This is a genomic window from Leucobacter weissii, assembly GCF_017565745.1.
GTDB classification, from domain to species: Bacteria; Actinomycetota; Actinomycetes; order Actinomycetales; family Microbacteriaceae; genus Leucobacter; species Leucobacter weissii.
On sequence record NZ_JAGDYM010000013.1, the window covers coordinates 1 to 114,855 of the forward strand.

The window sequence follows — 114,855 nt, forward strand, 5'->3', positions numbered from 1 at the left end:
TCACCGGCAAGGACGCTCAGCACGATCCTTGTCTTCTTCTCCACCGGAATCTGGGGTGGTCTTCCCATGTCGGACTCTCCGTTCAGGACTCAACTAACAGCCCTGCCACATAGTCTGACGCGCGACAGCCAGGGCGACGCGCCACCGCGACGAACAACTGATGCTGGGTTGTGTGATGGGGGCGCCCCCTCACGCCAGACCGCACCCCCACATATCTGGGGACGGTTCGACACCTGAGAAAGGCACGATGATGAGTTCCACGAACACCCCGCAACAGCCCGCCACGTGGTGGCAACGGGTCACCGCCGCCGTCCGTTCGTTCTTCCAGCGGCTCACCTCGGGCGGGTCTGATCGGGCATGACCGGAGCTGGTGACGGGTCGTTGCTGTCGACGATCGCAGACTGGGCGGTCTCGCTCATGGAGTCCATCGGCGCCCCCGGCGCGGGGATCGCGATCGCGTTGGAGAACCTATTCCCCCCGATCCCCAGCGAGGTCCTGCTGCCGATGGCGGGACTTGCCGCCAGCCGCGGCTCGTTCACCCTCGTCGAAGCCATCGCCTGGACCACCGCCGGGTCGGTGGTCGGCGCGTTCCTGCTGTACGGGCTGGGCGCGTGGTTGGGAGCGGACCGGTTGCGGCGCACCGCCGACCGGCTGCCCCTGGTGCGCGGCAGCGACGTCGACCGGTCCATCGCCTGGTTCGACCGGTACGGTCCGCTCGCGGTGTTCCTGGGCCGCATGCTGCCCATCTTCCGCAGCTTGATCTCCATCCCCGCCGGTGTCGCCCGCATGCCGCTGTGGCGTTTCGGACTGCTCACCACCGCCGGCAGCCTGATCTGGAACACCGTGTTCGTCCTGGCCGGCTACCTGCTGGGTGAGTCGTGGCCGGTCGTGGAGCAGTACGCCGGCCCCCTGCAGTTCATCGTGCTCACCGGCATCGGCCTCGCCGCGGCCTGGTTCATCACCGTCCGCGTCCGCCAACGCATCCTCGCCCGCCCCCGCACCTGACCAGGACCCCTCATGCTCAACGACTTCCTCCTATGGTTGCTGGACACCATCCAGGCCCTCGACCCCGTTCTGCGCACCACGATCGCCGGCGTCGCGATGATGCTGGAAACCAGCGCCCTGGTCGGGCTCGTCGTCCCCGGCGACGCCGTGGTGTTGCTCGCCGCGACCGGCGTGACCACCTTCTGGGGCGGGGTCGTCCTCTTCGTCGTCGTCGTCGTCGGCGCGCTCATCGGCGAGAGCATCGGATACGCCCTCGGACGCTGGTTCGGCCCCGCCCTGCAGCGCAGCCGCGTCGGCCAACTCCTCGGCGACCAGCAGTGGGAGCGGGCGCAACGCTACATCCAGCGCCGCGGAGGCCTCGCGATCTTCCTCTCCCGGTTCGTCCCCGTGCTGCACTCCACCGTCCCCATGGTCGCCGGGATGACCCGGTTCCGGTACCGCACCTTCCTAGCATGGACCATCCCCGCCTGTGTGATCTGGGCAGCCGCCTACGTCACCGTCGGGTCCCTCGCCGCGAACGCAATGCGCGAGTACGCCGGCAGCCTTCACATTGCCGGGTACATCTTCGTCGCCGTCATTCTCCTGTTCGTCTGCGGCGTGTGGGCCGTCAAACGGTTCATCCTCCGCTCCGAGAAACGCCACCTCGAGCCCCCGGCGACCGCCACCCCCACTCCGACGCAGGGCGCGGACGACTCCTCACCACACGCGGCCTCGATCGATCGCGCCTGAACCCGCGACAGTGACTGAGCCCATCGACGGCCCCACCCGCACAGGTCAAGCCCTCGCCCCGGCGTCAAGACACTCACTTCCCTCCACAGGAAAGAAGGACCGATGCCCTACCAGGTTCCCAGTCGATTCAACAGAATCGCGATCGTCACCGGGGCCGACACCGAGCCGGGTCGCGCGGTCGCTCGCGCGCTGGCCGCCGCCGGGGCAACGGTCACGCTGGCAGTTCCCGATCCCGCCCGCGGAGATCAGATCCGCCGCCAGATCATGGCCGCACACCCCGGCGCGGAGTTGTGCGTGCGGCGCCTGGACATGTCCGACCTGTCCAGCGTCCGCGGGTTCGCCGCCGCTCACATCGCGGACGGGCTCCCCGTCCACATGCTGATCAACCTCGCCGAGGCCCCCTGCCCTCTCACTCGCGTCGAGACCGCGGATGGCTTCGAGCTGCAGATGGCTACCAACTTCCTGTCCGCGCACGCACTGATCGCGAGCCTGCTGCCCGCGCTGTTGTCAGCGCCCTCGTCCCGCATCGTGACGGGAGCAAGCCGGGCAGCCCGACGCGGAAGAATCGTTCTCGATGATGTGAACTCCGAACGCTCGTACCACGCCGCCGACGCCTATGCGGCGTCCAAGCTTGCGGGGCTGCTGCTCACTCAACGGCTCGCGCGAATATCAACAACGTACGGTTGGCCTCTGCTCGCAACGAGCGCGCGCCCCGGCAGCGACCACGCGCACTCCCGCCCGGCCACGTGGGACCGCCCGGCTGGTAGCTGGCTCACCTCGGTTCGCGCGAACCTCCTACCAGAGGGGCAGCTGGTCGGCGACGTGGACCCTGTGCTGCACGCCGCCGCCGCACCCGACGTCACACAAGGGGGCCACTACGGAACGACCTGGCCGCTCCCCGGCCCGCCCCGCCCCGAACCACTACCCGACCAGGCGCGGGACGAAGAGCTGGCCGAGCAGCTCTGCGCGCAGGCCGAGCAACTCACCGGGGTATCCCTGACGCCCTTGACATGACCGGGCCTGGTGGCGCGACGCAGCCGGTCTGACAAGCTCGGGCCGCGCCTGGTGGTCGTCCACCGCCAGCTGCGCTCACCCCTAGACCTTCAACTGGACTTGAACGTTTAGGCTGACAGTGTGCGCATATCTGAGGTCGCGGCACGGTCAGGTGTTCCCGCGACCACGCTGCGCTACTACGACTCCATCGGGCTCATCGATGCCCGCCGTGAACCCAATGGGTATCGCGCCTACGACGACGGCGTGCTGGAGCGGCTTACGTTCATCGAGGCGGCAAAGAAACTGGAGCTGTCCCTGCCCGAGATCGCCGAGCTGCTGGTCGTGGTCGACGGTGATAGCTGCACGCAGGTTCGTGACGCGCTGCACCCGAAGCTGACCGACCGGCTGCGTGAGGTCGATGCGCATCTGGCTGCGCTGCGCCTGCTGCGAGAGCGTCTGGTGGTCGCCAGCGAGAGGGTCGCCGCGTGCCCGGACAGTGGTGAGTCCTGCCGCAGCGAGTGCATGCTGCTGGGCGCAATCCGCCGTGCCTGCCAGTCTGATCAGGAACCCGCTGAGGGGTCGCAGTGGAGCTGATCCGGCGCATCGTTCAGGGGTGGGACGCTCACCAGATCCCGTTTTATCTGGTCGCGATCGCTGCCGGCGCTGGGGTGGGCTTGGCGTTCCCGGGCGTCGCTCCGGTGCTGGAGCATTCCATCGAGCCGGTGCTGATGCTGCTGCTGTTCGCGACCTTCCTGGGTGTGCCATTGACCGAGGTCGGACGAGCGTTCCGCGACATCCGCTTTCTCGGCACGGTCCTGGTGGCCAACTTCGTCCTCGTGCCCCTGGCTGCGTGGGGGCTGTCCCGGTTCGTGGCCGACGACCAGGGGCTGCTGCTGGGTGTGCTGCTGGTGCTCCTGACCCCGTGTATCGACTACGTGATCGTGTTCACGGGCCTCGCCGGCGGAGCCCGCGCCAGCCTCCTCGCGGCCGCCCCGCTGCTGATGCTCGCGCAGATCCTGCTGCTCCCGGCGTACCTGTTCTTGTTCGCCGGCCCGGACGTGCTCGCCGTGATCGACATCGCCCCGTTCGCGGAGGCGTTCCTGCTGCTGATCGTCATCCCCCTCGCCACGGCCGCGCTCGTGCAGATCCTCGCCCGCCGACACCGCACCGGACGCGTCATCGAGACCGTCATGGCCGGCGTCATGGTGCCGCTGATGATGGCGACCCTGGCCGTGGTCATCGGCTCCCAGATCGCCGCGGTCGGCTCCCAGATCACCGCGCTTCTGCGGGTGCTGCCGCTCTACGCCGTCTTCGTCATGATCGCCGTCACCATCGGCAAGCTCGCGGGGAGAGTGGCGCGGCTGGACGTCCGGTCGACGCGGGCCGTGATGTTCTCCGCCGCCACCCGCAACTCCCTCGTCGTCCTCCCACTCGCCCTGGCCCTCCCGCCCTCGCTGGCGATCGCACCGCTGGCTGTTGTTACCCAGACCCTCGTCGAACTGGTCGCGATGGTCATCCTTGTCCGCGCAGTCCCGGCCATCAGCCCGACCACCTGAGACGCGTCTGCCCCGCCGCGCGCGGGTGCGCCCGTGGTGGAAGGCGGCACTCACCGGGGTAGCGCGGAGCGTTGATCGCACGAGCGGCGATCACATTCTCGCGCTCGGCCACGCCGCCGTGAGCCGTCCTATCGAGGTGCTGGGGCGTCGTGTCGGGCGAGGAGCCCGGCCAGGGTGACGGTGAGGGAGCTGCCGACGATGTCGGTGAATCCCATGTGCAGCGCGGCGATGGCGGGGTCGGCGTCGTACGCGGCCTGCAGTGCGGGCGTGGGCGTGGAGTGCGGCCACGCGGCACTGGTGATCAGAATCGTGGTCACAGCGACGTGCAGCGCATCGGCGCCGTCGAGCTCGGGCAGCACCCGGAGCACGATCCCGGTGAGGTCCTCGGCCATGCCATGGGTGGCGTGCTTGTGGCGCAGGATCACCTCGGTCGACACGTTCCGCTCGAGCACCGCCGCCTGCGCGGCGATGAGGTCGCACAGCACCGGTCGGCCCTGCAGCGTGGAGGCGATCGCAGAGGCGAGTTGTTCGGACCGCTCTGTCGCTGATCCTTCTGTGGTGTGCAGGGTGCTGTCCAGTTCCGCGACCCAGGCGCGGGTCTCGGTGTCCAGCAGCTCCAGCAGGATCGCTTCGCGGGACTCGAAGTAGCGCAGCACGTTGGACTTCGCCAATCCGACGCGGCGGCTGATCTCGTTCAGGCTCACCGCCGACACCGGCATCTCAGCCAGCATGTCCGCGGTGATCTCCAGGATGCGCTGGCGACGGTGCTCGCGCTGCTCCTCGCTACGTGCTCTCTGAAAATCCATACCCCCACTCTACAGACCGGCAGGCTCTTGTGTACAGACCGATGGTGTGTTAGCGTCGAGATCACGAACAGACCAGCAGTCTTTTGAGGAGTGGATCATGACCTACGAGGTTCCCAACCAGAGCGGCAAGCTCGCCGTCGTCACCGGAGCGAACAGCGGTACGGGCAAGGAGGCCGCCCGCGGGCTGGCCGGCGCCGGTGCCCGCGTGATCATGGCGGTGCGCACGCTCGCCAAGGGGGAGGAAGCCAAGCGCGACATCCTCGCCACCCACCCGGACGCGAAGGTGGAGGTGCGCCGGCTGGATCTGGCTGACCTGTCCAGCGTGCAGGAGTTCGCTGACCAGTTGATCGCGGAGGGGACGCCGGTGGATCTGCTGCTGAACAACGCGGGGGTGATGATGCTCCCCAAGCGGTACGAGACCAAGGACGGTCTGGAGATGCAGCTGGGGACGAACTTCTTCGGCCACTTCGCGCTCACCGTGCGGCTGCTGCCGCTGCTGCTGAAGGCTGCCGCCCCGCGGGTGGTGACGATGTCCAGCAGCAATCAGGCCCCGATCGACTTCGAAGACCTGAACTGGGAGAAGTCCTACGACGCGAACGGCGCGTACGGCCGCTCGAAGCTCGCGGACATGCTCCTGAGCCAGCAGCTGGCCCGGATCGCGAAGGACAAGGGCTGGAACCTGCTGTCGGTGGGTGCACACCCGGGGAACTCCTCCACCAACATCTTCGACAACGGCGCCCAGTACGGTGACCGCCCGATCCTCGCGATCCGCATCGCCTGGCGGATCACGCCCAGTCACTCGCCCGCCGCCGGAGCCGCACCGATGCTGTACGCGGCGACCCGGTCGGACGTGACCCAGGGCGGCTACTACGGACCCCGGTTCGGTCTGATCGGAAGCCCCGCCCCGGCCCGGATCTCCAAGCGTGGGCAGGACACGCAGACCGCCGCCCGGCTGTGGGCCGAGGCGGAGCGGCTGACGGGTGTGACCCTGACCTCCGTCGGCCTCTGACACCCACCCCGCTTCCGCTTTCCCCTTCCCTTCTTCCCGTACTTCTTCGTCGCCGCCGCCTGGTGGTGACTGTCCCCGCGCTCGTCGACACCCACCGCCCGCGCAACTCTCATGAAAGGCAGTAACCGAACTATGTCAACTCTCACCGGCAAGGTCGCCATCATCACCGGCGGCAGCAAGGGCACCGGCCTGGGCATCGCCAAGGCCTACGTCAAGGAAGGCATCGCCGTCGTCCTCACCGGCCGCAACGCCGATTCCCTCGCTACGGCGAAGGCGGAGCTGGAGCAGCTCGTGCCCGACGCGCAGGTCCTCGCCCTCGCGGCCGACAACAAGGACCCGCAGGTGGCGGAGAACGTCGTCGCGCAGACCATCGAGCGGTTCGGGCGCCTGGACGTGCTGATCAACAACGCGCAGGAGTTCCGCACCGGTAAAACGGTCGAGGACACCACCTGGGATGACATGCAGGCCACCTTCGAGTCCGGATTCTTCGCGACCTGGCGGTACATGGTCGCAGCCCTCCCGCACCTCAAGGCCACCCAGGGCACCGTGATCAACATGGGCTCCGGCGCCGGCGTGCAGTCCGTTCCCCGCCACGCCGCGTACGGGCCGAACAAGGAAGCCATCCGCGGACTGTCGCGGATCGCGGCGAAAGAGTGGGGCGCCGACGGGGTCACCGTCAACGTCATCAACCCCTACGTCGCCTCGGCCGAGTCCGAGCGGTACGAGAAGGCGCACCCGGAGATCATCGCCGAGATCATGAAGACCATCGCGCTGGGCCGCATCGGCGACGCCGAACTCAACGTCGGCAGCCTCGCCGTCTACCTCATCAGCGAAGGCGGCAAGTACATGACCGGCGCGTCCTTCGACGTCGACGGCGGCGCCTTCATCCGCCCCTGACACGTTTACCACGTTCAGGAAGACAGGACCATGTCTATTCGCACCGCTCCCGCCACGCTGACGGGAACCCCCCACGCGCTGCGGCGCTGGCGTATCGGCGGAACCATCCTCATCATCGGGCCGCTGCTGTATTGGGTCATTGAAGCCATCGGAGCAATGGCTTGGGACAACCCGCGCTACAGCTATGTTTTCAACTACATCAGCGACCTCGGCGTCCCCAATCCCGGCACTTTCGAAGGCCGGCCGCTGGACTCAGAACTGCACCTGCTGGTCAACATCGCCGGATTCGCCCTGCAAGGGGTGCTGCTTCTCGCCGCCACGATCATGCTGTGGCGAACGGTGTCTGCTCCAGTGATGCGTTGGTTCTACCTCATCATCTCCGCCTTCTACGCGGCGGGTCTGATTCTGGTGGCTAGCTTCCACGGCTCAGACGCGGCAGTCGCCGACGGCACGGCCGTGTGGCACGGCGTGGGGGCACTTCCCACGTTTGTCGGTGCGAACATCATCCTGATACTCATCGGAATCCACCTGTTCCGCCGCCGCCAGCAGGGTTTCACTAGCGTCGGCAGCCGAGTGGTGGGAGCTCTCTTCGCCACACTCGGAGTCGTCGGTATCTCCGCGCTGATCACTCTGCTGAGCATCTCTGGAAGTTCCGTCGACGGGCTCGTTGAGCGCATCGTGATCTATCCGTTCCTCGCCGCGCAGGTCATCGCCGGCGTCGGACTGTTGCGCGCCACCCGTCACACCTCCAATAGCGGGGTTTGAACGGCACTATCGCCGAATTGGGTGCTTCACCGCACGCACAGAGTGTCGGGCACCCGGAGCAGGTCCTACTTCAAGACGAAAAGGGAAACATCATGGAACAGCGAACTCTCGGCGGTACCGGCATCAAGGTCAGCGTCCTCGGTTTCGGGGCGATGAACCTCGGCGCGTGGGGCAACGTCGACCAGAATGGCGCGAACCGCCTCGTCGGCGATGCCCTCGAGGCCGGTATCACTCTCTTCGACACAGCGGACATCTACAGCTTCGGTGAGTCCGAGACCCTGCTCGGAAAGGCTCTTGGCGACCGCCGCGACGACATCGTGCTGGCCACGAAGTTCCGAAACGGTGCCCCCGACCAGCCCCTCGCAGGTGGCGCGTCGCGCCGCTACATCCGCACCGCCGTCGAGGCAAGCCTACGCCGCCTCGGCACTGACCGCATCGACCTCTATCAAGTGCACCGCCCCGACTGGGACACCGACCTAGACGAGACCCTCTCCGCCCTCACGGACCTGCAGCGGGAGGGAAAGATCGTCAACTTCGGTTCCTCCACCTTCCCCGCGCACACCATTGTGGATGCCCAGTGGATCGCTAAGGAACGTGGCCTGTCGAGGTTCACTACCGAGCAAGTGTCGTACTCGATCTTCCAGCGGGCAATCGAGGCCGACGTGCTTCCGCTCGCGCAGAAGCACAACCTCGGCATCCTCATCTGGTCGCCACTGGCGAACGGGTGGCTGGCAGGCAAGATCAAGCGCGACCAGCCGGTCAACACCCAGCGCGCCAACCTCGCCGGAGGAGAATTCGACCTGTCCACCCCCGAGGCCCAGCGCAAGCTCGACATCGTCGACGGTCTGCAGGAGATCGCCCGTGACCTGGATCTCACCCTCCCAGAGCTCGCGCTGGCGTTCGTGAAATCGCATCCGGCCGTCAGCACCGTCCTCATCGGCCCTCGCACCCCGGAGCACCTGGCCCAGAACGTCAAGGCCGCCGACATCACCCTCGATGCCGCGATCCTGGACCGCATCGACGCTCTCACCACTCCCGGCGCCGACGTAGCCTCCCAGGACCGGTACGAGATGCCCGTCCCCGCAATCGCCGACGCAACCCTGCGTAGACGCTGACACTCTCGTTCCCCAACTCGTGCGCGTGCGCAACGTCAAGACGCAAACACTCTGTGCGGCGTTCGACGCCGCACAGAGTGAGACCCCCGCCCGGGGCGCCGCGACCAGCGTGCTCCGGGCCGCCTCCCTGGTCATCGCCGACACCACCCGCCGCTGACCCCCTGGGGGGGGGTCCGCATTATCCGCCGTGCCAGCCCCTCCCGGAACCCAGAACTCGCGCGCGCGAGTTCGTTCACCACTCTCGACACGAAGGACACCCCCTGATGGACAAGAAGATCATCCTCGTCACCGGCGCCACCAGCGGCCTAGGACGCGAAGAAGCCAAGGCGTTCCTCACGCAAGGCCACACCGTCATCCTCCACGGCCGCAACCGCGACAAGGCCCTCACGGTGCAGAAGGAGCTGATCGCCGAGACCGGCAACCCGGACGTGGACGTCATGATCGCCGACCTGGAGTCCCTCGCGTCGGTGAAGGCCCTCGCCGAGCAGGTCGCGGGCAAGTACGACCGGCTGGACGTGCTGGTCAACAACGCCGGCAACCAGTACGGCGGCACCTGGCAGCCCACCGCAGAAGGCCACGAGAAGACCATGACGGTGAACCTGTTCGCCCCGGTCCTGCTGTCTCTGCTGCTCGTCGACAGTCTCGCCAGGAGCCCGCACGGACGCATCGTCACCGTCTCCTCCGCCTCCCACGCCCAGGGCGGACGCCCCTACCTGGACGACATCGAACTGAAGGACCACTACTCCTACACCCGCGCGTACGGGCTGTCGAAGCTGTACGTCATCTGGGCCATGCGCGCCCTCCGCAAAGACCTCCTCGCCCGCGGCATCATCACCATCGACGTGAACACCACCCACCCCGGCACCGCGAAGACCAGCCTCGGCGAAGCGGACCAGCGTCCGTTCCTGATGAAGGTCCTGTTCGCCGTGTTCGTGCCGCTGTTCGGCACCACCGCGGAGAAGGGCGCCCAGCCCACCATCTACGCCGCGACCTCACCCGAAGCCGAGGGGCTCTCGGACCGCTACTACGGCCCGAAGGGGCAAGAGAAGGTCAGCGAACGACACCACACCCCAGCGAGCGAGAAGGCTGTCTGGGACTACTGCCTGACAGTGCTCACCCCCTACCTGCCCTGACCGCCCGGTTGAGCGACCGTTCCCCTCACGAATTACGCCCTCATGAACTCCACCACAACGCCCCACGCCACACGAAGCACCCGACTGACCGTCGGCGCGATCCTTCTGTTTCTGAACGGGCTGACCTACGTCATCCTCGAGGCCATCACCGCGTCCGCCTGGCGTGACCCGGATTACAGTTACAGCTACAACTACATCAGCGACCTTGGCGTCCCCGATGTCGCCGAGTTCCAAGGCCGGATGATCGACTCGCCTCTTCACCTGGTGATGAACACCGCGTTCGTTCTTCACGGTGTGGTGTTCATCGTCGCAGCGGCGCTGATCTGGCGGGCAATCTCCCGGCCCGGGCTGCGGTGGGCCTTCCTTGTCCTCGCCGTCGTCCACGGCGCCGGAATCAGCCTCGTCGGGCTGTTCCACGGTTCGCAGGCCGCCGTGGAGGACGGCACCGCGGTCCTGCATGGGCTGGGAGCGCTGCTCGCCATCGTCGGAGGCAACGCTGCAGCCATCATCGCGGGTATCGACCTGCTGCGGCAGCGAGTCAGGCCGCTGGGCGGCGCCTTCCTCGCGTTGGGCGCCATCGGCATCGGAGCGTTCGCCTACCTCCTGTCCACCAGCGGTACCCCCGTCGACGGAATTCCGGAACGAATCGCGGTATACACCGTCATGGCCGCGGAGATCATCGCTGGAACAGCCCTCGTCGTGCGCGGCCGACGCTCGCACCGCGCAACAACCACGACCGCGCTTCCGGCAGGTGACCGCGGATGAACTCGCCCGTGGGAACGGCCATCCGCTTCCGTAACGTCCATACGTTCATCGACGTCACCATCGACGAAGACAACCCCACGGTGCGGTCCCTGATCGACCAACTACCGCTGACCAACCTGAACTTCGCCGACAACGCAGGACTGGAAAAGCTCGTTCGGCTTCCACACAAGCTCACCATCGCAGGCTCACCGGCCTCCGGGATTCACCCGGGAGACCTCATCTGTTTCACCCCGTGGAACAGCATCGCATTCTGGTACGACCCCGCCGGCTACAAACCGAACAAGAAACTCGTCCACCTCGGCCGATATCGGGCCACGATGACGCAACTAGAACAGATCACCGCCGCCCCCGTCACCGCCGAAGTCCTCACCGCCTGACCATCCTCAGCGTCCCCCGACCCGACTCGCCGCGACGATCACTCGGGACCACACCGACAGCACGCACCGTGATCTGGCCAGAAACTCCCGATCTGCGCACATCGAGCACCCATGCCGGCCCAACGTAACGCCCCGGCCACCCCACGGCTGCCGCCGGACGAGCACGCTGAACCCGCGGGCGCGGCGGTTCGGTCAACCCGGCACAGCATCACCGTCGCTGACTACCCTGGGAGCGGAGGTGGAGTGCCGAATGAATCAACACGTCGAGGCCCACACGACAGGCGCACACCGCGTCGGGCGTGACGCGGACCGAACCCGTGCGGCTCTGATCGCCGCGGCATCCGAACGATTCGCGCGAGTCGGTTACGCGGCCACGACGGTGCGGGAGATTTGCGCGGACGCCGGGGCGAACGTGTCGCTGATCAATCGGTACTTCGGTTCGAAAGCCGGCCTGTTCGAACGGTGTCTGACCGACGCGATCGACCAGCTCACCGACAACGACGACGCGCCCCTGGTCCTGCACGAGCTGCCTGCCGCCCTCACCCGCCAGATCACCGCCACCACACCGCCCGGGGCCACCGCGCAGGTGCTGCTGTTGCTGCTGCGCTCCAGCGACAACGTCCAGGCCGAACGCGCCCGCACCCGGGCCCTGCACACGATCGGCGACCGGCTCGCCGGTGCTTCGACCGCACCCGACGCCCGCCTGCGCGGACAGCTACTACTGGCCGCGACCATCGGCATCACCGCGCTGCGCACCACAGACCTCCGCCCCCTCGCCGACGCCACACCCGACGCTCTCGCCGCCCCCATGCGCGACCTCATCACCGCACTCCTTGGCCCCGCCAAGAACAACCGTTGAGACCCCACACAGGTCAGGTCTATCCTCTGATGTAAACAATCGTTTACAGGGAGGGTTCTCATGAGCGCTTCAGCATCTCCGGCGCACCAGCCGGCCGGCCTCGCCTCGGCGGGCACCGGGAGGGGGCGGGCGTGGCCGATCGTGGCGTGCTTGTCGTTGGGGGGTCTGGCGTTCTCGCTGCTGCAGTCGATGGTCGCCCCGGCGCTTCCGGGGATTGCGTCGGATCTGGGCACCGACACCGCTTCGGTGAGCTGGGTGCTCACCGGGTATCTGTTGTCGGCGTCGGTGTGTACCCCGATCCTGGGCCGGCTCGGGGACATGGTTGGAAAGCGCAGGGTGCTGTTGGGGTCGCTGATCCTTCTTGCCGTGGGATGCGTGGCCGCCGCGCTGGCACCGAACCTGACTGTCCTGATCGCCGCCCGCGTGTTGCAGGGTGCGGCCGGGGCGATCATGCCGTTGTCGATCGGGATGGTCCGTGACCTGCTCCCGGCCCGGCAAGTGCCCGTGACGGTCGGGTTGCTGTCGGCGCTGCTGGGCATCGGGGGTGGGTTCGGGATCGTGCTCGCCGGCCCGATCGTGACCGCCTTGTCCTGGCACTGGCTGTTCTGGCTGCCGCTGGTAGCGATCGCGGTCGCAATCGCCGGTGTGGTGTGGTTCGTCCCCGAAAGCCCGGTCCGCAGCCCTGGCCGCCTGGACTGGAAGGGCGCGCTGATCCTGTCCGCCGCGCTGGTCGCGGTGCTGCTCGCGGTCAGCAAGGGTTCGGAGTGGGGGTGGACGAGCCCGGCGACCATCGCCCTGACCGTCGCCGGGCTGGGCGGGCTCGTGGTGTTCGTGCTCACCGAGACCCGCACCAGGGAACCGCTTGTCGACATGTCTCTGCTGCGTCGCCGTGGTGTGTGGGTGACCGACCTGGTCGGGCTGTTGTACGGGTTCCTCATGTACAGCACGTTCCTGCTCATCCCGCTGCTGGTGCAACTTCCCGCCGCCACCGGGTACGGGTTCGGGCTCACCGTCACCCAAGCCGGGCTGGTGTTCGTGCCCACCACACTGATGATGCTGATCTTCGGGCCGCTGTCCGGTCTCATCGGACGACGCACCAGCACCCGCACCCCGCTGATCCTCGGTGCGATCGCCGTCACCGCCGGCTACCTCGTCCCGGCTCTCGGCCACGACCAGCTCTGGCAGATCCTCACCGCCTGCGTCCTCACCGGTGCCGGGGTGGGGCTGGCGTTCGCGGGCATGTCCAACGTGATCATCGCCCACGTGCCACCCACCGCCACCGGGCAGGCCACCAGCGTCAACACGATCGTGCGCACCATCGGCGGCAGCATCGGTACCGCCACCGTCGCCGCCATCCTCGCCACCCACACCACCGGCGCCATCCCCGCCGCCGCCGGGTTCACCATCGTCTTCTGGACCGGCACCCTCGTCGGCATCCTCGCGATCGTGCTGAGCCTGTTCATCCCGAAACCCCGCCACGATGACCACGACGGCGACCGGTAACCCCGCGCACCGTCGCCGGGGCGTTCGGCGCCGGTTGGCGCCCGCAGGAGGTACGCGGGACCGTACGCCGGTACCCCGCAGGTGGGTACAGCGGGGGGATGCCCCGCCCGCGGGTCGATTCCTACCCTGGAAGCATCCGTAGGAAAGGACCCGTCATGCTCACCAGCATCACCGCCGACACCCCTCGACATACCGGTCCGCGAACCCCCGTGCCGTCGCGGGGGGACCGGGCGCCGACGGTGTCGATCATCATCCCCGCCCACAACGAGGAAGACACCATCGGCAGGTGCATCGAGGCCGCGCTGGCTCAGACCCTGCCGGCGTGGGAGATCATCGTCGTCGACAACTGCTCCACCGACGGCACCGCCAGCATCGTCACCCAGCTCGCCCGGCAGCATCCCGACGCCGGCATCCGGCTGCTGACACAGTCCGACGAACTCGGCCTGGTCCCCACCCGCAACCTCGGGTTCGCCCACGCGACCGGGGAGGTACTCGGACGCATCGACGCCGACTCCCTCCTCGAACCGGACTGGGTGGCGCACGTCGCGCACACCATGACCGATCCCAGGATCGCGGCCGTCACGGGACCGGTGACCTACTACGACCTGGCCCTGCGGGGCCTTGACCGCACCTCCGACGACCTCATCCGCCGGACGCTGCGACGACTGGGCAAGAGCTACCCGTTCCTGTACGGCAGCAACATGGCCATCCGCGCCCGGGCCTGGCACCGGATCGAACCGGACGCCTGCCGCGACCTGCAGGACCTGTACCACGAAGACATCGACCTGGCCGTCCACCTGTATGAGGCAGGGCTTGCGGCGACCTACCTCAGCGGCATGCGCGCCTCGGTCTCCGCACGGAGGCTGTCGTCCTCGCCCGGGTCGTTCCGCGACTACACCAGACGCTTCGAACGCACCTACACCAGCCACGGCATCGACGACTGGCACCTGCGGGTCCCGCAGGTCCTCCTGCAGCACGCGTACTGGTGGGCGCGGGTCCTGCACGCCGCCACCCCGACCCCACGACAGGTGGCCTCATGACCACCGTGACGGTCGTGATCCCGGTCCTCAACGACGCCCGCATGCTCGAACGCTGCCTGGAATCCCTCGCCCACCAGACCCGCCGACCCGACGAGGTGATCATCGTCGACAACGGCTCCACCGACGACAGCGCCCTCGTCGCGCACCGATACGCCGCGACCCTCATCGACGAACCTCGCCCAGGCATCACTGCCGCCGCTGCCCGCGGCTTCGACACCGCCACCGGGGAGATCATCGCCCGGTGCGACGCCGACTCGATCCTCCCGCCCACCTGGATCGAACGCATCGAACGCACCCTCGATGAGAACCCCGAGGCGGTCGCCGTCACCGGCCCAGGCACCTTCTACAACATGAACCGCACCATCGAGCTCCTCGCCCGCGGCTTCTACATCTACGGATACTTCCTCTCGATGCGCCTCCTGCTCGGACATCACGTTCTCTACGGGTCCAACTGTGCCGTCCGATCCGAGGCGTGGCGGGCCGTCAGCGCGTCGGTGCCGCGCGATGACAGCGAGATCCACGACGACATGGATCTGAGCTACCGGCTGCCCGCCCACTCCCGGGTCAGGCTCGACAACGCACTCGTCGTCGGGATCTCTGCCCGCCCGTTCGACAGCATCAGCGTGTACGTCCGCCGGTTGCGGCGTGCCGTGCACACCTTCTCGCTGCACCTGCCCGACCAGCTCCCGCACCGGCGCTACGCCGCCCGCCGCCGCACCATGGCCGCGATGCCGCAGCCGCGACAGGACGCGCGGGCCGCGCAGTCATGACGAGAGCACCCGGCGTGAGCAGGACCCTTTCGGCACTGCTGTTCCTCGTGCTGAGCATCGCCCTGCTACCGCTCGCAGTGGTCTACATCGCGGCCGTGACCGTCCTCGAGCTCGCCCACCGCGTCAGGATCCGGCACCGCACACCCCGAGGACACACCGCATGACCCGCACCCACACCCCCCACCTCCACCACCCGCCGGCACACCGCCCCGCCGCCCACGATGATCGGCATGTCAGCGAACCGGGACGCCGCCCGCCCATCCAAGCCTGGGCTCGATGATGATGCTCTCGCTCGCCTCCGGCCCCTGGAACCGTCTGAGACGGGTGACGCGGCGGCCCACCCCTGCGCGTGCGATGCCGACGCTGGGGTGGATCGCGATCGTGGTGACCACGATCGGGTTGTTCAGCTTCTCCGTCCCGGCCCTGGTCGGGTTCTACGACATGCCGCTGGTGATCGCGTTCGCCCTGGTGAGCGTGCAGTGCATGACGTTGCCGATGGCCGTGCGCTACCCGCGTGCCGCGATCGCCGTGCACATGGTCAGCGTGGTGTTGATCGGCGAAGCGGCCCGCGTGGGGCTGGAGGACTTCTGGCCGGTACCGGTGCCCACACTGGCCTCACTCATGGCACTGCTGGTCATCCTCGGTCTGCGCGAGAGCTGGCTGATCTCCGTATCCGCGTGGTGGCTGAACCTGCTCGGCATGATGGTCGTAGTCGCCTTGAACACCAACGAGCTGATGTCCCGACCCGACTGGGGCATGGACGTGCTGATCAGCATGGCAGTCACCCTCACCCCGCTGGCGGTCTCCATCGCGATCGGGCAACGGGAGAACGTCCGTGAGATCGCCGCGACCGCGAAGCGGGACGTTCAACTCGAACAGGCGCGGCGTGCCACCGTCGAGGAACGCGCGCGGATCGCACGCGAACTGCACGACGTCGTCGCCCACAGCATGTCCATCGTGCACATCCAAGCCGAATCCGCCCGCTACAGGGTCGACGACCTCGACGGTGCACGCACCGAGTTCGACGACATCGCCCGCTCCGCCCGCGCCGCCCTCGGCGAGATGCGGCAGCTCCTTGACGCACTGCACCCCGACGAGGACGAGACCTACTACGCACCGCAACCCACGATCGCGGAGATCCCCGCGCTGATCCGCAGCACCGAGAAGGTCGGCGTGCACGTCGACTTCGCCAGCAACCTCACCCCCGGCAGTCTCAGCCCCGTCGTGGAGCTCACCGTCTACCGCATCGTGCAAGAAGCCCTCAGCAACGTGATGCGGCACGCCCCGGGCGCCGCCGTCCGGGTCACTCTGCGTCACCGACGCGAGTCCCTCGACGTCCGGGTGAGCAACGGCCCACCGCCACATCCGGCCCCCGCCGCCCGGGACGAGGCGGGCGGGAACGGGCTGCGAGGTATGCGGGAACGCGTCGCCCTGCTGCACGGCACCATCGACCACGCCCCCTCACCCGACGGAGGCTTCGTCGTCGCCGCCACCCTCCCCACCACCCTCCGGAAGGACACACCATGAGCATCGACATCCTCGTCGTCGACGACCAGCCGATGTACCGGGTCGGTGTCTCCGCCATCGTCAACGCCCACCCCGGGATGAGCGTGATCGGTGAGGCCAGCAACGGCCGCGAAGCGATCGAACAAGCCCGCACCCTGTGGCCCGACGTGATCCTGATGGACATCCGCATGCCCGAGATGAACGGCATCGACGCCACCCGCGCCATCACCACCGCCCCCTTCGCCCACGAACCCCCGCCTGCGGTGATCATGCTGACCACCTTCGACCTCGACGACTACGTCTACGAGGCCCTCCGCGCCGGGGCCAGCGGGTTCCTCCTCAAAGACTCCGGTGGAGAGAACCTGATCTCCGCGATCCACACCGTCCACGACGGCGACGCACTCCTCGCGCCCCGCATTACCCGACGCCTCATCGAACACTTCGTCGAGAGCTCGCCCGGACCGTTGCAGCCACAGACCGTGTTCGACGATCTCACCGACCGTGAACGCGAGGTCTTCGAACAGATGGCCCGCGGCCGTTCCAACCTCGAAATCAGCCGGGCCCTCCACGTCGCCGAGCAGACCGCCAAGACCCACGTCAGCCGCGTCATGACCAAACTCGGACTCCGAGACCGCGTCCACGCCGTCGTCCTGGCCTACGAAACCGGCCTCGTGCGCGCCGGAGACCTCCACGCCACCGAGCAGTCCGCCACCTCCCGCCACCTGCGACATCCCGGTGGCCAGCGATGACCCCACTCACCACACCCGACACCGAACCCCTGTCTGACACCACCCCCCGCCGCCGCTCGGTGAGCCTGCGACGCCCCTTTGCCACCGGGCTGCTGCTCGCCGGTGGGGCGCTGGCAGCGTTCACCGCGTGGTCCTCCATCCCGCTGCTTCTGCCACTACTAGCATCGATCGCGTTGGCCGCGATCTTCGCCATCGGACTCGCCCCCGCAGTCCGCGCCCTGCAACGCCGCCGCGTCCCTCGCGGTCTCGCCATCGGGGCCGTCACGGGCAGCACCCTCCTCGTCATCGTTGGCAGCGTGCTGCTGCTGGTCCCGACCCTGACCCAACAGGCGACCCAGCTGCTCGCTCGCACCGACGAGTTCCTGACTTCAGGCTCGCTGGACTCCCTTGCTGTCGGGCTCCAGCGCTTCGTCCCCGACACCGTGCTCGACGTCAACGTCATGCTCGACGAGGCCGTCCACGCACTATTGGAGACCGTCACGGCCGCCACCGTCTACAGCGACGCGCTCAGCCTCGTCACCTCACTCGGCACTGGCCTGCTCATGACGGCGCTCGTCATCATCCTCACCGTCTACTTCCTCGCATCCGGGACCTGGTTCCGGCGGCAGTTCCTCGCGCTACTGCCCGCCGCCCACCGTCGCGCCGGCATCCGCGTGACCGACCGCATCACCCGCTCCGTCGGACAGTACCTGCGCGCACTGATCCTCTTGGCACTCCTCAACGGTGCCCTGACCCTCATCATCCTGCTCATCACCGGCGCGACACTGCCCGTACTCCTGGCCGCTGTCGCACTCGTGTGCACCCTCATCCCACTGATCGGCATCCAACTCGGCGCCGTCATCGTCGTCGCCGTCCAAGCACTCACCGCCCCCACCGACACCACCACCTGGGTCACCCTGACCGTGTGGTACTTCATCTACGCACTCGTCGAGGCCTACGTCATCGCCCCCCGAGTCATCGGGCACCGCGTCAACATGCCTCAGATCGTCGTACTACTTCTCACGCTCATCGGCGGGGCGCTCTACGGAATCCTCGGCGCACTGCTCTCTATTCCCATCGCCATAGCCATTGCCGCAAGTGCGCAAGAACTAGCGAAGACGCGTCGTCAGTCCGCTGCACGAGCGTAAACGCTGCGTCGGCGCTCCGTTGGCGCCCCTGAATCAGCGCGGCGGTCGGCCGCGGATGTGAGCTCGACGCAACGCATCGAGCGCATGAATAGCCTGGGCTGGTACGACACCGTTGCCGAGGGCAGCTGTTCGGGCAACGTGAGCCCGAGGTCGGAATCGGTGACCCAGCCTTCGGGTAGGCCCATGAGCCATTCCACGAAACGAGGCGCGGGGCGATACTGGCCGTCGTCGCTGATGAGGGTCGGTGAGGGGGCTACTCGTCCGGTGAGGTGTTCCCATCGTCGGATTGCCAGAGCGTAGCGTCCCCAGCGTCGAAGAGCTGTCCGATGAGCGGCCACAGCAACTCCGGATCTTGAGTTTGCCGGGAGCCGGCCGGCCCGTTGAGAGCCAGGTCGATGACCTGATGCGACAGGGCGATCGTCCCACGCCGGGCCTTGACGCGATCCAGGCTCTCCCCGCCGCGGGCGGCATCCGAGGCCAGTGGCGTCCGGAACAGTGCGACGGGCGAGGATGAAGATGCGAAAGCGGGTGTGGGGCGCTCCGATGTCGGAAGCGGGTAGGCCGAGCCAGCGCGTATCATACCTGAGGTCGGCCAGATCGCCGAGTACGGCGCCAAGAGCCCGTAGAGGTCGAGTTGACTGGTCTCCCAGATGCCACGGGTCGGATTCCACACCGCGAACGGCAGCATCCTCGGTTGCGGGTTCGGGGGTTGCGGTGGAGGGGTTGCGTCCATCGGGGTTGTCTCCTTCCGGGTTGGGGCGGGTCGCTGTAGCGGAGAGCAGGCCGCGTACGTTCTCGGCGACGACCCACTCGGGTTGCAACACGGCGATCGCCTCGGCCGTGCGCGCCCACAGGCCCGAGCGGGTGCCGGGATGCAGGCCGGCCATGCGCCCGACCGTGGACACGTCCTGGCAGGGGAATCCGCCGCAGAGCACATCGACGGGCTCGACCTGGCTCCAGTCGATCGTGGTGATGTCACCCAGGTTCGGTACACCCGGCCAGTGGTGCGAGAACACGCGCGCCACCGCTGGGCTGAACTCGGAGAACCACGCGGTCTCCCCGTCGAAGACCTCCTCGACGGCGAGGTCGAGCCCGCCGTAGCCGGAGAACAGCGACCCGATCCGTAGACGATGAGCTTGGGTCTCGTGGTTCGATGGGCGCATGAGGACTCTGGCAGATCGGTGATCCCCGGCCGTCGTTCACTCGTGAGCTCCTGACCGGGCTGGTCACCTGCCAGGTGCTCGCACAGCGTCCCGCACCCTGCCGATCACGGCTCACCCCCGGCACCCGCCCGAGCTGTCGTCTCCGGCCACTCTCAGAGCTACCACGCCTCTTGCAGATCGAGGTTGAGCCCGCCTTCGGCGGGCTTTCGCCCACCTCGTGAGCGAGCGGAGGGAGACGGCGCGATGACGGTCTCGATGCGCGTGATGAGCGCGGGCGACGGTTACAAGTACCTGCTGCGTACGGTCGTCGCCGGGGACGGCGACAGGTCGCTCTCGACCCCGCTGACCCGCTACTACTCGGAGGCGGGCACGCCGCCGGGCCAGTGGCTCGGCGCTGGCATCGCGGCGCTCGGCGGGATGATCGCGGAGGGCGATCAGGTCACCGAAGCACAGCTCGAACTCCTCCTCGGCCTCGGCAGGCACCCCGTCACGGGCGCACCGCTCGGGAAGGCGTATCCGGCTTACAAGACCGTCGCCGAACGGATCGCGGAGCGCGTGGCCGCCCTCGATCCCGAGCTCGGGCCGGCCAGCCGTGCGGAGGCGACCGCCGCAATCAAGGCCGAGGAGACTGCGCGCGGGGTGCGCCGGGCGGTTGCGGGCTACGACTTCACCTTCTCCATCCCGAAGTCCGCCTCGGTGCTCTGGGCGGTTGCGGACGCGGGGACGCAGGCGCTTATCGCGGACGCGCATCATGCGGCGGTTGCGGAGGTGGTTGCGTTCATGGAACGGGAGGTTGCAGCGACCCGCACCGGCGCAACCGGGCGCGACGGGGCGGTTGCACAAGTCGATGTTCGCGGCCTGGTCGCCACCGCGTTCGATCACTACGACAGCCGGGCGGGCGACCCGCACCTGCATACCCATGTCGTCATCTCCAACAAGGTGCAGACCGTCCTCGACGGCAAGTGGCGCTCCCTCGACGGCCGACCCATGCACGCCGCGACGGTCGCGCTCTCGGAACTGCACGAGGCCGTCTTCGCAGACCACCTGACCCGGATGCTCGGAGTCGAGTGGGAGGCCCGGGAGCAGGGGCGGGACCGGAACCCGGCGTGGGCGGTCGCGTCGGTGCCGGAGGAGCTGGTCAAGGAGTTCTCCACCCGTGCCCGGCACATCGACGCCGAGACGGATCGCCTCATCGACCGCTACGTCTCCGAACACGGCAGGCGCCCGTCGCCAGCGACGATCATGAAGCTCCGCGCCCAGGCCACTCTCTCCACCCGCCCGGAGAAGGAAGTCCATTCGCTCGCGGACCTCACCGCATCCTGGCGGCAAAGGGCCGGCCAGATCCTCGGCTCAGACCCGACCTCGTGGGCGCGGGCCGTGACGGTGAACGAGGCACCTCTGCTGCTGCGCGCCGACGACATCCCGCTGGATGTGATCACCAACTTGGGCGGGAGGGTTGTCGAGGCGGTCGGCGAGAAGCGCTCCACCTGGCGGCGGTGGAACCTGATGGCCGAGGCCGCGAGGCAGACCACCGGCTACAGGTTCTCCTCCACGGAAGATCGGGAGGCCGTCGTCGGCCTCGTGGTCGACGCCGCCGAGGCCGCCTCGCTGCGACTGACGCCGCCCGAGCTCGCATCGAGCCCGGCGGCGTTCCAGCGGCCGGACGGCACCTCGGTGTTCCGGCCGAAGCACTCGGCGGTGTTCTCCTCGGAGATGCTGCTGGCGGCCGAAGACCGCCTCCTCGACCGCGCCCGCACCACGACCGGGCCGACCGTGCCCCTGGTCACCGTGGAGCGGATCGCCCGCCGACCCGACCGGCACGGCCGCAACCTCGGCCCAGACCAAGCGGACGCGCTGGCGAAGATCGCCCTCTCCGGCCGACTCATCGACGTCCTCGTGGGTCCCGCCGGGGCCGGGAAGACGACCGCGATGAACGCCCTACGGCGGGCATGGGAGCACGAGCACGGACACGGCAGCGTGGTCGGACTCGCGCCGTCCGCGGTCGCCGCGCAGGTCCTTGCCGATGACCTCGGGATCGCCACGGAGAACACGGCGAAGTGGTGGCAGAACCACATCATGTACGGCAAGACATTCCGCAAGGGCCAGCTCGTCATCATCGACGAGGCATCCCTGGCCGGCACCGTCTCCCTCGACCGCATCACCGCCCTCGCCGTCGAAGCCGGGGCGAAGACGCTGCTCGTCGGGGACTACGCCCAGCTCCAGTCGCCGACCGCCTCCGGCGCCTACGCGATGCTCGTCCACGACCGCGACGACGCCCCCGAGCTGGTCGACATCCACCGATTCAGAAGCCCGTGGGAGAAGACCGCCTCCCTCGGCCTGCGACACGGGGACACGACGGTCATCGACGCCTACGCGACGCACGAGCGCATCACCGAGGGCGACACGGAGGCGATGATCGAGGCCGCCTACGCCGCCTGGCGCACCGACATGCTCGGCGGGAAGTCGAGCGTTCTGGTCGCGGACTCGAATGAGTCCGTGCTGGCGCTGAACGAGCGTGCCCGTGCCGAGTTGATCCTGGACGGCACCGTGAATGCCCGCCGCGAGGTCGAGCTGCACAACGGCCAGCGCGCCGCGGCCGGCGATACCGTCATCACCCGCCACAACGACCGCCGCCTCCGAGCCGGCCGCGGCTGGGTCCGCAACGGCAACAGGTGGACGGTCACCGAGGTCCGCGACGACGGCTCCCTCACCCTCCGCGGAGTCGGCCAGCGATGGGGCGGCTCGGTCGTGATCCCCGCCGACTACGCGGCAGAGCATGTCGAGCTCGGCTACGCGATCACCTCCTACCGGACACAGGGCGTCACGGTCGACACCGCCCACGTCCTCGCTGACGCGACGACCACCAGGGAGAACTTCTACGTCGCCATGACCCGCGGCGCCGAGAGCAACCGCGCCTATCTCGCCGTCGACCGGCCCGACGCCGCGCACAACGGCCCCCGGAGCCAGGCGACCGGCCGCAGCGTCATGGCCGCGATCCTCCAGCACGCCGGCGCCGAGCTCTCCGCCCACGAGACCATCACGGCAGAGCAAGACGCCTGGGGCTCGATCGCCCAGCTCGCGGCCGAGTACGAGACCCTGGCCGCCGCCGCACAACACGACCGTTGGACCGCACTCATCCGCTCCTCCGGGCTCAGCGAAGACGACGCAGACGACGCGATCGCCTCGCCCGCATTCGGAGCGTTGACCGCCGAGCTGCGGCGGGCCGAGGCGAACCAGCACGACGTCGAGACCCTGCTACCGCGCCTCGTGCGAGCACGCGGGTTCGGGGACGCCGACGACATCGCCGCGGTCCTGCATTACCGCGTCGCTAAGGCGACGACGCGGCCATCAGGGTCTGGTCGCACGCGGAAGGCGCCACGCTTGATCGCCGGCCTCATCCCCGAAGCCACTGGCACCGTGCCGTCCGAGATGCGGCAGGCGCTGACCGAGCGACGCGACCTCATCGAGGCCCGCGCCAATGCTCTCCTCGACACCGCGCTCACCGAGAAGCACGAGTGGATCATGAAGCTCGGCGTCCAGCCGAAGCAGGCACGAGCGGCCCAGGCATGGCGGAACGCCGCTCGCACCGTCGCTGCCTACCGCGACCGCTACGGCGTCACCGGGCCTGCACCCCTCGGAGCACCCGCCGAGGCCGAGACGCAGAAGCTCGACGTCGCCCGCGCCGGTGCTGCGCTCGACCGGGCGCAGAACCTCGCCCGGGGCGAACAGCCGGAACACGAGCGCCCCCGCAAGGCACGGGCGCAGTGGGTCGGGCCGTCACGATGAGCCAGGATGACGTCCCGGCTTTGGACGCCGTGTCGTCGTCGCTCCGGTCCCAGAGGTCGGGCATCATGGGTATCACCATGACTGTTCGAGTTGAATCGGCGACACGTATCTCCTGACACCGTTCGCCAGGACGGAGGTAGATGTGGCCGCTGATGAGGTCTCAGTCAACTTGGGTGATGCAACGCCTCGGCGATTGCTGGTGGATTGGGCGAACGGGCAGGACGCGTGGGTGCGTCAACTCACCGCCGAAACGATCCTCTCCCGGCAAGCCCCGAGTGACGCCCTGTTGGACGCTGCGTACGCCACCTTCCTCGCCGAGAAGGGCCTCGGTGACGGTGACGCCCCCGATATCCCAAAGCTCGAGCTGTCGGCAGCAGATGCAGCGGAAGAGGACACACTCGAACTGGTCAGTCTTGCGAACATCGAGGGTGTCAACGCACTCGCCGCGGACCAGGAACTCGGCTTCGATTCGGAGCTGACGGTTCTGTTCGGACAGAACGGATCGGGAAAGACCGGGTATGCGCGAATCCTGAAGCGGATATCAGCAGTGCGTACGGCCGAAGACATCCTGCCGAACGCGCACGCGGTGCACCTCGACACCCCACCCTCGCCGGCCGCAGACATCACCTATCGCCTGTCAGGAGCCGAGTCGTCGGTACGGTGGAGCGACGAAGCCGGCTTGGCGCCGTTCACTCGGATCAGTGTCTTCGACGCCAGTGCGGTGTCCTTGCACGTCGACAGCGACCTGGGCTATGTCTACACGCCCGCCGAACTCGCGTTGTTTGCTCACGTCGCGACTGGGATGCAAGGTGTCCAGCAGCGTATTGCAGCAGAAGTGAGCGCCTTGGCGCCAGGAAGCAACCCGTTGCTCGCACGGTTCACACGCGGCACGAAGGTGTACCCAGTGATCGAGACTCTCGGCGCCACCACCGACCTCGCGGAACTCGACGCTCTCGCAACGCTACCCGAAGGCGCGGAGACCGATCGCGAGCGGCTGGAAGGCGAAGTCGCTGCACTACGTTCCAACTCTATCGACGCGATCCTCTCTAGTTCACAGGACACGGAACGGCAACTCACGCGTCTACGCAGCATCCTTACCTCCGCGCAGAACTTCGACGCGGCCGCTTACGAGACCGCACGATCCAAACTCGACCAGGCCGAGCAGCGACGAGCGGAAGCGCGCGAGCAACTCTTCAGCCAGGATGAACTACCCGGCCCGGCAGATGAAGCCTGGCAAGAGTTCGTGGTCGCCGGTGACTCGTATCGACAGCACCTTGGCCGCGAGCACTACCCGACGAACGGGGACTCCTGCTTGTACTGCATGCAGGAACTCAGCCCGACAGCTCTGAACCTGCTCACTCGCTACCGCACGTTCCTTGACGAGACACTTATCCGCCAGGTAACGGACGCGAAAGCGGGTCTGGCGAGCGCGAAGTTCAGTATGAACGAAGCAGAGCTGGCTCGTGCGATCGAGTTCGCCTCGGAACAGCAGGATCGCGAGAGCCCTCCTGCATGGGCCAGCCAAGCGTGTGACGTGCTCGCCACGACACGGGTCATTGCGCAGGACACGGCGGATGGGAAGCCCGCCGCACAGAACACCCTCCGCGAGGACGCACGAGCCGTTGCTTCTGCCGTGTCAGTAGAGCTGGAAAGCGTGAGCGCTGCCGTGCGGCAGATGGCAGACGATAAGGCCAATGCTGCTACCGCGCTCGCCGAGAAGCAGAAAGCGGTCTCGGAGCTGGTCGCGCGCATCGAGCTGAACCGAAACCTCGCCGCGGCCCGCGAGTATGTACGACGCGCGCGACGAGCTCAGCAACTCGAGAAGCTCTCTCGTGTCATATCGAACGGCGCATCGAAGCAACTCACGGTGCAGTCGAAACTCGCGAGCGAGGATCTCGTGAATAAGAACTTCGAGACCCTCTTCGCCGAAGAGTGCGCCCGCTTGCGCGCGCCACAGGTTGCGCTCCGGTTCCAAGGCCGGAGCGGACAAGCTCAACGCAAGAAGGCAGTCGCGTCTTACAAGCCGTCCGCTGTGCTCTCCGAAGGCGAGCAGAAGGTCTTGGCGCTGGCGGACTTCCTCGCCGAGAGTCGAATGCGCGGAACGAAAGCGCCGCTGATCTTCGACGACCCGGTGACGAGCCTTGACTACCGTCGGCTCGACGAGGTCGCGGCTCGTATCCAGAACCTTGCCGAGACACACCAAGTCGTTGTCTTGACTCACAACATCATGTTCGCGTCCGCGCTCATTGCCACGAGACAGAACAAGAAGCTGCGAACACGCATCTACGAGGTCCGGGATGGTGGAGAAACTAAGGGAATCCTCGCGCCAGATGTCGAGCCGAGGTTGGACACGCCCGCTGACCTCGCGAAACGAATCAACGCGAAACTTCAGGAGATGCCCGGTGCCGAACCCGTGGTTCAGGACGCGCTCATCAAGGAGACGTATGACCTGATCCGAGCCTGGTGTGAAGCGTTCGTAGAGCAGGAGCTGCTGCAGAACGTCACCCAGCGCTATCGCAAGAACATCATGATGACGCGCCTGTCCAAGATCGACAGTTCCCGGCTCGATGATGCCATCGCAGTCATCGAGCCTCTCTTCGACCGTGCTTGCGAGCGGATGACCGGGCACTCTCACGCGGCCGAGTACATGAGCACCAAACCGACCGTCGGAGATGTCCAGGAAGACTGGGAGAAGGCCAAGGCAGCGCGGGCCGCCTACATCGCAGCCTGAACGATGAGGGCATCCCCACGGACGAACGTCGGCCGAGCGCGGAATCCCTCACGACTTCTCGTGAATGGAAGGTCGGCCAAAGCCCGCAACGGCGGGGTCATAGGCTGCGGGACGGTCTCCGCATCGGATGGCTGACGCCAGGTTCGCGTGAGAACGCGTGCGAGCCTTCATCCGCGGAATGGCGGAGTGCCGTGACATCTGCAGCGCCGGTGACTAGGGCGGCGATTCCCTCGTGCAGGAGCCGGTGCGTGCCAGCACTGGCCGCGCTAGTCACGGGGCCGGGCACCGCCCCGACTGGCCGACCGAGTTCAGTGGCACGGGCGGCGACGTTGAGAGAGCCGGAGCGGTAGCCGGCCTCCACGATGACGGTCGCGCCGGAGAGGGCACCGAGGATGCGATTGCGGGCGAGGAACCGCCACTTGGTCGGCGCGGAACCGGGCGCCATCTCGCTGGCCAGCAATCCAACGTCTCCGACTCGTTCCAGCAGCTCGCGGTTCCCGGACGGGTAGAGGCGATCCAGACCGCCCACCATCACGGCGAGGGTCTGCCCACCAGCGGCGAGCGCGGCTCGGTGCGCGGCGGCGTCGATGCCGTAGGAACCGCCGGCCACGATGATCCGCTCCGCGTCAGCTAGACCGGAGGTCAACTCCGTCGTGACGTACTCGCCATAGCTGGTTGCGGCGCGTGCCCCGGTGATCGTCACGCGATCGCCCACCGGCGCGGTGAGAAACGAGGCGGCACCGCGCACCCACAGCGCAGTCGGGGCACGCTCGCCCAGATCGTTCAGGGCGGTCGGCCAGTCACTGTCGCCGGGGATGACGACGCGCAGTCCGAGCCGGTCGGTGTCCACGAGTGCCTGCTTGACCATGCGGGCGTCCAGGCGTGGGGCGACCTTATTGCGCCACAGCCCGGCTTCGACCGCATCGACCTTCTTCGGGAACGCGCCAGTACCGGCCGCCAGCCGCACAGTCTCGACGGCACCGACGGCGGCGATGAGTCGGCCGGTCGCCGCGTCGTCGGGCTCCAAAGTCGCAGCCAGGGCGACTCGTGCAGAGTGTTCGTCCGTGGCGAGAGAAGTGATCGTAACCATGCCCAGCTCCCATCCATGTGTGCCAGACAGGTGCACGAGCACCCTCCCGAACGAGCGGGCGCACCTCTTACGAACGTCGGCCGGGAGTCGTACTCTGGAAGGGAGGCAGATTCCTCCTTGATATGGCGTCCCTCGCGGACAGGTCCTCGGACCACTCTCTACGCACTGTCTCGTCACCTGACCGTGCCACGAGAGGAAACGCCATGATCCGGCTGCTCTGGGCGCTCAGCGCCCACACCCGCTACTACCTGCGGCGCTACATGCCCACCAACATCGCGCTCGACGCGATCCGCACCCGCCGCGGCCTGAAATGGGGAATCCCCGCGATGCTCCTCGCCGTCCCGTACTTCCTCGCAGCGAACTACTGCATCACGCTGATCGAAGACGGCGGCCCCGGCTGGCTGAACCTCCTCGTCCTCCTGTTCTGCTGGAACGCGCTCAAGTTCCTCATCATGGGCCCGGTCAGCGTCGTCCTTCTCATCCGCGCCCGCGTTCAGGAGGCCGTCGAGCGTCGCCGCACCCGCCGCATGAACGAGGCTCAGTCCGTCGAGTACCCGATGGCGAGCGTGGCCTGATGGGCGCCTTGATCTACACCCGCAGCGCCCGACCGAACAGGGCAACCCACGCTCACCAGCGGGCCGCCTGCCAACGCTTGGCCGCCGAGCTCGGCTACGAGGTCAGCGGAGAGTTCCACGACAACGGCCAGACACGACCCGCACTCGACCAGGCACTCGCCACCATCCGCGACAGGCAGGCAGCGGCACTCGTCGTCAATGACCTCTACCGACTCAGCCGATTGTCCACCGAGTTCGCCCGCATCATCGAGGCGCTGGACGAGGCCGGCGTGCCCCTCTACGTCGTCGGGCAGGGCCGCGTGAGCCTTCCCGCGACTCCCGAGCTCGGCATCATGCTGGCGATCGCCGAGTACGAGGCCGAGCACTCCGAGGAGGACTTCACGTTGTAAACGACACCCGGCGTCCCCGAGGGCGGATGGTCGCACCTGTGGCGGCCACCGCCCTCTTTGCTGCCCTCGGACACGTGAGCCCGCCTGATCCCGTGATCCTCACGAGCCAACTTGCTCCGGTTACGGATGGCGAGGCATGCGGCCTCGCGGGCGAATGTGACCGCCTTCGGCCAGCACCGCGGCACGCACGGCGTCGATCCCGGCACCGATCTGCTCCGCGACCTGAGCCAGCGTCAAGCCATTGGCGTAGAGCGACGCCGCGCGGCCCCGAGTCTCGGCAGACAGACCCGGATCACGCCCAGGCAGACCGGCACGCCGAACGACCTCGAAGACGGTCGCGCGGTGCACGCGGAACTTCGCCGCGATCGCCTGAACCGGCGCACCTGCTTCGTAGTCAGCCAGCAGCTCGGCGCGCCGCACCGGGCTCAGCCGTGTTTGAGACTGAACCCGATTTTTCGCCACCGGCCCTCGCGTATCGTGTCTCTCGGACGTCCGCACATGCGGGCGACGCCCCTCAGACCCCCTGAAAACACGGCGAATCAGTGTTTTCAGCGACGGGCGGATGTTTGAGAACCGTCCGGGAAGGCCCACTCGCTACCCGCGGCCTCGCCCCCTCCACATCTCCGCGGGTCCCTGCCGTGCTCGCCGTCCGCTGGGGTGATCGGATGACGGACAGCACTCTCCGCGACGAGAATGGCGCCCCGTCCCCCTCTCAGAGGGTGCCTCTCGTGCCGGAAGGGGATTCTCGCGGTGGGGCGGCGCGCCCGGTGAGCGCCGCCGGTCATTCGGGCCCGAGTCTGGACGCGAGGAGGCGGCGCTCGGCCTCGTTGTCGGCGAGCTCCCGCGCGCTCCGGACTGCGGTTCGCGCCTCGGCGGACCGCCCGGCTCTTCGGAGCAGCTCGGCGCGGACCGCGTGCCAGAGCCGATAGCCGTCGAGTCGCGGCGCCAGCGCCTCGACCTCGGTCAGCGCCGCTCCGACCCCGCCCGTCTCGGCGACGGCGACGGCTCGATTGAGGCGGACGATCGGCGAGGAGTCGACCGCGAGCAGCAGGTCGTAGAGCACGACGATCTGCGCCCAGTCGGTGTCGTCCTGACGCGCCGCGTCGGCATGACAGGCCGCGATGGCCGCGTGCAGCTGCCACCTCCCCGGGCGGCGGACCTCCGCCGCCCGCTCCAGGGCTTCGCGACCGGCGCGGACGAGCGCATCGTCCCAGCGCGCCCGGTCCTGCAGCGGCAGCGGCACCAGCTCTCCGGCCACCGACCGCGCCGGCTCCCGGGCGCGGTGGAGGAGCAGCAGCGCCCGCAACCCGTGCACCTCGGGCTCGTCGGGAAGGGAGACGGAGAGGGCGCGCGCGAGCCAGAGCGCGTCATCGGCGAGATCCCTGTGCGCTTCCGCAGACGATTCGGCACGCAGATGCGCCGAGTCGTACATCACCGCGATCGTGGCGAGCACCGGATCGAGTCGGGCCGTGCGCGCCGGTCCCGCGGGGATCCGTATGGGCACGCCGGCGGCGCCGATCTTGCGCTTCGCCCGGGAGATGCGCTGCCCGACCGTCGCGCTCGGCTCGAGGGTCGCTCGCGCGATCTGCGCCGTGGAGACGCCGAGCACGGCCCGGAGGGTGAGGGCGAGCTGAGCCTCCGGAGAGAGGCTGGGATGGCAGCAGCCGAAGAGGAGCGGGATGCGCTCATCCGGCTCCGCGGAGCGGGGGAGCGTCGGTACCGCCGGCGCCGCGCGCCTCAGCACCTCGCGGTAGCGGCGGGAGCGCCGAACCAGGTCCAGCGCGTTTCGCCGTGCCGCGGTCATGAGCCAGGCGCCGGGCCGGGGAGGGACGCCCCGGCGACGCCACTCCACCAACGCCTCCTCGACGGCGCCGGCGGTCGCCTCCTCCGCCACGTCGAGGCTGCCGAAGGAGCGGTTCAGGGCCGCGACGATCCGCGCGGTCTCCTCGCGGACGGCAGCGGCGAGGGCGGCGTCCGACGCCGGCGCATGCGGCGCCGCCCTCCACGCGGTCATTGCGCGAACAGCTCCTCGTCGTCGAACATGGGCCTGATCTCGACCGAATTGCCGGGAAGATCCAGCAGGGGCCAGCTCCTGGCCAGGGCGATGGCCGCGTCCAGGTCGGGAACGTCGATGAGCGTGAACCCGCCGATCACCTCCTTGGCCTCGGTGAACGGCCCGTCGACGACGACCGGGCCCGGGTCGTCCGCCCGCACCGTGGTCGCGGTCTCGACCGGGTGGAGGGCCGCGCCGCCCTCGAGGACGGCGGCTGCGTTGGCCTCGTGCCATTCCAGGATGCGCTGCAGATCGGCCTGCGCCCGGGTCTCGGGCACGGCGGAGTCGAGCTCCGGGTCGGACGCGAACATCAGGACGTACTTCATGGGCGTTCCCTTTCTCTCGTGAATCGGCGAACGGCATTCTCACCGTCGCACGCACACAGCGAACGGGCAAGCCGCTTTTCGACATCGCCGCGCCGATTCCGTCCGTGCGGCGGTGGGCGCGGCGCTCAGCCCGGCCGGTCGAGATCCCAGGATTCGAGTCGCCGCAGCAGGCTGGTCTTCTTCTCCGCGTGGGCCTGCATGCGTCCCAGGACATCGTCGAGGGCGCGCACCGCGGTCACGATGAAGGGCCCCTTGTTGAGCATGACCGCCTCGGCTCGCTGCGATTCGGCCGCATCGGTGATCTCGGCGCGCGTCGGCAGCCCGGTCTTCGCCAGTTGCTCGAGCACCTGCGTCGCCCAGATGACCGGCACGCCGGCCGCCTCGCACAGCCACAGGATCTCCTGCTGCACCTCGGCCATCCGCTCGAATCCGATCTCGACCGCCAGATCCCCGCGCGCGATCATCACGCCGATCCTGGGCCAGCTCATCGCCGCCAGCAGGATCTGCGGCAGATTGCGGAACCCGCGCACCGTCTCGATCTTGAGCACCAGCCCGAAGTCGCGGTCCGCTGCGGGCGAAGCGCCCAGCAGCTCGATGATCTCCTCGACGTCCGAGGCCGAGTTGACGAACGAGACGTTCACCAGGTCGGCGTGCTCGGCGACGAATGCGAGGTCGGCGCGGTCCTGGGCGGTGAGCGCGGAGATCGGGAGCACGGTATCGGGCAGGTTGATGCCCTTCTCCGCGCGCAGCTTGCTGCCGCCCGGAGCCGTCCGCTCGATCCGCACCTCGATGCGTTCCGGGTCCGCGCCTGCGACCCTTCCCTCGATCGCGCCGTCGTCGAGCAGCACGCGCTGACCCGGCAGGACCGCGTCGAAGACCTCGGGCAGCGTGCAGCCGATCCTGGCCGGGCCATCCGGATCGACCGAGAGGGCCTCCGCGGTTCGGAGCAGCTCCAGCGTGTCGCCCCGGTGCAGCCGCAGTGCGCGTTCGAGCGGCGGGAGGACGCCGATCCGTAGGAGCGGTTCCCCCTCCCCGGCGGCGCGGAGCTCGGTCCCCGCGACCAGGTAGGTGGTCTTCACCGAGCTCACCAGCAGGCCGTTCGGACCGCGATACAGGATGCGCAGGCGCCGCCGCGACCCGCGAGCATCCGTGAGGCGCAGCGAATCGACCCCGTCGCCGGGCAGTCTCTCGCCCGGATCGACCGGTAAGACGGTCGCGGCCGCGGCCTGAGCCGAGAGACCGAGCTCGCGCAGCGCCGAGAGATCCGCCTCGTCCGGGCCCCGCGGCGTCACCTCGGCCTCTGCCGCCTCCGAGCCGGATGGGCTCAGCCAGGCGACGGCCGCGGCGACCACCCGCCCGTACTCGTCTCGTCGAGGCTTGAGGCGCAGGACGCCGGGCGCACTCGCGAGCGGGCCGGTGCGCAGCTTCGGTCCGCCCAGGTCCATGCTCACCCTGAGCGGACGGCCCGCCCGCCCGGCCTCGGCGCGGGCGCGATCGATGATCGCCTGCCAGGTCTCGGGAGCGTCGTGCGCGCAGTTCACCCGGATGAGATCCATGCCCGCCCCGACGAGATCCGGCAGGAGAGCGGGATCATCGGCCGCGTGCGACGGCATCGTCACCATGATGCGGGTGTATCGCGCGTCGCGACGGGCGCCGAGGCATCGATCCGCGGCCTCGGCGAGTCTCGCCGCGCCGTCCGGTACGCCGTCGGCGTCGCGATCCAGGGGAGAGCCGTGAGCCGGTTCGTCGCGGGGCCTCCCCGTCAGTGCGCGTGCGGCGGTCCGGGCGGCGCTGACGCTGGCAAGCACGTGGGCCTCGCTGCGTCCGAGGCTCGAGAGGCCGTAGAGCGAGAGCGCCGACTGGACGGGGCGGAGATCGCGGGCACGCAGCGTCACGTAGTGCACCAGGTTGCGCGCGTTCTCCGTCCAGACGGAGTCGACCGAGCCGATCGCGTCGGCGTGGCGGAGCTCCGCCTCGTGCAGCGCCGCGTGCAGCGCGTCGAGGTGCCGCTGCAGCCAGGGCAGCCGATCGCCGGGGTTCGCGGGCAACGTTGCGGGGGCACTGGGTTCGCTCATCGCTGACTCCCGAGTCGTCGAGCGCCTACTCGTCAGTGCACACCCGTCAGGGCATGCGCGTCAAGCCTAGCGCCTCGGTTCCGTCTCCGACCAGCTTCGCGGCGGATCAGAACCAGACGAGGTACTCGAGGATCACCGGGTCCGATGCATCCCCGTCCGCGGAGCCGATGCCGATGCGCTCGGAGGCGATCAGCCCCATCTCCGCCGAGAGCACGAGCACCTCGCGGATCCCCGACTCGCGGGAGTCGGCGCTGAAGCTCACTCCGTCTCTGCCGAGCCGGTCTGCGACGCTCCCGTCGACGCGTATCCCGGGCAGCGTTGCGAGGAATTCGATGAGTCCGGCCTGCGCCGCCCGGTCGAGATCGTGCTCGCTGCGAAGCCTGGTCGTGGCCTGGAAGTAGTCGGCGGCGCTCGGACTCGAGGCGAGGTCACCCTCCTCCCGGAGAAGGGCGCCCCAGTCCTCGACGGACTCGGGCACCGAGAAACCGCTCTGCGACTGATCCGATGTGGGCTCCGCACGACCGATCGGAGTCTCGCCCGCGGCGGACATCAGGTCCCACAGATCCTCGCCCGCAGCGTCGGTCTCGAGAACGCGTCGTTCGACGGTGACGGATCCGTCGGGCTGGATCAGGCGTTCCACGAGCACGGGCGGCGTCAGGGCGGCCGTCTCATCGTCCGCGGCCGACAGCTCCGAGGCGGTCGACGTTTCCGGGGTCGTCGACCACCTGAGGAGACGCACGGTCGCCTCCCCCCGGTCCAGGGAGTAGGAGGAGTCCGTCCTCCCGATCTGCTCCCGGACGTCGTCCGAACCGCGCTGCGATCCGCTCTCGAGGGACTGGCTCAACGACATCAGCAACTTCTCCGGTTCCTCATCGACGGATTGGGCGGCATCCCGATCGGCGCCCGCGGAGTGGAGTTCCCCGGACGTCGCGCCGCCGATCAGCGGGGAGACGGCGAGCACCGCCACCAGAAGGGACGCCGCGAGCGCCAGCAGGACCGGTGCCCGGCGCCGCAGGAATCCGAATCCGAGGCCCGCTCTCGTCGGCGTGCGGAGACGTGGATCCGAGGGCTCGGCATCCTCCGGGGTTCGCAGGGCGGCCATGCGCGCACGCGCCTCGGCGCCGGGGGGTGCGTCGAGCGGCGTGAGGGCCGGATCGAGCTGTGCCATGATCTCCGCGAGGGAGTCCTGCCTGCGGGTCATACGCGCGCCCCTCGAGCCTCGGTGCTCGGCGTCGCGTCGTCGAGGAGGCTCCGCAGTCGACGGCGTGCGCGGCTGAGGATCGCCCAGGCCGCCGCGACGGTGCAGGAGAGCGTTGCCGCGATCTCCGCGGCGCTGAGTCCTTCCCAGTAGCTCAGCATGATCACCTTCCGTTCTCGTTCCGATAGCTTCAGCAGCGCTTCGTGGAGCGCGAGGCGTTCCAGATGCCCGGGGTCGTCGGCTCGGTCTTCGAGTCGCCGCTCCAACGCGACGCGGACCGCGGTTCGCCGCTCCTCGCTGCGGTAGCGGTCCGCGATCTTGTTGGCGGCGATCCGATACAGCAGCGGAAGCTCGACGGGTTTCCGTCGCCGGTACAGGTCCCACGCCGCCGTGAAGGTCTCGGCCGCGATGTCCTCGGCGATCACCGCCGAGGGCACGCGCCGCTCGGCGTACCGCCGCACCAGCGAGTAGTACGCCTCGAACAGGTGCTCGAAGGTGTCGAGCCCGGACTCGCTCATAGCCTCAGTCTGCCAAACCGGATCGCCGTCCCCCTCGCTCCCGCTGCCGGTGCGCGCCGATGAAGTCGCTTCACCCTGTCTATCGCCCGGGCATCGGGATCCTGACAGAGAGTTTTCCGTGGCCCCGGCGCGGGCGACCTCGTCGAGTCCGTCCGCGAGCGGATCGTCGTGCATGCCCCGGCCGAGCAGCCCGGGCGGAGCCGCCTCGCCTAGGATGGTCGCATGGCGACGGTCGTGTGGTTCAGGGACGACCTGCGGATCTCGGATCACCCGGCGCTGCTCGAAGCGTCGCTGGATCCGGACGGCCTCGTCTGCGTCTACATCCTCGACGAGGAGTCTCCGGGCATTCGTCCGCTCGGCGGCGCGGCGAAGTGGTGGCTGCACCATTCGTTGTCGGCGCTGGATGAGGACCTGCGCGGACTCGGGGCGCCCCTGGTGCTCCGACGCGGCCCGGCGGAGGAGGTCCTGCCCGAGCTGGTCGCGGAGGCGAGCGCCGATCGCGTGCTCTGGAATCGGCGATACGGCGCGGCCGAGCGCGCCCTCGACACGCGCCTCAAGAGTGCGCTGCGCGAGCGCGGCGTCGCCGCGCACTCCTTCGCGGCGAGCCTGCTGCACGAGCCCTGGACGGTGCAGACCGGCGCCGGCGAGCACTTCAAGGTGTACTCTCCGTTCTGGCGGGCCTGCCTGGCCGGACCGCCGCCCCGCGCTCCGCTCGCCGCGCCCGGCGCGCTGCGGTCCTCCGGTTCGCTCGGCGGAGCGGAACTCGCGGAGTGGGGCCTGACACCGGAGGCGCACGACTGGGCGACCGGCCTGGCGGAGCGCTGGAGGCCGGGGGAGAGCTCCGCCGAGCGCGCGCTCGAGCGCTTCTTGACCGGTTCTGCCGATCGCTATGCTGCGGAGCGCGACCTGCCGGGATCCGACGCCGTCTCGGGGCTCTCCCCGCACCTGCGCTGGGGCGAGATCAGCCCGCACACGGTCTGGCATCGCGCGATCGCGAGCGGGCGGGACGTGGGGATGTTCCTCTCGGAGCTGGGCTGGCGGGAGTTCGCCTGGCACACGCTCTTCCATCGTCCGGAGCTCGCGGATCGCAACCTCGACGCCCGCTTCGACGCGTTCCCCTGGCGGAGTCTCGATGCGGAGGAGTGGACGGCGTGGCGCTTCGGGCGGACCGGCATCCCGCTGGTCGACGCCGGTATGCGAGAGCTCTGGCGGACCGGCACGATGCACAACCGCGTGCGGATGGTGGTCGCCTCCTTCCTCACCAAGAACCTCCTCGCGGACTGGCGCGCCGGGGAGCGCTGGTTCTGGGACACGCTGGTCGACGCCGACGCGGCGAGCAATCCGTTCAACTGGCAGTGGGTCGCCGGCTGCGGCGCCGACGCGGCGCCCTACTTCCGGATCTTCAATCCGCTCACCCAGCAGCAGAAGTTCGACGCGGACGGCGCGTACGTGGATCTCTGGGCGCCGGACAGCCTCGCGCTGGCGCCGCTCGTGGATCTGAAGGAGAGTCGGCGCCGGGCGCTCGACGCCTTCGACGAGATGAAACGGTCGGGCTGAGCGCGGCGGACAGAGATGTCGCACGAACGGCTGCGACGCGCGGCCCGGCACGACCATTCGGGCGGCATGATCGCGGGGGAGCGCGCCCAGAGTCCGCTCGACCGAGGGCGGTATCTTTGAGACGAGGAACGGAGGCGCCATGAGCCGCCACATCGTCATCGCCGGCTCGTCCGGTCTGATCGGAGGCGCGGTCGTCGCTGCCCTCCGCGAGGCGGGCGACCGCGTCACCCGCCTGGTCCGCCGGAGCCCGAGCGGCGTCGACGAGGCGCAGTGGAGTCCTGCGGATGGGCGGCTCGATCCCGCACTGCTCGACGGCGCGGACGCGGTGATCTCGCTGGGCGGCGCCAGCGTGGGGCGACTGCCCTGGACGTCGCGCTACCGCGATGAGATCCTGCGCTCCCGACTCGACGCTACCCGCACCATCGTCCGAGCGTTGGACGCGCTCGGCGGCGATCCGCCGCCCCTCCTGTCGGCCTCGGGCGCCGGCTTCTACGGCTCGGCGCCCGGCGCGGTGCTCACCGAGCGCTCTCCCGCGGGCACGACCTTCCTCGCCCGCGTGTGCGTGCAGTGGGAGCACGAGGCCCGCAAGATCGAGCATCGCACCCGGGTCGCGCTGCTGCGCACCGCGCCGGTGATCCACCGCGACGGCGTGCTGAAGCCGATGATCACCCTGACGAGATCCGGGCTGGGCGGACCGCTCGGCGGCGGACGCCAGATCTGGCCCTGGATCTCGCTCGAGGACGAGGTGCGGGGGATCCTCCACGTGCTGGAACGGGGTCTCGCCGGACCGATCAACTTCACCGGCCCGGAGCCGGCCTCCCAGAACCGGATCGGCCGGGCGCTCGCCGAGGAGCTGCACCGGCCCTACTGGCTTCCGGCTCCCGCCTGGGGGCTGCGGCTCGTGCTGAGCCCCGCGGCGACCGAATCGCTGCTGACCTCGGACGCCGATGTGCGGCCGGACGCGCTCACCGGTTCCGGGTTCGTCTTCTCCCACCCGACGCCGGAGCGGGCGATCGCCGCGGCACTGGGCTGAGCCGGGGCTCCGCTCGGAGCGCCGTTATCGCGCGACGGCCGCAGAGGCCGCTCCTCGGCGGGCCTTCGCGCGACACGTCTTCAACGGGCGTCGGGACCCGCGAGGCGGGACGGCCACCAGATCCGCCGGCCGATATCGGTGCCGAGCGCGGGCACCAGCAGGGCGCGCACCAGGAAGGTGTCGAGCAGCACCCCGAACGCGACGATGAAGGCGATCTGCACGAGGAACAGGATCGGGATCACCGCGAGCGCGGCGAAGGTCGCGGCGAGCACGAGCCCCGCCGAGGTGATCACCCCGCCCGTGACGGCGAGGCCGCGGAGGATCCCGGGGCGAGTGCCGTGATCGAGCGACTCCTCCCTCACGCGCGTCATGAGGAAGATGTTGTAGTCGATGCCGAGCGCGACCAGGAACACGAAGCTGTAGAGCGGTACCGCCGGGTCGGCTCCGGGGAAGCGGAAGACCTCGTTGAAGACGAGCGCGGCGACCCCGAGCGCGGTGCCGAAGGAGAGCACGGTCGTCGCCACCAGCAGCACCGGTGCGAGGATCGACCGCAGCAGCAGCATCAGGATCAGCAGGATCACGACGAGGACGAGCGGGATGATCAGGGCGCGGTCGTGGATCGACGCGTCGTTCGTGTCGATCGCGGTCGCCGTGACCCCGCCCACGAGCGCGTCCGGCGCCGATGCCGCGAGATCGGCTCGCAGCTCTCGGACGGTCCCGGTCGCCTCGGGGGAGTCCGCCGCGGCGGAGAGGGTGGCCTGCAGCAGCACGACGCCGTCGACGACGGTGGGCTCCGGAACCGGCGTGCCCGGAGGTCCGAGCGGGATCACTCCTTCCGCGGTGACCGAGGCCGTTCCCGCCGGGGTGTCGTCGGTGCTCACGCTCACGCCGTCGATGCCGTCGAGGCCGAGCATCGCGTCGGCGACGGTCTGCAGACCCTCTTCGGGCGCTGCGACGTAGACGGGGCTCCCGGATCCGCCGGGGAAGTGCTCGCCGAGCGCCACCTGGCCGTCCCGGGCCTGCGACTCGCCGAGCACGAGCTCCGACTGCGCCACACCGTCGGCGTTCAGCTGGGTCACCCCGAAGGCGCCGATCAGCAGGACGATCGATGTGGTCAGCCACACGGCGCGCGGACGGCGGGCGATCAGGCGCCCGGCCCGTACCCACAGCCCCCGGCTCGGTACCCCGCCCTCCGCCGCGACGACCTCCGGCTCGAAGCGGGGCCGTCGCGGCCAGTAGGCCGTTCGGCCGAACGCGAGCAGGATCGCGGGCAGGAGGGTGAGCGCGGCCAGCATGGCGAACACGATGCCGATCGCGGCGACCGGACCGAGGGTGCTGTTCGACTTCAGATCGCTCAGCAGCAGGCAGAGCAGCCCCGCGATCACGGTTCCGCCGGAGGCGAGGATGGGCTCGAACGAGCCGCGCACCGCACCGATCACGGCGTCCCAGCGACGCTCGCTGATGCGCAGCTGCTCTCGGTAGCGGGCGACGACGAGCAGCGAGTAGTCGGTGGCCGCACCGATCACCAGGATGAAGAGGATGCCCTGGGTCTGACCGCTGAGCAGCAGCACGCCCGCCTTCGCGAGCCACCACACCGCGAGCAGCGCGACGGTCAGTGCGAAGAGGCTCGTCGACAGGACCGCGACGGGCAGCAGCAGCGAGCGGTAGACGACGATGAGGATGATGAACACGGCGGCGAGGGCGACGGCGAGCAGCAGCCCGTCGATCCCCGAGAACGCTTCGACCAGGTCGGCGGTGAATCCCGCCGGGCCCGTGACGAAGACCGCGATGTTCTCGGGCACTGCGGAGCGCAGCGCTTCGTGCACCGCAGCGACGAGCTCGCCCACCTCGCCGTCCGCGTCGATCGGCACGAATGCCTGCGCGGCGAGTCCGTCATCCGAGGGGATCAGCGGCGAGAGGTCCGAGCCGACGCCGTCGAGGTCCGAGAGCGCCGCCACAGCGGTCTGAGACGCATCGAGTTCCGCATCGGTGAGGGGAGTCGAGGCGGTGAGCACCACGACCGCCGGGATGGCGTCGGAGTCGGAGAACTCCGGGAGCAGTTGCTGCACCTGCGTGGCGTCGGCCGATTCGGGCAGGTAGCTGGTCTGGTCGTTCGAGGAGACCTCGCCGACCTTTCCGAAGTAGGGCCCGCCGATCGCCGCGCCCGTGAACCAGAGCAGGATGACGATGGCCGGGAGCAGGACGCGCAGCGGGCGCGCGGCGGTGCGGTGCGGTGCGTTCATGACGTGAGCCTCCAGACGAGGATGAGGATCAGGGTGACCAGGAAGCCCGAGACGTAGTTCAGGAGCATGAACCGGCGCCAGGCCCTATTGCTCCGCGCTGAGCCGTCGTCGTCGATCCGCCACCACGGTGCCGCGTTGAGCAGGTAGGGCACGGCGACGAGGGCGGCGAGCGGCCCGGGCCACGGCGTCGCGAGCATGACGGCTCCCGACGCCAGCCACAGCGCGAGCGAGAGGCGCACCGTCCGCCGGGCCCCCAGCGCCGTCGCCACCGAGGAGATGCCCGCCGCCCGGTCGGGACCGATGTCCTGCACCGCGCCGAAGGCATGCGCCGCTGCGCCCCAGAGGAGGAACGCGAGCAGGCTGAGAACGAGGGCGGGGGACGCTTCGGCGCCCGCGAGCGCGAGGCCGACGACGGCCGGGCTGACGAAATGAACGCTGGAGGTGAGGGAATCGAGGACCGGGATCTCCTTGAACCTCAGAGGCTGAGCCGAGTAGGCGATCACGGCGAAGGTGCTGACCGCGATCGCCGCCCAGGCCGCGGGCCCTCCCGCCGCGCAGAGCACGAGGAGGACGGGCAGATTGCCCGCCGCGATCAGGAGGAGGAGCGGGCGGTGGAGGCGGGGCTCGAGCAGCGCGCCCTCGACCCCGCCCTTGCGGGGATTGTTCCGGTCGGATTCGTAGTCGTACACGTCGTTGATCCCGTACATGGCGAGATTGTAGGGAATCAGATAGTAGAGCACGCCGACGCACCACAGCCAGTCGATCTCGCGCGTCGTCAGCAGCATGGCGGCGCCGAACGGGAAGGCGGTGTTCACCCAGCTCACCGGCCGGGACACGACCAGGGCGCGCCGGAGCAGAGCGCGGAGGACCGTGCTGCGATCCCCCTCCCGCAACCAGGACCACAGCGCGGGCAGAGCGATGATCGCGGCGAGCGGGTAGGCGAAGTCCTCGACCGGTGCGAGACCCACCCGCGCGCCCAGGATGCGATCCGGGGCGTAGTGGAACAGCCCGGCGCCGATCATCAGGCTGTCGAACACCGCGGTGAGGACGAGCAGCGCGGCCGCTGCGAGGGCGGCCGCGCGCCAGTGGAGCAGCCGATCCGCGCGCCGATGACTCCGCCCCGCCGAGCCGCGCCGGCGGGTGAACCCGATCCCCGCCGCGACCGCGACGCCGAGGAAGGGAAGGCCGAGCAGCAGATAGCTCATGCCTCCTCCCGCCGCTTCCTCGCGCGCAGCACGCGCTCGGCGCCGGTGAAGAGCACCATCGTGCAGATCACCAGGAAGACCAGGAAGACCGGCTCCTCGAGCGGGAGCTCGGGAGCGATCATGATGCCGGTCATGATCGAGCCGTCGCCGACGAGGAACACCCCGAGGGCGATACCGGCGGCGTCCCAGAGCAGGAAGAACACCGTGCCGGCGAGCGTCACGGCCGCGGCCGCGATGGGATCCCGCCAGAAGAACAGGCGGAAGCGCGCGTCGAGCAGCAGCATGCAGGCGATGCCCAAGAGCAGGCAGAGCAGATAGACGAGAGGCATCTCAGAGCTTCCCGGCTCGAAGCGGCGTCGGCAGGGGGCCGGCACTGCGGTCGCCTCGGACGCGCTTGAGCACCAGCTCGGCGCTGATGAGGCACATCGGCACCCCGACGCCCGGCGCGGTGGTTCCGCCCGCGTAGAAGAGCCCGGAGACCCGCTTCGATTCGTTCTGCGCCCGGAAGAGCGCGCTCTGGCTCAGGACGTGGGCCGGGCCGAGCATGCCGCCGCTCCACGCGCGGTAGTCCTCGGCGAAGTCCCGCGGCCCGATCGTGCGCCTGAACACGATGCGCTCCCTCAGATCCGGGATTCCGGCCCACTCGGCGATCCGATCGATCGCGGCGTCGGCGGCCGCTTCGACGGCGGGGTCTCCGCCGCCGCCGAGATCCGGGTCGGCGGGCACCGGGACGAGTACGAAGAGGTTCTCGTGATCCGGCGGCGCGACCCCCGGCTCGGTGGCGCTGGGCCGGCACATGTAGAGGGAGGCGGGATCCGGAACTCGCGGCCGCGCTCCGAAGATGGCGTCGAAGTTCTGCTTCCAATCGGCGGCGAACAGCAACGAGTGGTGGGGCAGGCTCGGAAGCGAGCCGGAGACCCCGAGGAGCAGGAGCACGCCGCCCGGTCCGCTCACCCGCCTGCTCCACCAGCGCTCGGGATAGCTCTGATCGGCCTCGGAGAGCAGCGCCGTCTCCGTGTGGTGGAGATCTGCTGCCGAGACGACGATATCCGCCGACTCGGATCGTTCCGCGCCGTCGCGGCCGCGCCAGATCGCACCGGTGGCACGTGATCGCCGGCGTCCGGAGCCTCCCGGAGCCGTGCTGATCCGAACGGCCTCGGCCTCGGTGATGATCTCCGCGCCGGCCTCGCGCGCGAGCGCCTCCAGCCGTTCGACCAGGGCCCAGAATCCGCCCATCGGGTACTGCACCCCTTCATCCAGATCGAGTGCGCTCATCAGATGGTACATCGCCGGGGCGTCGGACGGGCGGGTTCCGAGGAACACCGCCGGGTATCCCAGTATCTGGCGGAGCACGGGATCTCGGAAGCGACGGGCGACGAAGCGCTCGAGCGACGTGCCGAGCAGGGTCAGCAGCCGGGGCGTCGCACGCAGCACCTCCCGGTCGAGCAGCGAGGACGGTCGCGTGAACGGGTTGTAGAGGAAGAAGCGCTCGGCCAGCGCCGCCGCCTCGCCGGCCGAATCGAGGTACGAGCCGAGCCGGGATCCCGCGCCGGGTTCGCGCGACTCGAAGACCTCCCGCACGCTCGCGGAACCGTGCGGGATGTCGAGGGGAGGCCGTGGCGCCTCGCCGGCAGCGGGCTCGGCGAACACCCGATAGCCGGGATCCAGGACGGTCAGATCGAGTTGTTCCGCGGTGCTCGTTCCGAGTAGCTCGAAGAAGTGGTCGAAGACCCGGGGCATGAGGTACCAGGACGGTCCGGTGTCGAAACGGAATCCCTGTTCCTCCAGAACGCCGGCCCGGCCGCCGAGCCGCGCATTGCGCTCGAGGACCCGCACGGAGTGGCCGTCCGCGGCGAGGAGGGCGGCCGATGCGAGCCCGGCGATGCCGCCTCCGATCACGATCGCGTCGCTCATCGGCCCGACCCCCTCAGGGACGCCAGGACGGATCGCGCGACGATGAGGGACTTGGTCGAATCGGGCACCCGTATCCGTTCCCGGTAGAGCCGGGTCGCGGGGGTCGCCGAGATGCGATCCGCGAGCGCGGTGAAGAGGTCGAGCGCCGCTCGCACGGCGACGCGGGCGTCGGCCGGCAGCAGCGGGATGCTCGCCGCCGCGTCGGCGAGCTGCGCGCGCACCGTGGCTATCCACCGGTCCCGGTCCTCGTCGCTCAGTTGCCCGCCCGCGCTGAGGTAGCTCCTCCCCAGGCGTGTCGTGTCGTCGGCAAGATCTCTCAGGAAGTTGACGTTCTGGAACGCGGCGCCCAGCTGTCGCGCGCCGTGCTCGAGCCGCTCGCGCCGTTCCGGCAGCAGCGCCTCCTCCCTGGTGAACACGCGCAGGCACATGAGTCCGACCACCTCGGCGGAGCCGTGCACGTAATCCCGATGCGCGGCGGCGTCGAACGCCGTCGGCCCCGCGGTGCCGACGGAGCCGTCGCCTTGGGGGAGGTCGGCGCGCATGGAGGCGAAGAAGGGGTCGATCAGAGCGTGCTCGATGCCCGAGACGCGCGCGGTTCTCGCGAAGGCGTGCACGATCAGATCGCTGCTGTAGCCGCAGGCGACGGCGTGCGCGGTCTCTTCGGCGAGCCGATCCAGCGCGCGGGACTGCTGCTCACGGGTCAGTCCCGCCTGCGCGGCCACCCCGTCCACGAGCTCATCGGCCACTCGGACGAGTGCGTAGATGTTCCGCACGTGCGAGCGGTGCCGGCGCCCGAGAAGCCTCGTCGCAGAGGCGAACGAGGTCGAGTACGCCCCGATCACCCGGGTGGCGGCGCGCTCGGCCGCCGCCGTGTAGCCTCCCAGCGGATCCCGTGATGCATCGCGTCCGGTCATGCGCGGCGATGCTCCAGGCTCGACACCAGACTGCGGAGCACGTCGCCCACGCGCTCCGGGAGCGCGGATTCCGGGCGGGAGATCAGTTGGAGGCAGGCGTCGATCTCATCCGCGATGAGGAAGCGCACGAAGCGCTCCGCGCCGCACTCGGAGAGCGCGGCGCGGGCCGTGAGTCCGTCTCCCTCGCTGAGGTCGCTCGCTCCGAACACGGGCTCGATGCGCGCCCATGAGCTCGTCATCCGGGCGTAGGCGATGATCGCGGTCTCCTTCCCCTCCCTGAGGTCTGAGAACGGATCCTTGCCGTGATCCTCATGCTGCCCGAACACCGAGAGCAGATCGTCCTGCAGCTGGAAGGCCAGCCCCAGGTGGCGTCCGGCCTCCGCGAGCTGTTCCTGCGCCTCCCGGCTCTGACCGGAGAGGAGCGCTGCCGCTCTGAGCGGCAGCTCGAAGGAGTAGGTGGCGGTCTTCAGCTGCGACATGGTGAGGATCCTCCGCAGATCGATCCGGATCGCTCCGTCGCTCATGCCGACGTCGAGGTGCTCGCCCGCGACGGAGTCCACGATGCTGTGGTCGAGCAGGTCGAGGAGGCTCAACCTCGCGTCATGGCTCAGACGCTCCCTCGCGATCGTCTGGTGGACGGCCGAGAGGACCAGATCCCCCATGAGGAGCCCCCCGGTCCGCGCCCAGTGCAGCCGGACGTCCTGCTCCGCCTCCACCGAGGTGCGCCTGGAGCGGGGCGAGGCGGCGGACTCCTCGAGGATCGAACCGATGAGATTCGGCCGATGCCGCCGCATCAGATCGCCGTCGATGACGTCGTCGTGGAGCAGGAAGGCGAAGTGGAGCAGTTCGATCGCGGACGCGAGGCGAACGAGGCCCTCGCGGTCGCATTCGGGCGACGACGATGCGCGGTCCTCGAGGAACGCCTCGAACACGGTCACGAGCAGGCACGGACGGAGCATCTTGCCCCCGAGCACGGATTCCGCCGCCAGCTCCCAGAGCCTCGCGAACTCGGGACCGTAGACCTGAGCCGCGGAGGTGCGGGCCGCGAAGAAGGACGACAGCTCGTCCTCGATTTCCCGGCGCAGCGCCGCCGTGCCGTCGCGGAGCACCGTGTGGCCGGTCACGCCGCGTCCTCGAGAGCGAAGGCGTCGCGTTCCAGCAAGCGGGGGAGCTGCAGGACCAGCCAGGGGCTGAAGGCGAACGGGGTCCGTCGCACCGCCGCAGCGAGATCCTCGGGAGCGACCCAGTTCCACTCCGCGACCTCCGCCGCGGACGGGGCGAGATCTCCGGAGAGATCGGCGACGAAGACGGGGCAGATCTCGTTCTCGACGATACCGCTCGCATCGAGCGCGCGATAGCTGAAGTCGGGCAGAACGGGACGGATGCGGACGAGTTCGGCGCCGAGCTCCTGCTCCCCGCGGCGGACGACCGCGTTCTCGAGGGGCTCGCCGGGGGCCGGGTGGCCGCAGAGACTGTTCGTCCATACTCCGGGCCAGCTCTGCTTGGTGAGCGAGCGTCGCGTGACGAGCAGCTCGCCACGACGATTCAGGACGTGGCAGGAGAACGCGAGGTGCAGCGGCGTGCTGCTCGTGTGGACGGTGGCCTTGTCCGCGCTGCCTATGGGCGATCCGGTCTCGTCCAGGAGGACGACGAGTTCAGCGGTTGACAACTTCTGCTCCTCGCAATCGGGACTGTGGGTGCGCGTATCCGCGTCGACTACAGAAGAACCGTAATAGTAACCTTCGGGATAAATAAAACTTTATCATAATTATCCCAAGTGTTACTATCTCCTCATGCAAGAAGCAAAATCCGGAGACGTGAGTGATCCGGTGTCCGAGAGTCTCTACGATGTCGACTCGAGCGATCCCAGAGGCGAACTCGTCGATCGGTCGGGGATGGATCCCGAAGACGTGGCGCAGATCGCCCGTCTCATGAAGGCGCACGTCGAGCTGAGGGACGCCGAGCGGAGAATGTCGGACTCCGCCCAGAAGTACATGAGCCTCGGCAAGCAGGAGATGCGCGCCCTGCACTACCTCATCGTCGCGGGGAACAGGGACGCGATAGCGACCCCGGGTTCTCTCGCAGCGCATCTCGGCATCTCATCGGCGTCGACCACGAAACTGCTCAACCGCCTCGAGCGCGGGAGGCACATCGCGCGGCAGGTGCATCCGACCGATCGCCGGGCCTTCGCCATCACCATCACGCCCGATACGAAACGGGCGGCCGTGGAGACGGTCGGTCGGCATCAGTCGAAGCGGTTCGCGGCTGCGGCGCGACTGAGCCGCGAGGAGCGGGAGATCGTGATCCGCTACCTCACGGACATGGCTCGGGAACTCTCCCTCGACGGCGACATCGGGGACGACCGCAGCGACGGCGGGGCGCCGTAGGCGCACCGTCGCCGCGCAGCGACGTGATCCGAGCGTCTCGCCTCGGGGCTCCCGTCAGCGGATGCGTCGACTGGCGAAAGATCGCTGCGGGGCGACGTAGGCCTCCTGCGACTCGATCAGGCGGAGCTCGCGGCTGCCGGAGTCGAGGGTGTTCTGCAGCAGCTCGAACACGCTGGCCGCGGTTCTCTCCAGGGCATCGGCCGGATCGCCCGATCCTCTGAAGTGCGAGGAGAAGAGCGCGGCGGTCACATCGCCCGAGCCGTTCGCCTTGAAGGGGAGATGGGGGGTCTGCACGATCCAGGCGCCGTCTCCGTGCACCACCAGCATCTCGATCGTGTCCTCGGGACGGTCCGGTCGGAGGACGCTGGTGACGAGCACCGTCGACGGGCCTGAGTCGCGCACGAGATCCACGGAGGCGAGGGTGTCGTCGATCGAGAGCGGATCGGTGCCCGTGATGAAACCGAGTTCGAACTGATTCGGCGTGATCAGATCGGCGGCGGGCACCACGCGATCCCGGATGAGCTGCTGCACCTCGGGGGCGACGAAGCAACCGGAGGCCGCGCTGCCGAGCACCGGATCGCAGGCGTAGAGCGCGCCCGGGTTGCGCTGCTTGACGAGGGCGACCGAATCGAGGATCGCGTCCCCGATGTCGTCTCCGCCCTGGTAGCCGGAGAGCACCAGGTCGACATCGTCGAGCCCCCCGCGGTCATCGATGCCCTGCACGATGCCGCGCACGTCGTCACCGCTGAGGAGCGGACCGCGCCATGAGCCGTACCCCGTGTGATTCGAGAACACGACCGTGTAGACGGGCATGACCTCGTGACCGATCCGCTGCAGGGGGAACACCGCCGCGGAGTTGCCGACGTGGCCGTAGGAGACCGAGGACTGGATGGACAGGATACGCATATCTCGATCATGCCACCTGCCTGTGGAGATGGACCAAATCTCGGAGGCGCAGAGGGATTTTCGGTCTACCCTTGGCCGCATGAACGCACAGGAACGCAGAGAACCCGACCCGGCGGCCCCGCGGAAGCGGACGCTGCGGAACGCCACGCTCCTGATCTCCGGCGGCAGCCGGGGGATCGGGCTCGCCATCGCCCTCCGCGCCGCCGCGGACGGCGCCGACATCGTGCTGCTCGCGAAGACCGATGCGCCGCACCCGAGGCTCGAGGGAACGGTCCACACCGCCGCCGAGCAGATCCGCGACGCGGGAGGCCGGGCGCTTCCCGTGGTCGGCGACGTCCGCGACGATGCGGACATCGCCCGGGCCGTGCATCTCGCCGTTCGCGAGTTCGGCGGCATCGACGCGGTCGTCAACAACGCCAGTGCGATCGACCTCTCGACCACCAGGGAGCTCTCGGAGAAGAAGTACGACCTCATGCAGGACGTGAACGTCCGCGGCACCTTCATGCTCGCGCGCGCCGCGCTCCCGGCGCTGCTCGAGGCCGAGAACCCTCACGTGCTCTCGCTGTCGCCGCCGCTCAACCTGAGCCCCAAGTGGCTGGGGGCGCACACCGGCTATACCCTGGCGAAGTACGGGATGACGCTGGCCACCCTCGGGATCGCCGCAGAGTTCGCCCCGCAGGGCGTGGCCGCGAACACGCTGTGGCCGCGGACCACGATCGCCACAGCGGCCGTGAAGAATCTGCTCGGCGGGGAGCGGGTGATGGCGGCATCCCGGACACCGGAGATCTACGCCGACGCCGCCTACGAGGTGCTGACCGCTCCGGCGCGCGAACTCACGGGGCGCACGCTCATCGTCGAGGAGGTGCTGGCGGAGGCGGGGATCACCGATCTCGCGGGATACGCCGCGATCCCCGGCACCCCAGACGAATCGCTCTTCCCCGACATCTTCCTCGATTGAGCCCGTCCGGCGCGCCGGACCGCAGCCGGAGTGGGAGAATCATGGGATGACCTCCGAGGGATCCGCAGGAGCAGGTCGCTACGCCCCCAGCCCGTCCGGCGAGCTGCACCTGGGCAATCTGCGGACGGCGATGCTCGCCTGGCTCTTCGCGAGGAGCACCGGTCGGGCCTTTCTCATGCGGGTGGAGGATCTCGATCGGGCGCGAGACGCCGGAGCCGCCGAGGCGCAGCTCGCGGAGCTGCGCGCTCTCGGTCTCGAGTGGGATGGGCGGGCCGTCAGGCAGAGCGAACGGATCGAGCTGTACCGATCCGCCCTCGCGCGGCTCGACGCCGCAGGTCTCGTCTACGAGTGCACCTGCGCGCGGCGCGAGATCCTCGATGCCGTGCGCGCACCGCACGCTCCTCCAGGATCGTACCCCGGGACCTGTCGCGATCGCACCCCGCGGGAGCGGGCTGCGGCGCGCGATGCGATCAGCCCCCGGCTTCCCGCGCTTCGCCTGCGAACCCCGAGCGGTGCGGAGGAGCTCGGGTTCGAGGACCTCCTGATGGGGCGGGTGAGCGGCTGGGCCGACGATCTGGTGCTCCGCCGCGGAGACGGCGTGTTCGCCTACAACCTCGCGGTCGTGGTCGACGATGCGGAGATGGGCGTCGATCAGATCGTGCGGGGCGATGATCTGGCGCCGTCCACCGCCAGACAGATCGTGCTGCAGCGCCTGCTGGGGCTGCCGAGCCCGCCCCGAGTCTCCTATGCGCACGTCCCGCTCGTGCTCGGACCGAACGGCGCGAGGCTGGCGAAGCGCGACGGCGCGGTGACGCTGTCCGACCTCGCCGAGCGCGGTGTCGCGCCGGATGAGGTGCGCTCCCGACTCGCCGTCTCGCTCGGGATGGCGGAGCCGGGCGAGACGATCACGATGCCGCAGCTGCTCGGACGCTTCGATCCGGCTCGCATCCCGCTCGAACCGTGGACCTGGTGCGATGCGCCGGACGACGGGTCAGCGCTTCAGCGCCCGGACCACCCGTGAGATCGCTCGTCCGGCGACCCAGACGAACGGGATGCCGACGGCCAGGAGCGCGATGGTGTTCGGCTCGAAGCGCGTGGTTCCGTTGCGGGTGACATAGGCGCCGATCGGCGTGGCGAAACCGCCGCCGCCGCCGCCGGACCCCTCGCCGGTGCTCTCGGTGCCCCCCTCGCCCGCGCCGAACCCGTAGGAGGCGCAGGCCACGGGGATGATGGTGGTTCCGTCGAGCTCGACGGGGGCACCGTACGCGGCGTTGACCCCCACGGAGGTGACGGTGTCTGCGAGCTGTTTCGTGATCGTGGCCATGCGATCAGCCTACGCTGCCGGGCGCTTCCGCGCGAGGGTCCGCGGCGTCGTTCGCCGCCGGAGGGCGGACGAGCTCCGGCTCCGGGCGTCTCGCCGCGACCCGGTCGCCGGACGAGACGTGCCTGATGCGGCGGATCACCCACGGGACCAGGTGATCCTTGGCCCAGACCACGTCCTCCTGGCGCGCTCGGCGCCAGTTCCGTGCGGGGAGCGGCGGCGGGTCGAGCGGTGCGAGATCGTGCGGGACGTTCAGCGCGTCGAGCGCCGCGCGTGCGATGGTGTGATGGCCGAGCGAATTCAGGTGCAGGCGATCCTCGGCCCAGTAGCGGGGATCCTGCAGCTCTTCGAGCGCCCACTGATCCACGACCACGCAGTCGTGGCGCTGCGCGATCTTGCGGAGGTTCTCGTTGTAGATCGCGACCTTGCCCCGGATGCTCCGGAAGACGGGCTGGAACGCCACGTCGACCCCCGTGAAGACGAGCACCGTCGCACCCGTCGCCCGGAACTGGCGGAGCACGTACTCGAGCTGCACGGCGATATCGTCGGGGTCGCCGCCCGGCCGGATCACGTCGTTGCCGCCGGCACAGACGCTCACGAGATCCGGGCGCAGGTCGAGCGCGGGGGTCAGCTGCTCCTCCGTGATCTGGCGGAGCAGTTTTCCCCGCACGGCGAGATTCGCATAGGCGAGGTCGTCGCCGTGGTGCGCCAGCACCTCGGCGAAGCGGTCCGCCCACCCGCGCAGGCCGCCCGGGCTGTCCGGCTCCGGATCGCCGACCCCCTCGGTGAAGGAGTCGCCGATCGCCACGAACCGGGACCACGGCAATTCGAGCGTCGAGGTGACCGTCGTCTGCGCCTCACTCACTGGTCTAGCCTCCCGAAATCTCCACCGGCTGCGGCCTCGCGCACTGTCGCCCACTATTCTAGGACGTCGTGACCGATCCGCACCCGAGCCTGCATCTGCCGGGCACGAGCGCGGCCGAGCATCTGCCCCCGGCCTACCCGGATCGGGCCGCCCGCGGCACCGCCGGCACGCTGCGCGCCTGGCAGGAGGAGGCGATCGCGCGTTATCTCGCGGATCAGCCGAGGGACTTCCTCGCCTCTGCCACGCCCGGCGCGGGCAAGACGACCTTCGCACTGCGGCTCGCGGCCATCCTGCGGGCCAATCGGACGGTCGAGCAGATCGTCGTGGTGGCGCCGACCGAGCATCTGAAGACCCAGTGGGCCGACGCGGCCGCACGTGCAGGTATCCGGCTCAACCCGCGCTACTCGAACAGCGATCGGCTCGCCTACGGCAGCCACTTCCACGGCGTCGTGGTGACCTACGCCCAGGTCGCGATGAAACCCGTCCAGCACCGCCTCCTGGCCGAGTTCGCCAACACCCTCGTGATCCTCGACGAGGTGCATCACGGAGGCGATGCGCTCAGCTGGGGCGACGCCATCCGGGAGGCCTACGGCACCGCGACGCGCCGGCTGGCGCTCACCGGGACGCCGTTCCGCTCGGACGATGCGGAGATCCCGTTCGTGCAGTACGCACCCCAACCCGACGGTTCGCGGGTCTCGCTCACCGACTACGACTACGGCTACGGCCGCGCGCTCACCGACGGCGTGGTGCGTCCGGTCGTCTTCATGGTCTACGCGGGGGAGACGCAGTGGCAGACCTCCGCGGGAGAGGTGATGCAGGCCCGTCTCGGCGAGGGGAACACGAAGGACATCACCGCGCAGGCCTGGCGCACCGCGCTCGATCCGGCGGGGCAGTGGATCGCTCAGGTGCTGCGCGCGGCGGATCGGCGGCTCTCGGAGGTGCGACACCACATCCCCGACGCGGGCGGCCTGGTGATCGCTACCGACCACGATGCTGCCCGTGCATATGCGAAACTGCTGCGGGAGATCACGGGGGAGCAGGTCGCGCTGATCCTCTCCGACGACGCCGGGGCGAGCGCGCGGATCGAGCAGTTCGCGGGCGACGAGAGCAGATGGATGGTCGCCGTGCGCATGGTGTCGGAGGGGGTCGACGTGCCCCGGCTCGCCGTGGGCGTCTACGCCACGAGCTCGTCGACGCCGCTGTTCTTCGCCCAGGCGATCGGCCGCTTCGTGCGCTCGCGGCGGCGCGGAGAGGTCGCCTCGGTGTTCCTGCCGAACGTGCCCAACCTCATGCAGCTCGCCGCCGAGCTCGAGAAGGAGCGCGGCCACGTGATCGACGCCCCGGGTGGGGCGGAGACGTGGGACGCCGAGGCGGCGGAGCTCGCCGCGGCGGAGCGCGAGGACCGTGCCTCCGAAGAGCTCACGAAGGAGTTCGCCTACCAGGCGATCTCATCGGATGCGCATTTCGACCGCGCGGTGTTCGACGGTGCCGAGTTCGGCGGCTACGCCGAGGTCGAGAGCGAGGAGGAGCTCGAGTTCCTCGGTCTGCCCGGAGTGCTCGAGCCGCACGAGGTGCGACGGGTGCTGCTGCAGCGCCAGGCGCGGCAGGCGAAGCGCAGCGCGGTGAAGCAGGGGATCGCGGAGCACCCGCCGGAGCGCTCGGAGCCGCCCGAGGCGCTGCATCGCACCCTGGGGGAGCAGCGACGCCTGCTGAACAGCCTCGTCGGCATGTACGCGCGGGTCTCGGGAGAGCCGCACAGCGCGATCCACACCGAGCTCCGACGCGTGTGCGGGGGCCCCGCGGTGGCTCAGGCGAGCGTCACGCAGCTGCAGCATCGGATCGATCTGCTCCGGCGCAGGCTGAGCGCCTGAAGGCCGTGCCGTTCCGCGCCGGACGGATTCGTCTGCGCCGGTGATCCGTGCTAAGTTATTTCTGTTCACCGGAACGTGCCGGTGATTCGTTCGCGCGGGTGGCGGAATTGGCAGACGCGCTAGCTTGAGGTGCTAGTGCCCGTATTAGGGCGTGGGGGTTCAAGTCCCCCCTCGCGCACGAATGGAAAATGGCCTCTGACCTGGGGTTTAGATCACCAGGTTGGGGGTCATTTTCGTGCCATGTGCTGAGATATGTGCTAAGCGTTCCCGAGATGGGCCGCGAAGCGGTCTGCTGCGGCTTTCTGCATCGTCGGGGTGACATGGCTGTAGATGTTCATCGTGGTGGTGATGGTGGAGTGCCCGAGGCGCTCTTGCACCACCTTGGGATGCTCGCCCAACTCCAACAGGAGTGTGGCGTGCGTGTGGCGCAGCCCCTTGATCGTGACCCTGGGGAGCGTCTTGTGTACCGTGGCGGTCCACTTCATGCGGCGATCCCACCGGCTCGTCATGGCGTCGGGCGAGCGGAGCTTGCCCTCGTCGTCACCGAAGACGTAGGCGTCGGCTTTGGCGAGGTCGAACGACACTTCGGCACGTGCGACCTTGTAGGAGGCGAGCACTTTGAGGGTCGCGGCGTCCACGTCGATCACGCGGGCGTTGCCCGTCTTCGTGGTCTTGGTGGTCGTCCAGTCCTCCGTGTTCACCGCCCGCCGGATGCTCACCCGCCCGGTTCTGGCGTTCACGTCGTTCCACTTCAACGCCAGCGCCTCGCTGCGCCGCATCCCCGTGTAGGCGATGAGTCGCCACAGCGGGAACAGCTCGTCTTTCAACTCGTCACGGTTCCAAGCGAGGAACGTGGCGAGCTGGTCGCCCGTCCACGTCACGATTTCCGGTTTCTGTGCGCGTACCTGCGAGGACTTGGGCGCGTTCACCGTGCGCTTCTTCTTCGCCGGGTTCACACTCAGCAGTCCGTCGTCTATCGCTGCGTCGAGCATCGCTCCGAGGACAACATGCACCTTGTGGATGCTGTTGGCCGACAACGGTTGCCCCTTGCCGTATTCGTCCTTGCGACCTGATTGTTCCAACTGGCGGTAGTGCGCGCCGATGCGGGTGGCGGTGAGCTTGTCGATCCTGATCTTCCCGAGGTCGGGCGTGATGTGGTTGCGGATGATCTTCCGGTACCCCTTGATCGTGGAATCAGCCAACCGCAGCGACGACGCCCAATCCTCGGCATACACCGCGATGGTCGGGGTTTTGCCTTGGAACTTCTCGTTCCGTGCCCGCTTCTTGAGCGCTTCGGTGAGCGCGGCCTGTGCTTCTTCGAGGTCGGTGAACCCGCCACGGGTCAACCGCTTCTCGCCCAGCTCGGGCTTCTCGGGGTCGATGAGCACATAGATCTGGAACTTCCACCGCTTCCCCTTACGGGTCTGATAGTCGCCCAGCGAACCCGCGTGCCGCGACCTCGAACGCCGCTGCTGTCTCTGTGTCACCCCCTCAGCGGGGTCTGCCACCACACTCGGCGGCGGGTCGTTGACTTGTGCCATAGCCCGGCTCCTTTTTCTCCTTGGGTTCACCCGCACCCCTGCGACACGGGTAGCTCTGCGACCCGGCTTACTCGAATGTGAGGGAAGCGTTCGGGTCGATCTGCAACAGCCTGCCGGTGGCCTCGGCTTCGCGTGCGGTCTGCCGGTCGTAGCGCTGCTGGTACACCTCGCGCGGGGTGACACCAACCTGGCCACGGTCGTACTTGGCGAGCATTTCCTCAGCCCAGTGCCCGGAACTGATCGCCAGGAACCGCTGCTCTTTCCAGTAGCGCACGAGGTCGTCGGTGGTGAGCTTCACGCTGCCTGCGACCCAGGCCTGTATCTCTTCGGGAATGAACAACTCCGGCACCCCCGTGAGCGTCACGGCCTCTGCGGGCGGGGTGAGCAACGCGGCGGGGGTGGTGCGGAAGATATAGGCGAGGGCGGTGAGGTCATCCACGTCCACGCGCCGGTCGCCGTTCTCGATCTTGCTGATCCCCGACGGGGCGAGCTTCCGGCCCGCCTCGGTCATGAGGCGGGCGGCGGTGCGCACGTCCATGCCGATGGCCTGGCGCGCGGTGCGGATGTTCTGGGCGACGTGCTCGTGGGTGATGCCAGCGGGATTCCCCCGCACTCTCTCTGTTTCCATACTAGGAACGTATATGCCGACTCTTGACTCGTCAAGTTCCATGATGTACTTTATTGGGATCATATGAATCTTGTTTAGGAACGGCTGGTGTGTGATGAGATCGGTGACGGTGACCCTGGATGATCTGCGGGCCTCGCGCAGCGCGGTCGTAACACGCGCGGAGGCAGCAGCGGCACTCGGCGTTGATCCGCGCACGATCACCGCGAGCATCGAGAACGGGGCTATCCCCTCCGTGAGACTCGGCCGTCGGGTCGTGATCCCGCGCGAGAAGTTCCTGCGCCTCTTCGACGCCGACGACACCCCCACGACGTAAAACTCTGCGGCGGTGCCGAATCGGCACACCCGCGCTATCTGAGTATTCACCCCGCCCACTCGACAAGGTAACTTGCGGCAAGTAAACTTGTGACATGGAATCAGACCCGCTCATCCTTGACAGTGCCCACCGGCACGGCGTCACGGATGCGGCGATGCTCCATGCGCTCCGTTACCCAGTCCGGCACTTCGTGCAAGACGACGCGATGACCATGTTCATCGGCCCCGACGAGACCGGAACCCTGGTCGAAGTCGGAGTCATCGAATGGCACGGCATCATCGCTATCGCTCACGCGATGCGTCCGGCCCGATCCAAGTATTTGAGGTGAACATCATGGCTCCACGCTCTATCGAAGACATCAAGGCACGCGCCGACGAGTTCGCGGACGCGTTCGAGAACTACGACCCCAAGCCCGGCGACGCCGACGCTCCGCTGCCCCCAGTCATGGCGGTCAAGCTCGCCGCCTGGCGGCGCGACTCCGCAGAACGAGAACTCGCCGAAGCGGTACGCACCGCACGCGAACAGCGGCTCTCCTGGCGCGAGGTCGGTGAAGCGATCGGCACCAGCGGCGAAGCCGCCCGCCAACGCTACGCCAGCGCCTAAGCTCTGCTCGTGGGGCGATGGGAGCCGGGTGGCGGCATTGTCGAGTTACCCGATGGTCGCCGCGTTCGAGGTCGCGGGCTTCGCGCGGCGCGCCATGACACCCTCGATCCTGAGTTCGGGGTCTATCTGACGGGTCGCGCTCCCCGTGTCGGAGATTGGCCGCACCAATGGGTGCGATGGCGTGACTTCCGACGACCGGACGGGACCCCGGAGACAGTCGCGGCGCTTCGTGAAGCGTATGAGCGAGCCGCCACGGAGCGAGTCGAGATTGCCTGCGGTGGGGGTATCGGGCGCACGGGAACCGCATTAGCCGTGCTTGCGGTGATGAGCGGTGTTCCCGCGAGCGATGCCGTTGCCTGGGTGCGAGCGCACTACCACCCGCACGCGGTAGAGACTCGCGGGCAACGACGCTGGGTGAGCGAAGTCGCAGCCGCCCTCATCGACTGACGCGAACGGCGTCGGCTCACAGGCCGCGCGCCGGGCCGCTCTGCGGGGGCGTGTGGCGGTACCCGTAGTCGTAGCGGCTGGCGCGCTCCTGCGCCGCCCGTCGGGCTTCTTCGCGGGCGGCTTCGGCGGCTCGGGTCTGCCCGATCCGCGCGACCGCCTCGGCGGGCGTGAGCGAGCGCAGTAGCTCGGCCTCTGCGCGTGCGTACTTCGCCGTCTGAGCGGCGCTGGTGGCGCGCTGTGCGGGGTTGGTGCTCAGGTAGGCGTCGCGGTTGCGGAGGACGCGCTCTGCGCCGAAGACGCGACCGAACGCCGCCAAGCGTGCGGTCTGTGCCCGCTCGGGCCTGCTCAGGACTTCATCACGCGCCGCCCCGTGTGCTTGCTCTGCTTGGATCAGGCGCGGGTCGGTGTTGATCTTCGGGCGGGTGACTCGCTCTACCCAGGCATCGGGGCGTTCGTTCCACCTCGGCGGCTCGCCCCACTCGTTCGCCAACTGCTGGCGCACGTCATAGGTTCGCGCCTTGGCGCTATCCTGCTCGTCGCGGGCGCGCCGCCTACCGAACCACGACGCGGCCCGCATTTGCTCGCCTGCCATCTGCTCGGCGGCTTCGGCCTGCTGCCATTCGGCAAGTGCCGTCCTCGCCGCCGAGACGATGGGCGCAGTGACCTCGACGCGCACCTGCTCGGCGCGCGACCTCGCCTGCCGCTCAGTCTTGCTTGCCGCTTCGCGTATCGCTGTCTCGCGCTGGTTCAGGTCAGCAAGAGCAGCGCCGATCTGCTGCCAGCGTTCGGCCTGCGCCTCAGCAGTCACCGCCCGTTGCATGAGCGCGGCTATCTCGTCGCTCACGAACTGCGCCGGGCCGTGCTCGATGAGCCCGGCGACTTCCTCGGCCGCGCGACGGGTCGCGTCGGCAAGGCCACGGTCGGCCCGGTCGCGTTCCATCGCCGCCACGAACTGCACTCGCGCTTGATCCAAGTCCTCGGCCACGACATGCAACAGATTCGACTCGCGGCCTCTCGTCATGCCGACATAGACGCTCGCGGCGCTGGTCGAGCCCGTGAGGATCGTGTGCGAGGCGGGCACGGTCGCGCCCTGCACCCCGTAAGAAGTCGCCGCGTACGACAGATGGGCGTGCTCGGCCACATACTCGGCAGGCAGGCGCACGGTGCGCGGTCGCTTCCGCCCGCTCCCTGCTTCCCTTGCGGTGACGGTGCCGTCGTCTGCGACATGCTGCACGATCCACTGCTGCCGGTTCGCCACCCCCAAGCGGGTGTTGTTCTTGCGGGTTTGGATCAGGTCGCCCGCGCCGATGGGGAGGCCATCGTTCCCGTAAGCAGTGCTGCGGTCGTCGACCTCGCCGCGTGCCACGCGCTTGTCGCGAATACTCGAGTTCACGGCGCGCGCCTCGTCGTTCGAGGTCCCCGTCACAGCTTCGTCGTTCTGCCGCTCCTGGGCGATGTGCTCTCTCAACTCATCGCCGCCCGTATGGAGGCGCACAAGCCCAAGTTCTGCGAGCTGGTCGAAGACCGCGCCGGGATTCCTGCCGTCGCGCATCTGCAACGTGACCTCGGCATAGGCGGGATCGGCGAAACGGTGAACTTCGGCCATGTCGAACGTGCGCCCTCTGAGCTGCGCGGCCATGTCGAGCACCCCGCCGCGCCCGACGGCTGCGAGCTGCGCACGATCCCCAACCAGCGCGACCGTCGCACCTGCCTCGGCGCAGACGGTCAGCAGGGCGATTGCGGTGTCTTGGTCGAGCATCCCCGCCTCGTCAACGATGACCCGCTCGCCGTGTGCGAGCCGCGCGCTTTCGGATGGGCCGCGATAGGCGTTGCCGGTCTCGGGGTCAGTGTCGCCCGGCGCGAGGCGCGACCATACGCCGTCACGATTCCACCGCCACCCGTGCGCATGCACGAGCGCCGCAACGCTCGCAGTCGGCACCCCGAGTTCGTCGCGCGCCACCAGTGCGGCACGCTTCGTCGGCGCAACCACCCGCGACGGCCTACCCTGCTCGGCCGCGACTTCGATTACAACGCCGAGCATCGTTGTCTTCCCTGCGCCCGCTGCTCCCTCAACGATCACCAACGGGTCGGCGGATGCGACGGCAGCGGCGGCGCGCTCCTGCCCCGCATCAAGACCCCGCGCCTCGGCCGCTGCGCGCACGTCAGCGGGTTTCGGCTCGCGGTCTGGCACTCGTGCGGCGATCAGGTCGCGCAGTTCCGTCTCGGCCTGCACCACGCGCAGGCTCGTGAGGTGCGCCACATGCTCCGGCGTCGGCGCACCTGGCGCGAGTACCGAGAAGCAGTCTTCGAGCGCGAGGCGTGTTGCAGCGGTGATGAGGTCGCGCAACTCTTGGCTGGTTGCGCGCACCCCGGCCTCGGTGATGATCTGGGTTGCATGCTCCTGCACCGTATGGCGATTCCACGCCGATGCGCCAGCCGCGCAACGATCCAAGGCGCGCGAGGCGATCCGCTGCACCGATAGCTCGTCCGGCGACGCCGGCACAGGGCGTGCAGGCCGGCGCAGCGTTGCGGGGTCGTAGCCGGCTTCTCGGAGTTCGGTCAGCCAGGCTTCCTCTTCCCTGAGCGTGGTCGGCTTCTTCGCGGGCCGTTCGTGCGCCCATGCCTGCGCCGTGAGCCGCGAGAATACGACCGGCCCCATCGTCTCACCAGGGTGCGCCGCGTTCCATTCGGCTTCGAGCCGGTTCAGGTTCCGATGCACCTGCTCACCCCGCTTGCTCATCAAGGCGTTGAACGGCTCCAACTCGACTACCTCGCCGGTAACGGGGTCGAGCGTGAGGCCGTGACGATCCAGCACCTCAGCAAGCTCCGGGTGCGCGGCGATGACCGCCGTGCCGAGAGCACGGATCGCGCCTTGCTGCTTGATGAGCGCCCCGGTATCGAGTGCGCGCCACTTCCCGACAGCCCACACCCTGGTGCCGATCTGCATGTGAATGTGCCGGTGCGGGTCACCAGCGCGCGACGTGCGGTGCGTAATCCCGACGACCTGCATGTACTCGACCGGCACGACCTCTTGCTTGCCGCGCCCGCCGACGCGAGTCACGGAGTGCTGGCCGAGCCACCGCTGAATCTCCGCCAGCGCGTCCTGCTGCGCACGATCCAACGCCTCAGACACGTCAGGGTGGAGGGCTGCTGCGATAGAGAGTGACTTCGGGCCGTTGATCGTCATTTCACCAAACCGCGCCGAACCCTGACGATCAGGGCCAGCCGCGCGGGGTCGCCCCATCCGCTCGCCCGTGTCGGGGTTGATCCAATCCACCCACCCGTTGTACTCCTCGCTACTCAGGTCACGGGCACTGACCGTCTCGCCTGTGGCGTCGAGCACCGCGTACTGGATGCCGCTGGTGCCGTCGCTGCGGTAGTAGTCGTCAGCACGCAGGCGGTCGGCCTCGACATAGCGCAGCGCATCAGCCCCGGTTCCCCGGAAGAAGACCACACCGCCATGCATCGCGCTCACCCTCCTTATGTTCCTAAACTAGCAACATATGTATCTACTACGGTAGTGTACGTTCATTCAGAAGTCAGCAGAGCGATCTTAGAATCGCACTGTGCGACACGGAAGGTTCGCGTAAGTCGGTGACGGCTTCTGAGCCGCGAGTGAACACTGCGTGAATGCAGCGCGGCGAGTAGCGCCAGTCCCGGATGGTGCCCCATTCTGAGTAAGAAATGTTATCCGCAGAAGGTGGCCGTCGAACCGACTTTGGCGCGCCATTGCTGGTCCTTCTGGTGTTCTTGAGGTTAGGGTGCACGTCGTTCGGTGGCCCGGTCGCTCATCTTGGATATTTTCGAGCAGAGTTCGTCGAGCGACGCAGATGGCTGGGTGATCGCGCGTATGCGGATCTTGTCGCATTGTGCCAGTTTCTTCCCGGCCCGGCATCAAGCCAGGTCGGCATGGCGATCGGTTTGCAGAGAGCTGGAATACTCGGTCTTGTCGCGGCATGGCTCGGGTTCACACTGCCATCTGCGGTATTGCTGTTCGGGTTCGCGCTCGGCGTATCGACCCTTGGCGACGTATCGCAGGCTGGATGGGTGCTGGGCCTGAAGGCTGCGGCGGTCGCGGTCGTGGGTCATGCTGTGCTCGGGATGGCAAAGTCACTCACGCCTGATGCGCGACGAGCGACGATTGCTGTCGGGGTGCTCACTGTCGTGCTGCTCGTACCCGGCCCGCTGACGATGTTCGGCGCGATGGCCTTGGCCGGGATCGCGGGGTTCTTCGTCTGTCGATCCCCGAGCACGACCGAGAACGATGAACCGCGTTTCCGGGTGCGCCTGCGGCCCGCAGTCGGATGGTTGAGCCTGGCTGTGTTCGTCATGCTGCTCGCAGGGTTGCCGATTTTTGCTGTGTTCACCGGCAACGCCACGGTAGGCCTGATTGACACCTTCTATCGTGCGGGGTCGTTCGTGTTCGGCGGCGGGCATGTCGTGCTCCCGCTTTTGCAGGCTGAGACAGTGCAGACTGGACTGGTGGAGCCGGGTGCGTTCCTCGCGGGGTATGGTGCCGCGCAGGCGGTGCCAGGGCCGCTGTTCACCTTCGCCGCGTTTCTCGGAGCGGTCACCACGGGCGGCCCGAGTGGGCTGCTCGGCGCATCCATTGCGCTGCTCGCGATCTTTCTGCCGTCTGCGCTGCTCGTGATGGGGGTGCTGCCCTTCTGGGAGCGGTTGCGTCGTGCGCCGAGAGTGCAGCGTGTGCTGACGGGCGTGAACTCCGGAGTCGTCGGGCTGCTCGCCGCCGCGCTGTACGACCCCGTATTCACCGCGGGTGTCACGAACGCCGCATCACTCGTCGTCGCGGCACTCGCGTTTGTCGCACTCACGTCCTGGAAAACACCGGCATGGGCGGTAGTGCTCGGGGCCGCAGGAGCCGGGGCATTGCTGCTCTGAACGCGCTACGCGGATACTCAGGCGAGGCTGGCCTGCAATGCGAGAAGCGTGCCTGCCTGGGAGGATTGAAGCATGAGCCGTTTTTCATCTCTGGTCAGGGCATATCCACTCGTGATCGCAACACTGTTGGTGGCTATGATCGGGTTGGTTCTTTTAGCGACTCCGGCCATTGAGTCGGCCAGCTGGATTGTGGGTGCGTATGCGCTCGTGATTGCCGGGTGGGAGGCGGTCGGGATGATCCGGCAGCTCATCCGAGGGCACGCCGGGCTCGACATTCTTGCGGTGACGGCAATCACCGCTGCAGTGCTCGTTGGGGAGCCGTGGGCGGCGCTCGTGGTGGTGCTGATGCTCACCGGCGGGGCGGCCCTCGAAGATTACGCTGAGAACCGTTCGAAGCGGGAACTGACCGCGCTGCTGCGTAAGGCACCCCAGCAGGCCACGCGAATCCTCGCCCCAAGCGCACCCGGCGCGGACATGCACGGGCATACTGCCGAGGTCACGACCGAGGACATACCGGTCGAAGAAGTCGAGGTGGGTGATCTGTTGTTGGTGCGGCCGGGTGCACTCGTGCCTGTGGACTCGATCCTCGTCTCCGAGCACGCCGTGTTCGATGAGTCGTCATTGACCGGTGAAAGTCTGCCCGTTGAGCGTGACGCGGGAGAGAAAGTGTCGAGCGGTGCGGTGAATGGACAAGCCGCAGTCACCATGCGGGCTGCGGCTCCGGCCGCCGAGAGCGAGTATCAGCAGATTGTTCGGCTCGTCGAACAAGCCGCGGGGAGCAAAGCCAAAGTCGTGCGGCTCGCAGATCGGTACGCGGTGCCGTTCACAGTGCTCGCGCTCGTGATCGCCGGGATCGCGTGGGCGGTCAGTGGAGAGGCTGTCCGGTTTGCCGAGGTGCTGGTGGTGGCGACCCCATGCCCGCTGCTGATCGCCGCGCCGGTCGCGTTTCTCGGTGGCATGAGCCGTGCCGCGAGGTTCGGGCTGATCGTCAAGGGCGGCGGCACCCTCGAACAGCTTTCACGAGCCCGCTCGGCGGCATTCGATAAGACCGGCACCATCACTACCGGCAAGCCAGTGCTCGAACGCCTTCTGCCCGCCGACCGCGCCAGCGAAGACGAGCTGCTGCGTTTCGCAGCCTCAGCGGAGGTGTACTCCTCTCACGTGCTTGCGGACTCCGTCGTGCAGGCCGCGAAACAGCACGGCTTGTCGCTCGTCGAAGCCGAACATGCCGAGGAGATCGCGACAAACGGAGTCGCGGCTGTGTTCCGCACTCCTGACGCACCTGAGGCAGTGACGGTTCGTGTCGGCAAGCCCTCCTGGGTGCGCCACTCCGCGCCGGACCTCGTGCTGGCAGACCTTGCTCCAGGGGAACTCGCAATCTACGTCTCAGTCGATGGCCGTTTCGCCGGAGCCATCGTCATGCGCGACCAAGTGCGCGAAGAAGCAGCCCAGGCTCTCCGTCAGCTGAGCGCACTCGGTATCGAGCGTACGCTCATGGTCACCGGAGACGTTGCAGCCACCGCCGAACCCATCGCGCGGCGCCTTGGAATCAGCGAGGTGCACGCGGAGTGCCGCCCCGGCGACAAAGTTCGCATTGTCAGTAGCGTGCAGCCCCGCCCGCTCATCATGGTCGGTGACGGCCTCAACGATGCCCCGGTGCTCGCTGCTGCGGATATTGGCTTCGCAATGGGGGCGCGCGGTGCAACCGCAGCATCGGAGTCTGCGGACATCGTGAACCGCTACGACACGCTCTCGGCCCTGCCGCGCGCGGTGAGCATCGGCAAGGACACCGTGCGGATCGCACTGCAAAGCATCTGGCTCGGCATCATCATCAGCGTCGGCCTCATGCTCATCGCCGCCTTCGGGTTCCTCCCAGCACTCCTCGGCGCGTGGCTGCAAGAAGTCGTTGACCTGGTGGCCATCCTCGGCGCACTCCGTGCAGTCGGCCCACGATCTGAGCGAATCACACGATCATCACCAGTCGCATCGACGGAACAACTTCACTTCAGCACGACCCAAGACAGGAAATGAACAATATGGCATCCGACTCAAGCACCACGCCGCATCCCGGCGAAGCCCACCTGCAGAACGTGGGCCAACGTTTGAACTGGCTACGTGCAGGGGTGCTCGGCGCAAACGACGGCATCGTCTCTACCGCGGGTGTCGTCGTCGGTGTCGCTGCCGCTACACCAAACAACGTACTGGCAATCGCGACGGCCGGTATCGCCGCCGTAGTTGCCGGGGCGTTCTCAATGGCTGGCGGAGAGTATGTTTCGGTGAGCACCCAACGCGACACAGAGAAAGCGCTCATCGCAAAAGAACGGTGGGAGCTCGAAACCATGCCCGAGGAGGAGCTTGAAGAACTCACCGAGCTCTATCGACAGCGGGGCCTCTCAGATGACCTCGCACATCAGGTCGCGGTGCAGCTTACCGAGACGGACGCTCTCGCCGCTCACGCAGAGGTCGAACTCGGAATCGACCATGAAGAGTTCACAAGCCCGTGGGCAGCCGCCGTGTCATCGTTCATTGCGTTCGCCGTTGGAGCGCTGATCCCACTCATCATGATCTTGCTCCCCGTCGGCGGACACCGAGTTTGGATCGCAGCCATCGCAGTTGTGATCGGCCTCTTCCTCACCGGTTGGATCAGCGCTGCGCTCGGTGGCGCGCCGCGCGGTCGCGCAATTCTCCGGAACGTGGTCATGGGCTCAGCGACCATGATCGCCACATACGCCATTGGGGCACTCTTTGGCGTGGCCATCGGATAGGCCGCTTCTCGTGATCCGGCCCGCTTTCATGTGCTAACTCATGTGCTACCGACGCTGCTAGGTTGTGAATCGCGGTGCAGTTATCCACAGGTGGGCCTCGCAGAAACCGCGGAATCATGCGGCAGAACGCCGATTCACGATTTCGTGTGCGAGGGGGAACGGATCAGTTCAAGTCCCCCCTCGCGCACGCGAATGAAATGGCCCCTGACCTGGGATTTTATATCTCAGGTCAGGGGCCGTTCCGCGTTGGAGCCTGAAGAAGCGGCGACCGACTCCTACGCCGTGCTGTATCTCGGAGCCGATGACGATCTGGGGCAAGCGGGCGCGGACGACGAATACCGGATGACCGCCGACACCGATGCGAGGGCCCGTGCGATTCATGAGGGCGACCTCGCCTGCTTCGATGACGGGGCGCCCTCCCCTGCGGAGTAGCGCCCGGCCGCCCCGGGAGCGGCCGGGTTGTCGAATCGCGCACGGATCCGGTAACACTCGGTAGCGGACTGTACGGGGTGGCGGCTTCAGCGTAGCGTGAAGGTGCGGCCGCCGACCGGCTTGCCGCAACGATCGCGCCACGGCGCGGGAGGGAACGTCATGGCGCACGTGTATCTGGGCAACAGCGGACTCAAGGTCTCCGAGATCATCCTGGGCAATTGGCTCACGCACGGATCCTCCGTCGACGACGACACCGCCCATGCGACGGTCCGCGCTGCGCTCGACGTCGGCATCAGCACCTTCGACACCGCCGATGTCTACGCCAACACGCGTGCGGAATCCGTGCTGGGCGAGGCGCTGCGCGGGCAACGACGCGAATCGCTCGAGATCTTCAGCAAGGTCTACTGGCCGACCGGCCCGAAGGGGCCGAACGACGAGGGGCTCTCCAGGAAGCACATCCTCGAGTCGATCGACGGGACGCTGAGCCGGCTCGGCACCGATTACGTGGACCTCTACCAGGCGCATCGCTTCGACACCGAGACGCCGCTCGAGGAGACGATCACCGCGTTCGCGGACGTGGTGCGCTCGGGAAAGGCCCTCTACATCGGGGTCTCGGAGTGGAATGCGGACCAGATCCGCAGGGGAGTGGAACTCGCCCGCGAGGCGAAGATCCAGCTCATCTCGAATCAGCCCCAGTACTCCCTGCTGTGGCGTGTCATCGAGGGCGAGGTGATCCCCGCGTCCGAAGAGCTGGGGCTCTCGCAGATCGTGTGGTCGCCCCTGGCCCAGGGGGTGCTCACCGGCAAGTACCGTCCCGGCGAGCCGCTGCCCGAAGGCTCTCGAGCGGCGCTCGCTGAGCAGAGCGGGGAGCAGCGGAGCCGATTCCTCGAGACGGACGTTCTCGAAGCGGTCGCACGGGTGCTCCCGCTCGCGCAGGAGGCCGGGGTCACGCCGGCCCAGCTCGCGCTCGCCTGGGTGCTGCGCCATCCGAATGTCGCGTCGGCGATCATCGGGGCGTCGCGCCCCGAGCAGGTCGCGAGCAACACGGCCGTGCTTGAGCAGCGGATCGACGACGCGTTGCTGGATCGTGCCGAGGAGATCCTCGCCCCGGTCGCGGTGACGGACCCGGCGGAGACGGTGCGGAACGCGCCGCAGCAGCGCCCCGCGAACCCCTGAACCCTGGGGCGACCCGCATCGCCGGGGATCGCCCGCGCAGGATGAGAAGAGACCTCTGCCACGGCTCGCACTGGGATGCTTGCCGGGTCCGATGCTCTTCGAGAGAGGTAACGCGCAATGTCATTCTGGGAATCGTTCTGGGCCGTCATCGGCTGGTTCTTCTGGGCCACCATCTTCATCGCCTACCTGATGGCGCTCTTCACGGTGCTCGCCGACATCGTGCGCGACGAGAAGCTGAAAGGCTGGGCGAAGGCGATCTGGATCGTCTTCCTGATCTTCGTGCCCTTCCTGACCGCGCTCGTCTACCTCGTCGCTCGGGGCGACGGCATGAGCGAGCGGAACTCGCAGGCCGTCAGAGAGGGCAAGCGCGAGGCCGAGGACTACATCCGCTCGGTCGCGCAGACCGATCCCGCGACGCAGATCGAGAAGGCGGCCCGGCTGCTCGAGAGCGGTGCGATCTCTCAGACCGAGTACGACCAGCTCAAGTCCCGCGCTCTGGCCGTCTGAGACGCGAAGAAGACGGAAGAAGCGGAAATGAGCACCGAAATCCCTGAGCCGAGCGAGGTCTCGTTCGGGCCCGTCGAGTTGAACGTGATCCTGTTCGAGGGCAGCGGCCCCTCGCCGGCGGTGCTGCACGCCCTCGCCGCGCAGATCCGGGGCGGCACGGTCCGGCTGCTCGACTTCGTGGTCGTGGTGAAGTCGGCGAGCGGTGCGATAGAGATCCGCGAGATCGATCCGGTCGAGTTCGGCCTCGCCGAGCTCCACCTCCATGCGCCGGGATTGTCCGCCGAGGAGGACATCGAGGCCCTCGCCGAGCGGGTGCCGAGCGGCGGCGCAGCGGCGATCGTCGCCTTCGAGCTCGTGTGGGCCAGAGAGCTTGCGGAGCGACTCGCCGCTGACGGCAGCGTAGTGGTCGCCACCGAGCGCATCCCGGCGCCCGCGGTCAATGCCGCGGTCGAGCTGGCGTTGGAGAGCTGAGCAGATCGCTCGCCCGAGAGGAGTAGGGAACATGCGAAGAGTTGGACGGCCCGGACTGATCGGTCTCGCGGCTCGCACCGCGGTGGTGACGGGCACGGCGAACGCCATGCAGAATCGCGCGCTGCGCAGGCGACAGGACGCCCAGGCGCAGATGGCGCCGGAGGCCCCGTCGCCCCAGCCGGCGCCGGCGCCTCAGCCGAGCGGGAGCGCGCCGGATCTGACCGCGGAGCTCTCGAAGCTCGCGGAACTCCATTCGTCCGGTCTGCTGACGGCCGAGGAGTTCGCCGCGGCGAAGGCGCGCCTGCTGGGCTGAGCGGCGGGCGGTCCGGGAGCGCCCGGCTCAGGCGAACAGCCGAACCGCGTCCCGTCGGGTGGCGACGCCGAGCTTGCGGTAGATCGCGCGCTGGTGGGTCTTCACGGTGTTGATGGACACCCCGAGCGCCTCCGCGATCTCCTGCGTGGTCTTCGTGGTGCGCAGTTGGGCGAAGACCGTGCGCTCCCGCTCCGAGAGCGCGTCGAGAGGGCCCGAGGCGTGTCGCGGTGAGAGGCAGAGCGTGATGAACTCCTCGTACCGAGTGCCCCAGGCCAGGTGCTCGGTCAGGAGCTTCCGCATCTCGAGCCCGCCGCCGGAGAAGGGGCGCCTCAGGTCTTCGTCGGTCGCGAGTTCGACGGCCTGCTCGGCGAGGTCGTGAGCGCGCTGCTGCTGACCGTCCTGCGCGTGCGCCAGCGCCTCGGTGGCGAGCGAGGAGACCTGCACGTAGGAGATCGCGCGGTACCGTTCCAGCCTGCTCAGCAGTCTCGCGGCGAGGCGCGTCCTCCCGGCCCGCGTCGCGATGCCCGCCAGGATGACCGACACGAGCGGGAGGTCGTCCGCATCCTGATAGTGCGCGACGATCTTGAGTGCGCGATCGCGATGTCCGGCGGCTTCGTGCAGCGACGCGAGCGAGGCGTGTCGGAACGCGGGCCAGGAGACGCCCTGGCGCTCCTCGCGGGGCATCGCCTGCAGTTCCCTCGCTGCGCGGTGGCACGTCTGCGCATCGCGTGAGGCTCCCGCGGTGAACGCGAGCATCATCCGGGCGATGCCCGCGAAAGAGGCGTCGGAACTCCCTCCTCGGATCGCCCGGGTCAGTTCTGCTGCGGCCAGCTCCAGATCGTCGCGCCAGTAGGCGATGAAGCCGGCCGCCGTCGCTGCGGCGCCTCCCGCATAGGCGACCCAGGCCTCGTCGTCGGAGGCCTCCGAGCGGCGGTCCAGCACGTCGCGCGAGCGTCGCAGCTGCCCCGACCAGGCGAGGGCGAACGACAGATTGCTCTGCGCGCGTCCCGCGAGGATGACATCGCCGCCGGCCTCGGCCTCGACGGCGGCCGACGAGAGGAGCTGCACCGCGAGCCTGGGGGAGCGGCGATGCCGCAACTCGGCGAACCCGAGGAGGTAGAGGATCGCGGCGCGAGTGTGCTGCGACATCTCGTCGCCGGATTCGAGCCGGGCCCTCAGCCGCGCCGTGGCGGCCGTCAGTTCGGCGCGATCGTCCAGCAGGAAGAGCGCGGCCTGCGCCCGAACCTCCTCGTAGGCCTCGTCGCGTCCCAGCGCTTCTGCCCGCGCCTCGGCCCGCCCCAGCAGCATGAGCGCGAGTTCCCGTGCGCCGACCACATCGTGGGCGCACGCGCGCACGAGCAGGATGCGCGGGTCGTCGTCGTGAGGCGCGGGGAGTTCCGCGCACCAGCGGTCCAGCGCTGCGGAGTCCGGCCCGACCACCATGCCGACCCAGCGCGAGAGCACCGTGCGCATGGCGGCCTCCAACTCGCCGGCTCTGAGCCAGTAGCTCGCGGCGGAGAGCGGGAGGCCATCCGCTTCCGCGAACGCGGCGGCGGCGGCGAAGGCCCGTTCTCGGCGGCCCGGATCGGTCAGATCGAGAATGCTCCGGCAGTGCCGCGCGAACACCCCGTGCCAGCGGTACACCGCGCCCTTCGGCGAGTCGTAGCGGTCGATGAAGAGTCCGAGGCGCACGCAGCGCTCGAGCAGCTCCGCGGCGTCGTCCCGGCCGGAGACGGCCGCGGCCATCCCGACCGTCATCTCCTCGCAGACGGAGGTCAGCAGCGCGACGTCGGCCAGTTCCCTCGGCACCGCCGAGAGCAGATAGTCGCGAACGTAATCCCGCATCAGCATCTCGTCGGGACTGCGCTTGGCGTCCGGGCTGATGCCCGCCAGCTGCATGAAGCGGATCGCGATCGGCCAGCCCTTCGTCTCGGCGAGGATGGCCTCCGGCGCCGGTCGGGGCGAGGCGCCGGCCGTAAGCCGCGCGATCTCCTCGAGGTCGAAGGCGAGGTCGTTCGCCCGGATCACCTGGTGCGGGCGCGAGAGAATCAGCCGGCTCAGGGAGATCTCGACGTAATTGGTGCCGACGAGGATCAGCCTCAGAGGATCGCAGCCGACGTCGATCAGCGCGCCGAGCAGCCCCTCGTTCAATCGGTCCTGGGCGCGGTGCGCATCGTCGACCACGAGATGCACCGGAGACTCCGCTTCGAGCAGGGCCTCGGCGACGAGGTCGAAGGCGGTCTCGGGCTCGAGCTCGCCCGGTTCGAGCTCGAGCAGGCCCCGGAGATCCTCCCCGCCATCCGAGCGGGCGAGCTCCTGCAAGGCTTGGAGCACCCCGATCCCGATCCTGGCGGGATCCGTGTCGAAAGGACCCAGGGTCAGCCAGGCCGCTCTGCCGAGGCGCTCGCCCGCCCACTCCGCGACGGCCGAGGTCTTCCCGTAGCCGCTCGGCGCGGCGACGAGCAGCACCGGATCGGCGGAGAGCCGTTCGTCGATCAGCTCGAGCAGCCGAGGGCGTTCCAGGTGAGCCTGCTGGCGCCTCGGAGGACGGAATCTGCTCGGTCCGTCTGACGCGCGCTCGACGGTTCGGACGGCCATACCAGTAATCTAGGGTGCTCGACCGGTCTCTGGGAACCCCATCACCCGCGGAGTGTGACTCCTCGTGACGGGAGCGGGGGGCCGTGGCGGATACTGGTCGTACGGCCGTGTCACGGCCGCAGACCTAGGAGGGTAGGGATCATGCCACAGACCGAGCCGAGCGATTTCGTACGCGCAGCGCACGAGGAGGCCTATGCCGGGCTTCCGTTCGAGGACACTCGCGATTTCGACGATGCCGCGCGCGGACTGATCGCCCGCCTCGAACCGGGAGTCGTGCTGAACGACGCCGGAGCGGTGGTGTGGGACAACGACTCCTACGACTTCCTCGCGCAGCAGGAGCAGGCGCCCGCCACGGTGCACCCGAGTCTCTGGCGGCAGTCGCGGCTGAACGCCATCCAGGGCCTGTTCGAGGTGGTGCCGGGCATCTATCAGGTGCGCGGCCTCGATCTCTCGAACCTCACCATCGTCGAGGGCGACACCGGCGTGATCATCGTCGATGCGCTCACCTCCCGCGAGCCGGCCGCGGCGGCGCTGCGGCTGTATCGAGAGCACCGCGGCGACCGGCCGGTGAAGGCCGTCGTCTACACCCACTGCCACGTCGACCACTTCGGCGGGGTGCTCGGGGTGATCGACCAGGAGAGCGTCGACCGCGGGGAGGTGCGCGTGATCGCCCCCGAGGGCTTCACCGAGCACGCGATCGCGGAGAACGTCTACGCCGGGGCGGCGATGGCGCGGCGGGCCGGATACATGTACGGGGCGGCGCTGGACCGCGGCCCTGCGGGGCAGGTCGGCGCCGGTCTCGGCCAGGCGCCCTCGACCGGCACGGTCGGGCTCGTCGTGCCGACCGATTTCATCACCGCGACCGGTCAGACGATCACGGTCGACGGCGTCGAGATCGAGTTCCAACTGGCCCCAGGCACGGAGGCCCCGGCGGAGATGCACCTCTACTTCCCGCGCTATCGCGCCTTCTGCATCGCCGAGAACGCGACCCACACCCTGCACAACCTGCTCACCCTCCGCGGCGCGGTCGTGCGGGATCCGCACGGCTGGGCGGGCTACCTCACCGAGGCGGTCGACCTCTTCGCGGAGCGCAGCGACGTGATCTTCTCGCCGCACCACTGGCCCACGTGGGGGAGCGACCGGATCCGCGAGTTCCTCTCCCTCCAGCGGGATCTGTACGCCTACCTCCACGACCAGGCGCTGCGTCTCATCAACCGGGGCTTCCAGGGAGCCGAGATCGCCGAGAGCCTCGAACTGCCGCCGGCGCTCGAGCGGGCCTGGCACGCCCGCGGCTACTACGGCTCGGTGAGTCACAATCTCAAAGCCATCTACCAGCGCTACATGGGCTGGTTCGACGGCAATCCGGCGCGACTGTGGCCGCACGAGCCCGGCGCTCAGGCACGGCGCTACGTCGAGGCCATCGGAGGGCTGGATCGGGTGCTCCAGATCGCGCGCGACGCCTACGACGCGGGCGACTACCGCTGGGCCGCCACCCTGCTCGATCACGCGGTGTTCACCGATGCCGACCATGCCGGAGTCCGCGAGCTCTACGCCGCCACGCTGGATCAGCTCGCCTACACGGTGGAGAACGCCACCTGGCGCAACTTCTTCCTCTCCGGCGCGACCGAACTGCGGGGTCGGAACTTCGGCACTCCGACCGAGACCACGCCGGTCGAGGTGCTCCGACAGCTCTCCCCGTCGCAGGTGTTCGACTCGATCGCGATCCGGGTCGACGGGCCGCGCGCGTGGGACGAGTCGCTGTCGCTCGACATCGTGTTCTCCGACCTCGACGAGACCTATCGACTGGTCCTCCGCAACGGGGTGCTGATCCACCGGCTCAGGATCGACGGAGACGGAGGCGCCGACGCCACCGTCACCGCGGCGACCAAACTGCGGCTGCTCGCGCTGCTCGCAGGGGACGAGACCTCGGACGGCATCGAGATCGCTGGAGATGCCGGGGTGCTCGGCAGGCTCACGGCCGTGCTGGATGCGCCGGATCCCTCCTTCAACATCGTCCTGCCGTGAGCTGAGAACGGCGGACGTGCCGGTCAGCGCAGCTCGATCGGCACGTCCGCTCCACCCTCCTCGGTCAATCGCGACCCCATCCGCACCAGTTGCGGCTCGCGCGCGAAGCCACCGGCGAACAGGGCCTGGCCCTGGGAGAAACCCGGAGAACGCCGGATGAGCTCGCCGGGGGCGTAGCCGAAGATCTGCGAGAGCTCCTCGAGGTCGCGGGGCGAGCTCATCTTCATGAGCGCGAGGTTGTCGCACTGCGAGATCGCGTTGGGGTGCAGCTTCGAGGGGCGCTGCGTCGAGAGCAGCAACCAGATGCCGTACTTGCGGCCCTCCGCGGCGATCTGCACGATCCGGTCGGTCAGCAGCCGGGCCAGTGGAGTCGTGGCCTCGGGGGAGCAGAGATTGTGGGCCTCGTCGATCACCACGAGCCGACCGATCCGCTCGTGCCGCCCGGCCCAGAGGCGATCGAGCACCGCGAGCGCCGCGGCCTGCATCTGGGCGGTCGAGTCGAAGCCGCCGATGTCGACGACGGTCGCGTCCGCCCGTTCGCTCAGCACGTCGGTCACGTCCGGTCCGCCCCAGGCCCAGAGGTCCCACTCGGCGACGCCGAGATTCTCGATGCGGGTGGCGACCCGCTGGAACGCGGGTTCGGGGCGCTCGCGCAGCCAGGCGACGAGCGGCTGGTCGAGACCGGCGAGCAGGTCGGCCTCGACGCGCAGAACCGCGTTGAAGTCCTCCGCGTCGAGCACCGGATCCATCTGCAGGATCGCGGCCCGGGAACGCACGTCGAGGTCGACGAAGCGCACCCGCAGCGGATCGCCGTGGCCGGAGCCGGAGCGCAGCACCCGCACATCGCGCTCCGCGAGGCGCGCAGCCGATTCGGGCGCCGCGTCCTCCCGCACCCCTCCGAGATGGACGAAATCGGAGTTCGGGTCGAGGATCACGAGCGGCAACCGCGTGTGCAGGAGCACCTGCTCGAGCAGCACGCCGAGCGCGTAGGTCTTCCCCGAACCGCTCTGCCCGCACCAGAAGGTGTGACGGTTGAGGCGACTGGCCTGCAGCACGGCGGGCGCATCCGAGTCGAGGAGGGTTCCGATGGGCAGCTGTTCCGACATGCAGACCAAGCTATCCGATCGCCCGAGGGGGCGGTGGGGACCGCTCGCCCCCTCGGGGTGAGCGGTCGTCGACTCGGCGGCGATCCGGGCCTAGGGTGGCCTCAGATCGGATCCGAACCGTGTCCGAGAGGAGGGCGCCGATGACCGGGGTACTGGCTGGTTTCGAGCTCCGGAACCTGGGGAGCGAGCTGCTCGCGGGCATCACGCTCGTGACGATCGCTATCCCGCTGAACATCGGCTACGCCCAGATCGCCGGACTGCCGCCCACGGCCGGGCTGTACGCGCTCATCGTGCCCACCGTCGTCTACGCGCTGACGGTGTCGTCCCGTCAGGTCGTCGTGTCTCCGGATGCGGCTGCCGCGGCCCTCGTCGCCTCCTCGCTCGGCGGGCTGGCCGCAGCCGGCTCCGATGCGTACCTCACGATGGCGCTCGCGCAGGCGATCATCTGCGGTGCGGTCCTTCTGCTCATGGCGGTGTGCAGACTCGGCTTCCTCGCGAATTTCCTCTCCGAACCGATCCTGGTCGGCTTCGTCGGCGGACTCGCGCTCGACATCCTCGTCTCTCAGGCCGCGAAGATGCTCGGCATCCATCTGGAATCCGGTGAGGAGTTCGTCGGCAAGCTCATCGGACTGATCGGCGGGCTCGTCGAGGCGAACCCCTGGTCCGCCCTGATCTCCGCGCTGTCGCTCGGCGTCATCGTCCTCGGGCGGCGTCTCTCCCCGCTCGTGCCCTGGGCCCTGATCGTGCTGGTCGGCGCCACCGCCGCGGTCGCGGTCGCCGGTGCTGAGGAGGCCGGCGTCGCCGTGCTGGGGGAGGTGCCCGCCGGCCTGCCCGTGCTCACCCTGCCGACGCTCGGTCTGCACGAGTGGCTGCTACTGATCCCCTCCGCACTCGCGCTGACCGCGGTGATCTCGGTCGAGGGGCTGCTCGTATCCCGGTCCTACGCCGAGAGACGCGGCTATCCGGTGGACGCCGACCGGGATCTCGCCGCCTACGGTCTCGCGAACGTCGCCGCGGGTCTGAGCGGAAGCTTCTCCGTCGGCTCCTCGACCTCGCGCACGGCGGCGATGGACCAGGCCGGATCCCGCACGCAGCTGCCCTCGCTGCTGCTCGCCGCGGTCACCCTGATCCTGCTCCTCTTCGGCACCGGACTTCTGGAGAGCATTCCCTCGCCCGCCATCGGCGCGATCGTCGCGGTGGCCGTCGCGCCGCTCCTGGGGCTGCGCAAGCTCCGTCGGCTGTGGCGGCTCGACCGCTTCGAGTTCGCGGTGGCCGCCGTCTGCTTCCTCGTCACCGTGCTCGTGGGGTCGATTCCGGGGATCATCGTGGCCTTCGTGCTCGCACTGATCAACCTCGCGCGTCGCGCTGCCCACCCCGCGATCGACGTGCTCGCCGTGCCCGGGGAGGCCGGAGCCGCCCCGGTCTCCCCGGATGCGGACTCGGAGCGGCTGATCGCCGGCTCGGGCACGGTCTCCGCGCCCGGTGTGCTGGTGATCCGACTGGCGGCGCCGCTCTTCTTCGCCAATGCGGAGGAGTTCATGCGGACGATCCGCCGCTCCGTCGACGCCGCAGCGGAGTCCGGGGAGCCCGTGCGCCATCTGGTGCTCGACCTCGAGGCGGTGACCGATGTCGACGTCACCGCCGCCGACGGATTCGCGCGGCTGCGGGAATGGCTCGACGCACGCCAGATCGAGATCGGTTTCAGCCGGGTCAGAACCGGTGCGCTTCCTCGCCTCCGGCGGTTCGGCGTGATCGCCGAACCGGATCGGGTCTACGCGAGCAACAGGGAGGCGCTGCGCCATACGCGCGAGCGCTGACGGGGGTCCTGGGCATCATGTCCCGCCCGCGCCCTCCGGCGGCGAGTGGCCCTGAGCATCCGAGGAGGCCGCTCACCGCTCCCGCGACGGCCGACGCAGCAGCTCGACCGCGAGCAGCACGAGCAGGACGACGAGCAGCGTGGTCACGACGCCGGCCGCCGTGGGCGGGCGGTTCAGGAAGAGGACGACCACCCCGACCCCGATCGTCGCGAGCACGATCGCGGACCGCCAGCGCTCGACCGCGCGTCCGAAGGAGTCCGTGCTCAGACCGCGTCGATCCGCCGCCCCGCGCGCCGCGGAGAAACCGGTCTCCGCCGCGCCGCGGATCGCCCGCGCCGGGCGGGATCCGCCGGCCATCCAGCCGCCGAGGGCGAGGAAGATGCTGAGCACGACCATCGCCAGGATCGTCGACGACATGAGGAGCGTGAGCTGGTCGAAGACGAGATGCGCCGTCGCCGCGGGCATGATCGAGGGGCTGACCGCCCCCGCGAAGAACTGCTTGCCGATGCCCAGGCCGGCCGCGAGCAGCAGGAACGAGACGGTGAGGCCGGCTCCCGCCCAGGCGAGCGCGCGCGGACGATCCCGCGCGAGGGCGACTCCCACGCCGAGCAGCGCGAGGACGATCCAGGGCAGCCAGTAGCCCGCCGCGACCGCGATCTGGTAGACCGTGCGCACGAGCACGAGCGAGTCCGCGGTGAGAATCGGGATCGCGCGATCGATCTCGGGGATGCTCTCGGCGAAGCCGAGGCCGCGCCCGGCGAGTACGTCCTTCACCTCGCGGATGACGCTGCTGAGCTGGAGCGAGAGCGTGCCGTCCTCCGAGAGCTGCAGCGCCGCGTTCGGATCCCCCTGGATCACGGCGACCGCACGCCCGTGGGTCTCGCGCAGAGCGCCCTCCCAGAGCTGCGCGAACTGCGGCGACGAGACGAGTTGCTCGACACCCGTCCTGATGAGCGATCGCATGCCCTCGGCCGCGGGGCCCTGCAGCAGCGGGACCGCGGCCTTCGCTCGCGGCGGGAGGTCGAGCTCCTCGATGCCGGCGAAGAGATCGGACACGAGGCCGTCGACGTCGACGTTCTCCTCGATGCCCTGCACCACCTGATCGGTCACGAGCGACTGGACGGCGGGCTGCTCGGCGAGCGGCGCGAAGGTCTGCACGAAGCGGTCCGTGTCGACGAGTTGCAGCCGCGCCCAGGTGCCGAGCGCGGCCACCGGGGCGAGCAGCACGCTCACGACCACGAGGACGACGGCGACCGCGGTGCGCGCCCGGCCGCCTGCCGGTGCGCGCCCGGTCTCCGGCCGCCGGGCCGCGGCCGCGAGTTCCCGGTTCCTGTCCTCGAGCTCGCGGCTCCGCTGCTCGAGTTCGAGGATGCGAGCTCGAAGCGCATGGACGTCGTCCGATGCCCCCATGATTCCTCCGTCCCCGGGCGGCCCCTCCGTCCCGGGGCCGCGTCACCGGCCACTTCAGCCTATCCGCGCACCTCGCGGGGCTGCTCTCACCCGTTGCGGGTGGTGCGCCGAGAGGATCCGACGCGCGGAGAGCTCCGGGAGCGCAGAAGCTCGCCGACCTTCACGGTGACCACGCCGGCGATGATGAGGGCCGCTCCGAGCCACTGGATCGCCGTCGGCACGACCGAGAGGAGCACGATCGTCCAGACGATCCCGAACATCGCCTCCGAATAGCCGGTGAAGCTGGCGACGGTCGCGCCGAGGCGCCGGGAGGCGGCCACGCCCAGCACGTAGGCGCAGACGGTCGACACCAGCACCATGCCCGCGACGGCCGCCGCCGCGGGCACCTCCGCGTCGGCGATCGTGACGGGCGAGGACGAGATCCGGAACGGGAGCAGGCCGACGGCGCTCACGATCCCGAGCCCGACTGCGGCCAGCGCGAGACCGAGACCGACGAAGGGCAGCGGGGCGATGCCGTGCTCCTGCGAGGCGCCCGTCGCGAAGTAGGCGGCGTTGCCGACCGCTGCGACCAGCGCGAAGAGGATGCCCAGCGGATTCAGGGCGCCGCCCGCGAGCACGCCGGAGATCGCGACGAGGCCCAGAACCGCGAGTGCGGCCCCGAGCAGGGTGACGCCGGACGGCGCGAGCCTCGTCCGCGCCCAGGTCCAGAGCATCAGCAGCACCGGCCCCATGAACTCGATCAGCAGGGCGAGGCTGGGAGGGATGAACTGGACGGCGACGAAGAACGAGAGCTGGCACGCCACGATCGCGAGCAGACCGAACAGGAGGATCGTGCGCCATGCCCGGAGCACCCGGGACCACTGACCTCGGAGCATCACGAGCGTGGGGATCAGCAGGGCGAGCGCCGCGAAGAGGATACGGGCCGTCGTGGCCGCGCCGGGCGACCACCCCGAGGAGATGAGCGCGCTCGCGAAGATCCCCGACAGCGCGAAGCACGCCGCGGAACCGATGGCCAGCACGAAACCGGCGAAAGAGAACCCGCGCGCCGCACGCACCGCCGTCACCTCCGAGATATCGTCGCCGACACCGTCCGGGCGGTGGCGCGCTGTCCACCCCCGATCCTATCCGGATCGTGGGTGGGGGAAACAAATCGTCACTCCCGGCCTGCTCTCGGTACGCTGGTAGTCATGAGCGATGCACCGCACGGCGCCGCAGCCGAGGCCGCGCTTTCCGAGACGGCTCGGATCGCCCGTGATCTGATCCGCTTCGACACCTCGAACCGCGGGGGCGGCGATGCCAACCCCGAGGCCGAGGCCGCCGCCTACGTCTCCGACTACCTGCGCGCGCTCGGCCTCGAGCCGATCACGATCGAGTCCGAGCCGGGGCGCGCGAGCGTGATCGCTCGGGTCGAGGGAGGCGAGCCCGAGCTTCCGGCCCTGGTGCTGCACGGGCACCTCGACGTCGTCCCGGCCGACCCGGCGAACTGGTCCGTGGATCCCTTCGCCGGCGTGGTCAAGGACGGCATGCTGTGGGGGCGCGGAGCCGTCGACATGAAGGACATGGACGCCATGATGCTGACCGCCGTCGCGGAGCTGCTGCGCGCCGGCGAGCGCCCCAGGCGGACGCTCATCCTCGCGTTCTTCGCCGATGAGGAGAACGGCGGGGTCTACGGCTCCCACCATCTCGTGCGGCATCACCCCGAGCTGTTCGCGGGCGCGGGCACGGCGATCAGCGAGGTGGGCGGGTACTCGGTGGAGCTGGGCGGCACCCGTGCCTACCTGCTGCAGACCGGCGAGAAGGCCATGGACTGGATCCGGCTGCGCGCGCGCGGCACTGCGGCGCACGGCTCCCGCGTGTGGCACGACAACGCGGTCACCCGGCTGGCGGAGGCCGTGGCCGCGCTGGGACGGCACGACTGGCCGCTCGCGCTCTGCGACACCACGAGAGAGCTGATCGACTCGATCGCCGGGATCCTGGGGGAGGATCCGCAGGAGGTCGGCGCGGAGCAACTGGTGCTGCGCGCGGGCAAGGGTGCCGGCTTCATCCAGGCGAGCCTGCGGAACACCTCGAACCCCACCGTGCTCGCCGCGGGCTACAAGCACAACGTCATCCCGGACACCGCCGAGGCGCTCGTGGACGTGCGATCGCTCCCCGCCGATCAGCCGGGCATCCTCGCCGAGGTGCAGCGGATCGTGGGCGAGGACATCGAGATCGACGTCCTGCACAGCGACATCGGCTTGGAGGTGCCGTTCGCGGGGGAGGCCGTCGACGCCATGATCGCGAGCCTGCGCGTCCATGATCCCGAGGCGCGGGTGCTGCCCTACCTGCTGTCGGGCGGGACCGACAACAAGGCGCTCTCGCGCCTGGGCATCACCGGCTACGGCTTCGTGCCGCTGCGCCTGCCGGCAGACCTCGATTTTCCGGGGATGTTCCACGGGGTCGATGAGCGCGTGCCGCTCGAGGCCCTCGATTTCGGGCATCGCGTGCTGGTGGACCTGCTGCGCAGCTATTGACGAGTAGGGTGGACGCTGGCCCGCGTCGGGCCTGATTCGGTGCGCGGTCGAGCGCGGAAAGGTGAGGCATGGGCTTCTTCGAGGCGATCCTGCTCGGCATCATTCAGGGACTCACCGAGTTCCTCCCCATCTCCTCCAGCGCCCACCTGCGCATCGCGAGCGAGCTGCTCGGCATCGGCGATGCCGGGGCCTCGTTCACCGCCATCACCCAGCTGGGCACGGAGGCGGCGGTCGTCGTGTTCTTCTGGAAGGACATCGTCCGGATCATCGGGAGATGGTTCCGTTCGCTCGCCGGATCGGTGCCCCGGCGCGACCCCGATGCCCTCATGGGGTGGTGGATCATCCTCGGCACGGTGCCGATCGTGCTGCTCGGGCTGCTCTTCGAGGACGCCATCGACAGCACCCTGCGCTCGCTCTGGTTCGTCGCCTTCGCCCTGATCGTCTTCGGCATCTTGCTCGGAGCCGCGGACCGCTACGCCAAGCAGGAGCGAGAGCTGTCGCAGCTGAACTGGAAGCACGGCCTGCTCTTCGGACTGGCGCAATCCCTCGCCCTCATCCCCGGCGTATCGCGCTCGGGGGGCACCATCACCGCCGGCCGCCTCATGGGCTACACGCGCGAGGCCGCGGCTCGCTACTCCTTCCTGCTCGCCATTCCCGCGGTGTTCGGATCGGGCGGCTACAAGCTGATCAAGTCGATCGGGGATCCGGTCGCGGCGCCACCGGGGCCGACCGCCGCGGCCACCGTCGTGGCGTTCGTCGTCGCTCTCGTGGTCATCGGCGTGTTCATGCGGTACATCTCCCGGGGCAGCTTCATGCCCTTCGTCGTGTACCGGGTACTGCTCGGTCTCGTGATCATCGTGCTGCTCGCGACGGGAACGATAGACGCCGAGAGCGGCGCGACAGCGGCGACCGCCGCGAGCGGAGGAGTGACACCGTGAGAACCTGGACACCGCCCGTCCTGCCGGCCCTGACCGGAGCCGGGGACGCCCCGAGGCTCTTCAACACCGCGACGGAGAGGATCGAGCATCCTCCGATCGCCGAGGGGCGCGCCACGCTGTACGTGTGCGGGATCACTCCCTACGACGCGACCCATCTCGGCCACGCCGCGACCTATCTGGCGTTCGACGTTCTGCTCCGGGCCTGGCGCGACGCCGGGATCGAGACGCGCTACGCGCAGAACATCACCGACATCGACGACCCGCTGCTCGAACGCGCCGGGCAGACCGGCGTGGACTGGAGAGCACTCGCGGATGAGCAGATCGGCCTCTACCGCAGCGATATGCACCGGCTCGGCATGATTCCGCCGGACAGCTTCGTCGCGGTGACGGAGCGCATCGGGGAGATCTCCGAAGCGGTACGACGGCTCCTCGATCTCGGGCTCGCCTATTCCGTGCCCGCGGCGGAGTCGAAGGGCGACGACCTCTACTTCGACACCCTCGAAGCCGAACGTCTCACCCAGTGGCGCCTAGGCGACGTCGCCCCCTACGACCGTGCGCTGATGGAGCTGCTCAGCGCCGAACGCGGCGGCGATCCCGAACGCCCGGGCAAGCGCTCCCCGCTCGATCCGCTGCTCTGGCGCGCCGCTCGCGCGGGCGAACCGGAGTGGGACTCCGCGGTCGGCCCCGGGAGGCCCGGCTGGCACATCGAGTGCTCGGTCATCGCCGCCGCCGAGCTCGGCAGCGCGTTCACGGTGCAGGGCGGGGGATCGGATCTCATCTTCCCTCACCACGAGTTCACGGCCGCCCACGCCACGGCCCTCTCCGGGATGCCGCTCGCGCACGCCTACTGCCATGTCGGACTCGTCGGCTACCAGGGGCACAAGATGTCGAAATCGCGGGGCAATCTGGTGCTCGTCTCCGAGCTGCTGGATCGCGGGGCCGACCCGTCCGCGCTGCGTCTCGCGCTGCTCGCGCACCACTACCGCTCGGAGTGGGAGTGGCTCGACTCGGACCTCGATACGGCCCGTCGCAGACTCGACGCCTGGCGGGCCGGACTGACCCGGGTCTCGGCGGATCCGGCGGACTCCGTCGCGGTGCTGCAGCAGTTGCGGCAGTCGCTCGCGAACGATCTCGACACCCCCGTCATGCTCGCCGCGCTCGACTCGGCCCTGGACCGCGGGGTGGACGATCCCGAGACGGTCGCCGCCGCCGTCCAAGCGCTGCTCGGCGTGAGCCTGACCGGCGACTGATCGGCTCCGGGGCCTCCTACGGCTTCTCGTCCGGGTCGATGTTCAGGAACTTCTCGAACTCGTGCGCGATGGCCTCGCCCGTCGCCTCGGGGGCCGAGGCGGTGTCGCGGGCCTCCTCGAGATGACGGATGTACTGCGCCATGTCCTCGTCGGAGGCCGCGATCCGGTCGATGTTCGACTCCCACTCGTTCGCCTCGCTGAGCAGGTCGCCCCGCGGGATCACCACGTCGAGCAGTTCCTCGAGCTTGTCGAGGATCGCGAGCGTCGCCTTGGGCGAAGGGGCGCTGTGCACGTAGTGGGGCACCTGCGCCCACAGCGCGAGCACGGGGATCTGCGCCTCCACGAGCGCCAGCTCGACCACCGTGTTGATGCCGACCGGGCCCTCGTAGTCGCTCCGCGTCGCGCCGGTCCGGGAACGCAGCTCCGGATCCTCGCTCGTGAGCGTCGTGATGATGGGACGGGAATGCGGCGCGTCGGAGAACAGCGACCCGATCAGGATCACCGTGTCGACCTCCCAGGAGTCGATCAGCTCCACGATCTCCTCGGTGAACGCCGCCCAGTCCCGCGCGGGCTCGACCCCGGCGAGCAGGAAGATCTCCGATACCTCGCTGCCGTCGAGGTAGTGCACGTTCTCGGGCTCGTCGCCGGTGCTCTCCCCGCCGTCGGCGCCCGGCCGCCGTACCGTGCCGTAGAGTCTGGTCTCGGGCCAGTCGATCACTCGCCGTCCCGAACGGTCGAAGGCGACCTTGGGCCGGTGGACCTGGAAGTCCACGAAGCCGTCGGCGCCGACGGCGTGCAGCGGCTCCGCGTCGATCAGCTCGCCGAGATGCTGCAGCGCCGTCGTGCTCGCGGCGCCGGCGTCGCTCCAGCCCTCGAAGGCGGCGAGCAGCACGCGCGGGTGGGCGATGGATTCGTCTTCTGCGTTCATGCGCCTTCCCGCCCGGTGCGCACTTCTCGGTCCAGCTCCGTGCTCATCCACCCAGGATAGCCCGGTCGGCGAGGAGGAAGCCGCGCGAGGCCGACGAGGGGTGGGGCGACGCCGGCGACGCGACCTCTAAACTCTGAGGGTGACCACACCACCGCTCGCCGCCGTCCTGTGGGACATGGACGGCACACTGATCGATTCCGAACCGCTCTGGCTCGAGGCCGAGCTCGAGATGCTGCGGCGCTACGGCGTCGAGATGACGCCGGACACGCACCGGAGGCTGATCGGCTCCGGCCTCTGGGAGGCCGCGGAGCATTTCCGGGAGCTGGGCGTCCCGCTGAGCGCGGACGACATCGTCGCCGAATGGGTGCGCGGGGTGAGCGAGGGCGCCGCGCAGCAGGGCCTGAGCTGGCGCCCGGGCGCCCGCGAGCTGCTCGCGTCCCTCGCCGCGCACGGGATCACGAGCGTGCTCGTGACGATGTCCGTCCGTTCCTTCGCTGAGCAGGTGACGTCCGAACTGCCCGCGAACAGCTTCGCGGCGATCGTCGCCGGAGACGAGGTGCGGCATCCGAAGCCCCACCCCGAGCCCTATCTGCTCGGCGCGCGCGCCGCGGGGGCGCCGATCGAGCGGTGCCTGGCGATCGAGGATTCGCCCACGGGCCTGCGCGCGGCGGTCGCCTCGGGCGCCGTCGCGATCGGCGTGCCCAATCTGATCGGGCTCGAGGGCGAACGCGCGCACGGCATCTGGGATTCGCTGCTCGGCGTCGACGCGGCGGGCCTGCGGGATCGGTTCTCCGCGCTCCGCTCGATACACTTCTCCTCGTGAACGACGAGACATCTGCGGCCCCCGGCCCGGCGAGGAGCGGCCCGTTCGTCATCGGCGACCGGGTCCAGCTGACCGGGCCGAAAGGCCGCCTGCACACCATCACCCTGGTCGCAGGAGGCGAGTTCCACAGCCACCGAGGGCTGCTGCGGCACGATGAACTGGTCGGCCTGCCGGACGGCTCGGTCGTCGCGAACAGCAGCGGCGAGCCCTACCTCGCCCTGCGCCCTCTGCTGAGCGACTTCGTCATGTCGATGCCGCGCGGAGCCGCCATCGTCTACCCCAAGGACGCCGCGCAGATCCTCTCGCTCGCCGACGTGTTCCCCGGAGCCCGCGTGGTCGAGGCCGGAGTGGGCTCAGGTGCCCTCTCGCTGCACCTGCTGCGGGCGGTCGGGCCGGAGGGGGAACTGCTGTCGTTCGAACGGCGAGAGGAGTTCGCACAGATCGCCCGGGCCAATGTCGCGGCCTTCCACGGGGCGGCGCCTCCGAACTGGTCCGTGACGGTCGGCGATCTGCAGGAGCAGCTGCCGGCACGCTGCGCGGCCGGATCCGTCGACCGCGTCGTGCTCGACATGCTCGCTCCCTGGGAGTGCGTGGCAGCGGCCGCAGCGGCGCTCAGGCCCGGAGGCGTCGTCCTCTGCTACGTCGCGACGGTGACCCAGCTGTCCCGTGTGGCCGAGGAGCTGCGACGCAGCGCCCAGTTCACGCATCCGCAGGCGAACGAGACGATGGTGCGCGGCTGGCACGTCGAGGGATTGGCGGTGCGACCGGACCACCGGATGGTCGCCCACACCGGGTTCCTGATCTCGGCTCGGAGGCTCGCGCCCGGCACCGTGCTGCCCGAGCGGAAGCGCCGGGCGTCGAAGAGCGACTACAGCGAAGCGGACGTGGCCGCCTGGACGCCCGACCTGGTGGGGGAGGCGGGCGCCGACTGGACGCCCGAGACCATCGGCCAGTGGTCGAAGAGCGAGAAGGCCCTGCGGAAGAAGGTGCGCGAGGCCCAGCGGTTCGCTGAGGATCGCGGAGCTCCGGATCAGATAAGCTGAACGGGTTGCCGAGTCTCCCGAGAGGTCTTCATGCGTCGTCGAATCATCCCCGCCGCCGTGTCCGCGGCGCTGCTCGTGACCGGGCTGACCGCGTGCACCTCCGCGGAGTCCCCGGCTACCGTCTGCGAGAACCCGCTCCAGCCCGGCGTGCTGAGCAATGCGGTGACCGGTGAGCCGTCCGCGATCGGGGAGGGCGCCAACGACATCCTCAACGCCCAGCGCAGCCTGATCGTCGAGGCGCAGGAGCGATCCGATACGGCCGCTCCCGGCGGCATCGTCGTGGCCGACGTCACGCTCTTCGACGCGGTCACCGGCCAGGTTCTCGACGAGCGCGAGGGCGCCCCGCATCTCGCGCTTCCGGAAGACCTGATCGGCGAAGCCTCGGCGGCGCTGAGCAGCTCGGACAGCAACTCGATCGGCGCGGATTTCCTGATCGCCGCCGCGCTGCTGTGCACCGCTCCGGGCGACAGCGTGGCCGTGGCCATGACCCCGCAGCAGGCGCAGGCGTCCCAGCTCGGATCCGATGCCATCGCGGCCGTGATCGCGGTGCGGAGCGTGTTCCGCACGCAGGCGGAGGGCTCCGAACGCGCGCTGCCGAACGGCTTCCCGGCGATCGCTGTGAACGACGCCGGACGCCCGGGTGTCGTCCTCCCGCCGGCCTCCGGCCCGAGCGAGGCGCGCGTGGCACCGCGGGTGCTCGGGACCGGCGAGGAGATCACCGCCGAGAGCATGGCCATCGGCCAGGCCCTGACGGTGGACTGGAGCGGCGAGGTCGTGCAGAACACCTGGGAGAGCGGACTCGTCGCGTTCGGAACCGAGGCCGAGGCGAACCCCACGTTCCCGTTCCGTGAGCAACTGACGGGGTACCCGGTGGGATCCCAGGTCGTGATTCTCGACCCGGGCGAAGGCGAGCCCGTCGTCCATGTCGTGGATATCCTCGCGGCGAGCTGAGCCCGGGAGTCCGCGGTGGTGCCGGAGGACCCGCGGCGGCAGGGGAGCGGGACGCGGAGGATCCCCGGGGAGCAGCGGGTCTTCAGCCTGATCCTCGCGCTCGTCGCCAGCCCGGACGGACTGAACAAGAGCCAGCTGCTCGGCACCGTCTACGGGTACTCGGACCGCTACTCCCGCGGCCGGGCCGATACGGCGCTCGAGCGGCAGTTCGAGCGGGACAAGGACCAGGTCAGGGAGCTCGGCATCCGCATCGAGACGGTCGACGATCCGGGCGATCCGGGGAACAACCGCCTGACCAGATACCGGATCTCCAAGGGGCTGCTGCAGGTGCCGCCGGAGATCTCCTTCAGCGCCCGCGAGCTGGCTCTGCTGCGTCTGGCGGCGCTGTCGTGGCGCGAGGGCAGTCTCACCTCGGAGTCCCGGAGGTCGGCGATGAAGCTCGAGGCGCTCGGCGCCGGCCTCGACCCTCAGCATCTCGGCATCGCCCCCCGCCTGGGTCTCTCCGAGGCGGTCGCGCCCGCGCTGCGCCGCGCGATCGAGCAGGAGTCCGTGGTGGTGTTCGAGTACCGCACCCCCCGTCACGAGACGGCGACCGAGCGGCGCGTCGCTCCGCTGCGTCTGCACCGCGCAGCCGGGCGCTGGCATCTGATCGCCTACGATCTGGAGCGCGAGGACGACCGGGTCTTCCTCCTCTCCAGGATCGGCGGCGATGTCCGGGTCCTCTCCCGAGGCTACGATCCGGTCCTGAAGGATCGTGCCGACCGGACCGTCGACGAACTGCTGCGCCTGCAGCGGGACCGTCGCGTCACCGTCCTCGTCCGGCCGGGAACGTCCGCCGCGGCCCGCTTCCGCGGCCGAGCCGAGGCGACCGGGGGATCGGCCGGCCCGGCGGAGCACTCCTCGCTCCCGGGGGCGGAGGGCCAGGAGCGGATCGAGTTCGGCACGCTCGACTACCCGTTGCTGGCCGAGGAGATCGCCGGCTTCGGAGATCAGCTCGCGGTCGAAGAGCCGGCCGAGCTGCGCGGGCTGGTGACGGGCCTGCTGCTGCGGGTGCGGGACGATCACGCCCAGGCCGCCGCAACGGGCGCGCCCGCGGTCGGACGCGATGCGGCGCAGAGCTCCGCGGGACGCGGACGATCCGCTCGCCGGGCACCCGCACTGCGCACGCAGGAGCGCGTGGTCCTGCTGCTCTCCCTGGTGCCCTACCTGGTGGAGCACGGCGAGGTGAAGGTCTCCAGGCTCGCCGAGGTCTTCGAGGTCGATTCCGCGCTGCTGCGGGAGTTGATCGCCTTTCTCGGGACCGCCGGCATCCCCGGGGAGACCAGCACATACCAGGACGAGGATCTCTTCGACATCGACTGGGACGCCTTCGAGCGGGAGGACCTGGTGCGCCTCACCAGGATCATCGCCGTGGACGACGCCCCGCGCTTCTCAGCCGCTGAGCAGGCCGCACTGCTCGCGGGCCTGCACGCGCTGACCCCGCTGCTCCCGGAGAGCGAACTGGAGCACGCGGCGAGTGCCGCGGCGAAGCTGGCGGCCGCCGCGGACCCGGACGGCTCAGCTCCGACGCTCTCGGTGACCGCCGATGCGGCCGATCCGGTCGTCGCCGGTCTCGCCGCGTCCGTGGAGGAGCGGCGGCGGATCGGTTTCGTCTACCGCGATCTGCACGGCACGGCCACGCGGCGGGTCGTCGAGCCGATCGCGCTCTTCCAGGGCGACGCGGGCTGGTACCTCCGCGCCTACTGTCTCGATCGCGCCGCCGACCGCACTTTCCTGGTGGACGCCATGAGCGACATCCGCGTGCTCGCCGAGCGCGCGGAGCACCGGCCCGCCGAGGTGCCCGCTCTCTCCGACATCGTCCCGTCGGAACTGCCGATCCTCGCGCATGCGCGCGTGCGCGTCGGCGGCACCGGCTCCGACCCGATGCGCAGCATCTCGGCCTTCTCACCGCGCGCGGTCGGCCCCGTCGAGCACGGCGAGCTCCCGGTCGAGATCGGTCTCGCGCATCTGCACGCCGCCGTCAGGCTGGTGCAGTCGGCTCCTGGAGCGGTCGTGGTCACCGCCCCGGCGGAGGCGGTGAGCCGCGTCAGGGAATGGGCCGAGCGAGTGCTCACCCGCTACGGAATAGAATGACGGGGTGGCAGCGGAGAAGCGGGGGCGGGTGAAGAACCCCGAGGGCAAGATGAGCCTCGGCGCTCACCTCGTCGAGTTGCGCAATCGCCTGATCATCTCGGGAATCGCGATCGCGATCGGCCTGGTCGCCGGCTGGTTCCTCTCCGAATGGGTCTGGAACATGCTGCGGCAGCCGATCCTCGATCTCGAGATCGACGGCCGCACGGCCCTGATCCAGTACACCGACGTGAGCAGCGGCTTCGATACGAGGGTTCAGATCTCCCTCTTCATCGCGGTGCTCCTCGCCAGCCCGGTCTGGCTCTATCAGATCTGGGCGTTCATCGTGCCCGGGCTCAAGCGAAAGGAGAAGTGGTACGCCGTCGGCTTCCTCGGCACCGCCGTGCCGCTGTTCCTCGCCGGCGTGTACGCGGGCTGGAGCGTGCTGCCGAACATCGTCCGGCTGATGTCGACGTTCCAGCCCGAGGAGGACGCCTTCCAGATCGAGGCGCGGACCTATCTCGACTTCACCGTCAAGCTGCTGCTCGCGATCGGGGTCGGCTTCGTCATGCCCGTGTTCCTCGTGCTGCTCAACTTCATCGGAGTGCTCCGCGGCCGGTCCATCCTGGCGAGCTGGCGCGTCGCCATCCTCTGCATCGTCCTCTTCGCGGCGATCACCACGCCCGCGGCCGATCTGATGAGCATGTTCCTGCTCGCCGCACCGATCGTCGTGCTCTACTTCCTGGCGGCGGGCATCACCATCCTGCACGACCGCCGCGTGGACAAGCGCGAGGCCGCGGCACTCGCCGAGTACCTCGGCGACGATCAGCCCTCGGCGGCGAGCGGCGAGGTCCCGTGAGCGAGGAGTTCCCGGCGCTCGACGAGTTCGCCTCCCGGCTCGGCTTCCCGCTCGACCCCTTCCAGCGCACGGCCTGCGAGCGCCTCGAACAGGGTCGGAGCGTGCTCGTCGCGGCGCCGACGGGTTCCGGCAAGACGACGGTTGCGGAGTTCGCGGTGCACCTCGCGCGCCGAGCGGCCGACCGCCGGATCTTCTACACGGCCCCGATCAAGGCGCTGTCGAATCAGAAGTTCCGGGAGCTGTGCGCGGAGTACGGCGAGGAGCAGGTGGGGCTGCTGACCGGAGACGTCAACCTGCGCGGCGACGCGCCGATCGTGGTCATGACCACGGAGGTGCTGCGCAACATGATCTACGCGGAGAGCGACGGCCTGGACGGCCTCGCCTTCGTCGTGCTCGACGAAGTGCACTACCTCGGCGACCGCTGGCGCGGCGCGGTCTGGGAGGAGATCATCCTGCACCTCCCAGCCGAGGTCCGTCTGGTGTCCCTCTCGGCGACGGTGTCGAACGCCGAGGAGTTCGGCGACTGGATGCACGCCGTCCGCGGCGACACGGATGTGATCCTCAGCGAGCACCGGCCGGTCCCGCTCTATCAGCACGTGCTCACGGAGAGAGAGCTGCTGCCCCTCTACGTCGACGGTGCGGGCGAGCTCGCCGATCGGGGCCGGCTCAACCCGCAGCTCATCCGCATGGATGACGGAGGCACCGGGCATCGCGGCTCGGAGAGCCGATCGGCCGCGGACCACACGCGCGGCCACCAGGAACGGTACGGACGCAGGGAGCGCTCGCGGGGGCGCGCCCCGCGCCGCCGCGGGCGGAGGATCTCCCGCTCGGATATCGCCCGCTCCCTCGACGAGACCGAGCTGCTGCCCGGCATCGTGTTCATCTTCAGCCGGAACGGCTGCGATCAGGCGGTGCTGCAGTGCCTCCACGCGGGCATACGCCTGACCTCGGGCGAGGAGCGCCGTGAGATACGCGCGGCGGTGCGCGCCACGCTCGACGCGCTGGAGGAGGACGAGCTCCGCGTGCTGGGGGTGAACGAGTGGGTCGCCGGGCTCGAGCGGGGGATCGCCGCCCACCACGCCGGGCTGCTGCCCCAGTTCAAATCGGTCGTGGAGCAGCTGTTCCAGCGACGTCTGGTGAAGCTCGTGTTCGCGACGGAGACGCTGGCGCTCGGCATCAACATGCCCGCCCGATCGGTGACCATCGAACGGCTCGACAAGTTCAACGGCGAGCAGCGGGTACCGCTGACGTCGGGGGAGTACACGCAGCTCACCGGTCGGGCGGGGCGCCGCGGCATCGACCACGAGGGCCATGCCGTCGTGGTCTGGAACGGGGGGATGGATCTCGAGGCGCTCGCTCATCTCGCCTCCGCGCGGTCCTTCCCCGTGCGCTCGAGCTTCCGGCCGACGCCGAACATGGCGGTCAATCTGCTACAGCGCATGCCGCTCGACCGCGCCCGCGACACCCTGGAGCTCTCCTTCGCCCAATATCAGGCGGACCGTGCCGTCGTCGACCAGGCTCGAGACCTCCGCGCCGAGCAGCGCTCCCTCGAGGGCTACGAGGCGGCGGCGCGTCGGGGCAGCGGCGCGGACAGGAAGCGCTGGGAGGATCGGGCTCGGAAGCTGCGCAGGCAGCTCGACCGCGGCCGTCGACGGGTGGAGGCCCGGACCGGCACCATCGCGCGGACGTTCGAGCGAGTGGTCGACCTGCTCTCCGAGCTCGACTACCTGATTCCCGCCCGCGGACCCGAGATCGAGGTGACCGCCTACGGCCGCCTGCTGCGGCGCATCTACGGGGAGCGGGACCTGCTCGTCGCCGAGTGCCTGAAGAGGAACGCGTGGCGCGGCATCGATGCGGCCGGACTCGCCGCCCTGTGCTGCGCGCTGAGCTACGAACCGCGCCGCGATGACGAGGCGGAGGGTCGCTGGCCCGGCGGCGCCTTCCCGCAGGCCTTCGAACGGACGCTCGAGCTCTGGGACGAGCTGGGGGAGCTGAGCGAGCGGCACCGGCTCGCGTCTGCCGAGAGACCCCACGCCGGCCTCGCGAGCGCGATGCACGGCTGGGCGCAGGGGTGGACCCTCGAGCGGACGCTCGAGCGGTCGGGCGTCGGCGCCGGCGACTTCGTGCGTTGGGCGAAGCAGACCATCGACCTGCTGGACCAGATCGCGCAGGCCTGCGAGCAGGCCGAGGTCGACGTCGATCGGCTGGGCCGTCTCGGGCTCCGGGCGCGGGAGGCGAGGCGGGCGGTGCGTCGCGGCATCGTCGAGACGGCGAGCAGTTCGTGAGCGACCGGCCCGTGGCGCCCGAATCGCCGGGCTCCCGGCCGCGGCGCCTGCCGTGGTGGCTGGCGTTCCCGCTGGCGCTGCTGGGCGGGTCGGCGCTCGACGCGGCCACTCCCGCGGTGGCCTGGTGGCCGGCGGCTCTGATCGGCGCGGTCCTCGTGATGGTCGCGGTCTGGCACCAGCGCATCGGCGCCGCAGCGGCCGCGGGCGCGCTCGCTGGGGCGGGGTTCTGGCTGCCGCACATCTCGTGGCTGACGCTCTATCTCGGGCCGATTCCCTGGCTCGCGCTCAGCGGCGTGATGATCGCGTGGTTCGCGCTCTTCGGCGCGCTGGCCGCCGTCGCCACTCGCGGTCTGGCGTCGGGTGCTGAGTTGTGCAGGGTGCGGGGCGCGGGGACCCGGCGCAACTCAGCACCTCAGGCGGTTTCCCCCGAGCGAATACTCGGCGTGCTGCTGCCGCTCGCCCAGGCGGTGACGGTCGCCGGGCTCTGGGTGCTCCGCGAGCAGGTCCAAGGGGCCTGGCCCTACGGCGGATTCGCCTGGGGAAGGCTCGCGCACACCCAGGCCGAGGGCCCGCTGGCCGAACTGTCCTCCTGGCTGGGCTTCTCCGGGCTGAGCGGCGTGATCGCGCTCGCGTGCGCGTTGCCGGTCGCGGTCGGCTTCTCGCGTGCGGCACGAGACGGATCCCGCGGCGCGGCGCGGCGCGCGGCCCTCGCAGTCGGGGTCGTCGCGGTGTCGTTCGCCCTGCTGTCGCTCGTGCCCGCCGCCGAGCTCGAGCGCACTGGAGCGCTGCGGGTCGCCGCCGTCCAGGGGAACTCGGAGTCGGGGATCTTCGACGATCGGGAGAACGGCGACGTGATCGGCGATCACCTCCTCGCGACCGAACGGCTGCTCGATGGCCTCGAGGCGAGCGGCGATCGCGTGGACGTGATCGTCTGGCCCGAGAACAGCGCTGAGTTCGATCTGCCCGGTCAGCCGTATCGGCTTCAGGCCGTCGAGCGCCTCTCCGCCCGAGCCGGCGCACCGATCGTCGTCGGAACGATTCTGCGGAACGAGGACGGCAGCTACACGAACAGCACGCTCGTCGTCAGCGCCGAGGTCACCGGCCTCGACGGCACCGGCGCCGACGGCCTGACCGATGCGCGTTACGACAAGCGGAGGCCCGTGCCGTTCGCCGAGTACATGCCGAACCGGCCGTTCTTCCGCGCCCTCGTGCCCGATCTGGTCGACCTCGTTCAACTCGAGTACACCGCGGGCGCGCGTTCCGCGGTGATCGACATCGCTCCCGGCGCGTCCGGCGCCGCGCCCTCGACCGTGCGCGCCGGCATCGCCATCTGCTTCGACATCATCTTCGACGACCACGCGGTCGCGATGATCGGCGATGGCGCTGAGGTGATCTTCGCGCAGACCAACAACGCCGACTTCGGCCGCACCGACGAGAGCGCGCAGCAGCTGCAGATCGCCCGCCTGCGCGCGGTGGAGACCGGGCGCGCGCTCGTCAACATCAGCACGGTCGGCACGAGCGCGGTCGTGCTGCCGGACGGCAGCGAGGCGGACCGGCTGCCGACGCACACGGCCGGGGCGATGATCGCGGAGGTACCGCTCGTGCGCGGCGAGACGCCCGCGCTGCGGCTCGGCTCCGGTATCGCTCTGGCCTGGGGTCTCGCGGCCGTCGTCGGCGTCGGCCTCGGCGCGGCGGGTGCTCTCCTCGCGCGGGGACGCCGCGGACCGGATCCGGCCGGAGCCCGCTGATCCCGGGACGACGGCCGCCGAGGGAGGCCGTCAGCCCCGATCGCCGCCGCGGCGGGCTCGGAGCAGTTCCAGCCGGTCCTGCAGCAGCTGCTCGAGCTCCTCGCGGCTGCGCCGCTCGAGCAGCATGTCCCAGTGGGTGCGTTGCTGCTGCCCCTTCTCCTCGAACTCCGCTCTGGCGGCGCGGCCGGCCTCGTCGTCGAGGAAGCCCAGTTCTCCGCTGCGGGGATCGAACCATTCCGCCGGGGCCTCGGCCTCCCGATCGAACATCACCGAGAAGCGGGTGCCCTTCTCCGTGAGGTACTCCACCGCGCGCCGAGGCGCGAACTCGATGCCGGTCTCGCCCTGCAGGCTGGTGGAACCAATTCGCGCGCCGCGAAGTGTGCGCTCGGCCATCGGTCCTCCTTGTCCGCGAAGCCGCACGGGCGGGCCTCGCGATTCTCTCGCGGCTTTCGCCGTTCCGTGCAGCCTAGCGCGCCCGGCCCATCGGCGACAGGTCCGTTCCCGTATCGTCACCCGACGGACTACGCTGGGAAGGATATCTTCCGAGCGATCCACTTAGGAGCCACAGTGACTCAGCCACTCGAATCAGGCCGACTCGAGGGCAAGCGCGCCCTCGTCACCGGATCGTCGCGGGGGATCGGCGCGGATACGGTGCGCTATCTCGCGCGGGCCGGCGCCGACGTCGTGGTGAACTTCCGCAACAAGGCTCCGCGCGCGGAGAAGCTGGCAGCCGAGCTGCGCGAGTCGGGCGCTCGCGCGCTCGTGCAGGGCGCCGACCTGACCGATCCCGCCTCGCTCTCGGAGATGTTCGACGCGATCGCGCAGGAGTTCGGCGGGCTCGACCTCCTCGTCCTCAACGCCTCGGGCGGTATGGAGAGCGGGATGGGGGAGGACTACGCCCTCCGCCTGAACCGCGACGCGCAGCTGGCGGTGCTCGACGCCGCGCTGCCGCTGCTGGGAGAGGGATCCCGGGTGGTGTTCGTGACCAGCCACCAGGCCCACTTCATCCGCACGACCCCGACCATGCCCGAGTACGAGCCGGTGGCGCTGTCCAAGCGCGCCGGGGAGGACGCGCTGCGCGCGCGCATCCCAGAGCTCGCCGATCGGGGGATCGAGTTCGTGGTGGTGTCGGGAGACATGATCGAGGGGACGGTGACGGCGACGATGCTGGAACGCGCCCGGCCCGGCGCCATCGAGGCGCGCCGAGAGTCGGCCGGGCGCCTCTACAACGTCTCGGAGTTCGCCTCCGAGGTCGCGCGGGCGGCGGTGGAGCCGGTCCCGGCCGACCACACTCGCCTCATCGGCGATACCTCCGGCTTCGTGGGCTGACGCTCGCGGCCTCGCCCCTGACATCCGCCCGCAACGATCCCTCCGCGGATGCGGGCCGGGCCGGGCCTCGGTCCGCGCCGGGCCGGAGCCTCCCGCGCAGCGGGTCTGGACGCGAGAGAGGCGGGCACGGCTGCGGCGACGGCCGGGCTGCAGCGCGCACCCGTCGACGGGGCAGTGTTACGGGAGTGTTTCGTGCGCTCCGCCTCTTCGGCGCAACAGGCCATCGGTCGCAGATTCTGCGGTAACGATGGCACTTGCGACAAGTGCTCGAAGAAAACTTGTGTTTTCATTCGTTCTGCCGAAGAAAGCGGTGCTACGCTCGAATCTCCCTGTCAGGGCGTTTTGACGTGCCTCCGGCCCGGCATCGCCTCGGACACGGTCCGATATCCGTCGAGAGGACGCATGTGACGCGAACGAACCCGAGCCCCCGGCCCGAACGCGCTGACGATGCCTTCGGGCTCTACGATCCTGGTGCGGAGCACAGCGCATGCGGGGTCGGGTTCATCACGCGCAAGGACGGGCGCCCGAGCCATGACGTGATCGTCAAGGGCGACGAGGCGCTGTGCTCGATTCCGCACCGCGGCGGCATGTCGTCGGAGGGCGTCGGCGACGGAGCCGGGGTCAGCCTGGACCTCTCCGTCGAGTTCTTCAGCGCGATCACCGGGCAGACCCTGCAGTCCGGGCTGTTCGGCGTCGGGAACTTCTTCCTGCCGACCGATCCGGCTTTCGAGCCGGAGGCCCGCGCGCTCATCGACCGGGCGATCGGGGAGCGCTTCGAGATCCTCCTCGTCCGCGAGGTGCCCGTCGACCATTCCGCCGCGAGGCCGGCCGCCGAGCGCTACCAGCTGCCGATCCTCCAGTGGGTGTTCCGATCGCCAGACGGCGAGGACCGCGCGGCCACCGACCGCGCCGCGAACGAGGCGCTGCTGGAGATCGAGCGCCGGGCCTTCAACGAGCCCGAGCTCGCGGGCCTCTATCCGCTCTCGCTGAGCGCGCGCACGCAGGTGCTCAAGGGCCGGCTCAATTCCGGCGAGGTGATCCCGTACTTCGTGGATCTCCGCGACGAGCGGCACTCCGTGCGCAGCCTCTACTTCCACACCCGGTTCTCGACCAACACCGAGCCCCATCCGACGATGGCGCAGCCGTTCCGGATGCTGGCGCACAACGGCGAGCTCAACACCGACCGCAAGAACCGGCTGAGCGACGACGCCCTCGCCCGCTCGAGGCATCGCAGCATCGTGCGGCCCGCGGGCCAGTCCGACAGCAGCCGGCTCGATCAGACGCTGCAGAGCCGCGTCTTCGACGACGGCCTGGACATCGTGGAGGCCGTCGTCTCGCTCATGCCGCCGGCGTGGGAGAACGACCGCTCGCTCTCGCAGCCGGTGCGCGACATGTTCGAGTTCTTCTCGCTCTACGAGGAGAAGAACGACGGCCCGGCCGCCGTGATCTTCTCCGACGGGGACGTCATCGGCGCGCGCCTCGACCGGCTCGGCCTGCGCCCCCTGCGGACCGTCGAGACGGAGGAGTACCTGGTGGTCTCCTCCGAGGCCGGCCAGATCGCCTTCGGCCCCGAGGAGATCGTGCACCGCGGCCGCATCGAGGCCGGGGGCATGCTCTACTTCGACCATCGCGAGGGTCGGAGCTACCGCACCGAGGACGCGCTGGAGAAGCTCGCCGCCCAGCGCGACTACGGCGCGCTGCTGCGCGCGGCCATGGTGCGGATCGAGGAGCTCGACTCCGCCGTCTCGACGCGGGGTCCGAACACCCTCGGCTACGAGGGCGACCTGTCGCTCGGCGGCAGATACGTCTCGTACTCCCTGAACCAGGAGACCTTCCGGTTCATGATGGATCCGATGCTCGCGAACGGCGCGGAGCGGATCTCCGCGATGGGCTACGGCAACGCGATCAACGCGCTCTCCGACCACGAGGGCGGCATCTCGAAGTACTTCTCGCAGCGCTTCGCGCAGGTGACCAACCCGCCGCTCGACAGCATCCGCGAGGCCGACGGCATGAGCATGCGGGTGGCGCTCGGCGCCAAGCCGGACGGGGGCGGAGCGGCCGACACGCAGATCGTGCTGGGCTCGCCCATTCTCGGCCATCTCGAGATGATCCGGCTGCGCGAGCAGCGGCTCGTGCCGCTCGAACGCTTCGACGCGCTCTACACGCCCGATTTCGCGGATCCGGAGAGGAACGCCGCCGGGCTGCTGAGCGCGGTGCAGGAGCTCTGCGACGGCGTCGAGGCCTTCGCGCGCGACGGCGGCGGCATCGCGATCCTCACCGACCGGCAGATCTCCAGGGATCTCGCGCCCATCCCGCTCGTCATCGGCATCGCCGCGGTCAATCAGCGCCTGATCGAGACGGGGCTGCGGCTCCGGATCTCGGTGGTCATGGAGAGCGGCCAGATCTCGTCCTCGCACCACGTCGCTGTCGCGCTCGGCTTCGGCGCCTCGGCCGTGTACAGCATCAGCGCCCGTCTGCGCGCCGAGGAGCGCTATCCCAGCCCGGTCGGGCCGGCCGAGGACCTCACCGAGACGGACTCCGCGGTCGAGCGCTTCCGCAAGGCCGCCGAGAAGTCGCTCGCGAAGACGATGGGCCGGGTCGGCCTGTGCACCGTCGAGAGCTACATCGGGGGCGAGTTCTTCGAGCCGAACTACCTCGACACCAGGGATCCGGTGCTGGCGAAATGGTTCCCCCACCTGGACTCACCGGTCGGCGGCGTCGGTTTCGTGCGGATCGCCCAGGCCGCCACCGAGTGGCACCAGCGCGCCCGCTCCGTCGAGGACGACTCGCAGATCCCGCTGCTCGGACTGTTCAAGGAGCGCTCCGAGGGCGCCGGGCACTCCTACGGCACCGCCTCGGTGCGCGGATTCACCGCGCTCACCGAGGAACCGCCCGCTTTCGCGCCCAAGCCGCACGATCGCCACACCGCGCTCAGGCTGCTTACCGTGCATCAGCTGGAAGACGCCTTCGGCCTCGACGATCACGCCTACCGGGGCACGGGCTACGAGGAGCTGAGCGACAAGGCGATCGACCAGTTCCGGATCACCCAGGGCTACCGCGACTTCGTGGCGGCCACGAACCTCGAGCGCACGCGGCGCCCCTCCGCGCTGCGCGACGTGCTGGCCCTGCCGGTCGACGTCACCGCGGCGCACACGCCGGAGGCCTTCGCCCGCGAGCTCGGCCGCTGCTCCGAGCTCGGCAACTCGAGCATCCTGGTCCGCGGCCTCGCCGTGGCGAAGACGGCGGACGCCGGCTACCGGCTCACCCTGACGAACGTGGTCGACAGCCTCGATCAGCGCGTCGACGCGCTCCGGCAGTTCCTCGTCGAGGCTTACGGTCGGGAGCTGGTCGTCGAAGAGGTCGGCAGCGTCTCGCTCTCGGTGCGAGCCGAGGGCCGTGCGGCCGCCCTGCTCGAACTGCTCGGCGAGGCGCCGAACAGCATCGCGCTGTCGCAGGTCCAGCCGGCGCACGAGATCACGCGGACGCTCACCTCGGGAGCGATGAGCCACGGCGCGCTGGTCGCGAACGCGCACGAGGCGGTCGCCCACGGAGTGAACATGGTGGGCGGATTCTCGAACTGCGGCGAGGGCGGAGAGCACTACAGCCGCTACGGGACGATCCGAGGCTCGCGCATCAAGCAGTTCGCCTCGGCGCGCTTCGGCATCTGGGCCGGGTACCTCGCGGATCCGATGCTCGAGGAGATCGAGATCAAGATGGGGCAGGGCGCGAAGCCGGGCGAGGGCGGGCAGCTGCCCGCGGCCAAGGTGACCGTCGACATCGCGGCCGCCCGCGGCGGCACGCCGGGCATCGAGCTGGTCTCGCCGCCGCCGCACCACGACACCTACTCCATCGAGGATCTGGCGCAGCTGATCCACGACTGCAAGGCGGCGCGGGTCCGGGTGATCGTCAAGCTCGTCTCGACGGAGGGGATCGGCACGATCGCCGTCGGCGTGGCGAAGGCCGGCGCCGACGTGATCAACGTCGCCGGGAACACCGGCGGCACCGGCGCGGCGGCCGTGACCAGCCTCAAGTACGCCGGCCGCTCCGCGGAGATCGGCGTCGCCGAGGTGCACCAGGCGCTCGTCGCGAACGGGCTGCGCGACAAGGTGGTCCTCCGCTGCTCGGGGGCCCACCAGACCGGCAGCGATGTGGTCACCTCGGCCCTGCTCGGCGCCGACAGCTTCGAGTTCGGCACCACCGCGCTGATGATGCTCAAGTGCGTCATGGCCAAGAACTGCAACATCAAGTGCCCGGCGGGCCTGACGACCAACTCGGAGGCCTTCGACGGGGATCCCAGGGCCCTCGCGCAGTACCTCTTGAACATCGCCCACGAGATCCGCGAGATCCTCGCGCGACTGGGGCTGCGCTCGCTGCGCGAGGCGCGCGGGCGTTCGGATCTGCTGCAGCTGCTCGACCACCCCTCCGCCGTGGGGCGCCTCGACCTGCGCGCGATGCTCCGCGTGCTGCCCGAGCGCGTCGTGAACGATCCCGTCTACCTGGAGAAGGACTTCCGCACGGACGACGCCCTCATCGAGCGCGTGCGCGCAGCGCTCGTGGAGGGGAGGGAGGCGTCGCTCGCGGTCGACGGGGTCGAGCTCGGAAACAGCGACAAGTCGGTGGGCGCCCAGCTGTCGATCGACATCGAGCGGATGCTGAACTACGAGTTGATCGAGGACGCGGTCGCCGAGCTCCCCGCCGTGGTCGTCGACGATCGCGGGCGCAGACGGTTCGGCGACGGCGCGATCACCGTCAGCACCACCGGTTCCGCCGGGCAGTCCTTCGGCGCGTTCTGCAATGACGGCCTGATCCTGCAGCACACCGGCACCGCCAACGACGGCGTCGGGAAGGGGCAGTCCGGGGGCCGGATCGCGATCTGCTCGCCGGGGGGCGGCGCTCCGGGCCACGGCGGCAACGTGCTGATCGGCAACTTCGCCCTCTTCGGAGCCACCGGCGGACGCACCTTCGTCGCCGGAGATGCGGGCGACCGATTCGCGGTGCGCAACTCGGGCGCGACCGCGGTCGTGGAGGGCGTCGGCGACTTCGCCTGCGAGTACATGACCAACGGCGCGGTGCTCAACCTGGGCGGTTTCGGCACCGGCCTCGGCAACGGCATGAGCGGCGGGTTCGTCTACCAGTACGACCCGGAGGGCGCGCTCGAGGGCAGTTACAGCGCCGACTCGCTGCTCGTCCTGCCGCTCACCGACCCCGAGCACGGCGCCTACCACGAGCAGGCCATCCGGCTGATGCTCGAGTGGCACCTCGAGGCGACGGGGTCACCGCTCGCAGAACGTCTGCTCCGGGACTGGGAGCAGGAGCGCGCGCACTTCGTCTTCGGCATGCCGCGCGCGCTGCTGCTCTATCAGGACGCCGACGAGATCCTCGCCCAGAAGACCCGCAAGGAGCTGCTGGACGAACTCGCCGAGTCGCTCGCGAAGGACAAGCTGCGCAGCTTCAAGCAGGACTACCGCGACCACCGGATGGTGCTCGGCGGGCGCGCACCGAGCTTCGGGGAGGGCAGCGTGGCCGACAAGTTCTCTCTCCTCTCGTCGTTCGCCGTGCTCGCCTTCGCCCAGCAGATCGCGCTGGAGCGGGTGCCCGGAGCCACCGAGCACTCCGATCCTCGCGTCCTCGACGCGGTGCGGAAGCTCATCCTCACCGAGGACTTCGCCGTGATGCAGAAGGTGCTCGGATATCTGCGGCGCACGCTGGACGACTTCGGCGATGCGGAGCTGGCGACGCTCATCGCCGTGAAGCGGCTCGACGACTACAAGCGCTCGCTCGCCATGCGGAACGTCCGGGGCATGGACGCGCCCGGCACCTACGGCTGGATCCTCCATCAGGACGCCAAGAACGCCGATCGCACCCGGTCGGCGAGATTCGACGAGCTGCTGGCCACCGCCGCCCTCGACGACATCTCCGCGAGGGTGCTGCAGACCACCGAGCAGGGGGCGCGATGAACGGGCTGTACATTCCGGCGGACGCGCCCTTCACCCAGGAGCAGGAGGCCTGGCTCACCGGGTTCTTTCTCGGCATCGCGGCGAACAAGAGCGTCGATCAGTCGAGCAGCGCCCCGGCGCTGACCGTGCACGTGCTCTACGGCTCCCAGACGGGCAACGCGGAGGGCATCGCGAACGATCTCGCCGCCACGGCACGCACCCGCGGCATCCTGATGCCGGTGCGCGCGCTCGACGACGTGCCCACCGAGGAGCTCGCCGAACTCTCGACCGTCATCGTGATCACCTCCACCTACGGCGAGGGGGAGATGCCCGACAACGCCGAGCTCTTCTGGAGCTCGCTCGAGTCGGCCGGTCACCCCCGCCTGGAGCAGCTGCGCTTCGCCGTGCTCTCGCTCGGCGACAGCGGCTACGACGATTTCTGCCAGGCCGGCCGGCTGATCGATCTCCGTCTCGAACAGCTGGGGGCCGCGCGCCTGCACCCGAGGGTGGACTGCGACGTCGACTTCGAGGAGCCTGCGGAGGGCTGGATCTCCGAGCTCGTGGCCCGGCTCGCGGCCGAGGCGCCCGAGGCTGACGCGCTGCCGGCCCCGACCGGCGCCGTGCCCGTCCAGAAACCGGCCACCTGGACGAGGAAGCGTCCCTACGAGTCCCGGCTGGTCGAGAATCGGGTGCTCTCCGGGACGGGCAGCACCAAGGAGATCCGTCACTTCGAGTTCGCGCTCGGGGACAGCGGGATCGAGTACGCGGCGGGCGACGCCTTCGGCGTGGTGCCGGTCAACGACCCGGTGCTCGTCGACCGCCTCATCGCCGAGCTGGGCCTCCGCCCGGATCACGAGATCGAGGGGCTGCCGCTCGTGCACCATCTCGGGCGGAAGGCCGAGATCGTCACTCCCTCGCGGGAGCTGCTCGCGCTGGTCGCCGAGCTCTTCCCCGACAGCGAGCCCGGCCGCCTCCTCGCGCGCGGCCAGCGCGAAGGCCTGGACGAGTGGCTGTGGGGCAAGGACACGCTCGACATCGTCCTGAGCACGGGCATGAAGCTGGGCGCCGAGGAGTTCGTCGCGCTGCTGCGTCCGCTGCAGCCGCGCGCATACTCCATCTCGTCGAGCCCGCTGCACAGCCCCGATCGGATCCACCTCACCGTCGCCTCCGTGCGCTACGGGGCGGACCGGCCGCACGGGGGCGTCTGCTCGACCTTCCTGGCGGATCGTCTGGGCGCGGACGAGCCCGTCGGCGTGTTCCTGCAGCCCAACGCCGCCTTCCGACTGCCCGAGGACGGCGACGTGCCGGTCATCATGGTCGGACCCGGCACGGGGGTCGCCCCCTTCCGCGGCTTCGTCCAGGAGCGCGCCGCCATGGGCGCGACGGGGAGGAACTGGCTGTTCTTCGGAGACCAGCACCGCTCGAGCGACTTCATCTACGAGGACGAGCTCGGCGCCTGGGCCGAATCCGGGGTGCTGACCAGGCTCGACCTCGCGTTCTCCCGCGACCAGCGCGAGAAGGTCTACGTGCAGACCCGGATGCAGGAGAGCGGGGCCGAGCTGTACGCCTGGCTCGAGGAGGGCGCGCACCTCTACGTGTGCGGCGACGCCTCGCGGATGGCGAAGGACGTGGACGCGGCGCTGCATCGGATCGTCGCCGAGCAGCGCGGGCGCGGCGACGACGATGCGGCCGAGTACGTGTCGTCGCTCAAGCGGGGGAAGCGCTACCTCCGCGACGTCTACTGAGCCGGCGCCGGACATACCCTACCCTGTTCTGGTGGACGATGAACTGATCGATCGGCTGCGGGACGACCTCGAGTCGGCGGACTTCCGCGTTCCCGCGGTGCGGGGCCTCCTCGGCGCGGAGGCCGACGAGGCACGGCTGCGCGGGGTGTTCGCGCCGGCTCGGAGGGCGGTCGAGCGGGCGACGCGCGGGCGGTCGCCGCTCGCCGCGCTGGTCCGGCTCTTCCTGCTCGGGGATCAGCTGAGCCCCCGGGAGGTCGGCGCGGCGCTGCCCCGTCTCGGTCCGCGCGGCGCCGAGACGCTCGGTCTCGTCGGCGGCAGCCCGGGCGGCGCGCTCGAGGCGGCGCTGTCGCTGAACCCGGTGGAGATCTCCGATGCGCGGGAGGCCCGGGAACGGCACTGGTGGATCCTGAGCGATCTCGACGATCAGCTCCGGCGCGGTCCGGCCCGACCGGACCACGTCATGGGGGTCGGCGGCGCCACCCGTTCCCTCATCGCGCAGCTGCCGCCCGACCACGCGGGTGCGGCACTCGATCTCGGAACGGGCTGCGGCATCGTCGCCCTGCACCTGTCGCTCCGGGGCCCCGTCGTCGCGACGGACCTCTCCGAGCGGGCGCTCGTCTTCGCGCGGGCGAACGCCCGTCTCAACCGCGCCGGCACCGGCGCCGGGATCGATTTCCGGAGCGGCGATCTCTTCGGGCCGGTGGCAGGCGAGCGCTTCGCACTGATCGCCTCGAATCCGCCGTTCGTGATCACCCCTCGGACCGGATCCGATGGTCGCCGATACGAGTACCGAGACGGCGGCATGGTGGGCGACCGGCTCGTCCAGGAGGTCGTCCGCCGGGGATACGAGCATCTCGCCGAGGGCGGCACGCTGCTCTGCCTGGCGAACTGGGAGTCCCACTGGGGCGACGACGGGCTCGGACGCGTGGAGGGCTGGGTGGAGGCGCTCGGCGATCGCACCGCGGCGTGGGTCATCGAGCGGGAGCGCCTCTCGCCCGAGCGCTACGCGGAGACCTGGGCGCGCGACGGAGGCGCCCGCCCGGGCGCCGAGGATTTCGAGCGGCTGATGCGCAGCTGGCTCGACGACTTCGCGTCGCGGCGGGTCGTCGCCGTGGGGCTCGGCTCGATCAGGATCCGCCGCCTCGCGCGCACGGACTCCACGGGCTCAGAGCGGTATCCGGAACGTGCCGGGGGAGCACCGGTGCGTCTCGAACGCGCCGGGGGAGCGCTGTCGGGCCGAGCCGGCGGGCCGCTCTCGGCGATCTTCGACGCGGCGATCGAGGTGTCCGCGATGAGCGACGCGGAGATGCTCGAGCGCCGCTGGCTGCTGAGCGACGGCGTCGGCGAACTGCGGGAGCACGTCCCCGGGCAGGAGCAGCCGAGCAGGATCACGTTCTCCGCGGAGGTCGGCCTCGCACGCCGGCTCGAGGCCGACACGCTCCTGGCCGCCGCCCTCGGCGCCTGCGACGGCGAGCTGAGCATGAGGGAGATCTCCGGGGCGCTCGCAGAGATACTCGGGATCGACGAGGACGACCTGCGGCGGGCGCTCCTGGCCGACTTCCGCGATGCGGTCTGGCTGGGCCTGCTGACGCCAGCGCCACCCTCCGGCACGCACGACACTAGACTGGAGCCCTGATGCTGCGCACGATCGATCTTCGGGGCCTGACCCCCTCCCGCACCGAGCTGTCGCGCCTCGTGCCCCGGGCCGCCGTGGACATCGCCGCGGCGCTCGACCGGGTGAGGCCGCTGGTCGACGACGTCCGCCTGCGCGGCGAGGCGGCGCTCAGGGAGCAGGCCGCTCGATTCGACGGCGTCGAAGGACACGGACTCCGCGTGTCCGCTGATCGGATCCGCGCCAGTCTCGGCACCTGCCCCCCGGAGGTGCGGGCCGCCCTCGAGACGCTCATCTCGCGCCTGCGCACGGCCTCGGCGGCGCAGGTTCCGGAGCAGCGCGTCACGCGCTTCGCGGGCGGTGCTGCGATCACGCAGCGCTGGCAGCCGGTCGCCAGGGTCGGCCTCTACGCGCCCGGAGGCAAGGCCGCGTATCCATCGTCGGTGGTGATGAACGCGGTCGCCGCGCAGGCCGCCGGAGTGCCCGGGCTCGCCCTCGCCTCGCCCGCGCAGCGCGAGAACGGCGGCGCGCCCCACGAGGCGGTGCTGTGGGCCGCCGCCCTGTGCGGAGTCGACGAGGTCTACGCGGTGGGGGGCGCCGGAGCCGTCGCCGCATTCGCGCACGGGGTCCCCGGGATCGGCCTGGAGCCGGTGGACGTCGTCACCGGTCCCGGCAACGTCTTCGTCGCGGCGGCGAAGCGCGCGGTCGCCGGGATCGTCGGCATCGACGCCGAAGCCGGCACCACCGAGATCCTCGTCATCGCAGATGAGACCGCGGAGCCCGCGTTCGTCGCGGCAGATCTCATCAGCCAGGCCGAGCACGACGAGTCGGCCGCCTCCGTGCTGGTCACCGATTCCTCACGCTTCGCCGAGCGCGTGCGCGAGGAGATCGCCGCGCGCGCCGCGATCACCCGTCATTCCGAGCGGGTGCACGAGGCGCTCGGCGGCCCGCAGTCCGCCGTGATCCTCGTCGACGACCTCGCCGCGGCGGCCCGGGTGAGCAACGCCTACGCTCCCGAGCATCTCGAGATCCAGACCCGCGAGGACGCCGCGGTGCTCGAGCTGATCGACAGCGCCGGCGCCATCTTCGTCGGCGGCTTCACGCCGGTGAGCCTCGGAGACTATCTGGCGGGTTCCAACCACGTCCTGCCGACCGGAGGGACGGCGCGCTTCTCATCGGGGCTCGGCGCGCACACCTTCCTCCGTCCGCAGCAGATCGTCTCCTACGAGCGCGACTCGCTCTCCGAACTCGCCGCGCCGCTCCGCAGCCTCGCCGAGGCCGAGGGGCTGCCCGCCCACGGCGAGGCCGTGACGATCCGCTTCGAACGCGCGGGGGAGGGGGACTAGCCGTGCACTGCCCGTTCTGCAGGCATCCCGACAGCCGCGTCATCGACTCGCGCACGAGCGATGACGGGCTCTCGATCCGCCGCCGCCGCCAGTGCCCCGAGTGCGGGCGCCGCTTCTCGACCACCGAGACGGCGAGCCTGACCGTGGTGAAGCGCTCGGGCGTGGTGGAGCCGTTCAGCCGCGAGAAGGTCGTCAGCGGGGTGCGCAAGGCCTGTCAGGGGCGTCCCGTCACGGAGGCCGATCTGGCACTCCTGGCCCAGCACGTCGAGGATGCGGTGCGCGCGACCGGACAGGCCCAGCTGGAGGCCAACGACATCGGCCTCGCGGTGCTGCCGCATCTGCGCGAGCTCGATGAGATCGCCTACCTGCGTTTCGCCAGCGTCTACCAGGCCTTCGAGTCGCTCGACGACTTCGATGGGGCGATCGCGGAACTGCGCGCGGACGCGGGCAAGGCGGGAGACGAGCGGATCGCCTCCGCCGAGGGGACGGGAGACTGACCGTGCGCTGGTATCCGCTGCTCTTCGACACCCTGCTCCGGCATCTCGATCCGGAGCAGGCCCACCACCTGGCGTTCGGCATCATCGGCGGGGCGCCGCTGGCCGGCGCACCGCTGCGCGACTTCTGCGCGCCGTCGACGCGCCTCCGCGTTCGGGCGCTCGGGCTCGACTTCCCCAGTCCCTTCGGGCTGGCGGCCGGCTTCGACAAGAACGCCACCGGGATCCTCGGCCTCGGCGCGCTCGGCTTCGGCCATGTCGAGGTCGGCACGCTGACGAGACATCCGCAGCCGGGCAATCCGCGGCCGCGCCTCGTCCGCCTGATCGAGGACCGCGCGCTGATCAACCGGATGGGCTTCAACAACGGCGGTTCTGCCGCCGCGGTGCCGCGGATCGAGCGCGCCAGACTGGCCCGGCACCGGCCGGTGATCGGGGTGAACGTCGGGAAGAGCCGCGTGACCGAGGTCGCCGACGCGACGGCGGACTACGTGTGGAGCGTGCAGCGGCTGCGGGCCGTCGCGGACTACCTCGCGATCAACGTCAGCTCTCCCAACACTCCCGGCCTCCGCGGTCTGCAGGAGCTCTCCTCGCTCCGTCCGCTGCTCACGGCGGTCAAGGACGCCGCGTCGGGAACCCCGCTGCTGGTCAAGATCGCTCCGGACATGGATGACGAGCAGCTGGACGGCATCGTGGAACTCGTCGGAGAACTCGGCTTGGACGGCCTCATCGCGACCAACACCACTATCGGCCGAGAGGGCCTGCGGACGGGTGCCGCGAGGATCGAGGCGGCGGGAGCCGGCGGACTCTCGGGAGCACCGCTCTCCCGACGTTCGCTCGAGGTGCTGCGCAGGATCCGCTCGAGCGCGCCGGAGGAGCTGTGCGTGATCTCCGTCGGAGGGGTGGAGACGGCCGCCGACGTGCTCGAACGCCTCGAGGCCGGGGCCACGCTGGTGCAGGGCTACAGCGCATTCATCTACGAGGGCCCGCTCTGGGCTCGCGAGATCAACCGCGGGTTGCTGGCCGCGGGCTATTCAGGGAACTGCAGGCGCTTCACCTGAGGCTTCGGCACGCGCAGCATGCGGAACTGGAAGGCGCGCATCGCCGCGTACCAGCGCGACCCGGACTGCACCTTGTCGGCGCCGAACTTGTCGGAGAGCTTCTTCCTGAGGCGCAGACCGAGGAAGATGGCGTCGATGATCGAGATCCCGAGATACAGCCAGATGGCGAGCATGCTGGCGATCTGCCACTGGGCGGGGAGGAAAGTCATGAGGAGCACGACGAGCATCACCGGGATGAGGAACTCGCCGACGCTGAACCTGGCGTCCACGTAATCGCGGATGTAGCGGCGCTGGGGGCCCTTGTCGCGGGCGGTCAGGTAGCGCTCATCGCCCTGCATCATGCCGACGCGGGCCCGCTCCCTGGTCTCGGCCATCTTGACCCGCTGCGCCTTCTTCGCCGATCTGTCGAGGTTGCCCCCCACGAGGGGCTGCGCCTTCGCCGCCTGCGCCTCCTTGCGGGAGGGCGTCGGGCGGCCCTTCCCCACGGGTCCGTTGCTCGGCTCGTCCTGCTCGGCCGGTTCGGCGGCGCGATCCTTCGCCACACTGTTCCTCTCGTCGTTCGCCCGCGGCTTCGCGGGCCGGTGAAGTCGGTTTCCAGTAGCCTACCGGCCCGGCCCGCCCTCTTCAGACTCTCGGCGTAGAATCATGGGAGGAGTCGACAGCGAGGAGTTGCCATGAGCACCACCATGACCGAAACACCCGCGCACCAGGTGGGATTGACCGATGGAGCTCGGGACAAGGTCCACCAGCTTCTCACGCAGGAGGGCCGCGACGACCTCCGGCTGAGGATCGCCGTGCAGCCCGGAGGCTGCTCGGGGCTCATCTATCAGCTGTTCTTCGACGAGCGGCTGCTCGAGAACGACGCGGTCGTGGAGTTCGGGGGAGTGGAGGTGATCGTGGACCAGATGAGCATCCCCTACCTCAACGGGGCGACCATCGACTTCTCGGACACCATCGAGAAGCAGGGCTTCACGATCGACAATCCCAACGCCCAGGGCAGCTGCGCCTGCGGCGACAGTTTCAGCTGACCCGGCGCGTTTCCGCAGGATTCTGCGCGACTTCGGGCGTGTGTTCAGTAAACCTCCAGCTTCGCGCTAAGCTAACTGTGTGACGTCATCCGGGCCCGCCGAGCGGGTCGGGAAGCAAGATCTCGAAAGGTGTGCGGTGCGTTCCACTCGTCGAATGAAATGGGTCGCGGTCTCGGCCGCGTTGACGGCAACGCTGATCCTGGCGGGTTGCTCGGCAGAGCAGCAGCGGGGCTTCCTGCCCGAGGGATCGACCGACGCGACCAACCACACGCCCGGCATCACCAGCCTCTGGGTGAACTCCTGGATCGTCCTGCTGGCCGTGGGCCTGCTCGTCTGGGGCCTCATCATCTGGGCGGCCATCGCCTACCGCCGGCGCAAGGGCCAGACCGGCCTCCCGGTGCAGCTGCGCTACAACATGCCGATCGAGACCTTCTTCACCGTCGTGCCGGTCATCCTGGTCATCGGCTTCTTCGCCTTCACCGCGCAGGAGCAGTCGAAGATCGAGGCCCGCTACGACGAGCCGGACAACGTGGTCGAGGTCTGGGGCAAGCGCTGGGCCTGGGACTTCAACTACGTCAGCGATGACCGCTACTTCCAGAGCGTGCAGGTGCAGATCGACGGCGAGGGCAACCCCATCGAGAGCACCATGCCGGTCCTCTACCTCCCCGTCGGCAAGACCACCGAGGTCCGCCTCGAGAGCCGCGATGTGATCCACTCGTTCTGGATCGTCGAGTTCCTCCAGAAGAAGGACATGATCCCGGGGCAGACCAACTACATGTCGTTCACGCCCGAGCGCACCGGATCCTTCATGGGGAAGTGCGCCGAGCTCTGCGGCGAGTACCACTCGGGCATGCTCTTCGAGGTCGAAGTGCTCGAGCAGGCGGAGTACGACGCGAAGATGGCGGAGCTCGAGCAGGGCCAGGTCGGGCCGGAGTACAACCCGCTCCAGGATCAGTATTTCGGCGACGAAGCCAAGGCCGAGAACGAGTAACCGAGGAAAGAAGCGAAAATGAAGAAGGGCAATGTGATCGTCTCGTGGATCACCTCCACGGACCACAAGGTCATCGGGTACATGTACCTGATCAGCTCGTTCGTCTGGTTCCTCATCGGCGGTCTGATGGCGCTCATCATCCGGGCGCAGCTGTTCGCCCCCGGGCTCGAGGTGGTCGCCACCCGCGAGCAGTACAACCAGCTGTTCACCATGCACGGCACCATCATGCTGCTGATGTTCGCCACGCCGCTCTTCGCCGGCTTCGCGAATGTGCTCATGCCGCTGCAGATCGGCGCCCCCGACGTCGCGTTCCCGCGTCTGAACGCCTTCGCCTTCTGGCTCTACACCTTCGGATCGCTCATCGCGGTCGGCGGCTTCCTCACGCCGCAGGGAGCGGCCTCCTTCGGATGGTTCGCCTACGCGCCCTTGAGCGACATCCAGTTCTCGCCGGGCGTCGGCGGCAACCTGTGGATCCTCGGCCTCGGCATCGGCGGCTTCGGCACGATCATGGGCGGCGTGAACTTCATCACCACCATCATCACGATGCGCGCGCCCGGCATGACCATGTGGCGCATGTCGGTGTTCACCTGGAACACGCTCGTCACGTCCGTCCTCGTCATCCTCGTGTTCCCGGTGCTCGCCGCGGCCTTCTTCGCCTTGGCCGCCGACCGCATCTTCGGTGCCCACATCTTCAACGGCGAGGGCGGAGCCATACTCTGGCAGCACCTCTTCTGGTTCTTCGGGCACCCGGAGGTGTACATCATCGCGCTGCCGTTCTTCGGCATCGTCTCCGAAGTGTTCCCGGTGTTCAGCAGGAAGCCCATCTTCGGATACAAGACGCTGATCTACGCGACGATCGCGATCGCCGCCCTCTCGATGACGGTGTGGGCGCACCACATGTACGTGACCGGGTCGGTGCTGCTGCCGTTCTTCGCCCTGATGACCATGCTGATCGCGGTGCCCACCGGCGTGAAGATCTTCAACTGGCTGGGAACCATGTGGCGGGGATCGATCACCTTCGAGACCCCGATGCTCTGGGCGCTCGGCTTCCTCGTGTCCTTCGTGTTCGGCGGCCTGACGGGTGTCATCCTCGCGTCTCCGGCGCTCGACTTCCACCTGAGCGACACCTACTTCGTGGTCGCGCACTTCCACTACGTGATCTTCGGCACCGTGGTGTTCGCGATGTTCTCGGGCTTCTACTTCTGGTGGCCCAAGTGGACGGGCAGGATGCTCGACGAGCGCCTCGGGAAGATCCACTTCTGGGTGCTGTTCATCGGCTTCCACATGACCTTCCTCGTGCAGCACTGGATGGGCGTGATGGCCATGCCGCGCCGCTACTACACCTACCTCCCGAGCGACGGCGTGACCTGGATGAACCAGCTCTCGACTGTCGGCGCCATGATCCTCGGCGTCTCGATGATCCCCTTCCTGCTCAACGTGTATCTGACGGCGCGTCGCGCTCCGAAGGTGACCGTGAACGATCCCTGGGGATTCGGCCGCTCGCTCGAGTGGGCCACCTCCTGCCCGCCGCCCCGGCACAACTTCACCTCCATCCCGCGCATCCGCTCGGAGTCCCCCGCCTTCGACCTCAACCACCCCGAGGTCAGCGGTGTCGAGCAGCCCGTTCCCGCACCGAGCCCCGAGGCCGAGCTCGGCCAGCGGGCGTAGCGAGCGAAAGGTACTGAAAACATGAAGTCCAGCATCGTCATCTTCGGCTTGCTCACCGCCTACTTCCTGCTGATCGGAACGATCTACACCCTCTGGAACCTCGGCCTGCACGGCCGGATCGAGTGGGCCGGGTCGACCGCGATCCTGCTCTCCGCGGGACTCACCGGCTTCATCGCCTCCTACCTCGTGCTCGTGCATCGCAAGCAGGGCGGAGAGCTGGTCGAGGACACGCTGGACAGCGACATCGACGACGGGGATCCCGAGATCGGCGAGTTCAGCCCCTGGAGCTGGTGGCCCCTCGTGCTGGCCTTCGGCGCCTCGCTGGTCGTTCTCGGCCTCTGCATCGGCAACGGGTTCTGGCTCACCTTCCTGGCGTTGCCGCTCGTCCCCGTCGCGGTCGTCGGGTGGATCTACGAGTACTACCGCGGCCACTTCGCCCGCTGAGCAGGATCCCAGCACTCGTGAGCGTGACGATTCGCCGAGGCCAGCCCGAGGATGCGGGAGCCCTGTTCAGCCTCGCGCGCCAGTATCAGACCGGGCGCGAGGTGATCGGGCGCGACGAGTTCTCGATCGCCCTCGACAATGTGCTGCGGCACCGCGACCAGGAGACCAACGTGCTCTTCGTCGCCGAGGTCGACGGGCGCGTGCTCGGCTACTCCCTGCTCACGGTGTCCCGCCTGCTCCACGCACCCGGCCTGACCGCGCACCTCCAGGAGATCGTGGTCGACGAGACGGCTCGCGGCGACGGCATCGGCGATCGCCTGATGCAGGCCAACGAGCACTACTGCATGGGGCGCGGCGTACGACAGCTCTCGGCTTCGACGGCGCGCATCGGTTCCTTCTACAACCACCGTGGCTTCGAGGCGGTCGGCGAGCACTACCGGAAGCTTCTCGACCTCCGCTGACGGGCATGCACCATGTCAGCCGAAGGAACCGCTCCGGCCTCGCCACCCCGCCGATCCCGGCGACGTCCCGGCGAGAACCGGGAGCGCCTCATCGAAGCCGGGATCGCCGAGTTCGCGCGACTCGGCTATCGCGGCGCCTCCACCGTCGTCATCGCCGAGCGCGCTGAGGTCCCCCAACCGCACGTCTACGCGAGCTTCCGCACCAAACGCGAGCTCTTCCTCGCATGTGTGGACCGCATCGCCCGCGAGTCGCTCGACGCGGCCGCATCGGATGAGACGCGTGCGCTCGTCTCGGCTTTTCTCCTGCAGTCCGTCGCCTCACGGCACGATGCGGAGGTGGGGGAGGAGGTCTTCGACCGGCTGCTGAGCCCCCTTCTGGATGGGCTGGGTCCGGCAGAGCTCTCGGACCGGATCGGACGGGCCGCGATCGCGCGCATGGGCTTTCGCCCATCGGGCTGAGTCCCGCGGCCCGGCAGGACGCATATTCTCGGAACGGTCTCGGCACGATCATCCGTCTAGCCCGAACGGTGTCTTTCCGCCGAAACGACTGCGCTCCCGCCCCGGAAGACCCGGGCGGGAGCGCAGTCGAAGGGAATCGTCGGGGTCAGTGCCCCTCGTGGGCGGAGCGTTCGATCTCTCCCTGCGTCGGCGGCACGATGCGGTCCTGGAAGAACCACCGGCTGATGCCGGCCCGCACTCGCTTGCCGAACGAGATCCTGCCCTCGTCGTTCGGCCGGAGCATGAGCGGCTCGTAGTCGTGGTAGCTGACCAGCTCCCAGCGCTCGTAGTCGGTCACCGGCTTGTGCACCTCGACGAACTCGCCGCCGGGGAGCCGGACGATGCGCCCGGACTCGTAGCCGTGCAGGGCGATCGAGCGGTCCTTCTTCTGAAGCCCCAGGCAGATCCGCTTGGTCACGATGAAGGCGATGATCGGACCGAGGATCAGCAGCGCCTGGAGCGCGTGGATGACGCCCTCCATGGCGAGCTGGAAGTGCGTGGCCATCAGGTCGGAGGAGGCTCCAGCCCACATGACCGCGTAGAAGGTGACGCCGGCGGCGCCGATCGCGGTGCGGGTCGGGGCGTTGCGCGGACGGTCGAGGATGTGGTGCTCGCGCTTGTCTCCGGTCACCCAGGCCTCGATGAAGGGGTAGACCGCCACCGTGACGATGAAGCCTCCCATGATGATGATGGGGACGAGCATGTTCCAGGACCACGTGTAGCCGAACCACTCGGTCTCCCATCCCGGCGGGATGAGTCGGAGCATGCCGTCAGCGAATCCGATGTACCAGTCGGGCTGGGTGCCGGCGGAGACGGGGGAGGGGTCGTAGGGACCGTAGTTCCAGATCGGGTTGATGCCCACGAATGAGGCGATCAGGACGATCACGCCGAAGACGATGAAGAAGAAGCCGCCCGCCTTCGCCGCGTAGACCGGCAGCACCGGATAGCCGACCACGTTCTGCTGGGTCTTGCCCGGCCCGGGGTACTGCGTGTGCTTGTGGATCACCACGAAGGCGAGGTGCAGGGCGACGAAGAGGATGACGAGCGCCGGCAGCACCATGATGTGCAGCATGTAGAGCCGGCCGACGATGTCGACACCGGGGAACTCTCCTCCGAAGAAGAAGAAGGAGAGATAGGTGCCGATCACGGGGAAGGCCTTGATCAGTCCGTCGATGATGCGGAGGCCGTTGCCGGAGAGCACGTCGTCGGGGAGGGAGTAGCCGGTGAAGCCCTCCGCCATCGCGAGGATGAAGAGCACGAAGCCGATGACCCAGTTCAGCTCGCGGGGCTTGCGGAAGGCCCCCGTGAAGAAGACGCGCAGCATGTGCAGGCCGATGGCCGCGACGAACAGCAGCGCGGCCCAGTGGTGCACGTGGCGCATCAGGAGTCCGCCGCGCACGGAGAAGGAGATGTCGAGCGTCGACGCCATCGCGCCGGACATCTCGATGCCCTTCATCGGCACGTAGGGTCCCGTATAGGTCGTCTCGATCATCGTGGCCTGGAAGAACAGCGTGAGGAAGGTGCCGGACAGCAGGATCACGATGAAGCTGTAGAGCGCGACCTCGCCGAGGAGGAACGACCAGTGGTCGGGGAAGACCTTGCGTCCGAATTCCTTGACTGCGACGCCGATCTTGGTGCGTTCGTCGAGGTAGTTCGCGGCGGCCGAGGTGAATCGGCTCGAGCCGCTCTTGGACTCGGAGTTCGTGGTGGTGGTGCTCACTTGAGGCGCTCCCAGAAGCTCGGGCCGACAGGTTCGGTGAAGTCGCTTTGAGCGATCAGGTATCCCTCGTCGTCCACGGTGATGGGGAGCTGGGGGAGCGGGCGCTTGGCCGGCCCGAAGATGACCTTCGCCTGATCGGTGACGTCGAACTGCGACTGATGGCAGGGGCAGAGCAGGTGGTGGGTGTGCTGCTCGTAGAGGGCGACGGGGCACCCGACGTGGGTGCAGACCTTGGAGTAGGCCACGATGCCGTCGTAGGACCAGTCCTTGCGGCCCTCGGGCTCCTTGAGCTCGCTGGGATCGAGGCGCATGAGCAGGACGATGGCCTTGGCCTTCTCGTCGAGCACGTGAGTCGCCTGATCGAGATTCTCGGGCACGACGTGGAAGACCGAGCCGATGGTCACGTCGGCCGCGCGGATGGCGCCGCCGACGCCGTGACCGCCCGTGTCGCGGGCGAGCCTGATGCCGGTGTCCCACATCGTGTGCTTCAGGAGGGTGACGGGGTCCTGATCCTGGGGAGCCAGGCCGCGGAGGAGGGTGATCCCGGGAAGGGGGAAGGCGATGAGCGCGCCGATCAGGCTGTTGCGGACCAGCGTGCGGCGGGTGAAGCCGGACTCCTTGTCCGCCACTTCGAACACCTCGACCGCGGCCTCCCGCGTCGGCGTATCGCTGGGAACCGGGTGCCGCTCGTCGATCGACTCGTGATCCGCCATGAGGGCCTTGCCCCAGTGGACCGCGCCGATGCCGATCGCCAGCAGCGCGAGGGTCATCCCCACGCCGACGAACATGGTGTGGAGACGGATGGCCATGAGGTCGCCGGTCTCGATCGGGAAGAACATGTAGGCGAGGACCGCGCCGAGGCTGCCCACGATCGAGAGGTAGAAGAGCGTGTACACGACGCGCTCGGCGCTCTTGCTCTTCTTCTCATCGAGATCGGTGACGCGCTCGCGGTGCGGCGGAAGACCCGGGTTCTGCACGGCGTCGGACGAGATCACCGCTGTTCCGGCGGGTGCCTCGTCGCCGGCGTGGCCCTGGGTCGCGAGAGCGCCCGCGCTCTCCTTCGCTTCCTCTGCCATTTTGCTCCTTGATTCCAGAATGTGCGTGTACGTCTGCGTGCCGATGCCGACTAGTTCGACTTGGCGGTCACCCAGACCGTGAGTCCGACGATGAACCCGAGACCGATCAGCCAGATGAAGAGGCCCTCGGCCACGGGCCCGATCGAGCCGAGCGTCAGCCCGCCGACGGCGGGCTGCTCCTCGATGAACTTGAGGTAGCTGATGATGTCCGCCTTCTCCTGGGGGGAGATGTTCGCGTCGCTGAACACCGGCATGTTCTGAGGTCCGGTAACCATCGCCTCGTAGACGTGGGACGCCCCCACGCCGATGAGGCCCGGGGCGAACTTGCCCTCGGTCAGCGCGCCGCCGGCGGCTGCGACGTTGTGGCACATCGCGCAGTTGATGCGGAAGAGCGTCGCTCCGTTGGCGACGTCGCCGTCGCCCTGCAGGTACTGGGCCTCGGGAAGCGCCGGCCCGGGGGCGAGCGAGGCGATGTAGGCCGCGATCTGCAGCGTCTGCTCCTCGGTGAACTGCGCCGGGCGGACGAGGCCCTGCGGCCCCTGGAACGCCAGGGGCATGCGTCCGGTGCCCACCTGGAAGTGCACGGACGCGGCTCCCGAACCGATCAGGGAGGGCCCGGAGTACTTGCCGCTCTCGCCCTCGGGCACGCCCTCGGCATCGATGCCGTGGCAGGTGGCGCAGTTGGCGCCGAAGAGCTTCTCTCCCGCCTCGATGGTCGCGGGGGACTCCATGTCGACCTCTGCGGTCGCGGAGGTCTGCGTGAAGCCGGCGTAGGCGCCTCCGGTGACGAGGAGCCCCACGGCGACCAGGGCGACCGTTGCGAGAGGGTGGCGACGACCGGACCGGCGGATATTCTTCTTGGCGCGAGCCATGTTGTCGGTACTCCTCAGGCTATTTGACGACATAGATGACGATGAACAGGGCGATCCACACGATGTCGACGAAGTGCCAGTAGTAGGACACGACGACCGCCGAGGTCTCTTCCTTGCGGGTGAAGTTCTTCACCGCGTAGATCCTGCCGATCACCAGCAGGAAGGCGACCAGGCCGAGCGACACGTGGATGCCGTGGAAACCCGTGGTCAGGTAGAACGCGGATCCGTAGGGATCCGATCCGAGCGTGATCCCCTCCGAGACGAACGTCGCATACTCCCAGGCCTGGCCGGCGACGAAGACCGCGCCCATGAAGAACGTCAGGTAGAACCACTCGACGGCGCCCCACTTGCTGGGGCTGCCTCCGGTCGCCCGGGGCTGCATCCGCTCGGCGGCGAAGACGCCCGCCTGGCAGGTGAAGGAGGAGGCGACGAGGATCAGGGTGTTGATCAGCGCGAAGGTGAAGTTGTGCTTCTCCGTCTGCTCGACCCAGAGCTCCGGGTTCATGGCGCGCAGGGTGAAGTAGATGGCGAACAGGCCCGCGAAGAACATCACCTCGCTGCCCAGCCAGACGATGGTGCCGACCGCGACGAGGTTCGGGCGTTTCACCGTGGGCGCAGCGGACTTCGTATTCATGGTGGTTGTCGTCACCCTCTCATGTTAGCTGAAAGTTTGGTGTGCGTATTTCACTCGCCGCGGCGCGCCGGGGGTTCCCGAACGTTCCCGATCCAGCCTACCGCTTCCAGGAGTCCCGGAAGTCCGCGGCTCTCCGCAGCGCCGGTGCCGCGACCGATCCTGCACGACCTCATAAACTGGCCGCATGACCCACGAGCACCACTGGCCCGCCATCCTCGAATCCCTCCTGGAGCGCGACGATCTGAGCGTCTCCCAGGCCGATTGGGCCATGCAGCAGTTCATGACCGGCGCGGCGACGCCCGCCCAGCTCGGAGCGTTCCTCGTGGCGCTCCAGGCGAAGGGCGTGACCGTCGACGAGATCGTCGGCTTCCGCGACGCGATCCTCGCCGCGGCCCTGGAGGTGAACCTGCCCGCGCTCTCCCTCGACATCGTCGGAACGGGGGGCGACCGCCACGGCACCGTCAACGTCTCCACGATGGCGGCCATCGTGTGCGCTGCCGCGGGCGCTCCCGTCGTCAAGCACGGCAACCGCGCCGCGAGCAGCAAATCGGGCTCCTCCGACGTGCTGACCGCGCTCGGCATCGACCTCGCCCTCGACGGCGAGCAGCTCGCCCGCGCCTTCGACCAGGCGGGGATCGCCTTCGTGAACGCCGCGCGGTTCCTGCCGGGCTTCCGGCACGTCGCTCCGGTGCGGAAGGAGCTGGGCATCCAGACGGTGTTCAACTACCTGGGCCCGCTGTGCAACCCGGTCAGACCCGAGGCCACCGCGGCCGGCGTGGCCGATGCGTCGCGAGCACCCCTGTTCGCCGACCTCTTCCGCGTCCGCGGCGCGAACGCGCTGGTGTTCCGCGGCGACGACGGTCTCGACGAGCTCACCACGACCGGGCACTCGCGGATCTGGGAGGTCAGCCGCGGAGCGCTGACCGAGCACGATCTGGATCCCCGGGATCTCGGCATCGCCAGGGCGAGCATCGAGGATCTGCTGGGGGACACGCCCGAGCACAACGCCCGGATCGCGCGCCGGGTCCTGGGCGGGGAGACCGGCCCGGTGCGCGACATCGTCCTGCTCAACGCGGCGGCGGGACTCGTGGCCTTCGACCTGGTCGGACGGCCGGAGAGCTTCGAGGAGCCGATCCTGGAGCGCCTCGAGCGGAAGCTGCGCATCGCGGCCGAGGCCATCGATTCCGGTGCCGCGACGGAGCGGCTCGCTCGCTGGTCCGAGGCGACCGCGGCGGCCGCGGGCGCGGACTGAAGGACCCGGTTCCCGGGCCGGCCGTCACGGGCGCGTCTTGCGGTTGTACTCGCTCAGGAACGGCATCGGATCCACGGCCTCTCCGTCGACGGTGAGGACGAAGTGGAGATGCGCGCCGAAGGCGATGCCCGTCGCGCCCACCGTGCCGACCGTGTCGCCGACCGACACGAGGTCGCCCTCCGCGAGGTCGTTCGAGTCCGTCTGCATGTGGCAGTACCGGCTGGTGATCTCCAGCTCGTCGATCTCGTGGGAGAGCAGCACGCCGTAGCCGCATCCGTCGGTCGTCTCGCCGGTCTCGATGACTTCGCCGTCCGCGATCGCCTGGACGATCGTGCCCGCGGGGGCGGCGAAGTCCTGGGCGTCGTGGAACCCGGCGACCGGGTACGATCGCGGTCCGAAGCCGTCCGTGAG

At 69.2% G+C, this 114,855-nt stretch carries 102 protein-coding genes and 1 tRNA gene (1 of these 103 only partly in view); 69 read left to right on the plus strand and 34 right to left on the minus strand.

What is annotated here, in order from left to right:
- Positions 1–357: 357 nt before the first annotated feature.
- The 5 genes from J4H92_RS10985 (at position 358) to J4H92_RS11005 (ending at position 4,283) form a co-directional block, all read left to right on the plus strand.
- On the plus strand, positions 358–1,005 hold the full coding sequence (locus J4H92_RS10985; protein ID WP_208098242.1) for a DedA family protein: 648 nt from the start codon (positions 358–360) through the stop codon (positions 1,003–1,005).
- 12 nt (positions 1,006–1,017) lie between these two features.
- Positions 1,018–1,734, plus strand: a complete 717-nt coding sequence (locus tag J4H92_RS10990; RefSeq protein WP_208098243.1) for a DedA family protein — start codon at positions 1,018–1,020, stop codon at positions 1,732–1,734.
- Positions 1,735–1,836: 102 nt separating this feature from the next.
- A complete protein-coding gene (locus tag J4H92_RS10995; protein ID WP_208098244.1) occupies positions 1,837–2,748 on the plus strand; it encodes an SDR family NAD(P)-dependent oxidoreductase in 912 nt (303 codons plus the stop codon).
- A gap of 120 nt (positions 2,749–2,868) precedes the next feature.
- The gene (locus tag J4H92_RS11000; RefSeq protein WP_208098245.1) at positions 2,869–3,321 is read left to right on the plus strand and encodes a MerR family transcriptional regulator; all 453 of its coding nucleotides are present in this window, start codon (positions 2,869–2,871) and stop codon (positions 3,319–3,321) included.
- A complete protein-coding gene (locus J4H92_RS11005) occupies positions 3,318–4,283 on the plus strand; it encodes an arsenic resistance protein (protein ID WP_243752294.1) in 966 nt (321 codons plus the stop codon). Before J4H92_RS11000 ends, J4H92_RS11005 begins: the two co-directional genes overlap by 4 nt.
- Before the next feature lie 128 nt (positions 4,284–4,411).
- On the opposite strand, the gene J4H92_RS11010 is transcribed toward J4H92_RS11005, so the two are convergent.
- Positions 4,412–5,089: a TetR/AcrR family transcriptional regulator gene (locus tag J4H92_RS11010; protein WP_208098246.1), complete on the minus strand. Its 678-nt coding sequence runs from the start codon at positions 5,087–5,089 to the stop codon at positions 4,412–4,414.
- A gap of 97 nt (positions 5,090–5,186) precedes the next feature.
- Here J4H92_RS11010 and J4H92_RS11015 point away from each other — a divergent pair, with 97 nt between their 5' ends.
- The 15 genes from J4H92_RS11015 (at position 5,187) to J4H92_RS11085 (ending at position 18,704) form a co-directional block, all read left to right on the plus strand.
- A complete protein-coding gene (locus tag J4H92_RS11015) occupies positions 5,187–6,098 on the plus strand; it encodes an oxidoreductase (RefSeq protein WP_208098247.1) in 912 nt (303 codons plus the stop codon).
- Between the two features lie 132 nt (positions 6,099–6,230).
- Entirely contained in the window at positions 6,231–6,995 is a 765-nt protein-coding gene (locus J4H92_RS11020) for an SDR family NAD(P)-dependent oxidoreductase (protein ID WP_208098248.1), read from the plus strand.
- A gap of 30 nt (positions 6,996–7,025) precedes the next feature.
- Positions 7,026–7,760, plus strand: coding sequence for a DUF998 domain-containing protein (locus J4H92_RS11025; protein ID WP_208098249.1), 735 nt, complete (start codon positions 7,026–7,028; stop codon positions 7,758–7,760).
- A 92-nt stretch (positions 7,761–7,852) separates the two neighbouring features.
- Positions 7,853–8,875 carry an aldo/keto reductase gene (locus J4H92_RS11030; RefSeq protein WP_208098250.1) on the plus strand — a complete coding sequence of 341 codons (1,023 nt, stop codon included), beginning with the start codon at positions 7,853–7,855 and terminating at the stop codon, positions 8,873–8,875.
- Positions 8,876–9,138: 263 nt separating this feature from the next.
- Positions 9,139–10,008 (plus strand): SDR family NAD(P)-dependent oxidoreductase, encoded by an 870-nt coding sequence (locus tag J4H92_RS11035; RefSeq protein ID WP_208098251.1) that lies wholly within the window; start codon positions 9,139–9,141, stop codon positions 10,006–10,008.
- Positions 10,009–10,050: 42 nt separating this feature from the next.
- Complete coding sequence (locus J4H92_RS11040; protein ID WP_208098252.1) at positions 10,051–10,773, plus strand: DUF998 domain-containing protein; 723 nt, start codon at positions 10,051–10,053, stop codon at positions 10,771–10,773.
- Positions 10,774–10,781: 8 nt separating this feature from the next.
- A complete protein-coding gene (locus J4H92_RS11045; protein ID WP_208098253.1) occupies positions 10,782–11,150 on the plus strand; it encodes a cyclophilin-like fold protein in 369 nt (122 codons plus the stop codon).
- A gap of 250 nt (positions 11,151–11,400) precedes the next feature.
- Positions 11,401–12,009 carry a TetR/AcrR family transcriptional regulator gene (locus J4H92_RS11050; protein ID WP_208098254.1) on the plus strand — a complete coding sequence of 203 codons (609 nt, stop codon included), beginning with the start codon at positions 11,401–11,403 and terminating at the stop codon, positions 12,007–12,009.
- A gap of 60 nt (positions 12,010–12,069) precedes the next feature.
- Entirely contained in the window at positions 12,070–13,512 is a 1,443-nt protein-coding gene (locus tag J4H92_RS11055; protein WP_208098255.1) for an MFS transporter, read from the plus strand.
- Positions 13,513–13,667: 155 nt separating this feature from the next.
- Entirely contained in the window at positions 13,668–14,552 is an 885-nt protein-coding gene (locus tag J4H92_RS11060; protein ID WP_208098256.1) for a glycosyltransferase family 2 protein, read from the plus strand.
- Positions 14,549–15,322, plus strand: coding sequence for a glycosyltransferase family A protein (locus J4H92_RS11065; protein ID WP_208098257.1), 774 nt, complete (start codon positions 14,549–14,551; stop codon positions 15,320–15,322). The genes J4H92_RS11060 and J4H92_RS11065 overlap by 4 nt, the downstream gene beginning before the upstream one ends.
- A 14-nt stretch (positions 15,323–15,336) precedes the next feature.
- The gene (locus J4H92_RS11070; protein ID WP_208098258.1) at positions 15,337–15,486 is read left to right on the plus strand and encodes a hypothetical protein; all 150 of its coding nucleotides are present in this window, start codon (positions 15,337–15,339) and stop codon (positions 15,484–15,486) included.
- A 112-nt stretch (positions 15,487–15,598) separates the two neighbouring features.
- The gene (locus tag J4H92_RS11075) at positions 15,599–16,849 is read left to right on the plus strand and encodes a sensor histidine kinase (RefSeq protein ID WP_208098259.1); all 1,251 of its coding nucleotides are present in this window, start codon (positions 15,599–15,601) and stop codon (positions 16,847–16,849) included.
- Positions 16,846–17,577 (plus strand): response regulator, encoded by a 732-nt coding sequence (locus J4H92_RS11080; RefSeq protein WP_208098260.1) that lies wholly within the window; start codon positions 16,846–16,848, stop codon positions 17,575–17,577. Before J4H92_RS11075 ends, J4H92_RS11080 begins: the two co-directional genes overlap by 4 nt.
- Positions 17,574–18,704, plus strand: coding sequence for an AI-2E family transporter (locus J4H92_RS11085; RefSeq protein WP_208098261.1), 1,131 nt, complete (start codon positions 17,574–17,576; stop codon positions 18,702–18,704). The genes J4H92_RS11080 and J4H92_RS11085 overlap by 4 nt, the downstream gene beginning before the upstream one ends.
- Here J4H92_RS11085 and J4H92_RS11090 read toward each other — a convergent pair.
- Positions 18,683–19,867, minus strand: coding sequence for a DNA cytosine methyltransferase (locus J4H92_RS11090; RefSeq protein WP_243752286.1), 1,185 nt, complete (start codon positions 19,865–19,867; stop codon positions 18,683–18,685). The genes J4H92_RS11085 and J4H92_RS11090 overlap by 22 nt on opposite strands.
- 243 nt (positions 19,868–20,110) lie before the next feature.
- Between J4H92_RS11090 and mobF (J4H92_RS11095) the strand changes: the two genes are divergently transcribed.
- Together mobF (J4H92_RS11095) and J4H92_RS15430 are read left to right on the plus strand one after the other, a co-directional pair.
- Positions 20,111–23,653 carry a MobF family relaxase gene (gene mobF / locus J4H92_RS11095; protein ID WP_208098262.1) on the plus strand — a complete coding sequence of 1,181 codons (3,543 nt, stop codon included), beginning with the start codon at positions 20,111–20,113 and terminating at the stop codon, positions 23,651–23,653.
- Positions 23,654–23,795: 142 nt separating this feature from the next.
- The gene (locus J4H92_RS15430; RefSeq protein ID WP_208098263.1) at positions 23,796–26,384 is read left to right on the plus strand and encodes an AAA family ATPase; all 2,589 of its coding nucleotides are present in this window, start codon (positions 23,796–23,798) and stop codon (positions 26,382–26,384) included.
- 97 nt (positions 26,385–26,481) lie between these two features.
- Here J4H92_RS15430 and J4H92_RS11105 read toward each other — a convergent pair whose 3' ends face one another.
- A complete protein-coding gene (locus J4H92_RS11105) occupies positions 26,482–27,411 on the minus strand; it encodes a DNA-processing protein DprA (protein WP_243752287.1) in 930 nt (309 codons plus the stop codon).
- A gap of 266 nt (positions 27,412–27,677) precedes the next feature.
- On the opposite strand from J4H92_RS11105, the gene J4H92_RS11110 reads away from it, so the two are divergent.
- Entirely contained in the window at positions 27,678–28,049 is a 372-nt protein-coding gene (locus J4H92_RS11110; RefSeq protein WP_208098265.1) for a sulfate permease, read from the plus strand.
- On the plus strand, positions 28,049–28,438 hold the full coding sequence (locus J4H92_RS11115; protein WP_208098266.1) for a recombinase family protein: 390 nt from the start codon (positions 28,049–28,051) through the stop codon (positions 28,436–28,438). Before J4H92_RS11110 ends, J4H92_RS11115 begins: the two co-directional genes overlap by 1 nt.
- Before the next feature lie 120 nt (positions 28,439–28,558).
- Here the strand turns inward: J4H92_RS11115 and J4H92_RS11120 are convergent, their stop codons facing one another.
- From J4H92_RS11120 to J4H92_RS11145, 6 genes are all read right to left on the minus strand, one after another.
- Entirely contained in the window at positions 28,559–28,900 is a 342-nt protein-coding gene (locus tag J4H92_RS11120) for a helix-turn-helix domain-containing protein (RefSeq protein ID WP_341783077.1), read from the minus strand.
- 319 nt (positions 28,901–29,219) lie between these two features.
- Complete coding sequence (locus J4H92_RS11125) at positions 29,220–30,452, minus strand: RNA polymerase sigma factor (protein ID WP_208098267.1); 1,233 nt, start codon at positions 30,450–30,452, stop codon at positions 29,220–29,222.
- Complete coding sequence (locus J4H92_RS11130) at positions 30,449–30,817, minus strand: YciI family protein (RefSeq protein ID WP_208098268.1); 369 nt, start codon at positions 30,815–30,817, stop codon at positions 30,449–30,451. Before J4H92_RS11130 ends, J4H92_RS11125 begins: the two co-directional genes overlap by 4 nt.
- Before the next feature lie 125 nt (positions 30,818–30,942).
- Positions 30,943–32,892, minus strand: a complete 1,950-nt coding sequence (locus tag J4H92_RS11135; RefSeq protein ID WP_208098269.1) for a pyruvate kinase — start codon at positions 32,890–32,892, stop codon at positions 30,943–30,945.
- 106 nt (positions 32,893–32,998) lie between these two features.
- Positions 32,999–34,093, minus strand: a complete 1,095-nt coding sequence (locus J4H92_RS11140; protein WP_208098270.1) for a hypothetical protein — start codon at positions 34,091–34,093, stop codon at positions 32,999–33,001.
- The gene (locus J4H92_RS11145) at positions 34,090–34,608 is read right to left on the minus strand and encodes an RNA polymerase sigma factor (protein WP_208098271.1); all 519 of its coding nucleotides are present in this window, start codon (positions 34,606–34,608) and stop codon (positions 34,090–34,092) included. The genes J4H92_RS11140 and J4H92_RS11145 overlap by 4 nt, the downstream gene beginning before the upstream one ends.
- Positions 34,609–34,830: 222 nt before the next feature.
- On the opposite strand from J4H92_RS11145, the gene J4H92_RS11150 reads away from it, so the two are divergent.
- Both J4H92_RS11150 and J4H92_RS11155 read left to right on the plus strand, forming a co-directional pair.
- Positions 34,831–36,165, plus strand: coding sequence for a cryptochrome/photolyase family protein (locus tag J4H92_RS11150; RefSeq protein ID WP_208098272.1), 1,335 nt, complete (start codon positions 34,831–34,833; stop codon positions 36,163–36,165).
- A 139-nt stretch (positions 36,166–36,304) separates the two neighbouring features.
- Entirely contained in the window at positions 36,305–37,198 is an 894-nt protein-coding gene (locus tag J4H92_RS11155) for a TIGR01777 family oxidoreductase (protein ID WP_208098273.1), read from the plus strand.
- Between the two features lie 80 nt (positions 37,199–37,278).
- Here J4H92_RS11155 and J4H92_RS11160 read toward each other — a convergent pair whose 3' ends face one another.
- The 7 genes from J4H92_RS11160 to idi are packed head-to-tail and all read right to left on the minus strand — an operon-like array spanning position 37,279 to position 45,143.
- The gene (locus tag J4H92_RS11160; RefSeq protein ID WP_208098274.1) at positions 37,279–39,441 is read right to left on the minus strand and encodes an MMPL family transporter; all 2,163 of its coding nucleotides are present in this window, start codon (positions 39,439–39,441) and stop codon (positions 37,279–37,281) included.
- Complete coding sequence (locus J4H92_RS11165) at positions 39,438–40,646, minus strand: prenyltransferase (RefSeq protein ID WP_208098275.1); 1,209 nt, start codon at positions 40,644–40,646, stop codon at positions 39,438–39,440. Before J4H92_RS11165 ends, J4H92_RS11160 begins: the two co-directional genes overlap by 4 nt.
- Positions 40,643–40,975: a lycopene cyclase domain-containing protein gene (locus J4H92_RS11170; protein WP_208098276.1), complete on the minus strand. Its 333-nt coding sequence runs from the start codon at positions 40,973–40,975 to the stop codon at positions 40,643–40,645. Before J4H92_RS11170 ends, J4H92_RS11165 begins: the two co-directional genes overlap by 4 nt.
- A 1-nt stretch (position 40,976) precedes the next feature.
- A complete protein-coding gene (crtI, locus tag J4H92_RS11175) occupies positions 40,977–42,560 on the minus strand; it encodes a phytoene desaturase family protein (protein WP_208098277.1) in 1,584 nt (527 codons plus the stop codon).
- Positions 42,557–43,474 carry a phytoene/squalene synthase family protein gene (locus tag J4H92_RS11180; RefSeq protein WP_208098278.1) on the minus strand — a complete coding sequence of 306 codons (918 nt, stop codon included), beginning with the start codon at positions 43,472–43,474 and terminating at the stop codon, positions 42,557–42,559. The genes crtI and J4H92_RS11180 overlap by 4 nt, the downstream gene beginning before the upstream one ends.
- Complete coding sequence (locus tag J4H92_RS11185; protein WP_208098279.1) at positions 43,471–44,598, minus strand: polyprenyl synthetase family protein; 1,128 nt, start codon at positions 44,596–44,598, stop codon at positions 43,471–43,473. Before J4H92_RS11185 ends, J4H92_RS11180 begins: the two co-directional genes overlap by 4 nt.
- A complete protein-coding gene (idi, locus tag J4H92_RS11190; RefSeq protein WP_208098280.1) occupies positions 44,595–45,143 on the minus strand; it encodes an isopentenyl-diphosphate Delta-isomerase in 549 nt (182 codons plus the stop codon). Before idi ends, J4H92_RS11185 begins: the two co-directional genes overlap by 4 nt.
- Before the next feature lie 148 nt (positions 45,144–45,291).
- Here idi and J4H92_RS11195 point away from each other — a divergent pair, with 148 nt between their 5' ends.
- Positions 45,292–45,861, plus strand: coding sequence for a MarR family winged helix-turn-helix transcriptional regulator (locus J4H92_RS11195; protein ID WP_341783078.1), 570 nt, complete (start codon positions 45,292–45,294; stop codon positions 45,859–45,861).
- A gap of 54 nt (positions 45,862–45,915) precedes the next feature.
- Here the strand turns inward: J4H92_RS11195 and pdxY are convergent, their stop codons facing one another.
- Positions 45,916–46,767, minus strand: coding sequence for a pyridoxal kinase PdxY (pdxY, locus tag J4H92_RS11200; RefSeq protein WP_208098282.1), 852 nt, complete (start codon positions 46,765–46,767; stop codon positions 45,916–45,918).
- Between the two features lie 79 nt (positions 46,768–46,846).
- On the opposite strand from pdxY, the gene J4H92_RS11205 reads away from it, so the two are divergent.
- A complete protein-coding gene (locus J4H92_RS11205; protein WP_208098283.1) occupies positions 46,847–47,725 on the plus strand; it encodes an SDR family oxidoreductase in 879 nt (292 codons plus the stop codon).
- A 46-nt stretch (positions 47,726–47,771) separates the two neighbouring features.
- Positions 47,772–48,746: a tRNA glutamyl-Q(34) synthetase GluQRS gene (gluQRS, locus tag J4H92_RS11210; protein ID WP_208098284.1), complete on the plus strand. Its 975-nt coding sequence runs from the start codon at positions 47,772–47,774 to the stop codon at positions 48,744–48,746.
- Here the strand turns inward: gluQRS and J4H92_RS11215 are convergent.
- Positions 48,717–49,049 carry a spore germination protein GerW family protein gene (locus tag J4H92_RS11215; protein WP_208098285.1) on the minus strand — a complete coding sequence of 111 codons (333 nt, stop codon included), beginning with the start codon at positions 49,047–49,049 and terminating at the stop codon, positions 48,717–48,719. The two genes, gluQRS and J4H92_RS11215, sit on opposite strands and share 30 nt — an antisense overlap.
- A 4-nt stretch (positions 49,050–49,053) precedes the next feature.
- The gene (locus tag J4H92_RS11220) at positions 49,054–49,911 is read right to left on the minus strand and encodes an SGNH/GDSL hydrolase family protein (RefSeq protein WP_341783079.1); all 858 of its coding nucleotides are present in this window, start codon (positions 49,909–49,911) and stop codon (positions 49,054–49,056) included.
- Positions 49,912–49,979: 68 nt separating this feature from the next.
- Here J4H92_RS11220 and J4H92_RS11225 point away from each other — a divergent pair, with 68 nt between their 5' ends.
- Together J4H92_RS11225 and J4H92_RS11230 are read left to right on the plus strand one after the other, a co-directional pair.
- Entirely contained in the window at positions 49,980–51,782 is a 1,803-nt protein-coding gene (locus tag J4H92_RS11225) for a DEAD/DEAH box helicase family protein (RefSeq protein WP_208098286.1), read from the plus strand.
- A gap of 92 nt (positions 51,783–51,874) precedes the next feature.
- A tRNA-Leu gene (locus tag J4H92_RS11230) sits at positions 51,875–51,960 on the plus strand.
- A 79-nt stretch (positions 51,961–52,039) separates the two neighbouring features.
- On the opposite strand, the gene J4H92_RS11235 is transcribed toward J4H92_RS11230, so the two are convergent.
- The gene (locus tag J4H92_RS11235) at positions 52,040–53,323 is read right to left on the minus strand and encodes a tyrosine-type recombinase/integrase (RefSeq protein ID WP_208098287.1); all 1,284 of its coding nucleotides are present in this window, start codon (positions 53,321–53,323) and stop codon (positions 52,040–52,042) included.
- A 67-nt stretch (positions 53,324–53,390) separates the two neighbouring features.
- Positions 53,391–53,993 (minus strand): helix-turn-helix domain-containing protein, encoded by a 603-nt coding sequence (locus J4H92_RS11240; protein WP_208098288.1) that lies wholly within the window; start codon positions 53,991–53,993, stop codon positions 53,391–53,393.
- Between the two features lie 52 nt (positions 53,994–54,045).
- On the opposite strand from J4H92_RS11240, the gene J4H92_RS11245 reads away from it, so the two are divergent.
- The 4 genes from J4H92_RS11245 to J4H92_RS11260 all read left to right on the plus strand — a co-directional run bounded on the left by J4H92_RS11245 (position 54,046) and on the right by J4H92_RS11260 (position 55,314).
- Positions 54,046–54,264, plus strand: a complete 219-nt coding sequence (locus J4H92_RS11245) for a helix-turn-helix domain-containing protein (protein ID WP_243752299.1) — start codon at positions 54,046–54,048, stop codon at positions 54,262–54,264.
- A 94-nt stretch (positions 54,265–54,358) separates the two neighbouring features.
- Positions 54,359–54,592 carry a hypothetical protein gene (locus J4H92_RS11250; RefSeq protein ID WP_208098290.1) on the plus strand — a complete coding sequence of 78 codons (234 nt, stop codon included), beginning with the start codon at positions 54,359–54,361 and terminating at the stop codon, positions 54,590–54,592.
- Positions 54,593–54,597: 5 nt separating this feature from the next.
- Positions 54,598–54,867, plus strand: coding sequence for a hypothetical protein (locus J4H92_RS11255; RefSeq protein ID WP_208098291.1), 270 nt, complete (start codon positions 54,598–54,600; stop codon positions 54,865–54,867).
- Positions 54,868–54,876: 9 nt separating this feature from the next.
- Positions 54,877–55,314, plus strand: a complete 438-nt coding sequence (locus J4H92_RS11260) for a protein-tyrosine phosphatase family protein (protein WP_341783080.1) — start codon at positions 54,877–54,879, stop codon at positions 55,312–55,314.
- Positions 55,315–55,330: 16 nt separating this feature from the next.
- Here the strand turns inward: J4H92_RS11260 and mobF (J4H92_RS11265) are convergent, their stop codons facing one another.
- Complete coding sequence (mobF, locus tag J4H92_RS11265) at positions 55,331–58,780, minus strand: MobF family relaxase (protein WP_208098414.1); 3,450 nt, start codon at positions 58,778–58,780, stop codon at positions 55,331–55,333.
- A gap of 218 nt (positions 58,781–58,998) precedes the next feature.
- Between mobF (J4H92_RS11265) and chrA the strand changes: the two genes are divergently transcribed.
- The 8 genes from chrA (at position 58,999) to J4H92_RS11305 (ending at position 65,877) form a co-directional block, all read left to right on the plus strand.
- A complete protein-coding gene (gene chrA / locus J4H92_RS11270; RefSeq protein ID WP_069600599.1) occupies positions 58,999–60,213 on the plus strand; it encodes a chromate efflux transporter in 1,215 nt (404 codons plus the stop codon).
- Positions 60,214–60,285: 72 nt separating this feature from the next.
- A complete protein-coding gene (locus tag J4H92_RS11275) occupies positions 60,286–62,244 on the plus strand; it encodes a heavy metal translocating P-type ATPase (RefSeq protein WP_054682432.1) in 1,959 nt (652 codons plus the stop codon).
- A gap of 5 nt (positions 62,245–62,249) precedes the next feature.
- Complete coding sequence (locus J4H92_RS11280) at positions 62,250–62,978, plus strand: VIT1/CCC1 transporter family protein (RefSeq protein ID WP_054682433.1); 729 nt, start codon at positions 62,250–62,252, stop codon at positions 62,976–62,978.
- A gap of 246 nt (positions 62,979–63,224) precedes the next feature.
- Positions 63,225–63,410, plus strand: coding sequence for a hypothetical protein (locus tag J4H92_RS11285; RefSeq protein WP_208098292.1), 186 nt, complete (start codon positions 63,225–63,227; stop codon positions 63,408–63,410).
- A 159-nt stretch (positions 63,411–63,569) separates the two neighbouring features.
- Positions 63,570–64,586, plus strand: coding sequence for an aldo/keto reductase family protein (locus J4H92_RS11290; RefSeq protein WP_208098293.1), 1,017 nt, complete (start codon positions 63,570–63,572; stop codon positions 64,584–64,586).
- Positions 64,587–64,703: 117 nt separating this feature from the next.
- Positions 64,704–65,093: an SHOCT domain-containing protein gene (locus tag J4H92_RS11295; RefSeq protein WP_208098294.1), complete on the plus strand. Its 390-nt coding sequence runs from the start codon at positions 64,704–64,706 to the stop codon at positions 65,091–65,093.
- A 27-nt stretch (positions 65,094–65,120) separates the two neighbouring features.
- Positions 65,121–65,564, plus strand: coding sequence for a DUF6325 family protein (locus tag J4H92_RS11300; RefSeq protein ID WP_208098295.1), 444 nt, complete (start codon positions 65,121–65,123; stop codon positions 65,562–65,564).
- A 31-nt stretch (positions 65,565–65,595) separates the two neighbouring features.
- Entirely contained in the window at positions 65,596–65,877 is a 282-nt protein-coding gene (locus tag J4H92_RS11305) for an SHOCT domain-containing protein (protein ID WP_208098296.1), read from the plus strand.
- A 27-nt stretch (positions 65,878–65,904) separates the two neighbouring features.
- Here the strand turns inward: J4H92_RS11305 and J4H92_RS11310 are convergent, their stop codons facing one another.
- Positions 65,905–68,475 (minus strand): winged helix-turn-helix domain-containing protein, encoded by a 2,571-nt coding sequence (locus J4H92_RS11310; RefSeq protein WP_208098297.1) that lies wholly within the window; start codon positions 68,473–68,475, stop codon positions 65,905–65,907.
- Positions 68,476–68,616: 141 nt separating this feature from the next.
- Between J4H92_RS11310 and J4H92_RS11315 the strand changes: the two genes are divergently transcribed.
- Positions 68,617–70,500 (plus strand): alkyl/aryl-sulfatase, encoded by a 1,884-nt coding sequence (locus J4H92_RS11315; protein ID WP_208098298.1) that lies wholly within the window; start codon positions 68,617–68,619, stop codon positions 70,498–70,500.
- A 23-nt stretch (positions 70,501–70,523) separates the two neighbouring features.
- On the opposite strand, the gene J4H92_RS11320 is transcribed toward J4H92_RS11315, so the two are convergent.
- Complete coding sequence (locus tag J4H92_RS11320) at positions 70,524–71,606, minus strand: ATP-binding protein (RefSeq protein WP_208098299.1); 1,083 nt, start codon at positions 71,604–71,606, stop codon at positions 70,524–70,526.
- A 140-nt stretch (positions 71,607–71,746) separates the two neighbouring features.
- Here J4H92_RS11320 and J4H92_RS11325 point away from each other — a divergent pair, with 140 nt between their 5' ends.
- The gene (locus tag J4H92_RS11325) at positions 71,747–73,423 is read left to right on the plus strand and encodes a SulP family inorganic anion transporter (RefSeq protein ID WP_208098300.1); all 1,677 of its coding nucleotides are present in this window, start codon (positions 71,747–71,749) and stop codon (positions 73,421–73,423) included.
- Positions 73,424–73,495: 72 nt separating this feature from the next.
- Here the strand turns inward: J4H92_RS11325 and J4H92_RS11330 are convergent, their stop codons facing one another.
- Entirely contained in the window at positions 73,496–74,833 is a 1,338-nt protein-coding gene (locus tag J4H92_RS11330; RefSeq protein ID WP_208098301.1) for a hypothetical protein, read from the minus strand.
- 86 nt (positions 74,834–74,919) lie between these two features.
- Positions 74,920–75,897, minus strand: coding sequence for an EamA family transporter (locus tag J4H92_RS11335; protein WP_341783081.1), 978 nt, complete (start codon positions 75,895–75,897; stop codon positions 74,920–74,922).
- Between the two features lie 123 nt (positions 75,898–76,020).
- Here J4H92_RS11335 and J4H92_RS11340 point away from each other — a divergent pair, with 123 nt between their 5' ends.
- The 3 genes from J4H92_RS11340 (at position 76,021) to mshC (ending at position 79,534) form a co-directional block, all read left to right on the plus strand.
- Positions 76,021–77,346 carry a M20/M25/M40 family metallo-hydrolase gene (locus J4H92_RS11340; RefSeq protein ID WP_208098302.1) on the plus strand — a complete coding sequence of 442 codons (1,326 nt, stop codon included), beginning with the start codon at positions 76,021–76,023 and terminating at the stop codon, positions 77,344–77,346.
- Positions 77,347–77,414: 68 nt separating this feature from the next.
- Complete coding sequence (locus J4H92_RS11345; RefSeq protein WP_208098303.1) at positions 77,415–78,284, plus strand: undecaprenyl-diphosphate phosphatase; 870 nt, start codon at positions 77,415–77,417, stop codon at positions 78,282–78,284.
- The gene (gene mshC, locus J4H92_RS11350; protein ID WP_208098304.1) at positions 78,281–79,534 is read left to right on the plus strand and encodes a cysteine--1-D-myo-inosityl 2-amino-2-deoxy-alpha-D-glucopyranoside ligase; all 1,254 of its coding nucleotides are present in this window, start codon (positions 78,281–78,283) and stop codon (positions 79,532–79,534) included. Before J4H92_RS11345 ends, mshC begins: the two co-directional genes overlap by 4 nt.
- A gap of 16 nt (positions 79,535–79,550) precedes the next feature.
- Here the strand turns inward: mshC and J4H92_RS11355 are convergent, their stop codons facing one another.
- Complete coding sequence (locus J4H92_RS11355) at positions 79,551–80,462, minus strand: proteasome assembly chaperone family protein (protein WP_208098305.1); 912 nt, start codon at positions 80,460–80,462, stop codon at positions 79,551–79,553.
- Between the two features lie 139 nt (positions 80,463–80,601).
- Here J4H92_RS11355 and J4H92_RS11360 point away from each other — a divergent pair, with 139 nt between their 5' ends.
- From J4H92_RS11360 to lnt, 7 genes are read left to right on the plus strand one after another with little or no spacing between them, the layout of a single operon-like run.
- Positions 80,602–81,285: an HAD family hydrolase gene (locus J4H92_RS11360; RefSeq protein WP_341783082.1), complete on the plus strand. Its 684-nt coding sequence runs from the start codon at positions 80,602–80,604 to the stop codon at positions 81,283–81,285.
- Positions 81,282–82,328, plus strand: coding sequence for a tRNA (adenine-N1)-methyltransferase (locus tag J4H92_RS11365; protein ID WP_208098306.1), 1,047 nt, complete (start codon positions 81,282–81,284; stop codon positions 82,326–82,328). The genes J4H92_RS11360 and J4H92_RS11365 overlap by 4 nt, the downstream gene beginning before the upstream one ends.
- 30 nt (positions 82,329–82,358) lie before the next feature.
- Positions 82,359–83,279, plus strand: coding sequence for a hypothetical protein (locus tag J4H92_RS11370; protein ID WP_208098307.1), 921 nt, complete (start codon positions 82,359–82,361; stop codon positions 83,277–83,279).
- A gap of 15 nt (positions 83,280–83,294) precedes the next feature.
- The gene (locus tag J4H92_RS11375) at positions 83,295–85,412 is read left to right on the plus strand and encodes a WYL domain-containing protein (protein WP_208098308.1); all 2,118 of its coding nucleotides are present in this window, start codon (positions 83,295–83,297) and stop codon (positions 85,410–85,412) included.
- Positions 85,413–85,461: 49 nt separating this feature from the next.
- The gene (gene tatC, locus J4H92_RS15435) at positions 85,462–86,247 is read left to right on the plus strand and encodes a twin-arginine translocase subunit TatC (RefSeq protein ID WP_243752305.1); all 786 of its coding nucleotides are present in this window, start codon (positions 85,462–85,464) and stop codon (positions 86,245–86,247) included.
- Positions 86,244–88,532, plus strand: coding sequence for a DEAD/DEAH box helicase (locus tag J4H92_RS11380; protein WP_341783083.1), 2,289 nt, complete (start codon positions 86,244–86,246; stop codon positions 88,530–88,532). Before tatC ends, J4H92_RS11380 begins: the two co-directional genes overlap by 4 nt.
- A complete protein-coding gene (gene lnt / locus J4H92_RS11385; RefSeq protein WP_341783084.1) occupies positions 88,529–90,280 on the plus strand; it encodes an apolipoprotein N-acyltransferase in 1,752 nt (583 codons plus the stop codon). Before J4H92_RS11380 ends, lnt begins: the two co-directional genes overlap by 4 nt.
- Before the next feature lie 30 nt (positions 90,281–90,310).
- On the opposite strand, the gene J4H92_RS11390 is transcribed toward lnt, so the two are convergent.
- Positions 90,311–90,673 carry an RNA polymerase-binding protein RbpA gene (locus tag J4H92_RS11390; protein ID WP_208098310.1) on the minus strand — a complete coding sequence of 121 codons (363 nt, stop codon included), beginning with the start codon at positions 90,671–90,673 and terminating at the stop codon, positions 90,311–90,313.
- A gap of 174 nt (positions 90,674–90,847) precedes the next feature.
- Between J4H92_RS11390 and J4H92_RS11395 the strand changes: the two genes are divergently transcribed.
- From J4H92_RS11395 to J4H92_RS11425, 7 genes are all read left to right on the plus strand, one after another.
- A complete protein-coding gene (locus J4H92_RS11395; RefSeq protein ID WP_208098311.1) occupies positions 90,848–91,609 on the plus strand; it encodes an SDR family oxidoreductase in 762 nt (253 codons plus the stop codon).
- A gap of 404 nt (positions 91,610–92,013) precedes the next feature.
- Positions 92,014–97,566: a glutamate synthase-related protein gene (locus J4H92_RS11400; protein WP_208098312.1), complete on the plus strand. Its 5,553-nt coding sequence runs from the start codon at positions 92,014–92,016 to the stop codon at positions 97,564–97,566.
- Entirely contained in the window at positions 97,563–99,290 is a 1,728-nt protein-coding gene (locus J4H92_RS11405; protein WP_208098313.1) for a sulfite reductase subunit alpha, read from the plus strand. Before J4H92_RS11400 ends, J4H92_RS11405 begins: the two co-directional genes overlap by 4 nt.
- 31 nt (positions 99,291–99,321) lie before the next feature.
- Positions 99,322–100,926 (plus strand): DUF7059 domain-containing protein, encoded by a 1,605-nt coding sequence (locus J4H92_RS11410; protein ID WP_208098314.1) that lies wholly within the window; start codon positions 99,322–99,324, stop codon positions 100,924–100,926.
- Positions 100,926–102,248, plus strand: a complete 1,323-nt coding sequence (gene hisD, locus J4H92_RS11415) for a histidinol dehydrogenase (protein ID WP_208098315.1) — start codon at positions 100,926–100,928, stop codon at positions 102,246–102,248. Before J4H92_RS11410 ends, hisD begins: the two co-directional genes overlap by 1 nt.
- A 2-nt stretch (positions 102,249–102,250) precedes the next feature.
- Positions 102,251–102,745: a transcriptional regulator NrdR gene (nrdR, locus tag J4H92_RS11420; protein ID WP_208098316.1), complete on the plus strand. Its 495-nt coding sequence runs from the start codon at positions 102,251–102,253 to the stop codon at positions 102,743–102,745.
- Between the two features lie 2 nt (positions 102,746–102,747).
- On the plus strand, positions 102,748–103,800 hold the full coding sequence (locus tag J4H92_RS11425; RefSeq protein ID WP_208098317.1) for a quinone-dependent dihydroorotate dehydrogenase: 1,053 nt from the start codon (positions 102,748–102,750) through the stop codon (positions 103,798–103,800).
- Here the strand turns inward: J4H92_RS11425 and J4H92_RS11430 are convergent.
- Positions 103,770–104,342: a DUF3043 domain-containing protein gene (locus J4H92_RS11430; RefSeq protein ID WP_208098318.1), complete on the minus strand. Its 573-nt coding sequence runs from the start codon at positions 104,340–104,342 to the stop codon at positions 103,770–103,772. The two genes, J4H92_RS11425 and J4H92_RS11430, sit on opposite strands and share 31 nt — an antisense overlap.
- 132 nt (positions 104,343–104,474) lie before the next feature.
- Between J4H92_RS11430 and erpA the strand changes: the two genes are divergently transcribed.
- The 6 genes from erpA (at position 104,475) to J4H92_RS11460 (ending at position 108,851) form a co-directional block, all read left to right on the plus strand.
- Positions 104,475–104,828, plus strand: a complete 354-nt coding sequence (gene erpA / locus J4H92_RS11435) for an iron-sulfur cluster insertion protein ErpA (protein WP_208098319.1) — start codon at positions 104,475–104,477, stop codon at positions 104,826–104,828.
- Positions 104,829–104,982: 154 nt separating this feature from the next.
- Entirely contained in the window at positions 104,983–105,819 is an 837-nt protein-coding gene (ctaC, locus tag J4H92_RS11440; protein ID WP_208098320.1) for an aa3-type cytochrome oxidase subunit II, read from the plus strand.
- Positions 105,820–105,837: 18 nt separating this feature from the next.
- Positions 105,838–107,487, plus strand: a complete 1,650-nt coding sequence (gene ctaD / locus J4H92_RS11445) for an aa3-type cytochrome oxidase subunit I (RefSeq protein WP_208098321.1) — start codon at positions 105,838–105,840, stop codon at positions 107,485–107,487.
- Between the two features lie 21 nt (positions 107,488–107,508).
- On the plus strand, positions 107,509–107,931 hold the full coding sequence (locus J4H92_RS11450) for a cytochrome c oxidase subunit 4 (protein ID WP_208098322.1): 423 nt from the start codon (positions 107,509–107,511) through the stop codon (positions 107,929–107,931).
- A gap of 17 nt (positions 107,932–107,948) precedes the next feature.
- Positions 107,949–108,392, plus strand: a complete 444-nt coding sequence (locus tag J4H92_RS11455) for a GNAT family N-acetyltransferase (RefSeq protein ID WP_208098323.1) — start codon at positions 107,949–107,951, stop codon at positions 108,390–108,392.
- A 12-nt stretch (positions 108,393–108,404) separates the two neighbouring features.
- Complete coding sequence (locus tag J4H92_RS11460; RefSeq protein ID WP_208098324.1) at positions 108,405–108,851, plus strand: TetR/AcrR family transcriptional regulator; 447 nt, start codon at positions 108,405–108,407, stop codon at positions 108,849–108,851.
- Positions 108,852–108,996: 145 nt separating this feature from the next.
- On the opposite strand, the gene qcrB is transcribed toward J4H92_RS11460, so the two are convergent.
- Genes qcrB through ctaE form a run of 4 tightly spaced genes read right to left on the minus strand, consistent with a single transcriptional unit; the run spans position 108,997 to position 113,192 of the window.
- Entirely contained in the window at positions 108,997–110,610 is a 1,614-nt protein-coding gene (gene qcrB / locus J4H92_RS11465; protein ID WP_208098325.1) for a cytochrome bc1 complex cytochrome b subunit, read from the minus strand.
- Positions 110,607–111,686 (minus strand): cytochrome bc1 complex Rieske iron-sulfur subunit, encoded by a 1,080-nt coding sequence (gene qcrA / locus J4H92_RS11470; protein WP_208098326.1) that lies wholly within the window; start codon positions 111,684–111,686, stop codon positions 110,607–110,609. The genes qcrB and qcrA overlap by 4 nt, the downstream gene beginning before the upstream one ends.
- A gap of 50 nt (positions 111,687–111,736) precedes the next feature.
- Positions 111,737–112,558 (minus strand): cytochrome bc1 complex diheme cytochrome c subunit, encoded by an 822-nt coding sequence (gene qcrC, locus J4H92_RS11475; protein WP_208098327.1) that lies wholly within the window; start codon positions 112,556–112,558, stop codon positions 111,737–111,739.
- 19 nt (positions 112,559–112,577) lie between these two features.
- Positions 112,578–113,192 (minus strand): aa3-type cytochrome oxidase subunit III, encoded by a 615-nt coding sequence (ctaE, locus tag J4H92_RS11480; RefSeq protein ID WP_208098418.1) that lies wholly within the window; start codon positions 113,190–113,192, stop codon positions 112,578–112,580.
- Between the two features lie 184 nt (positions 113,193–113,376).
- On the opposite strand from ctaE, the gene trpD reads away from it, so the two are divergent.
- Positions 113,377–114,444, plus strand: coding sequence for an anthranilate phosphoribosyltransferase (trpD, locus tag J4H92_RS11485; RefSeq protein ID WP_208098328.1), 1,068 nt, complete (start codon positions 113,377–113,379; stop codon positions 114,442–114,444).
- 24 nt (positions 114,445–114,468) lie between these two features.
- Here the strand turns inward: trpD and J4H92_RS11490 are convergent, their stop codons facing one another.
- Positions 114,469–114,855, minus strand: partial view of a peptidoglycan DD-metalloendopeptidase family protein gene (locus tag J4H92_RS11490; RefSeq protein ID WP_208098329.1) — the 3' portion only. Its footprint extends 258 nt past the window's final position; only the last 387 of its 645 coding nucleotides appear in the window; the start codon falls outside the window, past its right edge; its stop codon occupies positions 114,469–114,471.

Bases quoted from the DNA above. Each gene is read 5' to 3' on its own strand.
- J4H92_RS10985 (WP_208098242.1), top strand. From the start codon at position 358: ATGACCGGAGCTGGTGACGGGTCGTTGCTGTCGACGATCGCAGACTGG.
- J4H92_RS10990 (WP_208098243.1), top strand. From the start codon at position 1,018: ATGCTCAACGACTTCCTCCTATGGTTGCTGGACACCATCCAGGCCCTC.
- J4H92_RS10995 (WP_208098244.1), top strand. From the start codon at position 1,837: ATGCCCTACCAGGTTCCCAGTCGATTCAACAGAATCGCGATCGTCACC.
- J4H92_RS11010 (WP_208098246.1), bottom strand. From the start codon at position 5,089: ATGGATTTTCAGAGAGCACGTAGCGAGGAGCAGCGCGAGCACCGTCGC.
- J4H92_RS11015 (WP_208098247.1), top strand. From the start codon at position 5,187: ATGACCTACGAGGTTCCCAACCAGAGCGGCAAGCTCGCCGTCGTCACC.
- J4H92_RS11020 (WP_208098248.1), top strand. From the start codon at position 6,231: ATGTCAACTCTCACCGGCAAGGTCGCCATCATCACCGGCGGCAGCAAG.
- J4H92_RS11025 (WP_208098249.1), top strand. From the start codon at position 7,026: ATGTCTATTCGCACCGCTCCCGCCACGCTGACGGGAACCCCCCACGCG.
- J4H92_RS11030 (WP_208098250.1), top strand. From the start codon at position 7,853: ATGGAACAGCGAACTCTCGGCGGTACCGGCATCAAGGTCAGCGTCCTC.
- J4H92_RS11035 (WP_208098251.1), top strand. From the start codon at position 9,139: ATGGACAAGAAGATCATCCTCGTCACCGGCGCCACCAGCGGCCTAGGA.
- J4H92_RS11040 (WP_208098252.1), top strand. From the start codon at position 10,051: ATGAACTCCACCACAACGCCCCACGCCACACGAAGCACCCGACTGACC.
- J4H92_RS11050 (WP_208098254.1), top strand. From the start codon at position 11,401: ATGAATCAACACGTCGAGGCCCACACGACAGGCGCACACCGCGTCGGG.
- J4H92_RS11055 (WP_208098255.1), top strand. From the start codon at position 12,070: ATGAGCGCTTCAGCATCTCCGGCGCACCAGCCGGCCGGCCTCGCCTCG.
- J4H92_RS11060 (WP_208098256.1), top strand. From the start codon at position 13,668: ATGCTCACCAGCATCACCGCCGACACCCCTCGACATACCGGTCCGCGA.
- J4H92_RS11065 (WP_208098257.1), top strand. From the start codon at position 14,549: ATGACCACCGTGACGGTCGTGATCCCGGTCCTCAACGACGCCCGCATG.
- J4H92_RS11075 (WP_208098259.1), top strand. From the start codon at position 15,599: ATGATGATGCTCTCGCTCGCCTCCGGCCCCTGGAACCGTCTGAGACGG.
- J4H92_RS11080 (WP_208098260.1), top strand. From the start codon at position 16,846: ATGAGCATCGACATCCTCGTCGTCGACGACCAGCCGATGTACCGGGTC.
- J4H92_RS11085 (WP_208098261.1), top strand. From the start codon at position 17,574: ATGACCCCACTCACCACACCCGACACCGAACCCCTGTCTGACACCACC.
- J4H92_RS11090 (WP_243752286.1), bottom strand. From the start codon at position 19,867: ATGCGCCCATCGAACCACGAGACCCAAGCTCATCGTCTACGGATCGGG.
- mobF (WP_208098262.1), top strand. From the start codon at position 20,111: ATGACGGTCTCGATGCGCGTGATGAGCGCGGGCGACGGTTACAAGTAC.
- J4H92_RS11110 (WP_208098265.1), top strand. From the start codon at position 27,678: ATGATCCGGCTGCTCTGGGCGCTCAGCGCCCACACCCGCTACTACCTG.
- J4H92_RS11115 (WP_208098266.1), top strand. From the start codon at position 28,049: ATGGGCGCCTTGATCTACACCCGCAGCGCCCGACCGAACAGGGCAACC.
- J4H92_RS11125 (WP_208098267.1), bottom strand. From the start codon at position 30,452: ATGACCGCGTGGAGGGCGGCGCCGCATGCGCCGGCGTCGGACGCCGCC.
- J4H92_RS11130 (WP_208098268.1), bottom strand. From the start codon at position 30,817: ATGAAGTACGTCCTGATGTTCGCGTCCGACCCGGAGCTCGACTCCGCC.
- J4H92_RS11135 (WP_208098269.1), bottom strand. From the start codon at position 32,892: ATGAGCGAACCCAGTGCCCCCGCAACGTTGCCCGCGAACCCCGGCGAT.
- J4H92_RS11140 (WP_208098270.1), bottom strand. From the start codon at position 34,093: ATGACCCGCAGGCAGGACTCCCTCGCGGAGATCATGGCACAGCTCGAT.
- J4H92_RS11145 (WP_208098271.1), bottom strand. From the start codon at position 34,608: ATGAGCGAGTCCGGGCTCGACACCTTCGAGCACCTGTTCGAGGCGTAC.
- J4H92_RS11150 (WP_208098272.1), top strand. From the start codon at position 34,831: ATGGCGACGGTCGTGTGGTTCAGGGACGACCTGCGGATCTCGGATCAC.
- J4H92_RS11155 (WP_208098273.1), top strand. From the start codon at position 36,305: ATGAGCCGCCACATCGTCATCGCCGGCTCGTCCGGTCTGATCGGAGGC.
- J4H92_RS11160 (WP_208098274.1), bottom strand. From the start codon at position 39,441: ATGAACGCACCGCACCGCACCGCCGCGCGCCCGCTGCGCGTCCTGCTC.
- J4H92_RS11165 (WP_208098275.1), bottom strand. From the start codon at position 40,646: ATGAGCTATCTGCTGCTCGGCCTTCCCTTCCTCGGCGTCGCGGTCGCG.
- J4H92_RS11170 (WP_208098276.1), bottom strand. From the start codon at position 40,975: ATGCCTCTCGTCTATCTGCTCTGCCTGCTCTTGGGCATCGCCTGCATG.
- crtI (WP_208098277.1), bottom strand. From the start codon at position 42,560: ATGAGCGACGCGATCGTGATCGGAGGCGGCATCGCCGGGCTCGCATCG.
- J4H92_RS11180 (WP_208098278.1), bottom strand. From the start codon at position 43,474: ATGACCGGACGCGATGCATCACGGGATCCGCTGGGAGGCTACACGGCG.
- pdxY (WP_208098282.1), bottom strand. From the start codon at position 46,767: ATGCGTATCCTGTCCATCCAGTCCTCGGTCTCCTACGGCCACGTCGGC.
- J4H92_RS11205 (WP_208098283.1), top strand. From the start codon at position 46,847: ATGAACGCACAGGAACGCAGAGAACCCGACCCGGCGGCCCCGCGGAAG.
- gluQRS (WP_208098284.1), top strand. From the start codon at position 47,772: ATGACCTCCGAGGGATCCGCAGGAGCAGGTCGCTACGCCCCCAGCCCG.
- J4H92_RS11215 (WP_208098285.1), bottom strand. From the start codon at position 49,049: ATGGCCACGATCACGAAACAGCTCGCAGACACCGTCACCTCCGTGGGG.
- J4H92_RS11235 (WP_208098287.1), bottom strand. From the start codon at position 53,323: ATGGCACAAGTCAACGACCCGCCGCCGAGTGTGGTGGCAGACCCCGCT.
- J4H92_RS11240 (WP_208098288.1), bottom strand. From the start codon at position 53,993: ATGGAACTTGACGAGTCAAGAGTCGGCATATACGTTCCTAGTATGGAA.
- J4H92_RS11245 (WP_243752299.1), top strand. From the start codon at position 54,046: ATGAGATCGGTGACGGTGACCCTGGATGATCTGCGGGCCTCGCGCAGC.
- J4H92_RS11250 (WP_208098290.1), top strand. From the start codon at position 54,359: ATGGAATCAGACCCGCTCATCCTTGACAGTGCCCACCGGCACGGCGTC.
- J4H92_RS11255 (WP_208098291.1), top strand. From the start codon at position 54,598: ATGGCTCCACGCTCTATCGAAGACATCAAGGCACGCGCCGACGAGTTC.
- mobF (WP_208098414.1), bottom strand. From the start codon at position 58,780: ATGCATGGCGGTGTGGTCTTCTTCCGGGGAACCGGGGCTGATGCGCTG.
- chrA (WP_069600599.1), top strand. From the start codon at position 58,999: ATGTTATCCGCAGAAGGTGGCCGTCGAACCGACTTTGGCGCGCCATTG.
- J4H92_RS11275 (WP_054682432.1), top strand. From the start codon at position 60,286: ATGAGCCGTTTTTCATCTCTGGTCAGGGCATATCCACTCGTGATCGCA.
- J4H92_RS11280 (WP_054682433.1), top strand. From the start codon at position 62,250: ATGGCATCCGACTCAAGCACCACGCCGCATCCCGGCGAAGCCCACCTG.
- J4H92_RS11290 (WP_208098293.1), top strand. From the start codon at position 63,570: ATGGCGCACGTGTATCTGGGCAACAGCGGACTCAAGGTCTCCGAGATC.
- J4H92_RS11295 (WP_208098294.1), top strand. From the start codon at position 64,704: ATGTCATTCTGGGAATCGTTCTGGGCCGTCATCGGCTGGTTCTTCTGG.
- J4H92_RS11300 (WP_208098295.1), top strand. From the start codon at position 65,121: ATGAGCACCGAAATCCCTGAGCCGAGCGAGGTCTCGTTCGGGCCCGTC.
- J4H92_RS11305 (WP_208098296.1), top strand. From the start codon at position 65,596: ATGCGAAGAGTTGGACGGCCCGGACTGATCGGTCTCGCGGCTCGCACC.
- J4H92_RS11310 (WP_208098297.1), bottom strand. From the start codon at position 68,475: ATGGCCGTCCGAACCGTCGAGCGCGCGTCAGACGGACCGAGCAGATTC.
- J4H92_RS11315 (WP_208098298.1), top strand. From the start codon at position 68,617: ATGCCACAGACCGAGCCGAGCGATTTCGTACGCGCAGCGCACGAGGAG.
- J4H92_RS11320 (WP_208098299.1), bottom strand. From the start codon at position 71,606: ATGTCGGAACAGCTGCCCATCGGAACCCTCCTCGACTCGGATGCGCCC.
- J4H92_RS11325 (WP_208098300.1), top strand. From the start codon at position 71,747: ATGACCGGGGTACTGGCTGGTTTCGAGCTCCGGAACCTGGGGAGCGAG.
- J4H92_RS11330 (WP_208098301.1), bottom strand. From the start codon at position 74,833: ATGGGGGCATCGGACGACGTCCATGCGCTTCGAGCTCGCATCCTCGAA.
- J4H92_RS11340 (WP_208098302.1), top strand. From the start codon at position 76,021: ATGAGCGATGCACCGCACGGCGCCGCAGCCGAGGCCGCGCTTTCCGAG.
- J4H92_RS11345 (WP_208098303.1), top strand. From the start codon at position 77,415: ATGGGCTTCTTCGAGGCGATCCTGCTCGGCATCATTCAGGGACTCACC.
- J4H92_RS11355 (WP_208098305.1), bottom strand. From the start codon at position 80,462: ATGAACGCAGAAGACGAATCCATCGCCCACCCGCGCGTGCTGCTCGCC.
- J4H92_RS11370 (WP_208098307.1), top strand. From the start codon at position 82,359: ATGCGTCGTCGAATCATCCCCGCCGCCGTGTCCGCGGCGCTGCTCGTG.
- tatC (WP_243752305.1), top strand. From the start codon at position 85,462: ATGAGCCTCGGCGCTCACCTCGTCGAGTTGCGCAATCGCCTGATCATC.
- J4H92_RS11390 (WP_208098310.1), bottom strand. From the start codon at position 90,673: ATGGCCGAGCGCACACTTCGCGGCGCGCGAATTGGTTCCACCAGCCTG.
- J4H92_RS11405 (WP_208098313.1), top strand. From the start codon at position 97,563: ATGAACGGGCTGTACATTCCGGCGGACGCGCCCTTCACCCAGGAGCAG.
- hisD (WP_208098315.1), top strand. From the start codon at position 100,926: ATGCTGCGCACGATCGATCTTCGGGGCCTGACCCCCTCCCGCACCGAG.
- erpA (WP_208098319.1), top strand. From the start codon at position 104,475: ATGAGCACCACCATGACCGAAACACCCGCGCACCAGGTGGGATTGACC.
- ctaC (WP_208098320.1), top strand. From the start codon at position 104,983: ATGAAATGGGTCGCGGTCTCGGCCGCGTTGACGGCAACGCTGATCCTG.
- ctaD (WP_208098321.1), top strand. From the start codon at position 105,838: ATGAAGAAGGGCAATGTGATCGTCTCGTGGATCACCTCCACGGACCAC.
- J4H92_RS11450 (WP_208098322.1), top strand. From the start codon at position 107,509: ATGAAGTCCAGCATCGTCATCTTCGGCTTGCTCACCGCCTACTTCCTG.
- J4H92_RS11460 (WP_208098324.1), top strand. From the start codon at position 108,405: ATGTCAGCCGAAGGAACCGCTCCGGCCTCGCCACCCCGCCGATCCCGG.
- qcrA (WP_208098326.1), bottom strand. From the start codon at position 111,686: ATGGCAGAGGAAGCGAAGGAGAGCGCGGGCGCTCTCGCGACCCAGGGC.
- qcrC (WP_208098327.1), bottom strand. From the start codon at position 112,558: ATGGCTCGCGCCAAGAAGAATATCCGCCGGTCCGGTCGTCGCCACCCT.
- ctaE (WP_208098418.1), bottom strand. From the start codon at position 113,192: ATGAATACGAAGTCCGCTGCGCCCACGGTGAAACGCCCGAACCTCGTC.
- trpD (WP_208098328.1), top strand. From the start codon at position 113,377: ATGACCCACGAGCACCACTGGCCCGCCATCCTCGAATCCCTCCTGGAG.